A 115,343-nucleotide genomic window follows, 5' to 3' on the forward strand; every position below is an offset into this window, starting at 1 on the left:
TGGCGATGCCATTGCTGATGTTGCAAACAACCTATTAAGCGCACTTGATGAAACTGTCCCTTTATTGGGTAATCCAGATATGAAGTCCAGTGTGGTGAATAAACCCCATACCAAAATGCGCGATGCAATTTTGTGCCGAACCAATGCCCGTGCAATGGAACTCCTCCTTTCAGGTTTAGTACAAGGTGACAAAGTCAGTTTGCAAGCCGATCATGTCAAACTCAATCGCTTTGTCGATGCAGCCAGTTTGCTCAAACAAGGTAAGCGTGTGGTCGATGTTCCTGAACTGGCTTGGTTTAACTCTTGGCATGATGTGCATGAATATTGTGAAACCAATGATGGCAGTGATATCAAGCCTTTAGTGAAATTGGTCGATGATCATGGTACAGAACCTCTCAAAAAAGCACTTGCTAAAATCACCCCGATAGAGCAAGCTGATTATGTGATCTCTACTGCACATAAAGCCAAAGGCTTGGAGTGGAACCGTGTCCATATCGAAGATGATTACCAATTTAAAATAAATGGTTTAGAGCATAAAATCAGTGATGAAGAATTAAGATTATTATATGTGGCATGTACCCGTGCCAAAGTCAGCTTAAATATTCACCATATCTATGACCTCGTACAACAATTGAAAGTCAAAGCACCCTTAAAAAATAAAGCAACGGCATAAGCGTCGTTGTCATTCGATTTATAGGTATCCTATGAAATTAGAAGCAATTCAATTTCGGCACACATATCATTTTGCCGACTTAAAAATAAATTTTGATTATAAAAATAAGCCTATTACACTGATTGTGGGTGATCAAGCCAGTGGAAAAACAGCAATCATTAAAAATATGTACCAAGCGCTGACATGGTTCCCTGCACGCCTTAAGGATTTACGTACCCCAGGTGTCGTCATGTCCGACCAAGACATTATGGCGGATCGGGTACAATCCAAAATAGATGTTCAAATCAGCTTTCCGACTGAAATTGGGAAATTACCTGAAAGTGAAACAACTGCTGAAAAAGATCTCAATCGCTGTGATTGGCAACTCTATAAAACACTCAACAGTAGTGGAGTCGGTATCAGCAAAGTTGAATTACAACAATTAGAACAAGTGGTTGGGCTATATAACCAAGCAATTAAAAATGATCCTATTCAAGGCTTTCCACTGATTGCCTATTATCCTGCTGAACGCTTTGTCAATGAAATCAATGTACTCAGCAAAAACAACCCAGCTGTTCTATATCCGCACAATGCTTATGAACTTGTGCCAATTCCATATACGACTTTTGCTCGTTTTTTTGAATGGTTCAGAGAAATTTGTGATATTGAAAATGCACAAACAGCACAACTGTTTCAAAGTATCTTAGCGCAAAAACAAGAACCAACATCTGTAGAAAGCTTACAAAATATCTTGTTTCATGCACGTTCACAACTCCATGCACCTAGCTTACAAGCGCTCAAAAAAGCCTTGAATATTGTGATTCCAGAAGTAACTGATATTTTCCTAGAGTATCAGCCCAAATTACAATTGATGGTGACCTATAAAAATCAAAGCTTTTGCTATCAACAACTTTCCAACTCGGTAAAAAATTGGATCGGACTTGTTGGTGACCTAGTACGCCGTATGTGTCTGCTCAATCCTCTTAGCTTATTCCCATGTGAAGAAGGTGATGGAATTTTGTTAATTGATCAAATTGATGTGGATTTAGATCAGTTTGGTTTGCAGTTGATTTTAGAACGATTGAATCAAGCTTTTCCACGTTTACAAATTATTGCTACGGCGAGCCATGAAGAATTACTCGATCAAGCAGATGAATATCAATGCTTTAAACTGGAAAATAAACAACTCTACGAAGTCAAAGCCAATTCCACATGGTTAGAATATCAAGACATTTATGAAAATTTATTGAAACATAGCACTGAAACTTCGGAACAAGAACTACTTGAACCGAGTATGCAAATGGTCAATGTACAAAAACTATTTCAGCAATATCAGCATTTAAGTAAAGAGCAACAAAGTGAATTAAGACAGCTCATCCAATCAGGGGATGACACTTCTTCACAAGAATCTTTGTTATAAAAAATTCAGTTGATGTCGATGATTGATACAAAAAGTAGTGACGCAGGAATTTTCCTATGGATGACTTATCAAGCCATGCAACAGATGGGCTTAGATGCGGCTGCTATTTTCCAAAGCGTCCATTTACCTGATCAAGCGCCTGATAAAAACATTCGCCGTGCAAACTCGACCCAACAACGCTTTTGGCAAGCGGCTGAAAAAATTAGTGATGATCCCTATGTCGGTTTACACGTCGGTGTAAACATGCCTACTTTTCGTGGGCAAGTGATTGAATATTTATTTTTGAGTAGCTCAACCTTTGGTGAGGGACTTGAACGTACACTCAAATATCAAAAGGTGTTGAGTAGTGCATTTCATCTTGAATTACAAAAGAATAATGAACATGCTTTTCTGACAGGTTTTCAGCACCCTGTCCGACACTATCAAGATTGTGCAATTAGCATATTAGTGAATTTTTTTCGTTATATATCTGATGGAAAATTTCGAGTCGATCACATCCAGCTCCCCTATTCTAAAGACATTGATGCCAAAGAATACGAACATCAATGGCAATGTCCTGTTGAGTTTGGTCATATACAAGGGCGACTTTGCTTCGATTCAGACATTCTCAATCTGCCATCTCCAGCCGCAGAACCCGATTTATTAAAGATTCATGAGAATATTGCAGAACAACAATTAGAAATTTTAGAAAAACACCAGTTGATTGATGAGATAGAAAAAATACTGGCGAGTGGTGTACTCGAATCTGGGCAGTTTGATCAAGAATACATTGCAGAACTACTGCAAAAAAATCCAAGAACGTTGCGTGCGGATTTACAGTTAATTAACAGCAGCTATGAAAAAATTTTAGCCAATTATCGTGAAAAGTTGTCCCGTAAACTTTTAGCCTATACCCAAGAAAATATCGATCAAATCGTTTATCTCACAGGCTTTTCAGAACCTTCAGCATTTTCAAGAGCTTTCAAAAAATGGACAGGTGAAACGCCTACAGCCTATCGACAAAGGAAAATAAATAACAGTTGAATAAAGCACCTAAATAGAAGTCTTTAACCGCTGTATTTGACAAATTAGGCAGAAATTTTCATGTCATTTCAGTCAAAAAAATAAATAAATATTTGCTTAAACTTGATAAAAATTAAATATATGACAAGGTGCTATTATGCTAGGTTTTCCAATGGGTTTATTCGTTGCCAATGGCATGGAGTGGTATTTTCATAAAGTCTGGTTACATGAATTTCCAACAAAATATCGCAATAGCCCTTTTTTCACCCATATCGCACATCATAAACGTGCTCGTTTAAATGCTTTTCATGATAAAGGCTATGCTGAGTCGATGTTCAAAAATGCTGAAATTTATAATGAAAAAACAGCATTGATTGCGTTATCTGTTGCTGCTACACCATTATTGCCAATTGCACCCTTTTTCACTGCTGGTCTGTATTATGGCATTTGGAATTATTGGAAAGTTCATGCCAAGTCGCATCTAGACCCTGAATATGCAAAGAAAAGAATCCCATGGCATTATGATCATCACATGACCAGTAATCAAAATGCTAACTGGTGTGTGACCAAGCCGTGGTTTGATTACATCATGGGTACACGTGTCATGACGGATGCTTCAGTGACTGAAACCAATCCATTAGCGATTGCGATGCCGAACTGGTTAGAAAAACGTGTTAATAAAATTGCACGGCGTATTTTACCAAAAGCATTTGCCAAAATTGAGCAGAATACTCAATCTGATCTTCAAAATATGCGACAAGGAATCGAAGTGGCGCTTGCGAGTTAAATCAACTTAGTTAGCACAGCTCTCACAAATCTTTTCTCATATGGTGAAATCTCAACAACTGAGATTCCACCATTTATATTCCCCTCCTTTCATCCTAATCCTCACACCACCCCCTTCATGAATATTTTTCAAACAATATAACCGTGCGATAGCGCGTATAATTTACAATGTTTGCGTAAAAAAAGACAAAATAAATTGATGTTATTCTGTTCATGTAATAAGATGAAAATGTCGATTTTGATTCGATTTTATCAATCTAAATTGATTTTCTAATCGTTTTCTCAAGTTGCGCAACACAACTGTTTTTTACTTATTAATTTAATTCGGCTTTCAAGATTTAAGTTATTGGACTGTTCTTTGCACTCCTCAAATCCTTGAAAGATAAAATTCACATAGGTTTTACAACCTATTCAAGACAATGGATATCCGTGTGCTACCGATTATTATCCTACTTCCGTTAATACTTGGCACAACCCTTGTCCTCTGGCTAAAACAATTCTCTCGAGGAATTACAGCTTTAGGGGCAATTGGAGTCAGTTTAAGCAGTTTCATCCTGCTCCTGACTCAAGCCAAACCTGTATTGAATGGTCAATCCATCTTAGAGCACTGGCAATGGCTACCTCAAGTTGGAATTGATTTAAGCTTCCGCTTAGATGCATTGAGCTTAATCTTTTCGTTGCTGATCACAGGCATCGGTACGCTGATTTATATCTATGCCTATTACTATCTCAGTCCTAAAAACTCTCTCAGCAAACTCTATACTTTATTGATGTTATTCATGGCAGCCATGTTGGGTATTTCGCTGTCGAATAACTTAATTATTTTGTTGGTTTTTTGGGAACTCACCAGTATTTCTTCATTCCTTTTGGTCGGATATTGGAGCAATTACGATGCAGCCCAAAGAGGCTCACGTATGGCGCTCACCATTACAGGAATGGGTGGTTTAGCCATGCTCGGTGGCTTTATTCTATTGGGGCAAATTGCGGGAACGTATCAAATTGATCAACTCACAGGTATGGCGCAACACATTCAAAATAGTGCCTTATTTGTTCCTGCTTTATTACTGATTTTATTAGGTGCTTTTACCAAAAGTGCGCAATTCCCGTTCCATTTTTGGTTACCTAATGCAATGGCAGCACCAACGCCTGTTTCAGCATATTTGCACTCTGCAACGATGGTAAAAGCAGGGATTTTCCTTGTTGCCCGTTTGCTTCCTATTTTTGTCGGCTCTGCACTATTTCATAATCTTGTGACCACGATTGGTCTTTTCACATTATGTATGGCAGCTTTTTTTGCCATCTTTAAAGAAGATTTAAAAGGTCTATTGGCTTATTCAACGATCAGTCACTTAGGTCTGATCATGTGTTTACTTGGAATTGGTTCTCCGCTCGCTGTCGCTGCGGCAATTTTCCACATCATTAACCATGCCACGTTCAAAGCAGCATTGTTCATGATTGCGGGGATTATTGACCATGAATCTGGTACGCGTGATTTAAGAAAGCTTAGTGGTTTATGGCAACTTCTTCCATTCACAGCCACGCTGACGATGATCACTGCTGCAAGTATGGCAGGTGTTCCATTGACCAATGGTTTCTTATCCAAAGAAATGTTCTTTACTGAACTTTTGGCAAATTTATCGGGTGCTTATGTTGTTTTAGCAGCCATTGTTGCAACATTGGCGGGGTTATTTGCTGTTGCCTATTCTGTTCGCTTGGTTCACGGCGTATTCTTTGATGGTGATGTGGGTCGTGATGTTCCAAATAAAGATGCACATGAACCGCACATTGGTATGCGTGCGCCTGCAATATTATTGGCAATATTATGTATTTTAGTGGGGCTACTTCCTGCACTCTTGGTAGAAAATATTGTCAATGCAGGAACCAAAGCAACGACACAACTTCCGCAATTTGAAGGTGTTCATTTAGCCATTTGGCATGGGTTTAATCTGCCTCTATTGATGAGTGCGATTGCATTAGTCGGTGGTGTGATTTTCTACTTTGCCTTAGCCAAAGGTGGACGTATCCGTGAAATCGACCTAGACCCAAGTTTAGGGCGTTTGCAAGGTAAATTGCTATTTGAAGATTTCCTCAAAAATCTATTACTCATTTCGCGCAAAATTAAAAAGAAAACTGAAACAGGTTCTTTGCAGAACTATTTATTGTGGATTTTAGTATTTAGTGTTGTATTGGTTGCAACACCATTTATTGGTCAAAATATTACAACAGGTACGCGAGAACTAACACACGCGCCACTCGTTGCAATTGTCCTATGGTTACTCCTCTTCTCAGCATGTTGGATGATGTTGTGGTTTCATCATGAGCGTATCAAAGCCGTCTTAATCAGTGGTGCGGTAGGTTTAGTGGTCACTATGATTTTTGTGACCTTATCTGCACCTGATTTAGCTTTGACGCAAATCACAGTTGATGTGGTGACTACTGTTTTACTGCTCATGAGCTTGTCACTACTTCCGCAACTGACACCATATGAATCAAGTCGTACACGACGTTGGCGTGATGCTGTCATTGCCATTGGTGGTGGTTTAGGCATCAGCTGGATTGCATGGTTGATCATGACCCGCGACCACAATTCAATTTCGTGGTTCTTTGTACAGCAATCGCTTCCACTCGGCGGTGGTTCGAATATTGTCAATGTCATCCTAGTAGACTTCCGTGGCTTCGATACCTTTGGTGAGATCACCGTACTCGGTATCGCTGCAATTGGCGCACTGTGTTTAATGGATGGTATGCGTGCGCACGGTACAACCATGACCGAAGGTCTAAGTTACCGTTTTAACCCATCTCCATTGATGTTCCGTATGACTGCATCTTGGGTTTTGCCGATTGCACTCGTCGTGAGTTTATTCATTTTCCTACGTGGACATAATTATCCTGGCGGTGGTTTTATTGCAGGCTTAATCACCTCTATGGCATTGATCATTCAATATATTGCACTTGGACAAGATCAAGCCGAGCACATGCTCAGAGCCAAGTCTGGTCGCTTATATGAAGTTTGGATCGGTTTAGGATTAATCATTGCAGGCTTAACAGGTGTTGCTGCATGGCTTTGGGGTCGTCCATTCTTGACCAGTGCGCATGTTTATGTGGAATCGAGTCTGTTTGACACCTTCCACTTTGCATCAGCAGCTGCATTCGATTTAGGTGTATATGGCACAGTGGTTGGTGCAACCATGTTGCTCATTTCTGTTCTTGGCGACTCTCGACATTCAAGTATGTCGGGTCCTGTACCAAAGGAGTAATTCATGATCAGTTTAGAATTTTTAATTGCAACTGGGATTGGATTATTGGTTGCCACGGGTATTTATTTGATTCTACGTGCACGTACCTTCCCTGTAGTTTTAGGTTTGGCAATGATCGGCTATGCGGTGAATATCTTTCTTTTTGCAATGGGAAGACTACAAACCAATTCACCTGCGATACTCACCCAAGCACATAAAGTCACCGATCCCCTTCCACAGGCTTTGGTACTGACTGCAATTGTGATTGGTTTTGCCACCACAGCTTTTATTGTGCAATTGGCACTACGCAGTCGTTTTGAGTCGGGTACTGACCATGTCGATGCCAAAGAAGAACAGAGTAACTTTGACCCGCGTGAGGATGAGCCATAATGAGCAGTTTTTTAAATTTTTGGTCCGCTCATTCTCCAATTTTCAGTATATTAATTCCTGCATTCACAGGTTTTGTGCTGATTTTATTGGGTAATCCAGGTTCAGGTTCTTTAAAACAGGATTGGCGTCAGCCGTGGCGTAGAGGCATCAGCTTAATTTCCGTATTACTGGGATTAGCCACTGCGATCAGCTATTTGATTCAAGCCAATACTGGAAAAATCTTTGTTTACCAACTCAGTGAATGGACAGCGCCTTTTGGTATCGTAATGGTCTTAGACCGCCTTTCTGCGCTGATGCTTGTGCTAACTTATGCCCTTGCTGCACCGATTTTATGGTTTGCCAGTAAAGAATGGGATGAGCGTGGGCGATATTTCCATGCGATGTTCCATTTATTATTAATGGGACTATGTGGTGCGTTCCTCACAGGCGATTTATTTAACCTATTCGTTTTCTTTGAAATATTGTTAATGGCATCCTATGTGCTGTTATTGCATGCACAAGGTAAAGCTCGCTTTCAACTTGGTATTCATTACGTCACCATTAACCTATTGGCTTCTGCACTGTTCCTGATTGGGCTTGGCATGATCTATGGTAGTGTCGGTAGCTTAAATATGGCTGACGTTGCACGTATCTTACCAACACTGGAAAATGATCAACATCGTTTGGCAATTGCAGGTGGATTACTACTCTTCGTTGTATTTGGTATTAAAGCTGCGATGTTACCCGTCGGTTTTTGGCTTCCAAAAACCTATGCTGTGGCGACCACGCCTGTTGCAGCAATATTTACCATCATGACCAAAGTTGGGATTTATGCAATTTTACGTGTCAATGGTACGGTGTTTAATGATGCGCTTGGGCAATCACTGTTAAACACATGGTTACTCCCGATCGGCTTACTGACATCACTGTATGGCGCCATTGGAGCATTGGCTTCAGAGCGTTTAAGACGCTTTGTTGGATTCATGGTACTGTCTTCAATAGGCACTATCTTAGTAGCGATCTCACTATCAAATACGCAAGCTTGGGCAGCGGGCTTATATTACTTAGTCCACAGTACCATTATCGCAGCGTCATTCTATTTATTGTGTGGCTGGATCACCTCACAACGTGGGCCGTTTAAAGATCATTTAAAAGTTGCACCAAAAATGAAGCAAGAGAAAGCCATTTCTATTGCATTCTTTTTAATTGCACTAATGATGGCTGGTCTACCCCCATTTAGTGGGTTCTTAGGCAAAGTTCTACTTCTACAAGCAACTGCCAATCATGCTTTTCAGATCACGATTATTGTGATTATTCTCATTGTGAGTTTATTGAGTATCATTGCATTTACACGTGCTGGTTTTATCCTGTTTTGGAGAGCAACAACACCTGAAAGCAACCCAGAAGAAGAAACGTTTATTACCTATCAACAATTGCCGAATCAAGCCCCTGCTCGTAATGATAAAACCATTTATTTATTACTTGCTGGATTGATCGCCTATGTTGCCTATGCTGCACCTATTTTAAGCTATGTTGAAAAAACAGCTGCTCAAATCACAGATGCACCATTGTATCAACACAGTATTTTAAAAACAGATGAGCATGGTCAGGTCATTAGTGTTGAACCATTCGATCCAAACTATGTCCCTGAAACTAAATATAATGGTGAAATGGTAGATCCAAATGCACATTATATTCCGTATCTGATTAGCCCCGAGACTTTAAAGGGTGAGCATATTTCTGAATATAAAAAGCGTCAGATCCAAGGGCAAGAGCAACAACAGCAAGTTGAAAATGATCAACTCAAACCAATGGAGCAATAAATGCAAAAAAATTCTTTATTCGCTCGGATAGTACCACATCCATTTGTTTCGGTCATTGTGGCAATGAGTTGGTTAATGTTGAATCACAGCGCAGCGTTATTTGATGTTGTTGTTGCGATTGTTCTAGGCTTGATCATTCCCAAACTGATACAGCCGTTTATTGTAAATACGCCGAATATTCATTGGAATATTGCAATAAAACTATTCTTTGTGGTGCTGTGGGACATTATCATTTCAAATGTTAGAGTGGCAAAACAAGTACTCGGCTCAACCAAAAATCTTGAGCCGAAATGGTTTCGTGTGCCATTAGAAACTGACCATGAGCATGTCAATACTTTACTCGCGATGATCATCACCACAACTCCAGGAACCGTCAGTGCTGGGATTGACCAAGAACGTGGCGACATCCTTGTACATGCCTTAAGCTGTAGTGACCCAGATGCTGAAATTGAAGCGATTAAACAACGCTACGAAGTACCATTGATTGAAATTTTTGATGTTCAGCAAGGAGATAACACATGATCATTCTTCCTTATGTTTTAGGTCTTTGTTTACTTGCTGTCACCATCTCCATGCTATTGTGTTTAATTCGTCTTGTCATGGGACCCTCGATTGTTGATCGCTTGTTGGCACTCGATACTTTGTTTTTAAATGCCACCTGTTTAATCGTCATCCTTGCAATTTATTGGGCGAGTACCAATATGTTTGAAGGCGCTTTACTGGTTGCAATGCTTGGTTTCGTCTCTACCGCTGCACTTGCCCGTTATTTCACAACGGGTCATGTAATCGATTAAGGAGAACTATCATGGAGAATCAACATGGGAAATAATATGCAACTCCTCATGGAAATTTTGGTTTCTTTCTTTTTGATCGTCGGTGCATTTTTCACGTTGGTCGGTGGTATCGGCATGGTCAAACTACCCGATTTGTTTATGCGATTACATGCACCTACCAAGTCAAGTACTTTGGGTTTAGGAAGTTTTTTAATTGCAGGGATGATTTATGCAGCATTTAATCATCGACTTGGTTTTGCTGAGATTTTGATTACACTACTCGCATTTATCACGGCACCTGTATCTGCAAATTTGATTGCACAAGCTGCGATTCATTTGCGTTTACGTTCAACCTCGGGTGATGTACCTGAAGCGATTAATCGACCATTGCCATGGCAACGCCAAAAGGTCATCAAACAATTTAAAGATGAGATTTAAATTATACTGAGACTCTGTCTTTGCTTTTAAATCTCTACAATAAAAGTCGCTCCCCAAATAAAGAGTATCAATATGTACACAGGCATCGTTCAAGGCTTAGAAAAAGTTGTCAATATTCAACAAGGTGACAATTTCACGACCTTATACATCTCCAATGAAAATCATTTTTTTGATGATATTTTTATTGGTGCCAGTGTTGCCATTGATGGTACGTGTTTAACTGCGACAGGCTACGATCCTGTTTTAAATATGGTGTCTTTTGATGTGGGTGCTTTCACCACTTCATTAACAACTTTGGGTTTTTTAAACATTGGCGATGAAGTCAATATCGAGCGTTCCATCAAAGCGGGGATGGAAAATGGTGGACATAATCTGTTTGGTCATATCGAAGGCATGGCAAGCATTAAAGATGTGGTACATACGGGTGAAACTGTGCATATCGACCTTGTAATCCCTGACGACAATATCAAATACTTCTTTAAGAAAGGTTTTATTGGCTTACAAGGCTGTAGTTTGACCGTCAATCGAGTTGATCGTAAAACCAATGAAATCTCAGTGGATTTAATTCCAGAAACGCTTCGATTAACGACGTTTAAACATGTACAAATCGGTGGAAAATTAAATTACGAAATTGATCAAATGACCCGTACGATGGTGGATACACTCGAAAGTATCCATGAACGATTAAACAATAAAATGGAATAAAATCTATTTCCCAATAAAAAAGCCAATGATCAACATTGGCTTTCTTTTATTAAATCAATCAACTATAAAGTTGCGGGTGGACTTCCTCCTGGAAGCTTTCCATCCCATATTCATCTGCTAAACGCTCTTTCCAGTATGCCACGATTTTTGAATAATCAATTTCATCAGGATGAAAATCAGCTTTGTAATAAGACAGATATTCAGGAATCAGTGAAATCAACATTTTTGAAATCATATAAATACCAAAAATATTTTGTGGAATCTTCGGTAAGCTCTTTTTCCAGTCCTGCATGAACAGACGTGATGCAGAATAGAAGGTCAAACTTGCAAAACCAGTCGTCACATTACGCATGACTGTACGACGCGTACGATCATCTTTATACAACGCTTGATACACATCAAAAGCCACTGAACGATGCTCAATTTCTTCGATCGCATGCCAAACCCAGAGCTTAATCGCATCCTCATCTAAGGTCTGCAATACTTCTGGATTACGCAGAATATAACCACCAAGCAAAGCGGTAAAATGCTCAAAAGCAGCTGTTACTGCTAGTTGCAATTTCGGATGCACACTTTTAATAAATGCATCACGACGTCCCAACCATGCTTGGAAACTATCTAAATTATAATCATCACGACGCCAAGCATCATTAAACTCAGTATGAGCTTTGGAGTGCATCGCTTCTTGCCCAATAAAAGCGGCAATTTGAGCTTGCAATTTTTCATCGGTAATTTTATCACGTACATTTCTTACACTATGAATAAAGAACTGTTCGCCGATTGGAAATGTCGAGGACAGTGCTGTGAGTAAATGGGACATCACAGGTGAATTGGCAAAGAAATGTCTGCGAATTTTTTTAGGATTAAAGTCTGGTTTACGAACTTTAATGCCAATGGCTTTAGGACGGTTTAAATATGATTTTTTTTCTGCCGTCGCTTGAACTGTAGACATCGGTCTTATCCTACATTTGTCTGAAATCTATTCTATCTTGGCAGATTCAATTTTTTTGTATATTGCAGAATAAATCACAGAATGGCGAAAATGCTCACATTGTCAATTCAGCCACATCAATTATATCTCATTGTTGTCATTATTTTCATAATAACCATTATTTATTAATGCCTTAGCAACCCATCCAGACAAGTAAAATAATTCACATTTTGTCACTAAAACCTACAAACATCCGATAAAACAAAACCCGCATTGCTGCGGGTTTTGGAAATGGGTCTTTGGAATTTAAACGTTATCGTCCAATCAAACGTCAAGGTAATCCAAAATACCTTCTGCTGCTTCACGCCCTTCCCAGATTGCTGTAACAACCAAGTCAGAACCACGAACCATGTCACCGCCCGCAAAGATTTTTGGATTCGATGTTTGGAATTTATATTGTTGCTTTTCAGCAGCCAGTACGCGACCAGAACCATCAAGGTTAATGTTCGCATCTGCAAACCAATCTGCTGGTGATGTGCGGAAACCAAATGCAAGTAATACCGAATCAGCAGATAGAATTTCTTCAGAACCTGGAATTGGTTCAGGACTACGACGACCGCGGCTATCTGGCTCACTCAATTGAGTGGTTACAAATTTCACACCTGTAACTTTGCCGTTTTCACCCACGATTTCAATCGGTTGACGGTTGAATTGGAATTCAACGCCTTCTTCACGTGCATTTTTCACTTCACGACGTGAGCCTGGCATGTTTTCTTCATCACGACGATACGCACATGTTACAGACTCAGCGCCTTGACGAATCGAGGTACGGTTACAGTCCATTGCAGTATCACCACCACCTAACACGATGACTTTTTTACCTTCAACACTGATGTATTCTGATGGGTCTTTTTCCCATCCTTGAGTACGGTTGACATTGGCAATCAAGAAATCAAGTGCATCAACAACACCATCTAGATCTTCACCCGCAAAACCGCCTTTCATATAAGTGTATGTTCCCATACCCATGAACACAGCATCGTAGTCTGTAAGGAGTTGATCAATGGTGATATCTGTACCAATTTCAGTGTTTAAACGGAATTCAACGCCCATACCAGTGAAAATTTCACGGCGGCGTTTCATTACATCTTTTTCCATTTTAAATTCTGGAATACCGAATGTTAGAAGACCACCAATTTCAGGACGTTTATCAAATACAACGGGCTTCACACCATTACGCACAAGAATGTCTGCACAACCTAAGCCTGCAGGCCCTGCACCAATGATTGCAACTTTTTTATCTGTCCATTTGACATGTGACATGTCTGGACGCCAGCCCAAAGCAAAGGCTGTATCATTGATGTATTTTTCAGCATTACCAATAGTCACTGCACCAAAGCCATCATTTAAGGTACAAGCACCTTCACATAAACGATCTTGTGGGCATACGCGACCACAAACTTCAGGCAAAGTATTGGTTTGGTGACAAAGTTCAGCCGCTTGAAAAATACGACCTTCTGCAATCAGCTTTAACCAGTTTGGAATATAGTTATGTACAGGACATTTCCATTCACAATACGGGTTACCACAACCTAAACAACGGTGGGTCTGATTTGCTGCCACTTCCGCTGTAAAAGGTTTATAAATTTCCACAAACTCTGCTTTGCGGACATTAATATCTTTTTTCTCTGGATCTTGGCGTGCTACATCCAGAAATTGAAAGTCATTATTTAGGCGCTCTGCCATGTCTCTCTCCGTGGGTGAGCGTGGATAACTTTTCATACACTTCTGTTGTGTATATCTTCTAAGTTATCCACACCTACCTAAAATTTGAGTAGTGGAATTATTGTGGATCTGCTTTAGTTGTTTTCAAAAGCGTTTGCAAATTGGCTGCTTTTGGTTTCACTAGCCAGAATTTACGGCTATAGAAATCAAACTCATTGCGGATCTTATACGCCCAAGCACTACCTGTTTCAGCAATATGTTCATCTAAGATACGAAGTAGGAACTCTTTGTGTTCTTCCATCGCTTCTGTAGAAATACGGTTTAATTCAATCAATTCGTGGTTATAGTAATCGACAAAGTCATTATCTAAGTCAAGAACATAGGCAAAACCACCTGTCATCCCTGCACCAAAGTTATGACCCACTTTACCCAGTACAGTCACGATACCACCTGTCATGTATTCACAACAATGATCGCCTGCACCCTCGATTACAGCAAACGCACCTGAGTTACGCACTGCGAAACGTTCACCTGCCGTACCTGCCGCAAAGAGTTTACCACCAGTCGCACCATATAAACATGTGTTACCAATAATCGCTGTTTCTTGAGTTTGGAAAGGCGAACCTTTTGGAGGGAAGATCGATACGCGACCACCTGCCATACCTTTACCTACGTAATCGTTAGCATCACCTTCGAGTTTGATATGCAAACCACCCGCATTCCAAACACCCAAGGATTGACCAGCTGTACCCGTCAAGTTCACCACAACTGGATGTTCTTCCATGCTGAGGTTGCCATAACGTTTTGCAATTTCACCCGAAACACGTGCACCAATTGAACGGTCACAGTTGCCAATAGTGAAGTAGAATTCACCGCCCGTACTTGCTTCGATTGCAGGTAACATTTCCGCCACCATTTTCTCTGCAAGAATACCTTTATCGAATGGTTCATTACCTTGTACTTGGCAATATTGCGCCTTACCTTCCGCAGATGGATGCGACTGCAACAATGCACTTAAGTCTAAGTTTGCATGCTTATCTGTTTCACCAGGCAACATTTCAAGTAGATCAGTACGACCAATCAAGTCTTTTAATGATGACACACCCAATGCAGCTAACCATTCACGGGTTTCTTCCGCAATAAAATGGAAGAAGTTGATCAACATTTCAGGTTCACCAATATAGTGTTCCTGACGTAAATGATCTTGTTGCGTTGCAACACCTGTCGCACAGTTGTTTAAGTGGCAAATACGTAAATATTTACAACCTAAAGCAATCATTGGCGTAGAACCGAAACCAAAGCTTTCTGCACCCAGAATGGCTGCTTTAACAACGTCTAAGCCTGTTTTTAAACCACCATCGGTTTGTACACGAACTTTACCACGAAGATCATTGACACGAAGTGCTTGGTGCGCTTCTGAAAGACCTAATTCCCATGGAGAACCTGCATGGTGAATTGACGATAATGGCGAAGCCGCTGTACCACCGTCATAACCTGAAATGGTAATGAAGTCAGCATAAGCTTTGGCAACACCTGCAGCAATTGTTCCTACACCTGGCTCAGAAACCAGTTTCACAGAAACCATTGCTTGAGGATTGACTTGTTTCAAATCAAAAATCAATTGTGATAAATCTTCGATTGAATAAATATCATGGTGCGGCGGTGGAGAAATCAAAGTCACACCTGGTACAGAGTAACGTAAACGTGCAATTAAGCCATTCACTTTACCGCCTGGTAACTGACCACCCTCACCAGGTTTTGCACCTTGCGCCACTTTAATCTGCAACACTTCAGCAGAAGTTAAATACGCAGGCGTTACACCGAAACGACCTGATGCAATTTGTTTGATTTTAGAGTTACGGATTGTGCCATAACGTGCAGGATCTTCACCACCCTCACCAGAGTTTGAACGTCCGCCAATCGTGTTCATCGCAATCGCAATCGCTTCATGTGCTTCAGGTGATAATGCACCCAAAGACATACCCGCAGAGTCAAAACGCGGTAGAATTTCTTCAACTGATTCAACAGATTCTAATGGAATTGAGTTTTCAGTTTTCAATTTCAATAAATCACGGATCGTTGCAATCGGACGAGTATTTACAAGCTGCGCATATTCTTTAAAGTCAGCATAGTTACCTGAACGTACTGCTTTATGTAGAGCATTGATCACGTCTGGGTTAAATGCGTGGTATTCCTTATCAAATACAAATTTCAACAAACCGCCTTGTTCGATTGGCTTACGAGATTTCCACGCAAGTTCAGCTAATTTTTTCTGATCATTTTCAAGGTCAGCGAATGTTGCACCTTTAATACGACTTGGCACACCTGTAAAGCATTTAGCAACCACTTCATCAGACAAACCGACAGCTTCGAATAACTGACCGCCACGGTATGAAGCAACCGTAGAAATACCCATTTTCGAAAGAACTTTGAGTAAGCCTTTATCAATCCCTTTACGGAAATTGGCCTGTGCATGAATTGGGTCGCCCAACAGCTCACCTTTCGCAATCAAATCATTGATCACATCATAAGCAAGGTATGGATAAATTGCCGTTGCACCAAAACCTAAGATCACAGCAAATTGGTGTGGATCACGAGCAAGTGCCGTTTCGACAATGATGTTAGCATCTGTACGCAAGCCAGCATTGATCAAGTGATGGTGGATAGCGCCTGTCACCATAGCAGCATTAGCAGGTAAGAAGCCTTGGCGAATCTTACGATCAGAAATCACCAATAATGTTTTACCATCGCGCACCGCTTGCGCTGCTTCTTCACAAATACGTGCAATCGCAGCCTCAAGACCTTCCGCTTCAGGATAATTCAAATCAAGATCAGCAATTTCATACCCTTTACGACCACAGGTACGAATTTGATGCATTTTAGAGTTTGACAATACAGGGCTTGAAACAATCAAACGATCGGCATGTTCAGGCCCTTGTTCAAATACATTTTGTTCACGACCAAAACAAGTTTCCAATGACATCACAATCGATTCACGTAATGGATCAATTGGTGGATTGGTTACTTGCGCAAACTGTTGACGGAAATAATCTGTCACATGACGTACTTGACGCGACAATACCGCCATTGGCGTATCATCACCCATCGAACCTACCGCTTCTTGACCGCTTTCCGCGATTGGACGAAGCAATTGATCACGCTCTTCAAATGTCACCATAAACATTTTTTGTGCAGCTTTTAGGTCATCACCTTTTAGGCCTTGTTCACATAAATATTCTTCAAGTTCTGGGCTACCTTGAACACGTACTGAATTTTCACGTAACCATTCACGGTATGGACGCATTTTTTTCAGGTGATTACTCACATCTTTCGTGTCGAGCATTTTACCTGTGTGCGTATCAATCACGAGGATTTGCCCAGGTCCAACACGACCTTTAGAGACTACATCTTCTGGCTCATATCCCCATACACCAATTTCTGATGCAAGTGTGATGTAACCATTTTTAGTAATGACCCAACGTGCAGGACGTAAACCATTACGATCTAGCATACAGATTGCATGTCGACCATCTTGGATCACAAGACCCGCTGGGCCATCCCATGCTTCCATATGTTTCGAGTTAAACTCATAGAATGCACGTAAGTCCGCATCTAAAGTCTCAACGTTTTGCCAAGCAGGCGGCACGAGCATACGTAAGGCACGGAATAAATCCATACCACCACATGCTAAAAGTTCAAGCATATTATCCATACTTGATGAATCCGAACCTGTACGGTTCACAATCGGATTCAGCTCAGTAATACCTGGCAATAATGGGTTTTCGAATTTTGGAGTACGTGCGACAGCCCAGTTGCGGTTTGCAGTGATGGTGTTAATTTCACCATTGTGTGCCAAATAACGGAACGGTTGTGCTAATGGCCAACGTGGTAAAGTGTTGGTTGAGAAACGTTGATGGAACACCACAATATGTGAATCCAAACGTTCATCAGCAAGGTCTAAATAGAATTCTGCAATGTATGCAGGCATCATCAAACCTTTATAACTAATCACATTCGAAGACAATGTAGTGACATAGAAATACGGATCAGCTGTTAATTTTTCTTCTGCACGGCGACGCGCCATCAATAACTTACGGTTGAATTCAACCTCAGTCACGCCCATTGGACAGTTAACAAAAATTTGCTCAAATGCAGGCAAAGACTGCATTGCAATCGAACCCAACGCTCCATTATTGGTTGGGACAACACGCCAGCCAATCACACGACAACCTTCTTCTTCTATTTCTTTGGTCAACGTTTGTTTTGCGTGTGCAGCTAAAGCAGGATCTAAATTTAAAAATACAGTACCGACAGCAAAAATTTCACTCAGCGTAATGTCACTAATTTTTTTTGCTTCTTCACGAAAAAATGCTTTTGGCATAGCCAAGAGCAGACCACAACCATCCCCGGTTTTGCCATCTGCAGCAATACCACCACGGTGCGTCATACAACTTAAACTATGAATCGCGGTCTTGACTAAGTCATGACTTGCATCACCCTGCATATGGGCGATCAAGCCGAAACCACAGTTATCTTTAAACTCATCCGGTTGGTATAAACCTTGAGCGGGAGCTACAGTGTTAGGCGATGGCATGTGCATAGCGTACCCTTCTTTTACATAGGCCCATAAGGGCGAAAAACATTCAAACTCTCAATTACGATTTATCAGTATTTCTTAGACCAAGTAATACACTTAGTCAGCATCGTATACCAGTCTGTTTTTTACTTTAATTGCAAAATTGTTTTACCAGTTCCGCACTGAAATAAAGCATCTCAATAGACCAAAATCGCTCACTAACTAAATCAGTTTGCTCCAAAATAGGGACAATCAACTCAATTAGCGCAACAATAAAGCAAAAAATATGCCAACTTATATTTATTCTCACCAAATAACTAAAATATAGAGAATTCATGACATCAGTTTAAAATAGTGAAATTCTAACTCTTATAAAAAGCACTATTATTGTGCAATCTTATATTTATATAACTCATTTCGCTCCATTTTAGAACAAAGAACAACCCAAATCTGGACAAAATTAATTAAATGGATCACTGACCTCATGATCATTCGCTTTTTTCTCAGCAACTTTCTTATCTGATGAACTTTCTTTGGGCACATTTGGTGCTGTTGCCGTAGACTGAGAATTTTGTACATCCAAAACATTCCCAGAAGCATCACGTCGAGTAATCGTGGTTTTTGTCGTTGTCGTACCTGTCGTCGCTGAACCTGTTACAGCTGCCAATGCAGACTTCGCTTGCGCTAATAGTGTTTCATCCACTACAGGAAGTGGCGCAGATTTAAGTCTGACCTCATATAATTTATTCGCACTTGCCATTTCATCTGAACCCAAATCATTCACCAATGATAAATATTTTTCAAACTGTACAGGTTGCGGATGTATGGAAGCAGGTAAATTAAAACCTAACTGCTGTAATTGCGTTTTAGCTTGATCATTACCTTTAAACAAACCATAAGCCAAAACATATTGTTCTGTTTGGTGCTCACCACTTAAACGGAAATAAATAAAGTTTTTACGATCGATTTGTTTCTGTAAGAAACTACGAATAACATCTTCATCAGAAGTTTTAAAAAGTTCTACAGTCCAATTTTTCTTATTGTCTTGAAAAAACTTAGTACCTCGAAACTCAGGATCGTGACTGCCTGCTGCAACCATACGTGTAGTCATTTCAAGTGGACGGACTTCATCCATCAAAGCCCCTAAATGTGCAGTTGCAGCGACTTTTTCAGGTTGAATCTGTACCTGTGATTCTTCAATCGGATTGGCAACTGTGACCAATTCTTTGGTATCTGTGGCAATCCAAAAAACAAACGCAACAACAAGGCACAGCAATCCACCAATCAACCAAATATATTGTCGAATATTTTGCCAATTTGTACGAATTGCTGTCATGTGAAACTAACCTTTACTATATTTGATTCGCTAAAATCGCTTGTTTCATCAACTCCACATCAAAATCTTTAGTAATGATGGCTTGTCCGAGTTGCTTCAATAAGATTAAACGTAATTGACCATTTAATACTTTTTTATCATGCGACATATAAGCTAAAAATTCATCCAGTGGAATTTTAGGACATGCTACAGGTAATTGTGCACGTTGTATGATTTTTTTTGTACGTTCTAGATCATTTTGTGAAATCCATCCCATACGTTGAGACAGATCAGCTGCCATCACCATACCCGTTGCAACAGCCTCACCATGAAGCCATTCTCCGTAGCCTAAATAAGACTCAATAGCATGACCAAAAGTATGTCCGAGATTTAAAAGTGCACGTTCACCTTGCTCTTTTTCATCATTGGCGACGATTCGTGCTTTGTGCGCACACGAGCGATAAACTGCCTCTGCCAATAATTCAGGATCTTGAGCAATCAAACCATCCATATTCTGCTCAAGCCAAACGAGGAATTCCTCATCACCCAGCAAAGCATATTTAATGACTTCAGCTAAACCTGCCGATAATTCACGTGGAGGGAGTGTTTTGAGTTGCGCCATATCAGCTAAGACCACTTGAGGTTGCTGAAAAGCACCAATCATATTTTTACCTAAAGGATGATTAATCCCCGTTTTCCCTCCAACACTTGAATCGACTTGAGATAATAGTGTCGTAGGCACTTGGATAAAATAAACACCGCGTTGAAAACATGCTGAAGCAAACCCAGCCATATCGCCAATCACACCACCACCTAAAGCAAGAACAGTACAATCACGATTAAAGCCTGCCTCAAGGAGTGCATCAAAAATTAAATTGAGATGTTCAATATTTTTATATTTTTCACCATCTGACAACACACAAACTGATACTTGCTTACCCAGTTGTTCTATCGCTTCAACATAATGTGATAAATACAAAGGCTGCACTGTTGTATTGGTCACAATCATCACTTGTCGCCCATGAATATAGGGTTCTAGCAATTGTTGTGGATTTAAATGACTACCGATAAAAATTGGATAACGACGTTCACCCAGTTCAACATGTAAAGTTTGCATGATCCTGCCAAATTACGATTTAAGTTATTGATTAAGCAATTTCTTTCGAAACGATAAGTTGCAATATTTTATTTGCGAGATCTCTAGCCGCACCTTGGTTGGTTTCAATAATATAGTGCGCCACTTCTCGATAAAGCGGATCTCGAGCTTTAAGTAAGTCTCTTAACTTTTGCTCTGGATTTTCCACTTGCAATAGTGGACGATTTTTATCGCGATGCGTACGTAATAATTGAATTTCAACAGGGGTATATAAATAAATCACGATACCTCTATTTTTTAGATATTCTCGATTCATGATTTGCGTGACTGCACCACCACCAGTGGCAACCACTAGATTCTTTTGTGATGTTAAATCATCGATGACGATTGTTTCTCTTGTACGGAAACCTTGTTCGCCTTCTTTTTCAAAAATCCAAGGGATAGATGCACCTGTTTTACGTTCTATTTCATGATCACTATCTAAAAACTCACGCCCTAACAGTTCAGCCAAATGCCGACCAACTGTGGTTTTTCCTGCTCCCATGGGCCCCACCAAATAAATATTTGGCAGGGTTTCAAACTCTTTGCTTGGCAAGGAGTCACCTATCGAATTGCTTTCATTAAAACTATATTAATGATTTCTCGTACGACTGTCATTAACAATTCTAGGTGTAACAAAGATTAATAACTCTTGCTTGCTCTCTGTTTTCGCATCTCTACGGAATAAACGCCCTAGATAAGGAATATCACCTAAGAAAGGAACTTTAGTTTGTGTATTGGAAGTCGACTGTTCAAAAATTCCACCAAGCACCACTGTTTCACCATTATCAACAAGTACATTGGTATTAATTTCGTTTTTGTTCAGAATTACTTCACCATTCGGTGCTGTACCACCACGCGAATCACTGGTGATGTTTAACTGCATCTGCACCTTACCATCAGGCGTAATACTTGGTGTCACATCTAAACTCAACAGCGCTTCTTTAAAAGAGGTTGTTGCTGTCGCTGTTCCACCTGCAGTTGACGTAGTTTGATATGGAATTTCTTGACCCGAAGCTACTTTAGCTTTTTGCTTATCTGCTGTCAGTACTTTTGGCGTAGAAATCACTTCACCATAACCATCAGACTGTAATGCAGATAGTTCAAGATCTAACATAAAATCAGACATACTGATTAGACCGAAGGCAATTTTACTCGCACCTTCTGATGTAACGCCTAAATCCACATTCAAATTATCAGGACGAGAAATTGTATATTTACCATCGTCATCTGGCTCACGTAGATCCCACAACGTAGTATCACTACCGCCAACCAATAAGTCGTTATTACGAGTTACACCTTGAGATAAAATCCCCCACTTCACCCCCATTTCTTTGGTAAAGTCAGTTGTCGCACGAACAATACGCGCTTCAACCATCACTTGCTTGACGGATACATCCAATAGATCAATCATTTTACGAATCTGATCAATTTTTTGTGCTGTATCATTAATAATCAACATATTGGTACGTGGATCAGTGGAAATTGTTCCTCGCGGACTTAACAAAGAGCCGACACTATCACCTAAAGCATCTACACCAGAACCAGAACTTGAAGAAGATGTATTACTATTTTTCCCTTGGACAATCAGCTTTTCAATATCTGTTGCTTTCGCATAGTTCAGTTGCACATATTCAGTTTGTAATGGTGCAAGTTTGATACTTTGCGCATAAGCCTTAGCTTCGTCTTCTTCTGCTTTAATCAACTCAGTAACAGGTGCAATCCAAATCACACTACCATTACGACGCTTATCTAAATTCTTAGTTTTTAAAATAATATCAAGTGCTTGATCCCATGGCACATCTTTTAAACGAAGTGTAATATTACCTTGCACCGAATCCGCAGCCACCATATTGATGCCTGTAAAGTCAGCCAATAGCTGCAACACACGACGCACTTCAATATCTTGGAAATCTAAAGAGATTTTCTTACCTGTATATGACTGACTTGAACTTGGACGGTTAATCTTATTTTCTGCAGGGCGCTTCAAACTGACTGTTAATTTATTTTCAGCTTGATATGCCATATATTCATAGCTACCAGAAGTCTGAATCGTGATCACACCATTCGAACCATCATTGTAAGCATCAACCGTTGACGCTGGCGTTGCAAAATCATTGACATTTAAACGGCGAATCAAATGCGCTGGAAGCTTATTACCCAAAGTACGAATAACGACTTTGCTTCCTTGTTGCTGAACATCTACAGGTGTATTTGCTCCAGCAAGACTCACTACAACTTGACCTTCACCAGCATTACCACGCTGAAAACCAATATCAGAGATACCTTGGCTTTGTTTGGTCATATTCGATGAAGCATAATTTGGTAATGCTGTTGCTTGATTGGCATTGTTAATTTTTAAAATAAACGTATTGCCTTCAACACGGGTTGTAAAATCACCACCTTTATTTAAATTCACCGTTAAACGTGAACGTTGATCATCTGCTGTAACATCAACACTTGAAGCTTCATCACTGGCTACAGGAATCGATGATTGAGCGATGTTCTGTTTTGCATTATCAAAGTCCAAAATCAATCGTGACGGACTTTCTAACTGATAAGCTTGTGGCTGTGGAGGTAAGCCATTAAACATCACGCGAATTTCTGTACCTTGCCCAGGTATTTTCATTGGCACGACATTGGTCATGGTTGTTTGTGCCGTTGCAACCTGCATCACTGCAATTGAAACAGCTGCCATAGTAAATTGGCGAAGCTGACTATTCATAAACTGACCATCCCCACAAAAGATACGTTTCAAACCGTTTTTCATTTTTATTCCTTTATTCCGTGTTAATCCACTGGACCAATTAGAACTAAACTGCGTGGTCGCTCAATATATCCCTCTCGCCCATCTGGAACAATTTCCAATAAATCAATGCGAGTAGGGGTAATTTCTACAATACGACCCTGATTCATTCCCATATAATTGCCACGTTGTACACGCTCAATTTCCCCATCTGGAGTTTGAATCAAACCAACCGTTTGCCCTGCGCTTCCTTTCATACTTCCTTTCAATGATAACGACTCTAAAGGATAACTTTCGAGTGGTTGTTGTTGTCTAGAAAAATTAGGATATACACGTTTGCCTGACATAATTTTTAGCTCATTGGCCAATGAACTTGGTAAAAATGGGCTACGTAACTGTTGCGCTGAATAATTAAAGCTTGGCACTGGATTAAATGTAGGTGCTGGTTCAATCGGTATCGGTGGTTGATTACGAATATTTGCCATTTCTTGATTTACAGCATCTATACGAGAATCACATCCCGCCAATAACATCGCAAATGAAGCACCACAAATTAGTTTAATGTGCTTTTTCATTGTGGCGCCCCTCCTTGCGGTGGTGTCGCTGAGGCATTGGTATTACCTGCCCCTTGTCCATCAGCACCAACATAACGGTAAGTTTTTGCTTTAATTGTATAATCTATAACAGGCACATCTGATTTTTTATCTGGGCTTGGTACACCTGAAATTGTGAAATCATGTAAAGTTACAATACGTGGCAAAGCAGCAATACTACTTACAAAACTACCAAATGAATGATAATCACCAGTCGCATCTATCGAAATTGGCTGTTCAATGAAGAATTCTTGCTTAACTTCTTGTTCCAATCTGATATTTTTAAATTTCAAACCTGAACTCACACCAGTCACGTTAATATCTTCAACTAGACTTGGAATTTCTGTCTCTTTCGGCAATTGTTCTAATTGCTGATTAAAATTCGCTTCCATTTGTTGCAGTTGCATTTGATATTGTTGCAAATTGCGTAATTTAGAATCTTTTTCTTTAAATTCATTCAGTAAATTTTGCTCAACCGTACGTGCCTGATCAATCGCTTCAAGTTTCGGCTTAATCGCTAAAAAGTAACCAATTGCACAGACCACAAAAAATAAGAATAACCAGCAAGTAATCCTAACTGACAACGGCCAACTGCCGTAATTATTCATATCCAGCGTATTAAACTGTTGAAAAAATTTCTCAACGGTCATTTTATTTTTCTTTGGAGCATCAACAGATGAATCTAATTGCTCAAAATCTTCACGACTCATTTTGCACCCCCAGCAGCTTGTTCAGCTTTCGTTGCATCTCCATCTGTATTAGATGCGATTTCACCCAAATCAACAGTCACCACAAAAGATCCATATGATTCTTCTACTCGTGGAATCACAGAAGTTGGTGCCTTATTTTTATTTTCGTCAGCAGCCAAGAATGAATTCATAAATGCATTACGATACCATTCTGAAGCTTCTAATCCACGTAAAAACTCCGCTACCGTATTTGGACTTTCAGCTTTCCCTTCAATCGTGAACTTATCACCAGCACGACTAAATTTAGTGATATACATTTGTGCAGGGACAACACGTACTAATTCATCCACTAAACGAACAATGACTGGACGCTGACCTTGCAAACCTTGAATTAACTTCATGCGCTCAATAATCGCATTACGACGTTCTTGTAGGCCATCTAAGGTTTTTAATTGTGTATCCAAGTTTTGGTTGGTACTAGTAACCAATTGGTTGGCTTGTTCTTGATCTTCTAGTTTGTGATCAAAATAAAACCATGCCAACAACACTGAAACCAAAGCAACTAATGCAACCCCAACACAAACTGCGACAAATTGTTTCTTTTTCTGCTCTCTTAGCTCATCTCGCCAAGGGAGTAAGTTAATCTTTGCCATTAATCAAAACTCCTCAAAGCTAAGCCACACGCAACCATTAATGATGGCGCATCATTCTCAATTTTTTTCAAATCAATTTGTGGTGAGAATCCCATTTGCAAGAAAGGATTTGCAATCGTGACACGGTAGCCTAATTTTTGTTGTAATAATTTAGATAAACCTGGAATATTGGCATTCCCCCCTGCCAATAAAATATGATCAATTTCATTGAATTGAGAAGATGAGAAGAAGAACTGTAGTGAACGCGCTGCTTGTTGAACCACAGCTTCTAAAAATGGCATTAACACTTCAGTTTCAAAGTCATCTGGCAATGTACGATCTTTCTTCGCACGCCCAGCTTCTTCATACGACAAACCATAACGGTTTTGTACGTCCTGCGTCAGTTGCTTTCCACCAAATACTTGTTCACGGGTATAGATAATTTTGCCATTTTGCATCACTGATAACGTCGTCATGGTATGACCGATATCAAGGACACCCACAAGATTTGCACCGATTGGCAATGTATCTGAAAAAACAGCAAAAGCTCGTTCCATCGCATAACTTTCGACGTCTGCAATTTTGGGCGATAAACCTGCTATTTCTAAAACTTCAACGCGAGATTCAATATTCTCAGCGCGGGTTGCAACCAAGAGTACATTAACACGGTTTGGATTTGCCAATTTATCATTGAGAACTTCAAAATCTAGGCTAACTTCATCGAGTGGGAATGGAATGTACTGCTCAGCATCCATTCGGATCTGAACTTCCCGTTCTTCATCAGACATGTCTGCATCCATCTCGATGACTTTGTGAATCACCATAGACGTAGGTACAGCAACCGCTACATTTTGCGATTGCGGATTGGCAAGATTCACTGCTCGTTCCAATGCATCCGCAACTGCTTCAGGATTAAGAATATTTTTCTCGACCACACTTCCCTCAAGAAGCGGACTTAATCCGTAGCTTTCAACCCAGTAACGACCGTTTTTAACAGAGAGCTCTAAAATCTTTACAGTAGTAGAACTAATATCTACTCCTATTAACCCCTTATTTGGCTTACGATATAGTCTAAGCACGATACATTTCCTATTATTTTTTTATCCCCAATAAATAACACAAACCGACTGCATTTGGTCTTAATTTTTTACAGATACAATATCCCATCTAACAATCCGTCAAATGAAAAGTTATACTGACCATCAATTAGTTTGCCATTAGCTATTATTAAAACTTACTTGTTATGAAAAAGCTATCTTGTTCAGGTCATATTCATCCCTTTTTTTTGCTGATTATTATTATCTTAGTCGCAATTCCGATGGGCTTTTATGGAATGTACCTATATATCGCCCCATCGTTACCAGAAATGAGCTCTTTAAAAAAGGCGCCATTGCTTAAACCTTTGCAAGTTTATTCTGCAGATAATCAACTGATTGCTGAATATGGTGGCAAACTTTCTGTGCCCGTTGAGTACAATCAGATTCCACCACACTTCATCCATGCCTTTCTAGCGGCTGAAGACTCCTCCTTTTTTGAACACAGTGGGATTAGCTTTAAAGGATTAGGACGTGCAGTCAGTGAAACTGTGACAGGCTCAAATGTGCAAACAGGTGGTTCAACCATCACCATGCAAGTGGCAAAAAACTATTATTTATCTCCTGAACGCACTTTAAAACGAAAATTAACCGAAGTATTTTTGGCACGAAAAATAGAACAGAATCTATCAAAAGAAGATATTTTATCGTTATACGTCAATAAAATATTTTTAGGTAAAAATGCCTATGGTATTGCTGCTGCTGCAAAAATTTATTATGACAAAAACCTTGATCAACTCAGCGTTGCTCAAATGGCGATGATCGCGGGTCTACCTAAAGCGCCATCGAAATACAATCCAGTAGTCAATCCTGAACGTGCTTTAGAACGTCGTAATTGGATTCTGGGGCGTATGTTACAGCTCGGGTATTTAAAACAAGATGAATATCAAAAAGCAGTCGCTGAACCAATCAATCTCAGTATGCCTGACCGTGGACTCAGCAATAAATTTCCCTATGTAGGCGAAATGGTTCGTTCAGAGTTGGTTGAGAAATTTGGCGATCAAGCTGTTGATTCTGGTTATAAAGTTTATACTACAATCAATAGCCAACGTCAGCAATATGCAGAAGAATCTGTACAAAAAGGATTAGAGGATTATGACCGTCGTCATGGTTGGCGTGGTGCAGAAGCCCATGATAAACCTTTAAAAGAGTTTATGGCCTATGCTAATACTTTCCCTGCCGAAGTAATAAAAGTAAATAGCAACTCCTTTGAAGCAAAGATGCAAGATGGCTCAACAGTCACTGTGCCATGGTCTGGAATGTCATGGGCAAGAAAATATATTAATGCCAATGCTGTTGGTGGTTCACCAAGTCGTGCTTCTCAAATTGTCAGCACCAAAGATATTGTGCGCTTACGCCCAAATGAAAATAAAACAGCATGGTCATTGGTACAAGTTCCTAAAGCACAAGGTCAGCTCATTGCAATCAATCCAAATGATGGTTCGATTGTAGCTATCGTGGGTGGATATAACTTCTATCAATCGAAATTCAATCGTGCCTTACAAGGTTGGCGCCAACCAGGTTCGACCATCAAGCCCTTTATTTATGCACTTGCACTTGAGCGAGGTATGACACCTTATACGATGGTCAATGATAATCCGATCAGTATTGGCAGATGGTCACCTAAAAACTCGGATGGACGCTACTTAGGAATGATTCCCTTGCGTCGTGCATTATACCTCTCTCGTAATACCGTTTCTGTACGCTTATTACAAAGTGTTGGCGTGGAACGCGCTCGTCAATTATTGATGGATTTCGGCTTACAAGAAGACCAAATTCCACGCAACTTCACCATTGCACTCGGTACACCACAAGTACTTCCTGTGCAAATGGCAACAGGTTATGCCACCATTGCCAATGGTGGTTACCGTATTCAACCACACTTTATCAGTCGTATCGAAGATGCTTATGGTAAAGTCATTTACGAAGCAAATCCTGACTATGCCTGTATCCCATGTATCAATCAAAAAGAGCAAACTGTAAAAACAGAAGATGCAGAAGTCACTACTGACGATGAAGTGATTGCAGGTAATACCAATACGGATGATGTACAACCTATTTTAACAAAAGAAGAGCAAAGTAAATATCGCCAAGCTCAACGTATTTTAAAATCACAATCCGCTTTTGATATGGCGAATATCCTTCGTGACGTTATCGTACATGGTACTGGACGTGCCGCATTGAAAATTGGTCGTGATGATATTGGTGGTAAAACAGGAACAACCAATGATGCAAAAGATGCATGGTTTGCTGGTTTTAATGGAAAATTAGTGGCGATCGCATGGGTCGGTTTTGACCAACCTTCAACCTTAGGTCGTCGTGAATATGGTGGTATTGCCGCACTTCCAGTATGGACCAGCTTTATGGGTAAAGCGCTAAAAGGTACACCTTCGGCATGGGTTCATTTTGATAAAGATGCTAAGGCACCTCTGTCTCGTGAACAACGTAGCAACCAAACGCAAGTTGAAGGCGAAAACAATGAAGCAAGTAAAGAAAGTGGCTCAACTCCACCTTTAGCTCGTCCTATTTACAAACCTGCTCCTGTGACACCATCACGTAATGCTTCAAATGACTTTGATGACCTACCTGACGAGAATGGCGAACAAAAACTAAAACCAACCACTTCAACGCCTCCGACCATGAATCAAGATCATGCAAAACGTGAAAACGACTCTCTAGAGAACTTAATCAATGAAGTTCAATAGTTAAAACTTGAAAATAAAAAACGCCATTTTTGAATGGCGTTTTTTATGACCCAAACAATCCAAAACGATTATCTCTTTTGAAAAATATACATTTGGAATGCTGCTTTCAGTTCAGTTTTTTCTTGTTGTTCTAACTTTTTGCGTTTTTCAGGTTTGGCCTTATACGCGTATGGCGTCATTGCAATTAAGTTTTTCAATTGTTCTTGATTCAATTCAAAGACCGACTCAACAATCGGTTGCTCAATCAATTCAAAATGTGCTTTAAGCTGTTCTACGAACTTATGCGGTTCATGTGGCTTCACTTCATCAAATAAACCTTCACGCATGGTATAAAGATGCTCTGGTGCTGGTGTCACCACCATCAAATAGCCTTGAGGTTTCAAAACTCGTAAAATTTCTTCTTGTGGAATTGGACTAAACAAACTGGTGCATAAATCAATTGAATCATCAAGCACAGGCAAAGTTGCACCCGTCCCCACGACCCAAGTCACATTCTTATTCAATTTTGCCGCAACTTGGACTGCATTTTTAGCAATATCCACCCCCACGCATTGCATCACTTCGCTTTGCATCGCATTGGTGTAATAGCCCTCACCACATCCAATATCGAGTAAATTTTCAATGCGTAGTTCACGGATTTTTTCAACTACTGCCTGTTGCAAAGGCGCATAAAAACCAGCACTTAGAAATGCGCGACGCGCTTGTACTGATTCAGGCGTATCACCTGGATTTTTACTATGTTTATGTTGTACTACATGTAAATTCACATAACCTTGTTTTGCCACATCATAGCTATGCTGATTGACACAGCGCCAAGTTTTATCCGATAAGCTCAACGCCTCACGACATACTGGGCACATTAACAAATTCATAGCATTCTCCACAGATCTTGCACAATAAAAAAGTCGGCTGAGATGCCGACTTTCTTGTTTCAATTTGGCTTAACGTAATTTTAATGTCATTAGACCTAAAACTACCAGCATAATTGTGATAATCCAGAAACGAATCACCACTTGGGTTTCACGCCAACCTTTTTTCTCATAATGGTGGTGTAATGGTGCCATGAGGAACACACGTTTATTACGCATGCGCAATGAACCAATTTGTAAGAACACAGAAATTGCTTCAACTACAAATACTCCACCCATAATCGCAAAGACGATTTCTTGACGTACCATCACTGCGATTGTACCGAGCATTGCACCTAAAGATAATGCACCTACATCACCCATGAAGACTTGCGCAGGATGTGCGTTATACCAAAGGAATGCCAAGCCTGCACCAATCATTGCGGCACAGATAATCACCAACTCAGACGTATATTTCACATAAGGAATATGCAGATAAGTGGCAAAACGAATATCACCCGCCAAGTAAGCAAATACACCTAAACCTGCTGCAACCAATACGATTGGCATGATTGCTAAACCATCCAAACCATCAGTCAAGTTCACTGCATTTGAACCACCATTTATCACCAAATAAGTGAAAATAATGAAGCCGATACCAAGTGGAATTGCTGACAATGGGATGCTGAGATTTTTAAAGAATGGAATCAACAAATCCAGCATATTGGCAGTATGTACAGGATTTTCCTGTTGTGTTGCAATGATATATAACGCAATACCTGCACCGAGTGAACCTACAGACGTCCAAAAGAATTTCTTCTTAGCAGGTAAACCCGCATTGTCTTTATAACGAACTTTAATCCAGTCATCCGCCCAACCGACCGCACCAAAGATCACCATCACAGCGAGTACGATCCACACATAAGGATTGGATAAATCTGCCCAAAGTAAGGTACTGATCCCAATTGAGAGGAGGATCAGAATTCCGCCCATCGTCGGTGTACCCATTTTTTTGGCATGATTTTCAGGAGCAAATGAACTGACTGCTTGACCATATTTTAAGGCTTGTAATTTGCGAATCATTACAGGACCGAGCGCCCAACCAATTGCAAGTGCTGTTAAAACACTCAGCAAAGCACGTAATGATAAGTAGCGCACCACTTGGAACGCATTTTCATAGCCTGCTAGGTGTTGAAATAACCAAAACAGCATTAAACTTTCTCCATCAAATCAGCCATCAACGTTTCCATATGGGTATAACGAGAACCTTTGAACAGGAAACTCATGGACTGCGGTTGATGCGTTTCAATTAAACTTAATAACAATGGTAAAGCTTGTTCTTGGTTTAGAAAAGCTTGTAATTTTTTACCGTACTGTGTGCTTCTTGCACCCTCTTGAGTTGCAGGTGCAAATTCACCCACAGCAACCACAAAGTTAATTCCCTTCACCGAAACAAGGTCACGACCTAGTAAATAGTGTTGTTGTGCAGCGGTATCACCCAACTCACCAATATCACCAATCACCATCACTTTGATGCCATCTTGCTGTGCAAGCACTTCACCAGCAGCTCGCATTGAGGTTGGATTGGCATTATAAGTATCATCAATAAATAAATGATTGGCTTTTTGGATAAAGTTTAACCGACCTTTAGCACCTTGTGCCGACTCTAGACCAATCACAATATCATCTAAAGCAATACCAATTGCTAAAGCAAAAGCAGTTGCCGCTTCGGCATTATGCACATTGTGCTCACCTGCGAATGGTAAATTCACAAGTTTTGAACCATTTGGAGTATTGAGGGTAAATGTTGCAGATTGCGCCTGAAGCTGAATATCCGTTGCAAAAACGTCACCACCTTGACCAAAACTCAATACATGCTCAGTTCTAACTGCTTGTCGAATCGTATCCGTGAAATCATCATGCGCAGTAACAATCGACGTTCCAGCTTGGTCAATGTGACTGTAAATTTCAGACTTGGCACGACAAATGCCATCACGCCCACCAAATTCACCCAAATGTGCTGTGCCGATATTGAGAATCCCAGCCACATGCGGTTGAACCAAATTTGAGGTGTAATCAATTTCACCTTGATGACTTGCACCCAACTCCATCACCGCATATTGATGCTCAGCACGAAGTTCTAACAACATCATCGGTACACCGAGGTCATTATTCAAATTACCACGTGTGATCAAAGCTGGTGCTAAACGTGACAAGATACTACCAAGCATCTCTTTAGTGGTCGTTTTACCACTACTGCCGGTCAATGCAATCACTTTAAGTTGCGAGTTTTGCGCACGACGATAAGCACCTAAATGACCCAATGCTAAACGAGTATCTGCAACAACAAGCTGACAAATATCAACATCTACAGGATGACTCACGATGGCAATTTGACAACCATTTTCAGCCACTTGTGCAATAAAATCATGTGCATCAAAGCGTTCGCCTTTGAGTGCTAAAAATGCATCACCCAATTCAGCATGACGTGAATCAGTCAAAATACGCTTAATTTCACCTTGTGGTGCTTTGTCTAAATACCATGAACCTTGAGTCGCTTCAGCAAGTTGTGCTGCTGACCATGGCTCTAAAGGCACAGTACTGGTGGTCGAGGTGTGCATCTCTATTCCTACTGAGCTGGAGAATTTGTTTTACGGGATAACATATTGACTGCGGATTGCACTTCGACCACATCATCAAACCAATGGCGTACACCATCAATTTCTTGATAATCTTCGTGCCCTTTACCTGCAATCACCACAATATCACCTGATTGTGCATGCTTAACTGCATATTTAATCGCTTCACGGCGGTCATGTATTTCATGCACATCGTGTTGACTAAAATCAATATCACGCTTCATATCAGCAAAAATCTGCTCAGGATTCTCTGTACGTGGATTATCCGAGGTGATGATAATTGGATTGGCTTGTTCCAATGCTGCTTTGGTCATTAATGGACGTTTACCGCGATCACGGTCTCCACCACAGCCAAATACTGCCCAAAGTTGATTTTCAACATGACGTTTAAGTGTTTTTAAGACTTGAGTGAGTGCATCGGGCGTATGTGCATAATCCACCACGAATAGACGATCTGCATCACGAATCACTTGCATACGACCAGGTGCACCTTTTAATTTAGGTACATTGGCGATCAATTGTTTTAAATCAAAGCCCGCTTGCTCAGCAACGATCAAACTCGCCACAAGATTTTCAATATTAAAATGTCCAAGTAATGGGCTTTGAACTGTAAATTCGCCTTGTTCCGTTTTTAAATGGAAAGTCGCGCCATTCAGACTATATTGAATACCAAACACCTGATAATCAGCTGCTTTGGATGTGGAGTAGGTCAATACTTTCGGATGTGATTGATTGCTACTGGCTGCATCCAACATGATATTGGCATGCGCATCATCGACATTAATCACAGCCACTTTTAAAGAGGAAAATTTAAATAAACGAGATTTGGCTTCTGCATAAGCCTCTAACGTCCCATGATAATCCAAATGATCACGACTTAAATTACTATAAGCTGCGATTTCAATATCGCAACCATTTAAACGCCCTTGCTCTAAACCATGAGAACTGGCTTCAATCGAAGCAAACTCAGCACCTTGCTTGGCAAAAGCATGTAATAAATTTTGTAAATGCAAAGCATCCAAAGTGGTATGCGATGACGATGCAAGGTTCGGTAAAATACCGTTCCCTGTGGTGCCCATCACCGCACACTTTTTGCCTTGTAACATCACCAATTCAGCAACTAAGCGAGAAATTGTGGTTTTCCCATTGGTACCTGTAACTGCAAGAATTCGTGCTGCTTTAACTGGATCAGTCGCTTGTAAATATTGCTTTTGCCATTGCCCCATCAAATGACGAACATCTGGACAAACCAAAACAGAATCTAAGCCTAATTCTGTTTCACTAATCACCGCCAATGCACCTTTTTCCAATGCGGCTTGTGCAAATTGTACGGTTTTTTCAGGCTGTGAATAACTGGTCAGCGCAATAAAAATCTGACCCGTTTCAATACGGCGACTATCTAAATTAAATCCTTGAAAAGGTTCAGACATCCAAGCCTGTATATTTTCAACTGGATAAATATCCTGAAAACAAATTGTCATATTCTACCTATTTGGATGCTTTCGCTGTTTCAAGCGGTTTGTCTAAAGGTACGTTCATTAAACGTAAAGATTCTTGCATAATTTTTGCGAAGACTGGTGCGGCAACCAAGCCTCCATAGTATTGACCACGCGGGTTTTCCACGACAACAATAATCGCTAAGCGTGGATCACTGATTGGCGCGACACCTGCAAACAAAGCACGGTATTCAGTACTCGAATAGCCTTTGTGGTCAGGGCGAAGTTTATGTGCTGTCCCTGTTTTACCACCTACGCGATAGCCTGGGATATTGGCTTGTTTTGCTGTACCGCCTGGCATGGTGACTTGCTCTAACATCAACAAGACATCATCTGCAATTTTAGGTGCCAATACCTGCTTGCCTTTCGGTTGATCATTCAACTTATAAAGGCTTAGAGGATATTCAACACCATGATTCGCCAACATGGCATAACCTTGAGCCAACTGTAAAATGGTTGCGTTCAAACCATAACCATAAGCCATGGTTCCAATTTGAGAAGGATTCAGTTTTTCAGGTGAAACTACCAAACCACCACTTTCACCAGGGAATTTCACAGCAGACCGTTGACCAAAACCAACTCGTCTAAAGAAAGTAGGTAATGTTTCTTTTGGCAATGACAATGCGATTTTCGCTGAGCCAATGTTCGAAGACTTAATAATCACACCTGTGACTGTCAATGCACCATAATTATGGGTATCGCGAATAGTATGCGAACCTAAACGCATTGTCCCTGGTGCGGTACTAATGATCGAATTTGGTGTGTATTTTCCACTTTCTAAACCCGCAGCAATTGTAAATGGCTTCATGGTTGAACCTGGTTCAAACATATCAATTGCCCCACGGTTACGCATGGCATCCTTATTGCTCAAACCGTTCTTATCATTTGGGTTATAAGATGGCCAACTCGCCATTGCCAGAATCTCACCCGTTTTCACATCAACAGCAATTGAAGATGCTGAACGCGCACTATTCGCCACACCAACAGCGGTTAATTCACGATACATAATATATTGCAGACGAGAATCGATACTTAAAGTAATGTTCTCCCCCGCTTTCACTTCTTTTACCACTTCAGGCGTGTTAATACGGTTGCCGTGCTTATCTCGCGAAATCTTTTGCTCACCGTCTTCACCTGCGAGACGCGTGTTCAACTGCATTTCTAAACCTTCAATCCCAGTGCCTTCACTATTGGTCAAGCCAATAATCTGCGCATTGGGTTGAGGTTGTGGATAATAACGTTTATAGGTCTTTTCCGCATAAACCCCTGCAAACTTATGTTCTGTTAAAAAATCAGCTTGCGGTGGTGGTACTTCTTTTTTCAAGACTAAATAACGTGAACGCGGACGCTCATACAAACGCTTTTTCAAATCTGCACGATCAATACCAACGACATCAGCCAATTCATCTAAATTTAAATTTTCATCTGGCAACTGTCGTTTAAGTTTACGACTGTTTGGCGTTTTCTTTAATTCTTCAGTAATTTTTTCAAATTGCGCTTTGGTCTCAAAGTATTCACGCGGATCGATCACCACTTTCATAATCGGAGAACTAATCGCCAAAGGCACACCGTGACGATCACTAATCACGCCACGCATCGCTTTTAATTTTTCAGAACGTAAAATATTGGCATTGGCTTTATTTTGTAAAAAGTCTTTATTAATCACTTGCACATAAAATGCACGACCGATCAGCCCTACAAAGCATAGCAATACTACGCCCCACATCAAATAAAAACGCCACATATCTAAAGATATTGGATTTTTCCCTGAGATAGACGGCTGTTTTTTACGTGATTGCCGAGTCTGTTTAGTTTGTTTATCTACCATACAGATGCCTTACTTGTTCTGCGCTGATTCAGTTGGTAATGAAATGACAACTGTTTGCGCAGCTGGCGGTGAATACATTCTAAGTTGAGTAACAGCACGTGTACCAATTTGAGCTGTGGCACCAAATGTTTGCTGTTCAATCAACAAACGCCCCCATTCCGCATTGATACTTTCACGTTCACGCATATAACTATTCAAGTCACGAAAGTCATGACGATAGGTAAAAACTTGCAAAACCACCATAAATGCACTGATCAACACTGCACTGATCAAAATGCCATAAACAACCACTTTTTTGATTGCCAGTTTATGCTTTGATTCTTCTACAATCTCTTCTTTCATTCTGCGCCTTTTTGTTCTAAGCGTTCTGCTACTCTCAGCCACGCACTTCGTGAACGAGGATTGGCTTTTACTTCTTCCTCACTGGCACGAATTCGTTCTACTTTTTTCAGTCTACGATGATCAATAACCTTTTGTGGTAAACCCCATCCATTATCTTCTGGCAATGTTGATTCTTTTTGAATAAATTGCTTAATGATACGATCTTCTAAAGAATGAAAGCTAATCACTGCTAAACGTGCATTTGATTTTAGCAAATCTACAGCCTGCGGTAAAAAAACATGTACATCATCCAATTCTTTATTGATTTCAATACGAATAGCTTGGAATGTACGTGTTGCCGCATGCTTATTTTTTTCCCACTTCGGATGAGCAACTTTCACAATTTCAGCCAATTCACCCGTGGTTTTGATATAACCCGCTTGCTTAATAGCTTTGGCAATGCGACGACTATAACGCTCTTCCCCATATTGGAAAATAACATTGGCTAAATGTTCCTCATCTACATCAACCAACCACTCCGCAGCAGTTTGACCTTGGGAATTATCCATACGCATATCAAGTGGTCCATCTTTCATAAAACTAAAACCACGGTCTGCTTGATCAAGTTGTGGCGATGACACCCCCAAATCTGCCATGATTCCATCCACTTGATAAATATCTAATTGATTTAATTCTTGTTGTAAATCTGCAAAGCTGGCATGAATAATCTTAAAACGCGGATCTTCTTTTTCTAACTGATACGCAACTTCTAAAGCTTGAGGATCTTTATCAAAGGCATACACTTTTGAATTTTCATCCAATTTTGACAACAACAAGCGTGTATGACCACCACGCCCAAAAGTCCCATCTACATAAATTCCTGTATTGCGGTCAGCAAGTAAAGCATCGACTGTTTCGTGTAGTAATACAGAAATATGAGACATAAGTATGGTTTCAGTTCAAGCAAAAAAGTAACTGCACATTATTACCTTGTTTTGTCAAAGCTCCAAACGACTTTTTGTAGGAAAATATTACTTTTTATAGAGAAATCCGTTTTAAAAGACAATCCTTTACTATTTTCAGAAATTAAACCACTTTTATTCTGTTTCAAGCGCATGAGTAGATGGACGTCTTTTCAGCATTTTCACATCACCATCCATTAAATGCTCTTGAATATGCCAACCTTGACGAGAGTAGAACGCACAAGCTCGACTACGACCATCTGTCTCTAAGCAAATTTCTGAAAAATGTTGGAATAAAATGTGCTCAACTCTCTCAAGCAATGCTTTCCCAATCCCCTTACCCTCTGCATCAGGATAAACGAACATGGCAAAGACACTTCCCTCTTCTTGATCTGCAATCGCAAACCCACAAACCGATTGCTCAAACTCTGCGACCCAAACGGAAGACTTTTGTTCGATCAAAGCTAAAATCGCCAAATCGGTTATCCCTAATTCAGTTAACTGTTCTTTGGATAAATGATTTTCTTTCACAGCTGTACGAATATCAAAAATTAGCTCAATATCATTTGGTGTGGCTGCTCTGATTTGAATACTCATATTGATCCTATGTATTTAAAAACACACTTAATTTACATAAAAAAGCCTCCTAAATATAGGAGGCTTTCTCTTTGCTAATAAAATTTAGCATTTTGAATTTTAACGTTTTGAATTATAAATCTGGTCAAACACACCACCATTGGCGAAGTGAGTTTGTTGTGCTTTTGCCCAACCACCAAACACTTCATCAATGGTAAATGTTTTCAATGCAGGGAATTGTTTTGAATATTTCGCCAAAACTTTTGCATTACGAGGACGATAGTAATGACGTGCCGCCATGTCCTGACCGATTGGAGAATATAAATAGTTGATATAGCCTGTTGCTAACCATTTATTACCATTTTTGTTCACTGTTTTATCCACGATTGCAACCGAAGGCTCAGTCAAAATCGACATTGAAGGATAAACAATGTCAAATTTACCACCTGATGCTTTTTTGCTGACCATAGCTTCATTTTCCCATGTCAACAACACATCACCCATACCGCGTTCAGCAAATGTCGTCATTGAAGCGCGAGCAGCTGGATCCATTACTTTCACGTTATGGTACATTTTAGACACAAACTCACGTGCTTTAGCATCATTCCCGCCTGGTTGTTTTAATGCATAACCCCATGCAGATAAATAAATCCAACGTGGTAATCCACCTGTTTTAGGGTTAGGGGTAATAATTTGAACGCCTGGTTTGGTTAAATCAGTCCAATCCTTCAAGCCTTTGGGATTACCTTTACGCACCAAGAACACGACTGTTGATGTATATGGCGCAGAATTGTGTGGAAATTCTTTTTCCCAACCTGCATCAATTTGTCCAGATTTAACGATTTCATTAATATCATTTGCCAAAGCCAAAGTGACCACATCACCTTTTAAACCATCAACCACTGAACGTGCTTGCTTACCTGAACCACCATGAGATTGTTTGAAATCAACAGTGATTCCAGTACGTGCTTTCCAATACGCACCAAATGATTTATTAAATTCATCATAGAATTCACGTGTTGCATCATAAGATACATTCAAAAATTCACGATCTGCAGCATAAGTCGTTGTCGTTGCAAGGTTTAATCCAGTTGCAACTAGTGCAGCGCTCAATAAGGCTTTAAACTTAGTTTTCATAATCAAAAATTTAAATCATCTAAAATTATGCTAAATATATGAAATAAGCTGATAAACATCAATTCAAGAAAAAGCTTTGTTTTAACCATCACATTGGATTATTACGATTAATTAATTGTTTTAATTTACAAAAGCATCCAACACCTGATGTTTTTATATTTTATATGTTTTTATTCTTTCTATATGAAAAAATGAAATAAGAAAATTAGAAATCCAAGACTTCTTTAATAAAGAAACCTTGGGATATTCAAAATGAGTAGAATAATAGAAAGTAAAGTTTTCTAAAAGAACTCAACCTTACTTCTCAGCTGTAAATTGATCATAAACCCCACCATTAGCAAAATGTGTTTTTTGCGCTTTCGCCCAACCGCCAAACACTTGATCAATGGTAAATAGCTTAATTTTAGGGAATTTAGCACCATATTTAGCCGCAGCTTTAGCATCACGAGGGCGGAAATTATATTTAGCTGCAAGATCTTGCCCGACAGGTGAATATAGGTAATTTAAATAGCCTTTTGCTAAATTACGATTTCCATCTTTATCTACTACTTTATCTACGATTGCCACGGATGGCTCTGCCAAAATTGAAATAGAGGGATAAATGATTTGATATTTATCTTTATCTGCACCAGAAGTTGCAAGGATCGCTTCATTCTCCCAAGACAGCAATACATCACCGATGCCACGATCCGCGAAGGTCGTTAAAGAACCTCGTGCTCCAGAATCTAATACTTTTACATTTTTATAGATCTGTTTTACCAGTTCTCTCGCTTTTGCATCATTCCCACCTGGTTGTTTCAGTGCATAACCCCATGCCGACAAATAAATCCAACGTGGTGCACCACCTGTTTTCGGATTCGGCGTAATGATTTCCACCCCTGGTTTGACTAAATCATTCCAATCTTTAATCCCTTTCGGATTACCTTTACGTACTAGAAATACAACAGTAGACGTATATGGCGCAGAATTATTTGGAAATTCCTTTTGCCAACCCTTTTCAATCAGACCGGCATTGACAATTTCATCAATATCGTTAGCAAGTGCTAAAGTCACTACATCTGCTTGTAAACCATCTACAACAGACCGTGCTTGCTTACCAGAACCGCCATGTGACTGTTTAAATTCAATGTCTTGCCCCGTTTTAGATTTCCAAAATTGACCAAAGCTTTTGTTATACTCTTGATAAAACTCACGCGTAGGATCATAAGACACATTTAAAAATTCTTTCGCTGCGTAAGCATTCCCAACAGCAATTAAACTGATTGCTGATAAAAGTAATAATTTTTTCATTTGTTTCTCTTTTTAAGTCATTTCAAAACACTATATTTTTATTATTTCAATTTAACAATCATACATTTATAATTATATTTTCTATATTATTCATAAATTTACATATCTTTTAAAACGCATTAAATATGTTAAAAAAAGATATTTTTTATACATGATTTAACTTAAAATCAATTTCTTCACGATTCATACATATTTATATGCTATCAATATAAAGTATTACATTTCGTTTCAATGATTGTTTTTTAAACATTTTTTGTGTACTATTATTAAAAAATGTGACGTAGTTATGCTTTTTGTTAAAAAATTTTGCTACAATCCGCATGTTAAAGAACAAAAATGTCACCATCTAAGGGGAGTTGATGGAATGAACAAACAGTTTCTACACATCTTGGGTCTAAGTTTAGGTCTAGCTGTCATGACGCAAACAGGTCATACAGCAGTTATTAAAGATACCAACAAACCAGTACAATCAACGATTGTAGATGATAAACTTTCGCCAATCGAAAAAGCATTAACGCAACAAAAGCGTGGTGAAAATAAATTAATCTCTGACAAAGATCAGATTAAAGTATTGGCTTCAATTAAAAGTACTGCGTCACAAAACTTTTTAGCAGAACAACATCAAAAGTTTTCACGTTTTGTACAAGCTTTGTTCCAACCGCATAACTCTTAATTAACTTATATCATCAATTAAGCATTAATTAATTGATTTAAAAAACTAAATTCTTTACTCCCCAAAAGAATTTCTTAGCCCATTGCTTTATTGGTGAATTAACCCTTAAGCAAATGGGCTTTTTCGTTATAATAGTTTCAATTTACATTCTGAATAATATTTGTTTATGAACGTTCGTACTCGTATTGCACCTTCTCCAACAGGTTTTCCTCATGTAGGAACTGCTTATATCGCCTTGTTTAACTTATGTTTTGCCAAGCAACATGGCGGTGAGTTTATTCTTCGTATTGAAGATACAGATCAACTTCGTTCGACTCCTGAATCTGAGAAAATGATTTTGGATTCACTACGTTGGTTAGGACTCAATTGGTCAGAAGGTCCAGACGTCGGTGGTCCACATGCACCCTACCGCCAATCTGAGCGTATGGGCATCTATAAACAATATGCTTTAGAGTTGGTTGAAAAAGGACATGCTTTCTACTGTTTCGCAACCACAGAAGAGCTTGATCAAATGCGTGCTGAACAACAAGCACGTGGTGAATCACCAAAATACGATGGTCGCGGTTTAAAACTTTCTCAAGAAGAAGTTCAACGCCGTTTGGCTGCTGGCGAAGCGCATGTGATCCGTATGAAAGTACCTGAGGAAGGTATTTGTAAATTTAATGATTTGCTTCGTGGGGAAGTTGAGATTCCTTGGGCGCAAGTCGATATGCAAATTTTGCTAAAAACTGATGGTTTACCGACTTATCACCTCGCGAATGTGGTGGATGACCATTTAATGGAAATTACCCATGTCATCCGTGGTGAAGAATGGATTCCATCTGCACCTAAACATCAGTTGTTATATCAATATTTTGGTTGGGACATGCCAACATTGTGTCACATGCCATTGTTGCGTAACCCAGATAAATCAAAATTATCCAAACGTAAAAACCCAACTTCAATCAACTACTACAAAGACATCGGTGTTTTACCAGAAGCATTATTGAACTACTTAGGGCGTATGGGTTGGTCAATGCCTGATGAAAGTGAAAAATTCACTTTGGCTGAAATGATTGAAAACTTTGACATCAAACGTGTATCACTCGGTGGTCCAATCTTTGATGTTGAAAAATTGAATTGGCTCAATGGTCAATGGATTAAAGCCCTCTCTCCTGCTGAGTTATTAAATACTCTATTGGCTTGGAAATCTGACCGTAATACATTGGAAGAGATTGCTGCTGCGATTCAACCTCGTATTAACTTATTGTCAGAAGCGGTAAATTGGGCAGGTTTCTATTTCAACCAGTTCCCAACACTCAGCAAAGAAAAGTTTGAAAGTAAGAAATTGTCTGAAGAACAAGTTCGTCAAAGCTTACAATTTGCAATTTGGCGTTTAGAAAGTTTATTCACTTGGAATAATGACACGGTTAGTCAAACCTTGATGGATTTGGCGAATCAAATGGAAATTAAACTGCGTGACTTTATGCCAACTTTCTTTATTGCGATTGCAGGTTCAACTTCTTCAACGCCTGTGATGCAATCTATGGTCACCATTGGTCCTGACTTAACCTTTGCTCGTTTACGTCATGCGCTTGAAATTGTCGGTGGCCCGAGTAAAAAAGAAGCAAAAGTTTGGGAAAAGCTCAATGAAAGCATTAAATTGCCGAAAAATGATGCAGTTGATGAAGCTTAACTGATTTTTTAGTTGACGAGTGCGAGCGTTATCCATAATATAGCGCTCACACAGACTGGGGTCATAGCTCAGTTGGTAGAGCGCTACAATGGCATTGTAGAGGTCAGGAGTTCGATCCTCCTTGACTCCACCATTTAGTTTTACTTGTGTTGCCTCACTTGTCCCTATCGTCTAGAGGCCTAGGACATCGCCCTTTCACGGCGGTAACCGGGGTTCGAATCCCCGTAGGGACGCCATATTCAAGGTGTCAGTACATCTTAATAAAAAACCCAAGCATAGAGACTTGGGTTTTTTATTGCCTGCTTAAAAATAATAGATGCATTCTATTTTCAATATGAAGTGCGTCTTTTTGCATTCTGAAGCAGAACGTTTAGAATAATAGCCAGATTATAAATGTGGAATGACCATGCAATACCAATGTCCAAAATGCCAAAGCCGAAAAATTCTTCCTGTTGCCAGTGCCAATGAACCCGCAGTGCGTCCCGTTGTCCCTAAAAGCTTGGTATTTTTGATTCCGTTAATTTTCATCTTATTGTTATTGGTCGTAATCAGCATTTTTATGTGGATTTTTGGCAATGGTGCAGGTCAAACTTTGCAAATCGCAACAGTGGTCATCTTCCTAGCAACAGCAATCGCAGGTGTATTGTTTTGGCGTGATCTACCTGATTTTAAAATTTCTATGCAGTCATTCATGCAAGCCAATAAAACATGGAAATGTCGTGACTGTAGCCATGAATGGCATGTCTAATCTCAATCAATAATTTAATCCATAAAAAACCATTCACACTAATGCGAATGGTTTTTTTCATTATGCGTATGTGAATCGTGATGATCATGTTCATCAGCAGCATGCCCTGTCGTACTGTGCGCATGTGCCATACATTCATCATCTTCGATCTGCAAGGTCATCTCAGTAATGCCATGTTTGTGACTGAGCATTTCCATTGCATCCTGATAAAGTGCATTACGGTCTGCATGTGGTGCAAATAAATGTACCGTTAAGTGAACATTCTTTGACGTGATTGCCCAGACTTTCAATTGGTGAATACTCTCCACACCTTTCAGCGCAAGTAAATCATTACGCAGTTTTTCAATATCAATCTCGTCAGGCACACCCTCAAGCAGAATATTGATACTTTGTTTCAGCAAGATCCATGTTCTAGGCAAAACCCAAAAACCAATTAATACCGCAATGACCGTATCGACCCACATCCAGCCCGTGAAGTAGATGACCGCACCACCAATAATGACCCCGATTGAACCGACAGCATCGCTTAAAACTTCTAAATAAGCGCCTTTGATATTCAGACTTTCCTGCGAGCTTGAAAATAAAATTTTCATGGAAATCAGGTTAATGATCAATCCAATAATAGCAACGATCATCATCCCTATACTTTGAATTTCAGGTGGATGACTGAAACGCTGATAGGCTTCATACAGGATATACATGGCAACCACAAACAGCATGGATGCATTGAACAGTGCTGCCAGAATTTCAAAACGCTGATAGCCAAAGGTTCGTTTATCATCAGCAGGTAACTTGCCGATTTTAATTGCCACCAGTGCAATCGCGAGTGCCGCAGCATCGGTAAACATGTGTGCTGCATCTGAAAGCAATGCCAGACTTTGCGTGATAAAACCCGCAATCACTTCAACGATTAAGAATGTAGTCGTCAATGCCAAAGCAAAAGTCAGCTTTTTGGCATTGCCCTCTGTCACCACTGCATGGCTATGGTCATGTCCGTGCTCACTCATTTTTTACCTCATTATTTTATATCTTATGATTGATTTCAAATTAATAATGATAACCATTATCAAATAATAAAATTCTCATATATACTCCCTCACCAGAAAGCACTTTAGCTCAAACTTTATGCGAGAAGTTACTCCACATGAATAAATATATATTTTCAGTCTTATTACTCAGTTCATTTAGCACGCTAAATTATGCCCATGAACCTTATGTTGCTCCTCTTAGCTATATCACATCAAACACTCAAACTCCTGTGATCAGTGCTTATGCAGAACAAGCGCTCCAACCAGAATATGCATTAAAGCAACCCGTTTTTAATATTATTCAGCCTGATCAAAGTAAGATCAGCATTGCTTCTGAGAGCACATTAAAGTCTGCCAACCTGATTGATTTACCCCTCCCTCAAAAAGGGACATATCTCATTTCAAGTCAAGTTTCTTTTCCTTTAAAATACGCACTACATAACAAAGAGTGGAAAAGCTTCTTTGACATGCCGGCTGATAAAGCAAAACCGATTAAAGAACGTGACTACGTTATTCCATCTGATTTTAAAAAAGCACCTACACCTATAGAAATCTCACGTGAATGGTCAATCCAAAGCTATATTTCCAAAGAAGAAACATCGCCCATCAAAAGCGTAATTGATTCGCCTATCCAGGTTGAATTCAAAACCCATCCCAACAACATCACAGCGCAACAGCCGATCCAAATCAAAATTACAAAATATGGGCAAAGCTTAAAAGCACCTGAACTTATTCTTCGTGCTCAAGGGCAAGAAGAAGATGAAGCAACCCATCTCACTGTTGATACAAGCGGCTTCGCAACTTTAAACTTCCCACATGCAGGTCAATACCTTGTTGAAGTCAGTGAGAAATCAGATAAAACTGCTAAACCAACCAATCAGTACTACACCATTATTAGCTTAGGTGTATTACCCGCTATCAAATAAAGCAAATCATTTCACTCAGACCTTTCTCATTTTCAGGAAAAGAGAAAGGTCTTTGATTTTAAAGTATTACTTCATTGGTTTTTCTCACTCATCCAGCGGTAAATTACCGGCAGAACCACCAATGTCAACAAAGTAGATGACACAATCCCGCCAATGACTACAGTCGCCAATGGTCGCTGTACTTCCGCACCTGTACCTGTTGCCAACGCCATTGGGATAAAGCCGAGTGATGCCACACAAGCGGTCATCAATACAGGTCTAAGACGTAAAATCGCACCTTGCCACGTTGCATGGTAGACATCCATTTGCTGACGTAGCTCTTTAATAAAGGTCAGCATCACCAACCCATTCAGCACGGCTACACCTGAGAGTGCAATAAAGCCTACACCCGCAGACATCGACAGTGGAATATCTCTTAACCACAATGCCACCAAGCCACCGCACAGCGCAAATGGCACACCTGTAAAAACCAGTAAACTTTCTTTAACGTTATGGAACACTGCCATCAACAGAATAAAGATGGTGATCAGTGCCAGTGGTACAACCAGTTGCATGCGGGCTTTGGCAGACATCAGATTTTCAAACTGACCGCCATAATCTAGCCAGTAACCCGATGGCATTGGCTGTTTGGCTAAAGTGCTTTGCAACTCTTTGACAAATGAACCCAGATCACGCCCTTCGACATTGGCAGTTACTACCACACGACGCTTACCATTTTCACGGCTGACCTGATTGATCCCCTCAATGTTGTCGACTTTGGCGACATCACGTAACTGAATCAAACCACCATTCGGAATCTGAATCGGCAAACTTGCCAGATGCTCAGGAGTACGCTGTGCATCATCCAGACGAATCACAAAATCAAAACGACGGTCACCCTGTAAAATCTGTCCGACATTCTGACCACCGACACTTGTTGCCACCAAATCCTGAATAGCTTTTACCGACAAACCATACTGCGCAGCCGCAGCATGATTCACTTCGACATTGAGTAAAGGTAAACCTGAAGTCTGCTCAACATTGACCGCTGTTGCACCTGAAATGGTTTTGATTTTCTGCGCAATAAGATTGGCTTGTTGATTCAGTACCTCCATATCATCACCGAAAATTTTCACCCCCACATCACTGCGTACACCTGAAATCAGTTCATTAAAACGCAGTTCAATCGGCTGTGAAAATTCACTGTTATTACCTGGCAAAGTATCCAGAAATGCGATCATGCGCTGACGTAATTCATCAATACTTTCTTTTGGATTTTTCCACTGATCCTTTGGTTTTAACAGCAATACCGCATCGGAAATATTCGGTGGCATCACGTCGGTTGCCACTTCCGCAGTTCCTGTACGGGCAAAGATCGCTTTAATTTCAGGAAATTCTTTCAATAATAACTTTTCGGTATTTTCCTGCATCCGTAAGGACTGTTCCAAGCCTGTACTCGGTGAACGCATCTGCTGAACGGCAAAATCACCTTCACTGAGCTGCGGTGAAAATTCACTGCCAATCTGTGTTGCCAAAACACCTGTTAAAAACAGCATACAGATCGCGATGGTGACCACAAACACTTTAAAATCATAAGCTAAATTTAACAGTGCTTCGTATTTCTGCTTTAACCACAGCATCCAGCGACTTTCGGTTTCTTTGACTTCACCATTTACAAACAATGCTACCGCAGCAGGAACAAAAGTCACCGACAGAATAATTGCACCCACCAAAGCCAGAACCACAGTCATTGCCATTGGATGGAACAGTTTGGCTTCCACACCTGACAGCGCAAAGATTGGCAGATAAACCACCAGAATAATCAATTGCCCGAAAATCAGCGGACGACGCGCCTGTTTTGCCGCAAGGAAGACTTCTTTAAAACGCTCGGCACGGCTCAGTAAACGCCCTTTGGTATGCTGTGCTTCAGCCAGTCGACGGATACAGTTTTCCACAATCACCACCGCACCATCGACAATAATACCGAAATCGAGCGCACCCAGACTCATCAGATTGGCACTGATTTTCTGTTCCGCCATACCTGCTAAAGTAAATAGCATTGACAATGGAATCACACATGCCGTAATTAAGGCAGCACGGAAATTTCCAAGGAATAAAAACAGAATGATAATGACCAGAATCGCCCCTTCCACAAGGTTCTTCTGTACCGTTTTAATCGCGCGTTCCACCAGATCAGTACGATCATAAACAGTTTCTATCACCACACCTTTTGGTAAAGACTGCTGAACTTCCTTCACTTTGGCATCGACTGCCTTCGCGACTGTTCGGCTGTTTTCGCCCATCATCATCATGGCAATACCGAGTACCGCTTCCTCACCATTGTAGGTTGCGCCACCAGTACGCAGATCATGTCCTATCGACACCGTTGCCACATCTGCAACACGGATCGGGTAGCCATTTTTATTGCTCAGTGTGACATTCTGAATGTCTTCAATACTGTTCAGCGTACCAGGCACACGCACTGTAAGTTGCTGACCATTAGTCTCAATAAAGCCTGCACCACGGTTTTCATTATTTTCCGTCAGTGCAGTCTGCAAATCCGTCAATGGAATCTGTAACTGTTGGAGACGGCTTAAATCAGGTATCACCACATAAGTTTTGTTGAATCCACCAATCGAGTTGACCTCAGCCACCCCTGCCACACGCTGCAATTGCGGACGTACAATCCAGTCCTGAATTTCACGTAAATCCATTGCTGTATAAGGCGTACCATCGGACTTTTTCGCATTCGGCTCAGACTTGATCACCCATTGATAAATCTCTCCAAGCCCCGTGGAAACAGGTGACATGGTCGGCACAATACTGTCAGGCAATTCAGCCTGCGCTTCCTGTAAGCGCTGATTGATCTGCTGACGTGCCCAATAAATATCCGTTCCATCTTTGAAAATAATGGTGACTTGCGACAATCCATAACGGGAAATCGAACGGGTCATTTCCAGTTTTGGCAGACCAGCCATCGCATTTTCAATCGGATAGGTAATCCGCTGTTCCACCTCAAGCGAAGTAAAACCTGTCGCCTGTGTGTTGATCTGCACCTGCGTATTGGTAATGTCAGGCACGGCGTCAATTGGCAGTTTCTGATAACTGTAAATTCCGACGCCAATCCATGCAATGATAAACAGCATCACCCAGATGGCATTTTTAATCGCAAACTGAATCAGCCGATCAAACAGACCTTCGGGTTTGGGAAGTGCCGATTCTGTATTTGAATCTTCAGTTTTAGAATCAGGAGAATCATTAATGCTCATGGCTCGCTTCTCCTTTTTCCAGTTCAGACTTCAACAGGAAACTGCCTTGGGCTGCATACTGCTGTCCTTGCGTCAGACCTGACTGAACTTCAATCCACTGACCATCACCTGAAATCTGCCCTAAAATCACAGGCTGTGGGCTGAATTCAATTTTCTTATCATGTTCATGCGCCACAAAAACCGCATCTTTACCTTCAATTTTCTGTACAGCACTTTTCAGTACACGAATCGCTTGAGTCGAACCTGCCTGTTGCAGTTGTACATTGACCATTAAGTTTGGACGCAGTTCCGTTGCATTGGACAGGACTTTGGCACGAACCTGCAAACGACCTGTCTGTGCATCGGCTTCACTGTTCAGGGTTTGAATCCGCGCTTTAAATGCATTGCCTGTTTGCAAGGATTTAAATTCAATCTGCTGATTCGGTGCCAGAGTGGCAAATTCAGCACTTGGTGCAATAAATTCAAGCCACAACTGATCCAGCTGATCAATAATGAAAAGCTGATCCGCCAACTGTACATTTTCACCAATCACCAAGTCTTTCTTACTGATCACACCTGAAATCGGGGCAGTCAGTACATAACGACCATTTGAACCTGATGATGCACCAAAGGCAGACAAACGCGCTTTGGTCGCCTGTACCTGAATCTGCGCCTGCTGATAAGCGTTATAAGCACGCTGATAATCCTGCTTGGCAGAAATACCCTGTGACCACAACTGACGTTCACGCTCATAATCCTGTTTTGCCAGTTGCAGATTGGACTGTGCAATCTGTAAATTGGACTGCTGATCAACCAGATCAGGCACCAGTAAAGTTGCCAGAGCCTGTCCTTTTTTCACATGTTGACCTAGTTCAACACTGACCGACTGCACATGACCACTGAATGCAGGTGAAACGTGCGCCTGACGGTCTGTATTCACGGTTAATCTGGCAGGATAAGACGCTGATTTACTCACAGCACCGACTTCGACTTTGGCAAGCTGTACCCCCTGTTCCGCCATTTGCTGTGCGCTTAGACTGATGGCTTCGGCATGATCGTCCTCACCATCAGCACCCTCTTCATGCGCATGATCACCACCTTCTTCATGGGCATGTTCTGCTTCTTTGCCATGTCCGTCTTCGGCATGCGCTTCTGATTCACCATGACCATGCGCATCCGTTTTAGCAGGTTTATTTTTACCTGAAATAAACAGCCCCAATGCAACCAAAGCAGTGATCACTAAAGCAATAACAATCAGCACTGACTGAGAGATTTTTCCATGTTGATTTTTCAAATTGTGTTTTAGATTTAACATTTTAATTTCCCTCACTCATTCCACCCACCACAGGCAATGCCTGCGTGTCCTGCCATAACGTCTGATTGATCTGTGCAATCGCATCTTTTGCCATGATCTGATCTGGTGCTAAACCTAAACTCAGACTTTCTGCTTCAATCGCCCGTTGCCAGCCATCTTTCAGCAACTGTACCTTACGCAGGCGAACCTCCTGTAACTGCAAAGTCGCCTGTTGCACATCGGTCACAGCAAATTTACCTGCACTGAACCCCAGCAGGGTTTTACGCTGAACCTGTGTGGCGAGTGGAATCTGAGACTGATCAACCTCTTTAAACTGCACTTCCAGGCCCTGTAGCTCGGTCAATAGGGTTCCGATCTGCAAAGCATTCTGTTTCAGATAAAATTCCTGTTGCTTAGCCAGTAAATCCTGCTTTGCCTGTGCAATCTCGACACCATACTGCTGACGATTGAAAATATTTAAAGGAATAGAAACACCCACCACCAAAGCATTTTCACTTGAAGTTTCAGCTGATCTGGTTCGATTCATACCTAAATTGACTGTTGGATTCGGACGTGCCGATGCCTTGAGCTGATCAACTGTGGCTTTGGCTTGCAGTACCTGTAACTGACGTGATTTCTCCATCAGATTATCCGCAAGATAAGCCTGCACCTGTTGTGGAGTGGAACTTGGCCACAGTGACTGTGGGCTTAAACCGATACGGATGGATTTATCTGCATCGCCCCAGACATTGGATAACTGCTGTGTTGCCACCTGTAACTGTAAATCTGCCTGACGGTATAAACGGACATTTTCCGCATGACTGAGCTTGGCACGATCCACATCGACCTGCGCCACACTACCCGCCTGATAACGTTTCTGAATCGCATTCAGATTTTCTTCACTGACATTGAGCTGTTCACGAACAACATTACGTTCCAGTTCAAAAACCGCCAGTTGTGACCACAGATATTTCACGGCCAGCTCAAGCTGTGCCTGATAAATGCGTTGATTCAGCACAGTCTGATCTTTGGCAAGTCGCGCCAGCTGCTGTGCAGACTTGCGTTCTCCAAACAGATCAAGCCGCTGAGAAAGTCCAATCGAAAGCTCTTTTTCTTCATCCGAACCAAAGCCCGTCTGCGCTATGGACAACTCAGGATTTATCCACAGCTTTGATTGTTTTATATTCGCATCGTTAATTTTTTGCTGAGTTTGCCACACGCTTTGCGACTGCTGATACTGCGCAGTTTTTTCAATTGCCTGTTGCAAACTCAGCTTTTGAACAGATGAATCTGCCCATGTAACTGATGACATTAAACTCACAATAACAGTGCTGAGAATAGAATTCCGTATTTTAAATACAGCCTTTGATCCTGTTTCAGACACAGGAATCGCTTTTTTTATAGACACACTTTTAGACATGATGATGCCCCACTAAAATGAATATTCAGTGGTGGGTCAATATTTTCGGCTACCCCACCTTATAGCGGGGCGGATGCGGGCGGTGGATTGGGCAGGAATAAATCAGGCGACTGGTACAGATTTTTCCAGTCGATAAAGGCAGATTCAGGATAGGCAACAAATTTAGGCTGATCAGCCTGTTGAGACACATCTGCCACGATAAAATGTGCAAATGAAGGTAAATGATCGCTGTGATCATCTTCAAGATGATTCAGAAAATCATGTGCTTTGGCATCATTGAGATGATCATGAATGATTGATTTTGATAATTCATCATTGAAAATAGAGGATATCGAATGCTGTTGCTGATCTTGAGTGCAATTCGGGGCAACATGATGTCCAAAATGCGAGGGTATGAGTTTCGCTGTTGTTGATACGGTACTTTCATGGTCGCAAAAAGCTGCTGCCACATTCCACAAACTTTGGAACATGAACAAACTCAATAAGACTGTAATAAAAATACCTGAGCGTTTCACAGGTGCTGCCTGATTCAAATATTTTGTGAATATAACAAACTTCATTGATGTAATAAAATTACATGACTATATTCTAAGATTTTCACAAATAAATTGTTAAAAAATATGTTTATTCATCAATACGTAAAAAATGCAATTGACAAATTACATTATATTATTTGCAAAGTTTAAAAAATAAGCTAAATTAATTATATCTAATCAATTTTTTCTGATTAGCAATCTCTTTTTACTTTGTTAATGGATTAGCAAGGAGGTTTTATATGTTGGTACATATTTTTAACCGTTTTTTAGGAGATTCAACATCTCGCCAAGCATTTGAACAAAATGCTTCCGAAGCTGCACTCGAAAAAGCCCAAGCCCATCATTTTGAAGATCAAAATCTAAGTTTGGATGAAATCACCAATCGTAATGCGATGTGGTGTTATCTTCGAGCTGCATTACGTGGAGATCAAGAAGCTCAATATAAAATGGGTCTCAGTTATTTAAATGGTCAACTTGGTTTAGATCGTAGTTATAGTCATGCTGAAAAATGGCTTGAACAAGCGGCACATCAAGGTCATATCTCAGCACAAGAACAACTTAGAAAAGTTTATGACGAACTCGCCTTTTCATAAATCCTAATGATAAATTCTAATTTTTCGACAAACAGAGTTCATTAGAGCTCTGTTTTTTTGTTTCTCTGTTCTTTTTATATCCACATAAATTTAACTGTCTATTTTCCGTCCAGAACTTCTATTATTTAACTTTAAACTGGCTCAGTTATATGATAAAAATCACTGAATTAGTTAAAAATAAATAGAGTATTTACTCTAAAAATATTTTGTAAATTCAGATACTTAACACTAGTATTTTTAATTTTTTTGTATATTATTGCGCCCAACAAATATGATCATATTTTATACAATGCATGGTCAGCTTGAAACAACAAATACAGCACATATTCATTTCAGTTAATCAGGGAAACAGCTATGAATCAAAAATTAGAGCAACTTTTTCAGCAAAAGGTTCAAGGTAAAGTCGCACTTATCACAGGTGCTTCTAGTGGTATTGGTTTAACCGTTGCAAAAAAACTAGCGGCAGCTGGCGCACACGTTCTTTTAGTATCTCGTACTGAAGAAACACTCAAAGAAGTACAAGCTGAGATCCAAGCTGAAGGCGGTCAAGCGGATATTTTCCCGTGTGATTTGAATGATATGAATGCAATTGATGAAGTCTCTAAGCAAATCATTGCATCTGTCGATCATATTGATATTTTAATTAATAATGCGGGGCGTTCAATCCGTCGTGCTGTACATGAATCTGTTGATCGTTTCCATGATTTTGAGCGTACCATGCAATTGAACTATTTCGGTGCTGTACGTTTGGTATTGAATATTTTACCGCAAATGATGGGGCGTAAAGATGGTCATATCATCAACATCAGTTCAATTGGTGTTTTGGCAAATGCAACCCGTTTCTCTGCTTATGTAGCTTCAAAAGCTGCTTTAGATGCGTTTAGCCGTTGTTTATCTGCGGAAGTTCATTCTCACAAGATTGCGATCACTTCTGTATATATGCCTTTGGTTCGTACACCAATGATTGCACCAACCAAAATTTATAAATATGTACCAACGCTTTCCCCTGAACAAGCGGCTGATTTGGTTGCGTATGCTATCGTAAAACGTCCGAAGAAAGTTGCGACGAATTTAGGTCGTTTGGCTTCGATTACTTATTCAATCGCACCTGGTATTAACAATAAACTGATGTCGATTGGTTTTAACTTATTCCCAAGCTCAACTGCATCTGTCGGCGAACAACAAAAGTTGAATTTAGTACAACGTGCTTATGCACGCTTGTTCCCAGGTGAGCATTGGTAAGATTACTGCTGCAATAAAAAAACCGCCTTCCGGCGGTTTTTTTATTTTAAATCAAAGATTACTTCGAACCTTTAATCCCTGCTTGTAGCAATAATGCACCTAAACCACCGATTTTATTTTCTTGAGGTTTAGCAGACTGTGGCTTCTTGTCATGACGAGGTGCTTTGTCCTTATTGTCATGGCGATTATGCTGTGGATGATCACCTTGAGGACGTTTGCCTTGAGGCTTACGTTCACCACGTTGTTCATTGTTATTGAACTCACGCTTTTGACGTGGTGCTTTTGCAGGCGCTTCAGAACCTTCTGGACGCATCGACAAATTCACACGATTACGTTCAGCATCAACAGTTAACACGCGCACTTGAACAATTTGACCAGGTTTCACCACTTTATGTGGATCAGATACAAACTCGTTCGCAAGTTCAGAAATATGGATTAATCCGTCTTGATGTACACCCACATCGACGAATGCACCAAAGTTAGTCACATTGGTAATCACACCTTCAAGTTGCAAACCTTCAGTAAGCTGCCCGACTTCTGTGATGTCTTCACGGAACTTCGCAGTACGGAACTCAGGACGTGGATCACGACCTGGTTTTTCAAGTTCGCTCAATACGTCTTGAACAGTCGGAAGACCAAATTGATCATTCACAAACTCTTCCGCTTTGACTTGGCGAATAATTTCAGTATTACCAATGATGTCTTTTACTGTCGTTGCTTTTGCAGCAACAATGCTATTCACTAAACCATAAGATTCAGGATGTACAGAAGACGCATCTAAAGGCTCTGAACCATCTTGAATACGTAAGAAACCTGCCGCTTGTTCGAATGTACGCTCACCTAAACGAGGCACATTTTTCAAAGCTTGACGATTATCAAAACGACCATTTTCTTTACGGTAATCAACTATTTGTTGTGCGATTGATTTATTCAAACCCGCGATATAACCCAAGATTGCAGGAGATGCCGTATTCACATCAACACCCACCGCGTTCACACAGTCTTCAACCACTGCATCAAGCGTTTTCGCCAAATTGGTTTGGTTTACATCGTGTTGATATTGACCTACACCAATTGATTTAGGATCAATTTTCACAAGCTCCGCTAATGGATCTTGTAAACGACGTGCAATCGAAACCGCACCACGAATCGCAACATCTAACTCAGGCAGTTCAGCAGAAGCCAATTCTGATGCAGAATAAACAGATGCACCTGCTTCAGATACAGAAACACGTGTTAATGTAAGATCAGCATTGGCTGCCATCATTTCAGCGATAACTGCTTCAGTTTCACGGCTTGCAGTACCATTACCAATGGCAATTAAATCCACATTGAATTCACGACAAAGACGTGCAAGTTCAGCAATTGAACCTTCTTTGTCTTCTTTCGGTGCAAATGGATAAATCGTGCTATGCGCGAGCACATCACCTGAATTTGACACTACAGCCAATTTCACACCTGTACGGATACCAGGATCCACACCGAGCGTGGTACGTGAACCCGCTGGTGCTGAAAGTAACAAATGACGTAAGTTTTCAGCAAAAACATCCATTGCTTCTGATTCAGCTGTAAGACGCTTTTCTGTCAATAAAGAATGTTCAATCGTTGGACGAACTTTACCGAGCCAGAATAATTTTGCAGTTTGTTTTAAGAAATCACGACGTGCTTGTGGTTCAACTGTTTCAAGATCATATTCAGTTTCAATGCGAATCAATGGTGCTTCATCTTCACCATCCACTTTTAAACCCAATACATTTTCTTGGCGACCACGTAACATCGCCAATAAACGATGTGATGGAACTTTATTGAGGTTTTCAGAGAAATCGAAGTAGTCACGGAATTTCTTACCGACTTCTTTTTTCTCATCTGAAGCCACTAAGCTTTTTAACACCGCTGTTTTGGCAAATGTTGCTTTTAAATCTGTGGTCAACGGAATATTTTGCGCCCAATCATCAATAATGATGTGTTGAATCGCATCCAACTGGCTTTCAACATCGGCGTAATCTTCATGACTAAAACCAGCCAATGCTTCAGTTGGATCAACTTGTTCAGCAATGATTTTTTCTGCAATCGGCCCTAAGCCCGCTTCTTTGGCTTTAAACGACTTACTGGTACGTTTTGGGCGATACGGCGCGTAAAGTTCTTCTAATGCATTTTTTGTTTCAGCGCCATTGACACGAGCCAGTAAGTCATCAGAGAGCTTATTTTGTTCTTTTAATGATTCGATTACTTTTTCACGGCGTTCAAATAAATCACGTAAATAAACTAAGCGTGTATCAAGTTGGCGTAATTGGATGTCGTCTAAGCCTTGCGTTACTTCTTTACGGTAACGTGCAATAAATGGAACACTAGAGCCTTCATCTATCAGTTTAATGGCAGCTTCTACTTGGTTTGGACGTACGGCAAGCTCACTTGCCAACTGCTGAACTAAGTCAGTCATCGTGTTTAATTCCACAAGGATATAAGGACTAAAAGTTAGTGATTATAAAGACCAAGACCATAAAATCCACAATTGTTTTGCAAATTAGCAATGAAAAAAGTGATTAAAGTTCATTTTTATTGGTTTTTAATCACACAAACCCCGATTTCGCACTCATCAGTACCATTCAAACAGCTTTGTAAAATAGTTTTTCTAAGATCAGTTTTTGCACTTTTATATGTGCTGTAGCCAAATATTTTTCAATATTGTCAATTTTAAATTGGAAAATAGATTTTTGATTTCTCCATATACATACGCTTGAATAAACATAAAAGTACCTCCATATTGATTACTACGAGCAGATTTTGACCTTTGCTTTTGTAGCAACAGAAATACCTCCAGTTGGCTGTGAACCCCACAATCCATTGTTCAAATATTTCTGATAACAGCAATGACGAATATATCTACCTAAACAAAAACTTATTGTCTAAATACATCAAAGTTTCATTTGCAAATGGTATAGTTTTTTATTTATAACCATAGAATTGTCTCAAATTTTTATCATTTCTTTGTAGATGTTGTTTTTTGGTTTCAAAACCGCATGAAAATTGTATTTTTGAGCAATTTGATACATAGTCTTAACAAGAGCTTAGGCAGTATACTGAGATTAACGAATATTTATAATTTACAACATTAAGGGAGTGCATCATGAGTTTAGTTGTACCTGCTGAAAATACAGATGTCGTACAAAACGAAACTGACCGTGTCGAACGCATTTTAGTCGTCGATGATGATGTGCGTTTACGTACCCTTTTGCAGCGCTTCTTGGAAGACAAAGGTTTTGTGGTCAAAACAGCCCATGATGCCACTCAAATGGATCGTCTATTACAACGTGAACTATTTTCACTGATCGTTTTAGACTTCATGTTGCCCGTAGAAGACGGTTTAAGCATTTGCCGACGTTTACGTTCATCGAATATTGATACACCTGTGATCATGCTCACCGCTCGTGGTAGCGACTCTGATCGTATTGCAGGGCTAGAAGCCGGTGCGGATGATTATTTACCAAAACCGTTCAATCCTAATGAGTTATTGGCACGTATCCGCGCAGTACTGCGTCGTCAAGTTCGTGAAGTGCCTGGCGCACCAAGCCAAAACGTGGAAGTGGTGTCATTTGGCCCTTGGTCTTTAGATCTCTCAACACGTACCTTGACCCGTGAAGGTCAAGTGGTGACGTTGACCACAGGTGAATTTGCGGTTCTAAAAGCATTGGTACAACACCCGCGTGAACCATTGACTCGCGACAAACTTATGAATCTTGCACGTGGTCGTGAATGGGGTGCGATGGAGCGCTCAATTGACGTTCAAGTCTCTCGTTTACGTCGTTTGATCGAAGAAAATCCTGCGCGTGCACGCTACATCCAAACTGTTTGGGGTGTAGGTTATGTATTCGTTCCAGATGGTGCTGAATAAGCATTGGCATGATTCTATAAAATGAATCTGTTTTAAAAATACTGGCATATTCTGACTGGAGTATGGCCAGTATTTTTTAACGTGAAATATTCAAAGGAATATTTGAAAATAAGCATAACAACAAAACAATGTAGATCAATATTTTGATATTGCTATATCCCGATCATCCATTAAACTAAAAAACATCCAATCACACGATATACCAAATATTAGGATTCATCTGTGAAATTAGAACCCATTGACCCGCAAGCATTTACAGACTTTGAAGCATATCAGGAAAGAAAACGTACCCCTTGGGAACGCTTTCTTGACAAAATCAAACCTCGTTCTGCAGCCATGCGTACCACAGTATTGGTTTTATTTGTGGTGTTCTTCAGCTTATTTATGTCATTGTGGTTTTTTTGGAAAACACTCTATTTACCAGAAATTCAACAACATGCACGCTTTCTAGCGGTTGAGTTGGAAATGATCAACAACCCACGTTTGCAAATTTATCATGATGAAAAACAATTAGATATTGATGAATGGCTGAGACAACGCGTTGGGGTTGAGTATGTTACCGATCCCAAAGATTATCCCAATGTTAAAGAGAAAATCATTGCAGACTTTTTCACCCGTCGCATTGAAAAACAATTGACCAAAGAACTTGATATCAAAAATGTCACCGTCTACTTCCAGTTTAAACCGAGCCCGCGCATTTGGGTGCAAACCCCTGAAATGAATGGTAATTGGGTACGTGAACCACTGAAAACCTATGCAGACTATAGCCCTGAATTGATTTTAGCGTGGTTATTGGGTGTTCCCTTCATCTCAGCAGCCATCATTCTGACGCTTGTACGCCAACTCAATCGCCCTTTACTCCGCCTGCAAAATGCAGCCAATAGTTATAGTAAAACAGGTAAAGCTCCCTACCTCGAAACCAATCATGGACCTCAGGAAATTCGTGAAGTAAACCAAGCATTTAACCACATGGTTTATACACTTGAACAAACTGAACGTGATCGCCAAATTATGCTCGCAGGGATTTCACATGACTTGCGTACACCACTCACTCGGATCCGTTTAAGTGCTGAAATGATGGCGGATGATGACTTCCTCAAAGAAGGCATGATTTATGATGTCGATGATATGGACGCGATTCTCAGCCAGTTTATTTCCTATATGCGTGATGGTTCAGATGAAGAGGTACAGGACACCAATATCAATGTATTGTTACAAGAGCTCATAATCCAATTTAAGCCTTTGGATATTCGTTTCACTCCACAAGAACTCCCGACTATTACTGCTCGCTCACTTTCTTTAAAGCGTTTGATTGGTAATTTAATTAACAATTCTAAACGATATGGTTCAGAACCGATTGAATTGAGTGCTTTTGTTGAAGATGAGCACATTAAAATCTGTGTAGCTGACCATGGTGAAGGTATTCCCGAAGATCAAATCGAAGATTTAATGCAGCCCTTTGTACGCGGAAATGCAGCACGAACTGTACAAGGCAGTGGTTTAGGTTTAGCGATTGTGAAGCGAATTGTCGATATTCACCAAGGTGAATTGTCAATTTCTAACCGCCCAGAAGGTGGACTACAAGCTGTTATTTCTCTTCCACTTCATATAAAAATTGAGGAAGAATCAACACCTACAAATCCGATCCAAAAAATCAAACAAACTTTGAGTGATCATTTCTAATGATCGCTCAATAAAGCAACATTTAAATTTGTTTATTTATCAAACAGCCACTATTATTTTGTTAATAAATAATAGCTTAAAAACCATCACAAAATTTTATACCCACATTTACTGAAAAAATTAGACCTTAGCATTAGAGGCATGCACAATTTACATTTAGGGCGGTACAATCCGTCTAGTTTTGAACAAGAATTGAGCGTAAACCATGTCTTTAGATCGTATTCGTTTAGCATCACTCCACAACAAAGTGATGAGCGCAGAACAAGCTGCTACCTTTATCCAAGATGGCATGACTGTTGGGATGAGTGGTTTTACCCGTGCAGGTGAAGCGAAAGCTGTACCTTTGGCATTGGTAGCACAAGCGGAAAAAAATCCGTTAAAAATCACATTAATCACAGGTGCAAGTCTAGGTAATGATCTTGACAAAAAATTGACTGAAGCGGGTGTACTTGCTCGTCGCTTACCTTTCCAAGTGGACAACACTTTACGTAAAGCCATCAACAAAGGCGAAGTGATGTTCATTGACCAACATTTGTCTGAAACTGTTGAACAAATGCGTAACCTTCAGTTGAAAAAACCTGATGTAGCTGTGATTGAAGCTGTTGCGATCACTGAAGATGGTGGCATCATTCCAACAACTTCAGTCGGTAACTCTGCCAGCTTTGCAATTTTTGCTGAAAAAGTGATTGTAGAAATCAACACTAACTTAAGCCCTGCTTTCGAAGGCTTACACGATATTTATATCCCTACTTACCGTCCAACACGTCAACCAATTCCATTGACTAAAGTGGATGAGCGTATTGGTACACCTGCAATCAATATCGATCCTGCTAAAATTGTCGGTATCGTAATCAACAGCGAATTGCATGACTCTCCATCTACCGTTGCTGATGCGGATGATGAAACTCAAGGTATTGCAAACCACTTAATCGCGTTCTTTGAAAAAGAAGTTGCAGAAGGTCGTTTACCAAAAGACTTAGGTCCTTTACAAGCAGGTATTGGTTCGATTGCAAATGCAGTACTCACAGGTCTTAAAGAATCTAACTTTGAAGACTTAGTCATGTATTCAGAAGTACTTCAAGACTGTACATTCGAATTGATCGATGCGGGTAAAATGAAGTTTGCTTCAGGTTCTTCAATTACACTTTCTGCTAAATATGGCGAAAAAGTATTTAACAACCTTGAACAATACAAAGACAAACTTGTATTACGTCCACAAGAAATTTCAAACCATCCTGAATTGGTTCGTCGTTTAGGCATCATCGGCATCAACACTGCACTTGAGTTCGATATTTACGGCAACGTAAACTCTACTCACGTATGTGGTACAAAAATGATGAATGGTATCGGTGGTTCAGGTGACTTCGCACGTAATGCGCACCTTGCAATCTTCGTAACGAAATCAATCGCGAAAGGCGGCGACATTTCTTCTGTTGTTCCATTTGCTTCTCACGTTGACCATGCTGAACACGATGTTGACATCCTTGTAACTGAACAAGGTCTTGCTGACTTACGTGGTCTTGCACCGCGTGAACGTGCTCGTGCAATCATCGACAACTGTGCACACCCAATGTACCGTGATGCATTGAACGATTACTTTGATCGTGCATGTGAGAAAGGCGGTCAAACACCTCATATTCTTCGTGAAGCGCTTTCTTGGCACTCTAACTTTGAAGAAACTGGTCACATGTTGACTGCACAAGCTCAAGAGAAGAAATCTGCATAAGATTTTAAATCTGTTGTAAAAATAAGAAACGCCCGTAAGGGCGTTTTTTTATATCTGAGAATATTGATTAACTGATGTTACGCAGTAACATCAAAATCGTGAATTGCACTTAGATAAACAGTGGATACGCGATAACGTCATCCGCAACGTGTTTGAGGCAGGACTACATCTATAAGCTAATGTTTCTGCGATATATCAATCAAAAGATGGTAGCTGACGAGTTTTGCGGTGAGGAGCAACGCTCCGCAAGTTGGTTTTCTTGCGAAGCTTCGCTTCTCATTTTGCCGAAACAAAAGTGCGGTCGAGCCGAAGGCTAATCCCTAAATCAAAACTTTTGATGTACGACTCCGCCGAATCGTGCTCTAAAACAGTTTAAAAGGTGCATTGTTTTTAAAGTGAGTAACATCAGTGATTAAAATGATTTTGAATTAATAGTAATTCACATTGGAATTTCCTTCTCTTGCACCATATATGGCTCAGGAATGAGAAGTAAAACCTCACAAGAGGATGAGGGCGAAATTTAAAATCCCCTCTCTCTAACTCTCTCCCAAAGGGAGAGAGAACTTCAATACTTATTGATTAAGAATGATTTTGAATTGATATTAATTCACACTGAAAGTCCCTTCTCCCTGAGCGAAACAAAGCATTGCTTTGTTGAAGTGCAAGACGTAGTGGAAGAAGGTTAGGATGAGGGGAGAATGTCCAATACTGATTGATTAATAAGTGATTTTTTAAACTAAGCAACACCCTCTTTCTCTTTCTTCTCAATAAACGCTACACTCGCCTGATCCTCACGAATCATATCAACTGCCTTTTCAGCAATCATGATTGCAGGCGCATTGGTATTCCCATTGACTACTTTTGGCATAATCGACGCATCCACGACACGTAGATTTTTAATCCCATAGACACATAAACGCGGATCAACCACAGCCATATCATCTACACCCATCTTACAACTGCCAACAGGGTGATAAACTGTATCTGAACGATCTCGTAATATTTGGCGAATCTCTTCGTCCGTTTGAATATTAGATGTAAATAAATCTTCTTTAATCATGCTTTTAAAAGCATTCGATTCCATTAACTTTTGGGTCAGTTTAAACCCTTTAACCATTTCCTCAAGATCAGATTCATCACCATAAAAATCAGGATCTATCAGCAATGGATCATCAATACTTGGTCCACTGATTTTAATGGTGCCACGACTTTTCGGATTGAGCAGACAAACATGACATGAAATACCATGTCCCGTATGCATTGTACGTGCATGGTTATCGACTAATGCCACTACAAAATGCAATTGTAGGTTTGGTACGGTTTGCTCATCAGAGCTTTTAATAAAGCCACCACATTCTGCAAAATTGGTGGTGATTAAACCACGGCGCTCCTTACGATAGCGCCCAATCTGCTTGAATAAATCAATTGAGCCCGCAATAGATAAACCAAATGTGCCCTGAATTTCACTGACCTTATAAGCAAAAATAAAATCTGGATGATCATGAAAATTCTTACCCACACCAGGCAGATGCTTCTTCACTTCGATGCCATGTTGCATCAACTCTTGCTGATCACCCACACCTGATAGCATTAAGATTTGCGGTGACTGCATTGCGCCTGCACTTAATAAAACCTCACGGCGCGCACGGATCTGTTTGAGTTGCCCATTCTGTTTGTACTCCACACCGACAGCCACGCCATTTTCAATCAAAATACGATGGGTTTGCGCATGGGTTTCTATCGTTAGGTTTTTACGTTCACGATGTGGAAATAAATAAGCACGCGCTGAACTACAACGCTCACCATTGATATGTGTAACTTGGTAAACGCCTAAACCTTCTTGTTCAGCACCATTAAAATCATCAAGAATTTTATAGCCTTGCTCTTTTGCCGCAGCGATGTATTTTTCTTGGAGTGGATTATCACTATGTAGATCAATCACGGAGAGTGGCCCATCATTGCCATGATATTGATCTTTTATTCTTTCGTTTTTTTCTGATTTGATAAAATAAGGTAGTACCCCATCATAAGACCAACCTTCATTGCCCAGTGCAGCCCAATCATCATAGTCTTGACGATGTCCTCGGATATAGACCATGGCATTGATTGCAGATGAACCACCTAAGCATTTACCACGCGGTTGATAGCCTTTACGACCATTTAAACCACGTTGTGGAACAGTTTCAAATGCCCAGTTATTGATTTTAGTGGGAATGCTAATCACCGCTGCACAAGGCACTTCGACTTTCCAACCATCTCCTGCGCCACCCGCTTCAAGCAAACACACAGATACAGATGGATTTTCTGAGAGTCGCCCTGCCAATACACAGCCTGAGCTACCACCACCAATAATAATGTAATCAAATTCCTGTTGATTCACGTAAAAATCCTTTTCTTGTTTTAAATTATCTTTCACCATTATGCATATTTTTATTGAATAAAAAATCACTATTCAAAAATTGTTCAACTTTTAAAATACATTCCACAGCATAAATTTGACCCGAGCCAATATTTAAAATCTGGCTAAAAAATAAACTTATCATGACTGCATTTTTATATTAATCTGTTGTAAACATTCTTTTAAAACAAGAGATAAAAAGCGATGTTTATCATTAAACAATTTCAAGAAACAGACATAGATGATGTCATTGCACTCTGGGAAATTTGTGATCTAACCCGCCCTTGGAATAACCCTGAAATTGATATTTTTAGAAAAGTTGCGCAAAAAGATGGCTTATTTTTACTGGCAGTCAAAGATGATCAATTGATTGCTTCCGTCATGGGTGGCTATGATGGGCATCGTGGTTGGGTCAATTATCTTGCTGTACATCCGCATGCACAGCGCAATGGTGTGGCGACTGCACTGATACAGCAACTGGAGAAGCGCTTAATCGCACTTGGCTGTCCAAAGCTACAACTTCTCATCCGTAAGGATAATATCGACGTACAGAGCTTCTACGAGCAATTGGGCTATGAAGAAATAGAAGTTGTCTGCCTAGGCAAACGATTGATTCAGGATTAAAAAGGTCAGTGAACACTGACCTTTCTGTGAAGTCGTTAAAATAGAACAGCGCTAAATTTTAGAATTTATACCCATAAGATACACCGAGAATGTCCTGACTCATTTTCAACTTAGATTCGCCACCACCAAAGGCAGGGGAAATCCGACCTGTGACCTCATCCTCTAATGCATGAGTATAAGCCACACTGAGTTCTTGATGCAGATCAATATGATAAGTTGCCCCGACACTCAGATGATCTTGAATCACACCTGGTGCAAGAATATTTAAGAATGCTTCACTAGATGGGATCGGCTGATCATTGTGACTATAACCTGCCCTTAAGGTCAGTTTCGGATGTGCTTGATAGCTCACACCCAATTTATAAACATTGATATCTTCCCAACCAAAACCTGGACCTTGATCTGCACCAAAAGCATGCCCTTGTTTTAACTGAGCGACGTCAAATCTATTCCCCACCGCATTTACATCCGAATAATTGATGCGTTGCACATCTGCAGCAAGGGTTAATTTAGGCGTTACTTTAACAGCCGCACCAATGCCATAACTTTCAGGTACATCAAAGTCACCCTGCTCTGCAAATAAACCTTGATACTTTTCAAAGCGATCGGCATTAATTTTTGAAGAATAATTCACACCTAAGGTCAAACGATCATCAAAAAAGTTGCCCGCCCAGCCAATGCGTGCGCCAATTCCAGTGGCAGAGTCTTTGCCACGATTACTAAGATTTGAACCATCTGCCGAATAACCAGAAAATCCTGAAATTCCTCGTGCCTCAAAACGTTGATAAAGAATATTGGTGGCGATACCAACTGATTGATTCTCTACATATTTCCAAGACACTGCAGGAGAAATAAAGACTTGTGTTAAATCTACACCGGCAGTACCTGAATTACCAAATGCTGCAAAGGGGTTATTCTTATAGCCCGTATTCATCCCACCATTGCCATAAATAGCCAAACCTAAAGCAACCTGATCATTGATTTGATGATTCAAAGCCACTTCAGGCAAAACAAAGTATTTACGTCCATTGCCATCATATGAGCCATTGGTATTGGGATAGCCTTGTGGCATTTGATTGCCACTGATTTGTGCTGAACGATCTGGTGAAAACACAGTTGCCCCAACATCAACACGACTACCGATCCAACTCAAACCAGCAGGGTTGTTGGCAATGGTCAAAGCATCCTGGAATTGTGCGATTGAGGTTCCTGCATTGCCTTGTGCTTTGACACCATAGCCATGCATAAAATAACCTGTCGTTGCAAATGAAGTCGTACTTAATAAGGAGATCAATAAAGTCAGAGGTAATTTTTTATGTGAGGCGTTCATAATTTACTTTACTTAAAAATAATATATAAGTAAGTATATTGTTAATCATATATCTTGTAATCCAAGATAAAATTCGATACTTATTCTATTTTTTCATAAAGCGTCTTTTCTTCACTTGCTTCAGTTTTCCTACTCTGAGGAAAACCGGAAATTCTAAAATCAAATCCTCATGCGCTTCTGTCAACACTTCAGCCAATGCCACCAAAGGATGATCCAGACTTGGATTTTTCTCACAATAATGTTTCACCGCTGACCATGTCGATAAATATTTCAATAATTGTGCTGCTGTCCATTGATACTGCATTTTAAATGCAGGGATCTGTATTTCTTCAAATGGGAAGGGAATGGTCTGATATTCTTCATCGATAAAGCGACGTTCAGCATCCCAATAACCATTAAGTTGCTCACAATATAACCTTTGAACCAAAGCATTGACTGCTTGATTTTCAACTTGAATCAAACCATAGCCGATGACCGCTAAAACACCATCGGGTTTTAAAGTACGGCAGACTTCACGATAAAATGCATCAAAATCAAACCAATGAATCGCTTGCGCAACCGTAATCAAGTCAAATCCTAGTGCAGGAAATGTGGTTTTTTCCGAAGCTTGAACTTGATAGCTGACATTGTCAAAATATGGTGCATGTTGTAATTGTTGCGCACTAATATCTGTTGCAACAATATGATCAAAATAAGGGGCTAAAAGCTGAGTGAATTGTCCAGAGCCCGCACCACAATCCCACGCAAAACCACGTGCAGGAACATGATTTAAAATTTCCTGAATAACTTCTGGCGGATAACTGGGTCGAGCTTGCTGATAAAGCTGACTACCCGATGAAAATAAATCTTTCATTGTTTTTATAGCTATCTATTGTTCTGAATAAGATTATATTTTACGACATTCACAAAGTTCAATAACCTATTTTGTAAGACAATCCATTTACCTCATCAAAGCTTATTCGCTGATCCACGGCTTTATCTGATCTTAAAAAACAGGCAATAAAAAACCCCAAACAATGTTTGAGGTTTTTTGAATATGGTGGCGAGACCCAGGATCGAACTGGGGACACACGGATTTTCAATCCGTTGCTCTACCTACTGAGCTATCACGCCGATGCGGTGTATTAAGCCGTATCTCAGTGCAATAGTCAATATAAATCATGACTTTTTTACGCAACTTGATTCGAGTGGGTGTTTTTTACCCAAAAAAAAATCCCTGATGGGATCAGGGATTGAAATCTTGAAAATTTTTTAAATATGGTGGCGAGACCCAGGATCGAACTGGGGACACACGGATTTTCAATCCGTTGCTCTACCTACTGAGCTATCACGCCGATGGGGCGTATTAAACAATTTAATGCTTTTGTCGTCAAGCATAGAACTCCTTTAAAATGATCAATAGTTTATTTTTAAAGCAAAAGTAGCGAATTTATTTTAAATACAACGATTTTCTGTGTTTATTTTCAACAATCCTGTTATCCAATGATAAAAAAAGCAGCCTATTTAGACTGCTTAAAAACATCAGTTTGAGTAAATCAATTAAATTTTACCCAAATGTGCCAAACAACGGTGGATTGCTCCACAGCCAGGCTCAAATGTTTTCACACCTTTCTCTTCTTCAATTCGACAAACTTCTTCTACTAAGCGTTCAGCAACACCACGTCCACGGTTTGCAGGATGAACCACAATGTTTTCTAAAACTTTGCTTTCTCCCTGTCCCGTACACCATAATGCACCTATTACTTTGGTATTAAATTCTGCGACATAAAGTAGGGTATAATGTGTTAAGTTTTGCTCAAGTTGTTCTATGGCATCTTTACCATCCCCAAATTCGGGACTGGTGTCATATAATCGCTCAAGCTGCTCGCGAACTTCTTGATTCTCTATTGAAGTTTTAGCATGTACGGTAATAGGCATTGATTAACCCTCCTGAGCAATCTAATATGCAGTGACTTTCGTCAAAGCGAAACATCTTTACATCAAACTTTTAATTTTTGACGTTTTTTGAGGAACGTGTCTATGGCGCAACGTATCAGTGAAGTAGTAAGAAACACCAACGAAACTAAAATACGTGTTCGTGTGAATCTTGACGGTACTGGTCAAGGCACGCTGAACACCGGTGTTCCATTTTTAGACCATATGATTGATCAAATCAAGCGTCATGGACTGTTTGATATTGATATTCACTGCGATGGTGACCTGGAAATCGATGATCACCACACGGTTGAGGACTGCGGTATCACTTTAGGACAGGCTTTCGCTCAGGCTTTAGGCGATAAAAAAGGTCTGCGCCGTTATGGTCATTTCTATGCACCGCTTGATGAATCTTTAAGCCGCGTGGTAGTGGATCTGTCTGGTCGTCCTGGTCTGTTCATGGATATTCCGTTTACCCGTGCCATGATCGGTCGTTTTGATGTGGATTTATTCTCAGAATTCTTCCAAGGCTTTGTCAATCATGCACTCATGACTTTACACATCGACAATTTAAAAGGTAAAAATAGCCACCACCAAATTGAAAGTGTGTTTAAAGCATTTGCACGTGCGCTTCGTATGGCATGCGAAATCGACCCTCGTGCTGAGAATACTGTTGCATCTACCAAAGGAACATTGTAATGACCCGTATTGCCCTTCTTGACTATGGCATGGGAAATCTTCACTCAGCAGCCAAAGCACTAGAACATGTCGGTGCAACGGTTGATGTGACCAATGATCCAAAGCTGATTGCTCAAGCAGATAAAATCGTATTTCCGGGCGTAGGTGCTATGCGTGACTGTATCCAAGGGATGCGTGAAGCAGGCATTGATGAAGTCATTCGCAATGCAGCATTCAACAAGCCTGTACTTGCGATCTGTGTCGGCATGCAAGCTTTGCTTCAAACATCTGAAGAAAATGGTGGTACTGAAGCACTGGGGATTTTTGAAGGCTCAGTAAAACATTTTCCTGAAATCGAAAATTTAAAAGTACCGCACATGGGCTGGAATCAAGTGCATCAAGCTGATCCAAGCCATCCAATGTGGAAAGACATTGAGCAAGATGCGCGTTTCTACTTCGTACATAGTTATTATGTAGAACCGAAAGATACAAACTTAGTGGCAGCGACTTGTGATTATGGCTTAGAGTTTTGTACAGCAATTCATAAAGAAAACCTGTTTGCGACGCAATTCCACCCTGAGAAAAGTCATACAGCAGGTTTACAGTTGCTAAAAAACTTTGTGGAATGGGATATTTAATCCACTTATAAAATTTAAAACTGCATAAAAACCAAGTTCTTCAAGGGCTTGGTTTTTTATTATTTACGCTTTAAATCCATTTTTCGTAGATTCATTGATCATTTTTCATTAAAATTGGCACAATTCAAACTTGCTTTGAACCTTCATTCAAAATCTTAAATTAAAAATACAAGCACTAAAAACAATTTTAGGAATCAATAAAAATAATGTTCTCGCTCAAAACAACTTTAAGCAAATTCAGCACGCCTTTGTCGAATAACAGTCATCAACCTTTTAACTTTTCAGGTCGTTTCGGACGTCTATCCTATATTGCTTGGACAATGCTTCTCAGTATTTCCACCATCATCTTGGATATCTATCTAAGCTTCAAACTCTTTAATATTCAGATCGGTGAAAATGAAACACCCACACATCCCAGTTTATTAGAAGCATTTTTGATATTTGTGCTGTTTATTTTCACCCTATATACGTTTTTTATTTTTACCATCCGAAGACTTCATGATTTAAATCGTTCAGGTTGGTTCAGTATTTTACTCCTCGTTCCTGTGATACAAATATTCTTATTCTGCTATCTACTTTTATTTAATGGATCTCGTCAATCCAATAGCTATGGTGAACCAAGAACAACACCGACTTGGGAAAAAGTGATTGCTCTGCTCTCAATCATTTGTATTCCATTACTCGTCATATTCTGTGTTTATATTTTGCATATATCACCTCCAAATCAGCCAATCATTGAATTTGAAGGCTCTCAGAGTGTTGTCTCACAGCATCGCTAGTCTTTAAGCGACAATACACCTTCCAAAGCTCTACTTCGTGCATCGTTATTATGTAAAACCGAAAGATACAAACTTAGTGGCAGCAACCTGTGATTATTGCTTAGAGTTTTGTACAGCGATTCATAAAGAAAACCTATTTTCCATCCTAAGAAAAGTCATACAGCAGGTTTACAGTTGCTAAAAAACTTTGTGGAATGGGATATTTAAAGTTAAAAGTGATTCTGATTTAATATAATCAGAATCATTAAATTATTTCAGACCTTTAACAAAGTTATAAGATAATGTTTTTTCAACATATAAAGTTGCATATGCAATAATCGTATAAACTACCAACATCAAAATTAAGAAAACATCAACTGCTAAGACATTAATTTCAGTAAATAATTTAATATATCCAAATCCTAACATCAGAATAGCGTTAATTAATAAAATTAAAGAACTAGCTCCCGAAGCAATTGAACTAAAAGCCATTATTATAAAAGTTCTATAGCTATATCTTTGTAATCCTTTTTTCTCTGCAATACTCACAAGTATCATAAATATTAAAAAAGCGATCCCCATGAAAACTATTATCCATCCATTACTCGGAATATAAGCATTGATAAAGTTTAATATAGAATTAGCTTTTTCTAAGTTTAGATCACTATTTTCTATTTGTTGCATAAGTATTTCATTATCTGTTTTACTAAGCACATCACTTTTTTTATTTAAAAATCCATCAATTAATCCCCCCAATTTCGAAGAAATAAAAATTAGAAAGAATAGGGTGTATAAAAGATATGTAAACATATAACATAAAAATTCTTTTACTCTCATTAATACAGGCATTTAACTTTATCCACTTTTATTATTTTCATCATTACTCTGTCTGTACAAAACCACCTTCCAATGGCTCAACCGTAATTTTAATATCTGCTTTTAAATTTAAAGCGGCATAACGATCTTTAATTTCTCCCATCAACTGCTCCATCGTCGCTTGGCTTAAATCCACCTCAGATGCCACATAAGCTTTATTGACCAAATCCGCTTGGTCTTGTTGTGTTTGTTGTTTTGATTCACTATTCCAACGCTCGGTCATACCCACCAAACGGGCTAATTCAATTAAGCTTTGTGCACTCGATGGCGTTGAATTTTGCAACCACTTGGTCATTGTGCCTTTCGACGTTTCTAGAATATTGACGACATCACTGGCTTTAATATTTTTATCCTGAATCAGTTGTTTTAAGCGTTTTGCACCCTCAATCAAAAGATCATCATCTTTATCAGCCATTACAACTATTCCTTTATTTTCATCCCACAAAATTACCATCTTTTCACCAAAGTTTGTTATAACAATATGGTTAAATTTTTCTGTGCTTTTATATGAGCTTTTATCTCAATTCAAACACAGTATTTAGATTGTAGATATGAGATCTGCATGAAAGTTTAGGGAAAAATTTGTGAACGACCAAGCTCAACATCTGCCAAGTAAAGAACAAATTCTGACTTTCCCACGCTTTCAAAATTTAGCTTTAGACAAAATCATAGTGATTAACCAATTAAAACAATGCCAAACCATCGAGACTGAGCTAAAAACAGCTGCACTACTCGGTTTTGATACGGAATCCAAACCAACATTTAACAAAGGTGAAGTTCAAACTGGCCCACACTTAATCCAATTGGCAACGGCTGAAAAAGCATACCTCTTTCAGGTTTCACCTGATATTTTAGATTTTTTAAAACCCATTTTCGAAAATCCCGATCAAATCAAAGTTGGATTCGGTTTAAAAAATGATGCACATTTATTTCGTAAAAAAGGCATTGAACTGAACAGTGTAATTGAACTTTCAAAATGCTTTGGCAGTTTTGGACTCAATAATCCTGTAGGGATTAAAAATGCCATCGCGCTGTTATTTCAAATGAATTTTCCTAAAAGTAAATCGGTAAGTACCTCAAATTGGGCACGTAAAAGCTTGACCATTCCACAAATCGAATATGCGGCTGCCGATGCTTATGCACCTGTACTGATTTTTGAAGAATTACTCCGTTTAGGGCTAATTCCACACGATATTCCCAATACATCGCTTAAATTAAGAATTCGTCCCAATAAAAGCTAAAACTATCACTTAGAAATTGATCAATATTTTGCTAAGATTGCACCCAATAAATTTTGATGAGATTAGGCAAGGAGCGAAAGCATGCTGATCATCCCTGCAATTGACCTGAAAGATGGCAAATGTGTCCGTTTAAAACAAGGTCGTATGGAAGACGATACCGTATTTTCTGATGATCCTGTGGCAACTGCACAGCATTGGGTAAATGAAGGCGCTCGTCGTTTGCATTTGGTTGATTTAAATGGTGCTTTCGCAGGTACGCCAATCCATAAGCCTGTGGTTGAAGCGATTGCCAAAGCACAACCAGATCTACCAATTCAAATCGGTGGTGGTATTCGTTCACTTGAAACAATTGAACATTACTTAGATGCTGGTGTGTCTTTTGTCATTATTGGCACAAAAGCGGTTAAAGAACCTGAATTTGTTGAAGAAGCGTGTAAGAAATTTGCAGGTCATATCATTGTTGGCATCGATGCGATCAATGGCATGGTAGCAACCGATGGTTGGGCAAATGTGACTGACGTTAAAGCAACTGATTTAGCTAAACGCTTTGCTGATGCAGGTGTTTCAAGCATCGTTTATACCGACATCGCGCGTGATGGCATGATGCAAGGTGTGAATATTGAGCAAACTGTGCATCTTGCTGAATACTCAGGTCTTCCAGTGATTGCTTCAGGTGGTGTAACCAATTTAGATGATGTGCGTAACTTAAAAGGCAAACATGGCATTTTAGGTGCAATCACAGGTCGTGCAATTTATGAAGGCACATTAAATCTTCGTGAAGCGCAATTATTATTGGATGAGCAAGGTCTTTAAGACTTGTAAATCTAAAAGTTAAAATAGAAAGAGAACTTGATGTTCTCTTTTTTATTATCCGAAAATAAATAATGTGAGTTTAAAGCTAGATTCTTCCTAAAATTTGATACGCGAAGAAGTCCTTCGCAATTGTTTGAGGCAGGACTCAACTTAAAAGTTAATGTTTTTGCGATTATTTTTATATTATTCGGTATTTGACGAGTTCTGCGAAGGACAATGGTTTTGGTTACTTTTGCCAAAACAAAAGTAACTCGAACCTGAACAAGTTAAAAGCACTGCTTTAACGAAGCGCAAGACGCAGTGGTTAATCCTAATATACGAACAAGACCGATAAGACTCCGTCACAATGAAGCTTTCAACCAACCTTACCCTATTGAAATTATTAAAATAGCTCACAGAACTCTGGTTAATTAAACCGTGATTTCTAAACCAATGTATTTTCAAAATGTTGCATGCTAATTCTTTCTGCTAAAAATGGTTTCATGGCTAAAAACCAATGTTTAAATTCTTCAGTTTTCATAAATACATCGGTATGTGCTTCAAGACTGGTCCAATAAATTTGTAAAATATACTGTTGTTTATTTTCAATACCACGAATCAATTTGAATTTTTCACACGCATCTGCATGACGAAAAATATCAGACAATTCATAAAATTTCTTTTCAAAAGCACTTTCTTGCCCTTCGACAATATGAAATACAGCTTGCTCGATCACCATCGCTTATTTTCCTTCTCTCTGTATCCAATACAATTATAGCGGTAATGCTGTGACATTTTAATGATGTTGTTCTTGCACAAATTCAACATAAATATTCTGCTTGGCGTAAAATGCCCTCGCCTTTCATCGTTATATATTTATGTCACCAGTTTCTCAATCTATTTTAAGTGCAAAAGCACCTCAAATTGCGCTCATCCTGATTACCATCATTTGGGGTGGCAGTTTTCTAACCGTGCAATATGGTCTGAATTTTAGTAGCCCGATCATGTTTGTCGCTTTTCGATTTATGGCAGCGGCAATTGCTGTGAGCTTGATCTCTTGGAAATACTTAAAAGACTTTAATCACCAAGAATTTATCGCAGGTGCTTTAATTGGCTTGGTGATTGCGATTGGCTATGGTACACAAACAGTTGGACTACAAACGATTAGCAGTAGTGAATCTGCTTTTTTAACCGCTTTATATGTACCCTTAGTGCCTATTTTATTGTGGGGCATATTTCGACAAAAGCCTTCTATCATGACATGGCTCGGGGTTGTACTTGCCTTTATTGGGCTGGTGTTTTTAACAGGCAATGGTTTCAGCCAAATTCATTTAAATTATGGTCAAATCCTGACTTTATTGGGTTCAATTGCGATTGCACTGGAAATTATTTTGATTAGTTATTTTGCAGGTAAGGTCAACGTTCGACGTGTCACTGTTATTCAATTGGCTTTTGCCTCGCTATTCTGTTTTATCCTCACACCGTTTTTAGGTGAAACTCAATTACCCAATTTTCAATGGCAACTCATCGCGGTACTATGTGGCTTAGGCATTGCCAGTGCATGTATTCAGTTAGTGATGAACTGGGCACAACAATCCGTGGATTCGGCTCAAGCTGCAATTATCTACGCAGGTGAACCTGTATGGGCAGCACTATTTGGTAGAATTGCAGGAGAACGCTTGCCAATCATTGCGCTATTTGGAGGTTTACTGGTGGTTTTAGGTGTGATTGTCAGTGAATGGAAGCCAAAGTTTTTAAAGAAACCTAAGCGTCTAAATAATCAATCTACATAGCACATCTCTAAATCTTATTTCTTCAATGTTATACATGATTGATAATATTCAACTGTTGGCATTGGGTCATAAAATGGATGAAGTAATGCTTTCCATTGCTGATATTCCGCTGACTTACGAAAACCTTCTGTATGATCTTCAAGCGCGTTCCACACCACCATTAAAATATAGCGGTGCTCATCCTGAATATTCTTTAGCAATTGAACTTCATTAAAACCATTCGAAACACTGATAAATGCTGTCGCCTTTTGAAAAGCTTGCTCAAATGCCTGACTTTGCTCGGGCTTGATCTTTAAATGAACATGTTCAATGATCATAACAATGACTCTAGGATTTAAATAGGCAAAGCTTGATCATCATTCAAAGCAATAATGCCTCGAATCGCACGATACACAATCCATATCCACGAAATAAATAAAACAGCAACACAAAATATTGTTGCAGCAAATGCAACACCTGCAAAGGCATTGGGATTATCTAGAGTAAAAAATAAAAAGAGATAAGGTACAAATGCCAAAACAGTCCAAATGAGATACCACCAAAAGGTACGAATTTGCCATTTAAAATGACTTTCAAAAATCGTACCACGTACAGAATCCAACTTCACGTAGTTGATGATCAACGCAATCACAGCAAGAATTCCCGCTGAAAAAATTGCCACGATGTACAAGATATATAAAATCAAGGTCAGTGATTTACTATTATTGGAATTGCTATAATTGTTCATGCTCACTCCCGATTTGTTGCATGCTTTTCCACTTTAAATTTTAAATACATTTAAAGGCGAAATAAGCCATAAAATCAATAAAATATTAAAAAATATAGTACAGAAATAAATCTTTCTAAAAGGTTGTTTTTGTGTTTTATGTCGTAAACGTTGTTGCGCCAACCATGCAGCGGGCCACCCCCCTAAGAATGATAAAACATGTAGAGTATTTTCAGGGACACGTCTTTGCCCATTTTGAGCAGACTCTTTATCTTGCGCATAGAACCAATAAGTCATCACATTGATAATACTTACAAAAAGTAAAACCATACCATTTAAAAAACCACTTACCGATAGGATTGCCAAAGCCACAATGTATACAACACACAGGATCTGCATCGGTTGTAACTTACTTGTCGATTGTGCATTTGATTTTTTAGCAGGTCGCGTTGATTTGGATACAGTCTGACTGGCTTTTAAATAGGTGACTTGCTTGGCTTTGTATCGTCCCTGCCCATCAAGTTGCACTACATATTCCAATGCACAGCCCACGATTGGACGTGGACCTTTTTGCGCAAAGTCTTTGATATGCAGGAACACGCGACCTTTGGATTCATCATTGGGCTGAATAAAGCCATAACCTTTATCATCCAACCATTCCACTAAACGACCTTGATCACGCATGTTCTACCCTACACATTGATATTATTTAAGCAACTACAAATTAAGCAGTTACAAATTTAAGTCTTTCAACCAGCATATTACGCATTTCTAAAGGATTTTTCTGCAAAATATCATCACCAGTGCGTCCTTCAGCAGCATTCATCTGTGCCACTTGCAAACGCATCATCCAGAAACGTCCCGCTGCCATTGCCAAATACAATTCCAAGCACGCTTTTTCATCTGCGGTTAATGGGCGAATCGAAGTATACGCATTTAAAAAAGCCATCGCTTTTTCTTCATTCAAAGTCACTTCCGGATATTCAGTACAGAAGTCATTTAAGGTAATCGCAATATCAAACAATAACTCATCACGATTCAACTCATAAAAATCTAAGATCCCTTTGAGCTGATTCCCCTCAAACAAAGTATTGTCACGGAATAAATCTGAATGAATAAAACCCTTTGGACGATCTGGATACATCATGGTTAAAGCTTCATAGAGTCCCAACAAATTGTTTAATAATGCAGTATCCGCAACATCTAAAGTCGGTTTAATTTGTCGAGCAACGTTATACCAATAGGCATGATCACGTGCAGATTTTCGTTGTAGTGGAAAGTCTTGTAAAGCAATGTGCATTTTGGCTTGGGCAATGGCGATCTGCTCTACTTGCTCAACGGTCGATGGCATCGGGTGTTTACCTGACATGCGTGGGGCAATTTGAGCAGGCTTGTCTTTTAAAATTTGAATATATTGACCATCACATTTGAGTGGAACAGGAACTGGTAAACCTTGCTCACCTAGACGTTCCAATACAGGAATAATTTCTCCTGCACCTTGCGCATCCATATTTTCAAACAGTGTCAAAACAAACTGTGTCCCATCCGCACAGACCAAAAAATAGTTGGTATTTTGAATACCGCCTTGAATCGGATTCAGCTCAATCACCTCCAATCCATAAGGTGCTGCGAAAGCTTGAACTTCCTGTAAACTCAAAGTGGTATAAACCGACATACAAAACCTGCGAAAAAACTTACATAAGTTTGATAGAATACCCTCTCTCAGGTTTTAGGTGTAGCACCTAGATCGCTCAGATTGATAATCGGCTGTTATTTTTGGAAAAAATTATGCTTGCTAAACGTATTATTCCTTGCCTAGACGTTGATAATGGTCGTGTGGTGAAAGGTGTTCAATTCCTTGATATTCGTGATGCAGGCGATCCTGTTGAAGTTGCACGTCGCTACAATGAGCAAGGTGCTGACGAAATTACCTTTTTAGACATTACTGCGACATCAAATGGTCGTGATACCACCTATCGCACAGTTGAGCGCATGGCAGAAAGCGTATTTGTTCCATTAACTGTCGGTGGCGGTGTACGTAAAGTTGAAGATATTCGCATGTTGCTTAATGCAGGCGCAGATAAAGTCAGCATCAACTCAGCAGCCGTATTTAATCCTGAATTTGTGCAAGAAGCTTCACAACGCTTTGGCGCACAATGTATTGTGGTTGCAATTGATGCGAAAAAAACAGGCGAGAATAAGTGGGAAATTTTCACCCACGGCGGTCGTAAACCAACAGGCATTGATGCGATTGAATGGGCTGTGAAAATGGCTGACTTCGGTGCTGGTGAGTTACTTGTCACGTCAATGGATGCTGATGGAACTAAAGCAGGCTATGACATTGGTTTAATGCGTCAAATCAATGATCGTGTGACCATCCCAACGATTGCATCAGGTGGTGTCGGCAATTTACAACATTTAGCAGATGGTATTTTACAAGGTGGGGCAGATGCAGTATTGGCTGCTTCTATTTTCCACTTTGGTCAATATACCATTCCTGAAGCGAAAAAATATTTAGCAGAACAAGGCATTGAAATGCGCTTATAAGTTGTTCTCGATCAAAATAGATACTAAAGAGTGTTTTATGACACTCTTTTTTATTGGATAAGTTAAATACAGTTTCTATTGAATAACGCTTTCAACTAAATATCTCAAAAACATCATTGAAGTTATTTTCAAATAACTTCTTACAATTAAATTCAAAGGAAAATTTATATTAAAAACATAAAAATAGTGACAAATATCACAACAATAAAACATAAAACCAAATAGATAGCATAATTTCCTTAAAAAATACTCACAGAAAAAGTGTTTCTACTTTTTTAATTGATCATCATCAAAAATCACTATTATCAGGTATTTTAAATTTCATTTAATTAAATTAGTCTTCAATAAATGCTTTATGGTCAATAGAGTAAAAACAAATGGATTTAATAAAAATAATACGGAGGCTTAGAAGCTCAGTGATAGAACATTTCCATCGCCCAGAGCGAGCTCATGTCTTCAATCTATCTGAATCCATGCATATTTACCATCGTGCTACAGGCTATGAGCATTTAGCACTCAACCGACTTTATGAAATTAATTTTGATTCAAAATTTAATGATCAGATCCATAAATGTCAACGTAATGCCATTTGGTATTTTTTACATGCTGCCTTAAAAGGCTATAGCACTGCACAATATAAACTCGGCATGCTTTATTTACAGGGACAGCTCGGTTTAGATGCAAATAAAGCCACTGCACAAAAATGGTTATTATTGGCAGCCAATCAAGGGCACGTAGATGCTCAAAACCAACTAGAACGTCTTTATCAGCAATAAAAAAAACCAGCTCGTAAGCTGGTTTTTATTTAGATGTAATTAAACACCAATTTTGCGGTATTTTTGACGCTTCGTAACAAGGTCATCACCATCACGTTTTTGACGGTATGCTTCAAATTCAGCATAGTTACCCGTAAAGAATTCTGGTGTTTCACCTTCAAATGACAAGATGTGCGTTGCAATACGGTCAAGGAACCAACGGTCATGCGAGATCACCATCACAGTACCTGGGAATACAAGAATTGCATCCTCAAGTGCACGTAAAGTTTCGATATCCAAGTCGTTCGATGGCTCATCCAGTAAGATCACGTTCGCGCCCATTTGCAGGATTTTCGCAAGTTGTAAACGGTTACGCTCACCACCAGACAATTGACCTACACGCTTTTGTTGATCTTGACCTTTAAAGTTAAAGCGACCGATATAGGCACGTGATGCAATTTCGTATTCGCCAATCTTTAAGATATCTAAACCGCCAGAAACTTCTTCCCAAACTGTTTTGTTGTTATCCAAAGTGTCACGGATCTGACCGACATAAGCGACTTTAACCGACTCACCAAGCACTACAGTACCTGTATCTGGTTGTTGTTCGCCCGTCATCATACGGAATAGTGTCGTTTTACCTGCACCGTTCTCACCGACAATACCGACAATCGCAGCAGGTGGTACAACAAATGATAAATCTTTATAAAGCGTACGATCACCAAACGATTTGCTGATGCCTTCAACTTCTACAACCTTGTTCCCTAGACGTGGACCAGGTGGAATGTAGATTTCAGACGTTTCATTACGCTGTTGGAATTCACGTGAGTTAAGCTCTTCAAAACGCTCCATACGCGCTTTGTTTTTCTTTTGCTGACCTTTCGCATTTGAACGAACCCATTCAAGTTCTTTTTTCAATGCTTTAGCAAAAGATTCTTCTTGCTTATTCTCTTGTTCTAAACGAGCATTTTTCTGCTCTAACCAAGAAGAATAGTTACCTTGATATGGAATACCCATACCACGGTCAAGCTCAAGAATCCATTCCGCCACGTTATCCAAGAAATAACGGTCATGCGTAATCGCAACGATTGTACCTGGGAAGTCTTTCAAGAAGCGCTCTAACCAAGATACAGATGATGCATCTAAATGGTTCGTTGGTTCGTCAAGAAGCAACATGTCTGGTTTAGACAATAATAAACGGCACAGTGCTACACGACGACGCTCACCACCAGATAGCTTAGAAACATCAGCATCCCAAGCAGGTAAATTCAACGCAGCAGCAGCTTGATCCATTTGGTTGACAATATTATGTGCATCCCAAGCATGGATAATTGCTTCTAACTTCTCTTGTTCTTTTGCAAGCGCGTCAAAGTCAGCATCTTCTGCTGCATATTCAGCAAATACTTCGTCAAGGCGTGCCAAAGCATCCAATGGTTCACGTAAACCATCTTCAACGTTACCACGAACGTCTTTTGTTTCATCTAGAGGAGGTTCTTGCTCTAGATAACCGATTTTAATACCGGGTTGCGCACGCGCTTCACCAGAGAAATCTTTATCTACGCCAGCCATAATACGGAGTAAGGTCGATTTACCTGCACCGTTTAAACCAAGCACACCAATTTTCGCACCTGGAAAGAATGATAAAGAGATGTCTTTTAAGATTTCGCGCTTCGGCGGAACCATTTTCGACACACGGTTCATCGTGTAAATATATTGGGCCACGTAGGACTCCTCTATAAAGAATAAAAGTCCGCAAAATGCGAACAACAAATAAATAGCTAAATGGTACTAATTATACGCTGAAATGAGATACATTTGTTTAGAATCATCCAATTTGTATGAGTTATTTTTACGCGTCTTTATTAAACACAGGTTAATTGGATTTTTTGATCATCGCACATTCATTATTTCGTTATTTAAACTGTTTTTTGCATATCTTACAGCACTTTAATCTATTCAAATTGATTCCATCACATAAAATCACAATAACAACTGTTGTTATTCTCAGACACATTTAACCTGTAAACACTGATAAATAAACGCTTTTCACTATTCAGTGAATTAAAACCATCTATATGAAATTTTTAGATAAATATTAATTATTTTTGCGCTTTATTTCATATTCATAAATGCTAAACTGATTTTAAATTTAACTCACGAAGATGACGTAACTATGACGTATAAGGATGAAACGCTCGCCATTCATGCAGGTTATTCGCCTGAAGCCACCACCAAAGCTGTGGCTGTGCCGATTTACCAAACCACCTCTTATGCTTTTGATGATACCCAACATGGTGCAGACCTGTTTGACCTCAAAGTTCAGGGCAATATCTATACCCGTATCATGAACCCAACAACTGCTGTATTAGAACAGCGTTTAGCAGCGCTTGAGGGTGGCATTGGTGCATTGGCTTTAGCATCAGGCATGTCAGCAATCACCTATTCGATTCAAACCATTGCTGAAGCGGGTGACAATATCGTTTCTGTTTCTACTCTGTATGGTGGCACATATAACTTATTTGCCCACACTTTACCGAAGCAAGGTATTGAAGTGCGTTTCTTTGATTATCAGCAACCTGAAAGCTTACGTGATCTGATTGATGATAAAACCAAATTGGTCTTTGTTGAGTCTATCGGTAATCCACTCGGTAATATCATTGATCTTGAAGCGATTTCAAAAATTGCTCATGAATATGGCGTACCTGTGATCGTAGACAATACCGTTGCAACCCCTGCTCTGCTTAAACCTTTCGAGCATGGTGCAGACATCGTGGTGCACTCATTGACCAAATATATTGGCGGTCATGGTAATTCGATTGGCGGTGCAATCGTGGATAGCGGTAAATTCCCTTGGGGGAAATATCCTGAACGGTTTAAAGTATTGAATACTCCTGATCCGAGCTATCACGGTGTGAATTATGTGGAAGCTTTGGGTGAAGCTGCCTATATCGCACGTGCACGCGTCGTGCCTTTGCGTAATACAGGTGCTGCGATCAGCCCACTTAGCGTGTTCTTGATTTTGCAAGGTTTAGAGACTTTGAATTTGCGTATGGAACGTCACACTGAAAATGCGCAAAAAGTGGCGGAATATTTAAAAGCCCATCCAAAAGTAAAATGGGTGAATTACGCAGGCTTAAAAGATCATCCACAACATGCTTTGGCACAAAAATATGTCAAAGGCAAACCATCAGGAATCTTATCTTTTGGCGTACAAGATGGTCGTGAAGGCGGTACACGCTTTATTGATGCCTTACAACTTTTCACTCGTCTAGTGAATATTGGTGATGCAAAAAGTTTGGCATGTCATCCTGCAACAACTACACATCGTCAGCTCAATGAAGAAGAGCTGAAATCAGCAGGTGTCAGCATTGATATGGTGCGTTTATCTGTCGGCATCGAACACATTGATGATTTGATTGCAGATTTGGAACAAGCTTTGGCTCAAGTTTAAGCAACTGATTTAAAAATGTATTTATAAATTAAAAGCCAGTTATTCTGGCTTTTAATTTTTCTAAAGATCAGCCTAAATTTCTTCTTCAAACCAATGTATCGTTGCGGTTTGCTCAACAGAAAGATCACCAAAATAAGGCGCTATACAAATTTGAAAATGAATCGCATCTTCATCAAATTCCTCTACCGAGTCTGCATCATCTTTTTCAAATAGATTACTCACTGTGACCTGATACAAACCATTGGCGAGTTCAACAAATAACTGTTGATTATCCTTACTCGGAATGCGTTCATCCACAAATTGAGCAGCCATGGTTAAGTCTGTGTAATTACTGAGATATAATTTTTGATTGCTAACTTGAATCAACTGTTTGAATTGATGCTGACCTTCTAACAGGTTTACATCCTGAATCACTTCAATATTCCAAACACCACCGCCCCATTCATTGGTTTGCCATAGGATTAAGTGCTGTTGTTGAATTTGTTTTTTGAAATGCTCAATCAATTGCTCAAATTGCCAATCCTCATCTACAAAAGTTTGGTATCGCTCATTATTTACAATAGCAAAAAAGCCATCTTCATCTGAAATCGTCAATTTCATAAAATAAAACACCCTATATATTTTGTTATTGCTTATTGATTCATATCAATTTTATGTATTATTTTTATCATAATCATAGCGATGTGGTCGCATTTTCTACAGACTTATTATAGAAACGCTACACAATACTTAAAGTTTATTACTTACTGTAAAATTTAAATCAATCATAAAAAAAGACCTAAATTTAGGTCTTTTTCAATATTCTATATGCTGCTAGATTCAATATGCTGAAAACTTATTTACTTTGAACTTTTTGTTCAATTTCTTCAACACTGGTATGACGTACATCAAAACCTTTCGCCATATAAATCACTTGTTCAGAAATATTACGTGCATGATCGCCAATACGCTCTAAAGAACGTAATACCCACATCACATTGATGACACGGCTAATATGGCGAGGATCTTCGATCATATAAGTCATCAAAGTACGTGTTGCCGACTGATACTCACGATCAATATCCGCATCGGCTAAAAGTACTTTCAGCGCTTGTTCCGCATCTACACGTGCAAACGCATCCAAAGCATCATGAATCATCACACGCACTTGGTTACCGATATGACGTGTTTCCATATAGCCACGTGGTGACTCACCTTCTTCACATAAGGTTTGCGCGATACGGGCAATTTTCGCAGCCTCATCACCAATACGCTCTAAATCGGTATTGGCTTTACTCATGGCAATCACCATACGTAAATCAATTGCGGCAGGATGACGACGTGCAAGAATCAGCGTTAAAGCTTCGTCAATTTCACGTTCATAGCGATTGACTGTATTGTCTTGAAATTGTACATCAATCGCTAAGTTCGCATTGGTATCTAATAAAGCATGTACAGCATTTGCCACTTGTTGCTCGACCAAGCCACCCATGGTCATAAATTTGGTATTCACATCCTGCAAATCTTCATTGAATTGAGAAGAAATGTGATGATTTAATACAGGATTACTTGGGCTCAAAGCAGATACTCCACAGACTACAACGCATTTTTTATTAGGCTTACTATTAAACCATATCAATTATGAATCTTTTATGACAATGGGTTTTCTTTTAGATGAATTTTAAATTCACTTTAGATAAAACCAAATCAATCCAGTCGTTCCAAAACAGTGTTGATTTTAGTTTTAAGCATTCTTCCATCTCAAAGTGCTTAGTTAAAATCTGTTGTTATACACTTTGTTCTGGAAATCTGTATTGAACCAATATATTGATCAAATTTCTTTAAAAAAATACGACTTTTCGCTAAAACCGTAACGATTCATTATCAGAAAACTACAAAACATTTCATTCATTTAGAATCTTTTCAGCGACAATACTCTCGTTCTCCACTCGGTTTTTGTTAATGCCTGATAGATGAAATTTCCACGCGATATTACCCGTTTTTTGCTCTGTAGCTTACTCATTGTATTGAGTGGGATTGTAGTTGTCGCGTGTCAAAAACCTGCTGCGGATATTGTACATGAATCCAAAAAACCTCAAGCTGAAACAAAGCCTATTCCCGATTTAACCCAAATTTGCCAAAACTTAAAAAAGGAAATGCTTGCGATTAATGCACAAAGAACAACTTTGGCGATTGAGCAAGTCAATCAAGATATACGTATGTGCTTACCGCTCATGAAGCCTACTGAGCAAAAGGAGTTAATGGCTTTATCAAAAAAAATGTATCAACAATTTTTGCACATTGAGCGCAGTTCCGAACAACAGCAAGCATTTGAAAATTATGTTTTAGATCAAACGACCTATCCAACCATTCAACAAAGTCAATTTGAGCAACTGCATGTTCGAGATCAATATTTATTACGTCATAAAGGTCAGGCATATATTGAATTGATTGAGCAAGCAGATAATAAAATTGTCTATCGTCGTAGCCCTCAATATTTGGCAAAAGTTTTTGCGCCCTATTTGTCTAGTTCAGATAAACTTTTTATTGAAAGTCTAGCGGATCAAAACACCCAACCATTGTTTAAAAATAATAAATTAAATATTGATGCGATCGAAATTGCCAAACGTGCTCAATTTTGGCAGAACTATGTACAAAACTCCCCAGACAGCACTTACATAAGAGATGCTGTATTTTTAAGAAATACCTATAGTAGTCTATTATTTTTAGGTTCAGAAGCATCTCCGATTGCCATTAATTTTGAATCACCTGCAGATATTGATGTGGCAAATTGGTCTGTGATTGAACAGCTTGCTAAAAATGAAGATGGAGAACTTTCTAAACAAGCTAAAAAATTTGTTCAATTCGTCAATATGAGTGCTGAACAGAGGCTAGAAAAAATTCAACTGAGTACAAAAGAACAAAATAAACTTGCTGACCATCCTCAAGGTTTAGCTTTATCTCAAATCAATCAGTATTTAAATTTAACGCCGATCAATCTAAAACAAACCAAGAAAGATTGTTTTAGTGACGCTGTTTGTACTTAGGCTTGTTTTGACGTTTTATTTTTATTAGGCTTAACGCCAAATTAAACTGATAACAAAAGCAATTTTATGAATCTATTTCAAAACACACTGGCGGTGACGGCTATTTTCAGTTGTCTGACTTTGAGTGCTTGTCATCAAAAAAACAACTCCACAGAACAACAATCTAAATCACAAGAAAAAACTCAGCCCACACCGACCAAAGCACTGAATTGTTTTTCCGATACCAAAGATATTTTATCCAAAATTGACCAAAAAAGCTCGATTCAACAACTGACTGCTGCCAATACTGCCCTCAAAAAATGTGTCCCTGAATTGAATCATGCACAAATTTATCAGTTAATTGATCATTCTCATTTGATGTATCAACGCTTTTTAACCACCACTTCAGGTGATGAGGCAATGCAGGGCTTAAACGCCTATGGTTATGCAAAAGATTATCCTAAAAATGCGCAAGATTTAGGGCAAGGCGATGCTGCAACCATCAAAAAAACTTTGCCACAACGCGATCAATATTTAATGGACCAAGTCGGAAAACAATACATCCAATTTTTAGATATTGGTGAGGGCTATTTTGAGCTGAAACAGCATCCGCAATATGCAGTAGATATGTTCACAGCGTATTTACCTAAAGATGAAGCTGTGTTTATACAACGCATGGCAAAAGACAATGCAAATATTTTATATTCAGATTCAGCGATTGCGATTTCAGGTCAAGCGCTTGCTGAACGTGCATTATTTTGGGAAAACTATATTAAGCAGTATCCAAAGAGTAAGTACCGTAAAGATGCAGAATTATTATTCAATGAATACAAATATCTCATCTTTATCGGTTCGGAAAATTCACCAGCATTTAGCTTCTACAACCATCGCTTTACCATTCAACCAGACACCCAACAAGCACTGGATTGGCTCGAGACACAACCTGATACACAACTTGTTCTCAGTGCACAATTTTATCGTGAAGCATTAGCAGAACCTGCACCAAAGTTAAATGATGAACAAGACTCCTTTAATTTTATCAAACAATACATGAGCTTAGAATCTCGCAATGATCAACGTGATTGTCATCATCACGTTTTATGTGAAGACATCTCTTACTAATCCATTTACTACCCCATTGAATAGAGATGTTTTTATCGACATCTCATGATAGTATCGTGACATCGCTTGACGGAGCGCGAGTATTTCCTCGCTGAGATCATCTAATGAAGATGAGTACCGTTGAACCTGATCAGGTTAAAACCTGCGTAGGAATCAAGCCAGTCTAAAAACAGAACGCTCCATATTTAGCTATTTTTGTAGAAATACCTTTTATTCACTCCATAAAACTGTGAATAAATGCCAGATAATAGACTAAATCGCCATCGTTTTTGGTCGTGCTTGATTCGTTGATGTCATTCATAAGGATCATTGCAATGAACCAATTAACGAATCTATCCCCTGTTGATCAACTCGCTCAACACGAACAAGAAGCTAAAGATCTCACTCGAATTTTACCCGCATCTAAAAAAGTCTATATCCAAGGTTCACGCCCAGATATTCAAGTGCCGATGCGTGAAATTGAACTCACAGACACCCCGACAGGCTTAGGCGGTGAAAAAAATCCACCAATCATGGTCTATGATACTTCTGGCGTGTATACCGATCCGAATGTAGAAATTGATCTGAATAAAGGTTTACCGAATGTCCGTGAGACATGGATTGCGGAACGTGAAGATACTGAACGCTTAGACACACTCACTTCTGCTTTTGGTCAAGAACGTTTAAAAGATATTCGTACTGCTGAAATTCGTTTCGCCCACATTCAAAAACCACGTCGTGCCAAAACAGGCAAAAACGTCTCGCAAATGCATTATGCCAAACAAGGCATCATTACCCCTGAAATGGAATACATCGCGATTCGTGAAAACCAACGCCAGCGTGAAGGCGTCGATATGCGTCAACATGCAGGACAGAATTTTGGCGCACGCAATCTAATGGAAATCACGCCTGAATTTGTCCGTAAAGAAGTGGCTGAAGGTCGTGCCATTATCCCTGCCAACATTAACCATCCTGAATGCGAACCGATGATTATTGGGCGTAACTTCCTAGTAAAAATCAATGCCAATATCGGCAACTCTGCACTCGGCTCTTCGATTGATGAAGAAGTATCGAAAATGACGTGGGCAACCCGTTGGGGCGCAGATACGATCATGGATTTGTCGACAGGTAAAAATATCCATGAAACCCGTGAATGGATTATCCGTAACTCACCAGTGCCAATTGGTACTGTTCCGATTTACCAAGCTTTAGAAAAAGTCGATGGTGTCGCAGAAGATTTAACATGGGAAATTTTCAAAGACACGTTGATCGAACAAGCTGAACAAGGCGTGGATTATTTTACCATTCATGCAGGCGTGTTATTGCGTTATGTGCCGATGACCGCCAACCGTTTAACAGGGATTGTGTCGCGTGGCGGTTCAATCATGGCGCAGTGGTGTTTAGCTCATCACGAAGAAAACTTCCTGTATACCCATTTCGATGAAATCTGTGAAATCATGAAAGCCTATGATGTGTCTTTCAGTCTGGGGGATGGTTTACGTCCAGGCTGTATCCAGGATGCCAATGATGAAGCTCAGTTCTCTGAACTGCGTACTTTAGGTGAATTAACCCATCGTGCGTGGGAACATGATGTACAGGTGATGATCGAAGGACCGGGACATGTGCCAATGCACATGGTCAAAGAAAATATGGACCTGCAACTGGAAGTCTGTCAGGAAGCACCATTCTACACACTTGGCCCTCTCACCACAGATATTGCACCAGGTTATGACCATATTACCTCTGCAATTGGTGCAGCGATGATCGGTTGGTACGGTACAGCCATGCTTTGCTATGTCACACCAAAAGAGCATCTGGGCTTACCGAATAAAAAAGACGTGAAAGACGGCATTATCACCTATAAAATTGCAGCACATGCGGCAGATCTTGCTAAAGGTCATCCAGGTGCGCAAGTGCGTGATAATGCCCTGTCCAAAGCACGTTTTGAGTTCCGTTGGGAAGATCAATTCAATCTGAGTTTAGATCCAGACACTGCACGCTCAATGCATGATGAAACCATGCCCAAAGAAGCGCACAAGTCAGCGCACTTCTGTTCAATGTGTGGTCCTAAGTTCTGTTCTATGAAAATCACTCAGAATGTGCGAGATTATGCACAAAATCAACAGAATGCAGGACATTCTATAAATGCTGAATCCGTTATAGAAGATGGTCTCAAAACCATGAAAACCGTTTATCAGGAACATGGGCAAAAGTTGTACCATAAAGTGTAAAGACTAAAAAAACTATTGCCTTTCAATATTTCTCAGTTAGGATGAAATGAATATGTTTCATCTTAACTACTTCATATGAGCATTATTCAGCAAGCAACCTACACCCATCACGATGTAGACATTCAATCCCGAGAACATGTTTTTAAAGGCTTTGTTCAGGTTGAAAAAGTGAGCTTGCGACATCGACTATTTAATCAAACAGAATATACACCTGTCATCCATCGTGAGTTGATTCGTCGCAAAGAAGCTGCTGGCGTGTTAATTTACAATGATCAACAACAAAAGTTTGCATTGATTGAACAATTCCGTGTCGGTGCAATGAACGACTCTATTTCACCTTGGCAACTTGAAATTATTGCAGGTGTTTTAGATGGGGATGAATCGCCAGAGACCTGTATTCGTCGAGAAAGCCTCGAGGAATCAGGATGTGAATTAGATCATGTTGAACTGTTATTTAGCTTTTATCCATCTGCAGGAGCATGTGATGAAATTTTCCATCTTTATGTCGCTCAAGCAGAACTGCCAGAAGAAGGTGGAATCTTTGGCATGCCAGATGAAGGTGAAAACATCAAACTACATATTATTCACTATATTGATTTAAATTTATTATTACAAAGTGACCGTTTACGAAATGCACCTGTGATCATGGCTTTACAATGGTTAAAGCAACATTTGCATACTGTAGAGAATGTCTAGGGGAAAGACATGAACGCAGAGAAATTACAACTGACCGAATTTCATAAAGATAGAGTGATTATCCAAATTACGGATACACACCTCATGGATCGACCTGAAGCTGAATTTGTCGGGATTAATCCTGAGGAAAACTTTCATGCTGTTATGGACGATATCAAACAACAATATCCTCATATTGATGCGATTGTACATACAGGCGATCTTGCGCAGGCAGCTTTTCCTGAAACCTATGACCGTTACATCAATTATATGAAAGCATTTGGTGTCGATTTTTATCATATTCCGGGCAATCACGATAACTTGCGTTTTTTCCCTTTTCATACACCAGAACCTAGCCCTGCCGTAGTCAGTATTGGACAATGGCGCATCATTTTACTCAATAGTGCGGTGAGTGGGCAGACGGATGGCCGTATTCAAAATGAGCAATTGCTTGAATTGAAAAAAATCTTAGCACAATTACAAGATTGTTTTGTCATCATCGCTTGCCATCACAATCCTTTTGAAATGAGGTCAAAATGGTTAGATCAGCATAAATTAAAAAATGCCGATGAACTCAAAGCCGTGCTTGAACCATTTCAAAATATCAAGGCATTGATTCATGGTCATGTCCATCAAGAATCCTTCAATGAGTGGAATGGGATTCCCTTTATTTCAACACCTGCAACATGTGTGCAATTTAAGCCTTTGAGCCAAGAATTTGCATTTGACCAAATTGCTCCTGGTTACCGTTGCTTACATTTAAAAGCTTCTGGTGAATTTGAGACAGTTGTGCACCGTTTAAAAAATTTTAAAGTTACAATTAATGAAGAAATTTCAGGTTACTAGCTTTTCATTTTGTTTTTTTTCCATTAAGTTATTCGTCCGATAAGATATGCAGAAAGTCGAATTAGGGGCTAGGTGACTTTCATCTTTGTAAAAAAATCTATATGATGACGCCCCCAATAGATCCGTTCTATTGGTAGTGATAAAAAAACTTGCATATCACCATATTTTTTGCGTATAGATAGTACGTATATGATGAGGAATGCCCTTTATGGCGAATGACAACCAAAATCAAGTATTGGACGAACAAGTTGATCTTGTAGATGACAAGTCTGCAAAACGTACGCGTAAAACCAAGCCAAAGACAACTGAAGGTGGATCTACAGCAAGTCTATTTGGCATCGAGCCTTATCAGCCTAAGAAAAATGAAGAATACATGTCTGAGGGGCAACTCGAGCATTTCCGCAAAATCTTATTGGCGTGGAAAGCAGAATTGATGTCTGAAGTAGACCGTACTCTAAACACCATGCAAGACGAATCTTCATCTTTGCCTGATGTAAATGACCGCGCGACACAAGAAGAAGAATTTGCAATCGAACTGCGCACCCGTGACCGTGAACGTAAACTCATTCGTAAAATTGAGCAATCAATTGAAACGATTAAAAATGATGATTACGGTTTCTGTGAAACGTGTGGTATCGAAATCGGTTTACGCCGCTTAGAAGCGCGTCCAACTGCAACTTTATGTATCGACTGTAAAACACTTGCAGAGATCAAAGAGAAGCAAAATAACGGTTAATTGTGACTGTTAATGATATCTCAGCCAAGCACAGCTTGGCTCTTGCGCAGCGGCAAAGCGATGCTTTGCTTAATCGCTGCTCATATAAGGGACGGTTCGCTCCATCGCCAACCGGCCCTTTGCATTTTGGATCACTAATCACTGCGGTTGCTAGCTATTGCGATGCCAAAGCACACAACGGTCAATGGATCGTTCGTATCGAAGACACCGATATTCCTCGAATCTATCCCAATAGTGAACAACACATTCTGCAATGCTTAGAAGCATTTGAATTTGAATCTGATGTTGAAATCATTTATCAACGTCAACGCTTAGACATCTACGAATCGGTTATTGAACAACTCCAACACAAAAATTTAGTCTATGCATGTGAATGCACCCGAAAAATGCTCGGTTCAAATCATATTTATGCAGGGACTTGTCGAGAGAAACATTTAGATTTTCAAGACCAAGCTATTCGTGTCAAAGTCGATGATCAATTGATTTGTTTTGAAGATCGCTTACAAGGTCAACATTGTTCTAATCTTCAACATGACTTAGGTGATTTCGTTTTAAAACGACGTGATGGCATTATCAACTATCAACTGGCTGTAGTTGTCGATGATTACCTGCAAGGCATGACCCATGTAGTACGTGGTGCAGACTTACTGGATAATACTGAACGACAAATATGGCTTGGACAATGTCTGAGCTATCCTCCACTGGAATATATGCATTTACCACTCGCCATGAATGACCAAGGGCAAAAACTATCAAAACAGAACCTTGCTCAAGCCATTGATCCTCAACATGCCCCAGAATTGCTTTTACAAGCGATCACAGCGCTTGGGCAAGCACCTGTTGATCTTGATCAACCAAATCAAATGCTTGCTCAAGCAAGCGCACAATGGGATATTTCACGTATTCCAAAAGGGACTGAGATTCCTGCAATTTATAAATAAATTTTCCCATTAAAAAAAGCCATTTGCGAACAAATGGCTTTTACATTTTCTACGTCTAATCACTAAAAATTAGAAACTAGACTCTTCTCGTGATGGATTGGCAACTTTGGTCGATGCATCAATTTTTAAGATTAAACTAATCATCACCGCACACATAATCAAAGATGAACCGCCATAACTAATAAATGGTAAAGTCAAACCTTTGGTTGGGAGCATCCCCATATTCATTCCTGCATTCACCAAAATTTGTAGCAAGAAAATGATACTGATGCCATAAGCCAAATAGCCTGCACGTAAATATTGATGATTCAACGCACGCTGACCAATTTTAATACAGCTAATCACCATCGCAAAAGACAAAACTAAAACGGTGCTAATCCCGAAAAAGCCAAACTCCTCACCAAGAATTGCCAACATGAAGTCGGTATGCGCCTCTGGAAGATAAGACATTTTCTGAATACTATGCCCGAGTCCAACTCCAAACCATTCACCACGCCCAAATGCCATCAATGCATTGGACAACTGATAGCCTGACCCTAGAGGATCTGCCCATGGGTTTGAGAATGACATCAAACGCTCATAGCGATAAGGTTCAAATACAATTAAAAAAACAAATGCAATCAGAATCGCCCCAAAAGCAAAACCGAATTGAATCATCGGTGCGCCAGCCAAGAAGAATACACCCAGCATGGAAACTGCAATCACCACAGTAGCCCCTAAATCAGGTTCGGCAATAATTAGCCCCACCGTCAATAGCATCACCACACCCAGTCGAATCAAACCTTTAACATTATTTCGAACTTCTTCAGCACGGCGTACAACATAATCCGCAGTAAAAATCGTCATCATCACTTTGGCGACTTCGGTTGCCTGTAATGTAAAACCACCGACCCGTATCCAACGGGTAGAACCATTAACTTCGGTTCCCACCAGCAACACTGCAAGCAATAATCCTATCGTGATTAACCACAAAGGGAATGTATTATTAAACCAAATATTTAAAGATACCCGATAAGTAATCACTGCTGCGACCAGTGCAACGACGATTGAAATTGCATGACGAATCACGTAATGGAATTCATTTTCATGCATTCTTTCTGCATAAGGCATAGAGGCCGAAGCCACCATCACCGTACCAATACATAACAGCGAAATCACACAGAAAATAAGTACATTCCGTGGGGTAATTTCCGCTGGCACTTTAGGCAGCCAGCGGTCATAAACTTGATTAATTTTACTTATAGTCGTCTGAGCTAACCCAGCCATACTTACATTCCTTATGATTCTTTTTGCTCTAAAGCATTTACATATTCAACAAAGCGATGACCACGCTGAGGATAACCTGTAAACATATCAAAACTTGCACATGCGGGTGATAATAACACTACATCTTGTGCATGCGTATTTTGTTGACAAAGTTCAACTGCTTCTTGCAATGATTCTGCATGAATCAATGTCGTTGTTCCTTCAATTGCCTTTTCAATAATAGGACGATCTTCACCAATTAAAACCGCAACTTTGGCATATTTTTGTAGTGAATCACGCAAAGCCGTAAAATCTTGCCCTTTACCTTGACCACCGAGAATAATAGCAACTCTGCCACCTTGTACTTCGATCGCAGCACCAAGACCATCAATCGCAGCTAAAGTTGCCCCAATATTCGTCCCTTTGGAATCGTTATAATAACGTACACCATCAACTTCTTTGACAAACTCACAACGGTGCTCTAAACCTTTAAAAGTTTTTAAGGTTTCAAGCATTTTATCTAAAGATAAACCAATCGCCTCACCCAATGCTAAACACGCTAAGGCATTGGCAACATTATGTGTGCCTTGAATATACATCTCTGAGCTTTTCAGTAAGCGCTCACGACCACGCGCTAACCAAATCGTACCATCATCATCTTTTAAAACCCCAAATTGATTGAGATCAGGTGCATTTAAGCCAAAGCTTTGCATCGGTGTAACATCAGGTACAAGTGGACGTGTCAGTGAATCATCACGGTTAAACACCACTTTTTTTACACCTTGGAAAATACGGTGTTTGGCAGTGTGATAACCAAACATATCACCATGGCGGTCTAAATGGTCTTCACTCATATTTAAAACCACAGCCACTTCTGCATTGAGATTCGATGTGGTTTCAAGTTGGAAGCTTGAAAGTTCTAAAATATAAACATCAGGATGATCATGAGTTAAATCTAAAGCAGGACGACCTAAATTCCCACCGACAGCAACATTCACACCTGCTTCTTGTGCCATTAGACCGATTAAGGTCGTCACAGTACTTTTCGCATTTGAGCCTGTAATTGCCACAATCGGTTTATCTGTTGCACGGCGTAAAACCTGAATTTCACTAATAACAGGAATGCCTTTGGCAATCGCAGCTTGAATTTCAGGAAGTTTTGGATCTAGCCCAGGGCTGATGATAATTTCTTCAGCTTGTAATAATAATTCTTGGTCAAAATGTCCGAAACTGGTTTGCACATCAGCAGGGATTTTGTCGTGCCCTGGCGGAACTTCACGAGAGTCAGTGACTGCAACACGGTAGCCTTTTTCATGTAGAAAATTTACAGCTGAAACACCCGAAATTCCAAGTCCAGCCACAACTTTTAAACCACCACGTTGTATTAACATTTTTGCCCACCAGCATTCAGATTTTAAAACTTGCAAAATGTTAGCACTTTGGCGATTTGAAAGCTTTTTCTGTTTTCACTTTCTGGCTATTTTTTTGTGTCAGTGCGTAAAAAAACTGTCATAAAAATATGATGTCGCTCAAACGAGCTTTCAAAGACTTAAATCGAATTGAGAAAGAGTGAAAATAAATTCCCTGCACCAAAACCGACACCAAGTAATAAGGCGATCCAAATCCAACCACCCAAGACGTTATACAGCATAAATACTGGCATTTTCATATGCCCTGCACCTGCCGCAAAAGGTGCAAAAGAACGAACAAAGGGAACAAAACGTGCAACTAGAATGGTTTTACCACCATGCTTTTTAAAATAATGATTGGTCTTTTGAATATATTCAGGCTTAAACCAACGTGAATGTGCATGGAAAAATTTAAAACCTAAAACACGACCCGTATAATAATTCACCATATAGCCAAGAATGGAAGCAATGATCAGTAACACGCCCATATAATGCAAATGCACATCATCAGCAGTTGAGCACAATGCACCGATGGCGATCAGCAAACTATCCCCAGGTAGAAAAAACATAAATACGGAGCCTGTTTCTGCAAAAATAATCAGAAACAAAATGGCATAAATCCACAGCCCATAATTTTCTAAAATCGAAGGAAGTAATTGTTCTAAGTGAAGTAGAAAATCAATCAAACCCAATGCTCATTGTGAATATCGAGCCTATATTAGCTTAAAATTCGCCAATAAATATTAAAAAAGCCTAAATAAATTAGGCTTTTTCTACACGGAATACTCAGAATGAAATGAATTTATTATTTTAAAAAGCCATGCTCAGCCAAAAATTCCATGCTTAATTTTGACTCTGCTTTGGGTTCAGCTGCCTTATCACCTAGCAATAAACGCTCAATATAGCGGGCTAATACATCAACTTCTAAGTTCACCTTCGTACCAACTTTCCATGTGCCGATATTGGTACGTTCAGCGGTATGTGGAATTAAATTTAAGCTCAATACATTACCATTTAAATGGTTAATGGTCAGGCTAATCCCATCTACAGTAATTGAGCCTTTTTCCGCTAAGTATTTGGCAATCTCAGTTGGTGCGGTGACTTCAAAATAAAGCGAACGTGCATCTGAGCGAACCACAGTAATTTCACCCACTACATCGACATGACCACTGACAATATGTCCACCAAAACGCGTGGTCGGCAACATGGCTTTTTCAACATTGACAGGCTGACCCACTTTCCAACTCGCTAAAGTTGAGCGATTTAAGCTTTCACGCGATACATCAGCCGCATACCAGTTTTCACCCCAGTCGATCACGGTCAAGCAAATTCCGTTGGTTGCAATCGAATCACCCAAATGCACATCAGACATATCAAGATCAGTTTGAATACGTAGACGAACATCACCGCCTACACTTTGCAAGCTTTCAACTTTACCTAAACTTTCAACAATGCCCGTGAACATAATTTTATCCTGCCCTCAATCATTGAGGAGTTTTAGCCAATGTTTCTATTTTACTGTGTCTGATGAATCTGCCTAATTAGACAGAAGAAATATTACCACAATGCCAACTGCGTACTCACACCCGAAGTATCCACACCACCCAATTCAGCAAAATGATAAAGCTGACCAAGTAACTGTCGCAATGGCGGTCCAGACTTAGCATGAGTATCCGTAATCACAATAAACTCAAGTACACGTGCGCGTTCAGATTGACGCTGTTTGCTCACTCGATAACGTGGCACATCTTGAGTCAATAAAGTCACCTTGCCACGTTTTAAATTGGCCGCCAATAAATCTTTGGCTTCAATATTTCCATCAGTTGAATAACTAGTGAGAATATAACGTGCATTGATGGTTTCTAACAAACTCTCATAAGCCTCTTGCGCATGCTTAGAGGAGTTATATGGACTTGGGCGCTCTTTACGCCATGCACGGTCAATTCCACTCTTAAAGCCTTTGGTATCAGGTGTTGGTAAATCGACTTGATCCCATAAAGTTAAAGAATTGAGCACATGATAATTACTGCTGTACGCATGTTGATTATATGGTGGATCGAGATATGCAACATCGACTTCAAAACCACTCATTTGATTCGCCAAATGCTGTGCATCTACACACCACATTTCCGCCATCGGTGTTTTTTGTTTGGTATCACCGACTTCGCTAAAACGACTTGGGGTTAACCACAACAAAGATTCAATCCGTTCTAAAGCAGTTTGGGTCTTGCCACCCCAGCCATGATGGAAACTTTTAAATACACCGCTGGTATTACTGACAAAACTGGCTGAATAGAGCAATGGCGCAAGTAAAGCACTCATTTCTACATCATCAATTGCGCCTTGAGCTTGCCATGTTGCAATCTGTTGGCGAATCGCATCAATCCGCATGCCATTACGACGTTTAAAGAATAAACGGTCACGTGCAGGATCGTAGATTTCATCATTACGTGGGCAAAGATTATGCGTCACCCAACCTTTAACTTCGGGTAAGCGGTTTAAATAATCAATCGCTTTTTGATAACCGCCTAACTCTTTAAATGCAGGTGCATCAGTACATGCAAGAATGGCATGATTCAATGCATGGCTATAGGGTTCCCAGTCATTGGCAATTACACGATAACCATTTTGACGCGCTAGACGTGATACCACGCCACTGCCTGCAAAAAAGTCAGCGAAAATTGGCGCACGCTTCCCTTTCGGATTCAACGTCCCCGTAATTTCCAATGCTTCCAGAATCAGATGCAACAAACGGCGCTTATTTCCCAAATAAGGAACAAGCTGATGAAAAAGGTATTCATCTGTCGTACGCGCAGCATGACGACGTTTGTGATAAACCGATGTAGGTGACTCTGAATTCATACTGACTCTTGTGACGGGATAAGTCTTAAGCGAATGTCATCACCAAACTGATGTACATCTGCAAGCTTAAAACGTAATTGTTGTGCCATGCTTTCAAATTGCGCATTGAACATAGCACGTGCCGATTGACCCAATAGGGTAGGTGCAACATAACTGATCAATTCATCGACCAGTTTTTCCTGCAAAAATGCAGTAGATAATGTTGCACCTGCTTCAACCAACACATCATAAATTTGAAAATCTTTTAAAGTTCGAAGCAAATCATGTAACGACTGGACTTCTAATTGTACCACGCCTAATTCAGCCAGTTCCTGACGAAATGGTCCCATGACCATCACTGTATCAGGTTGCTTGAGAATTTGCGCTGTTAAAGGCAAACGTCCTTGACGATCTAAAATCACCCTTTTCGGCTGAACAATAGTTTCAAGATCAATCGCTTTTCCATCAACATCAAACAATGAACGGACATTGAGTAATGGATCATCTACAAGAATAGTTTCAATTCCTGTAATGACTGCCCCTGAAATTGCACGCCAATGTTGCACATCTTGACGAGATTCAGCACCTGTAATCCATTTAGATTCACCAGAAGCCATTGCAGTACGACCATCTAAACTTGATGCAACTTTTAAGCGCACATAAGGCATATTACATGCCATCGCTTTTAAAAAGCCTTTATTTTGCACTTCTGCTTCGACAGTACACACATCTGTAATAACGTGAATCCCTGCTTGGCGCAAAATTTCGATGCCTTTTCCTGCAACAAGCGGATTTGGATCTGCACATGCCACCACAACTTTAGCCAAACCTGCTTCAACCAGACCTTTGGTACATGGCGGCGTACGACCATAATGCGCACATGGCTCTAAAGTCACATAGGCGGTTGCACCACGAGCTTGTTCACCTGCTTCACGCATCGCAAACACTTCTGCATGTGAGCCACCGACAGGGGCTGTTGCACCACGTCCAACAATCACACCATCTTTAACAATGACACAACCGACAGCAGGATTAGGGCGAGTTCGATAAATTGCCTTTTCAGCCTCAGCAATGGCTTGACGCATCCAAACCTGATCCTCACTTAAGGCATCATTGTGTTTAGAATCTAGCGCATACTCAGACATATAATTCCTAATGAATATTGATCAACAATCGTAAAGGGCAATATTAACAATAATTTTTACATCAATGATCTTTACCATGATCTTGCATTTGCTCGATCTGATCACGGAACGCATTGATATCTTGGAAATCTTGATACACCGAAGCAAAACGCACATAAGCCACATGATCCAATGCAAACAATGATTTCATGACAATCTCACCAATGGTACGTGAGCGAACATCACGCTCCCCTAAACGGCGAATTTGTAATTGAATATCATTAATCACTGTTTCAATCTGCTCTTGCGTAACCGGTCTTTTCTGCAAAGCATGCATCAATGAACGACGTAATTTGGCTTCATCAAACGGTTCATTTTTACCATCAGACTTGGTCACACGAGGCATCACCACCTCATAACTTTCAAATGTGGTAAAACGCTCACCACAACTAATACATTCACGACGTCGACGAATCTGACTCCCTTCGGCAGCCAAACGCGAATCAATCACTTTACTATCTGCGGCGTTGCAAAATGGACAATGCATAGTGGTTTAATTGAGCAAAATTGATGAATTTACCTAGTGTAGCAAAAAAACTAGATTTTGTTGAGCATTTCGCAAGATATGGAAAAAAAACAGCCCTTATGGGCTGTTTCATACTATATATAGTTATTATCCTGATTTTAAATTTTCATATCCATTTGATTATTCGATGCGTTCGCCATGTTGACTCAAATCTAGCCCCATACGTTCATCATCTGATTCCACGCGGATGCCGATTACTACATCGATGATTTTAAGTAGGATGAAGGTCACTACAGCTGAGTAAGCAATCGTTGCCAATACACCTTCTACTTGTACCCATAATTGGTGGGTCATGCTTGCAGGCGCTTTGTCTCCCATGATGAATGAGCTTGCAAATACCGCTGTTAAGATTGCACCGACGATACCACCTACACCATGTAAGCCGAAAGCATCTAAAGAATCATCTGCTTTAAGGATACGTTTAAGACCTGAGATTCCCCAGAAACATACCACACCACCAATTAAGCCCATGATGAGTGCGCCACCGACAGTCACAAAACCTGCTGCTGGTGTGATCACCACTAAGCCTGCTACAGCACCTGATGCAGCACCGAGGACTGAACCTTTACCACGAACAATCTTTTCAACCACGAGCCATGCGATCGCTGCCGCTGCTGCTGCCACTTGTGTAGTCACCAATGCATAGGCTGCTGAACCATTTGCACCTAAAGCAGAACCACCATTGAAACCAAACCAACCAACCCACACAAGGCTTGCACCCAATACAGTTAAAGTTAAGTTGTGTGGCGCCATAGATTCTTTGCCTAGCCCCATACGCTTACCCAGTAAGTATGCAGCGACAAGACCTGCTACACCTGAGTTAATATGAACCACTGTACCACCTGCAAAATCAAGCGCACCATCATTCATGAGCCAACCACCACCCCATACCCAGTGCGCGATTGGTGCATACACCACAACCACCCAAATGGTAATAAAGGCAATCCAAGCGCTAAATTTCATACGATCAGCCACAGAGCCACTGATGATGGCAACGGTAATAATCGCAAAAGTCATTTGGAAAATAACAAAGAGAATTTCAGGAATCGTGCCACTGAGTGCATCTGTGGTAATCCCTGAGAGCATGATTTTATCTAAACCACCGATAAAAGCATTACCAGAGCCAAATGCAAGTGAATAACCAATCACGACCCAAACAAGACTCACAATCGCCGCAGCTGTAAAACTGTGTGCCATTGTGGAAAGAACGTTTTTCTTACGTACCATACCACCGTAGAACAAAGCCAAACCTGGAATGGTCATCAATAAAACCAGTGCTGTAGACACTAAAACCCAAGCCGTATCACCTGTATCAGCCTTAGCCTCTTCGGCAGGCGCAGATGCAGCCGCTTCTACAGGAGCCACTGTTGCAGTTGGTTCAGTCGTAACAGCTGTAGCTTCGTGTGCTGTTGCTACAACTGAAGAAGCAGGTTCAGCTACGTTTTCTTCTGCCCACGCAACTGATCCGCCAAGAAGTGCGCCAGACAGGCTGAGCGCTAATAGCATTTTTTTCATTCGTATCCCCCAACCAAATTTTTGAGTTATGTATCGATATACATAACTAGCAACCTTCGTGCCAAGTTAAACAGCGTCTGGGCCTGTTTCACCTGTACGAATACGAATCACTTGTTCTAAATTCGTTACGAAAATTTTGCCATCACCGATTTTGCCAGTACTCGCAACACGAGTAATCGACTCAATCACTGAATCCACCATGTCATCACTGATTGCGATTTCAATTTTTACTTTAGGTAAAAAATCAACCACATACTCAGCACCACGATACAGTTCAGTGTGCCCTTTTTGACGACCAAAACCTTTCACTTCGGTTACGGTAATCCCTTGAACGCCTATATCAGAAAGTGCTTCACGCACGTCATCCAATTTAAACGGTTTTACAATTGCAGTTACGAGCTTCATATTGTTTTCCTTCGGCTTATTTCACCAGTAAGGTTTTATGTTCAATTTTCATGCCAATTTCATTAACGGTTGGGGTTGTTAAATCAATTCGCATGTAATGCCTTTATAACCTATTGTATATACTCAGGTGAAGTTGCCAGCTAAAAAAACTCACAATAATCATCAATTTTTAACTTTAATTGTTTATTTCTATCGGTATCCTTTGCCGATGATCAGCTAAATTAACTTGAGTAAAAATAAAGACAGGATGTTACACTAGCCCAAGCAACTAAACCCTTTGGATTCCTCATGATTGAAACACTACTACAAGCAATTTTGGAACAAATCGACCAACCTAAGAAAGACATTGAACACAACTTACGTGCTTTATTAAATGAAGCCGTCGCAAAAATGGATATTGTGTCCAAAGATGAAATTGAGCGTCAAAAAACTGCACTAAATAATGCCAATCTTCGACTCACTGAACTTCAACAACAGGTTCAAGCTTTAGAAGAATTGATTAAGAATAAAAAATAATTCAAATTTGCACATTTTTAGTGCAAAAATCACAAATAATGATTAAAAATAAAGCAAAATGGAACAATAAGAATGTCTTTAGCCAAAATTTATACCCGAGGGCTACTCGGGTTGCATGCGCCACTCATTGAAGTTGAAGTCCATGTTAGTGCTGGTCTTCCCTCATTAACCATTGTTGGGCTTGCGGAAGCTGCTGTTCGAGAAAGTAAGGATCGTGTTCGATCTGCCATCATCAATAGCGGTTATCAATTTCCAACCAAACGCCTGACGATCAACCTTGCACCCGCAGATCTGCCTAAAGATGGTTCACGCTTAGATCTACCTATTGCACTAGGAATATTGATTGCCACAGGTCAACTGCCTGAAGGGGTGACTGATGATTTTGAATTCATTGGTGAATTGGCACTCGATGGTCATTTAAGACCTGTCACAGGAACACTCACCATTGCCATGGCATGTCAAATGGCAAAGCATCAACTGATGTTACCCAAAGAAAATGCAGATGAAGCTGCACAACTTCCTGAGTTTCAAGTGTTTGCAGCCACACATTTAAAACAAGTCTGTGATCACTTTCTCACCAATCAGAAAATTGATGCGTCGGTTTCGACAAAGAGCGCTTTCGACAATCAATATAAATTTGACTTGGCTGATGTGAAAGGTCAATTACGCCCTCGACGTGCTTTAGAAATTGCTGCGGCAGGTGGACATTCTATTTTATTTAAAGGCCCGCCTGGTACAGGAAGACCCTACTCGCCTCTCGTCTTCCAAGTATTTTACCTGCACTCAATGCACAAGAAAATTTAGAAGTTGCCAGCATTTATTCGATTGCCAATTCGCAACACCAATTTGGACAACGCCCATTTAGAGCACCTCATCACACTGCATCCGCAATCGCACTGGTCGGTGGTGGCTGTCACTTACAAAAATAAAAGCTAGTTTACAAAAATAGAAGCTAGTCAAATATATAAAAATAGACTATTAATAACTCATAATTTCTTTTTTATAATAACCTTTATTAGAGTATATTCTGATATGACCTCTATTGACTCATTTCCTGATGATGAAATCGAACGAGTTGTCTACCTATATAGTTGTTTAAAGTTAAATTCGAGTTCTGAATCTGACAATATATTAATTGAAGTTCTACTTGTTGAGCTTGATGCGGCAAACCCTAATCGTTTAAATGTATCTGAAAATTCTTACAACAAATATGATGTCACTTTTCGAGATTTGGATACAGTACAAATTGGCACAATATGGAAAGGCCAAACACGAATAGAGGGAAGAAAATTCTCTTTTAATAACTGTCTGAGAACAGTTAATTTTGAGTTTGATTTTTCCATTAACGAACCAAAGATCATTAGATTTGATGCTAAGATTCCTGATTCAGACGAATACTACTTATATAATGAAAAAATATTCATTCCTAAAAATGAATACAGTGCAAATGTGCCTTTTAGATATTACCCATTTTTAATGAGTAAATATTGTATTTTAAAATCAAATGATAATATCGAAGTACTTACAAGTTGTATTCATTCACTCCATGCTTTTTATATCCCTGCAAGAAAGGACATTAGAGGCCATATCATCAATGAAAATTACAGTATTTCACATATAGTTGATTTATTTTTAGAAAAATATGAAATTCAAAATGTTGAAAATGTTGAAAAAATATCTGTTGTACTGAAAAAAAATATGGTTAAAACCATAGGAAAAGAAGCGATCACATTTTTGGCAAATCTAGCACTAAACAAAAACACCCAAGAAAAAGTGCTAAATATACGAAATTCGTTAAATGACATAAAACTCGATAAAACTGGAAAGCCATATCCATCTAGATTTCCTAGTGTAATTCCTCCGCATTCAACAACAATGAGCTTAACTGCCGAAGGTATTTGGCTTGAAAATGGAAAACGATTTTTAATTACACACGTATCTAAAGTTTCTCCTATTGCTGATTTTCCTATAGTAGCTTATGCACCTGTAACAGAATCAGAGGAACAGATAGAAACCATTGATAAAGATAAAGTTCATAGACAAGGTCGAAACAAAAAAAAACGCAATAACACTCGTATCAACACCCAAGAAGACCCATCTCACAACAGAGGTGAAAATAAAAAACAGACTGATATTTCAGTAGATTTTACTGATTTCGATATTGAGATTATTGAAGAAGTAATTGAAACTGAATCAAATATACAATATATTGAAAGTAAAGAAAAAAATGAAAATAAAGATGAAGAATCATCAGGCAACCGTTATGGCAATAGAAAGAATAAACCTACAAAATCTGAAAATTCAGAAAAAAAACCGAATAAACTAGATGTAGATGATCTTGCTCTTATATTTAGTAGTTTAAAAAACATTGAAGCTAAAAAAGATTCTACTAAATTAACTAAAGTATCTTGCATTGATCAAAGTGGAAATCTTTCAGACACCTTTTCACTTTTACAGATAAAGCCCATCGTTAAATTCCCTATTCATAATACTTGGATTAACGATGACGTTGGAAGATTACTTTTGTTTTTAAAGTTAGAGTTAGCCGAATTTCATGATCATCTTTACCTTATTGATATTAAGAAAAATAACAAAAATAATGAAGCATTTTGTTTTTTTCTATTTATTACCAAAGAGATGCTTAATGAAAAAAATATAACCATGATTTGTGAAGCAATTGAGGGGAAAAAAGGAACAAAAAAATGGTTCGATATTTGCAAGACTAACTTCAATCAAAAAAGAGCCATGAAGCACATGCATACTGACCAAGCTGATTGGGTTGCAAGTTTTAATAAAATTTTCAAAATATTAATAAAAAAGAAAAAATTATAAATAGAGAATTAAATTTACTAAAATATGCTTCGTATTTATTGAAGAATTACGAAGCAGCTTGTTTTAAAACTTCTACTTCAAAATGATCCATTAGCTTCTTTATTACTTCTTTTTAAATAGATAACTCATATAAAGAATAGTATGAAATATATCTAAAACTTCCAACAGGTTTCTCAATCAACCAATATTAATAAAGTTATTATAAAACAATAATTTAGCTTAACAAAATCAAGTGTTTATTATTAATAATAGTTTCAGCCAAATTAAAATTACTTCCCATTTAACAGTTTTCTCCACACAATCTCCACATAACATTAGCAATTCATAAACACTGCTATTTCAAAATAGTAGCATCTAAAACTCTCTCTGAAAAACATGCAAACATGTCATCATTTAATAAGTTCAATACTTATTACAACTGTACTTTTGATCGGCTGTACACAATCCAAAGATGCTGAACAGTCCGCAGCAGAAATGCCGCCGGTGGTGGTCAGTACCATCACTGTATTACCGCAATCTATGAATGTAATTGAAAATCTTCCCGGCCGTGTTACAGCTTACCGGATTGCTGAAATTCGTCCGCAAGTAGGTGGAATTGTTGATAAAGTGCTTTTTAAACAAGGCTCTTATGTGCAAGCAGGTCAACCACTTTTTAAATTAAATTCTGAAATCTTTCAGGCAGATGTAAAAAGCAATCAAGCTACTTTAAACCGTGCACAAGCTGAGGTGACACGTTTGCAGGTGCTGTTAAAACGCTACACTGAATTGGTAAAAGTAAATGCGGTTAGTCAGCAGGAATACAACAATACGGAAGCAGATTATAAAAAAGCAAAAGCCGATGTGGCGCAAATGCAAGCTATGTTAAGTAGACAGCAGCTCAATCTTAAATATGCCACTGTCACAGCACCCATCTCAGGAACGATTGGTGAAATCTTAGTGACTGAAGGTGCATTGGTTGGTCAAGGCGATAGCAATGCGATGGCCGTAATACAACAGATTAATAAAGTCTACGTCGATGTAAAGCAATCAATTAGTGATTATGAAAAGCTACAGGAAGCTTTGCAGCAAGGTGACGTGTCAAACATCAAACATACGGTTGAAATCCTGAATAGTCAGGGTAAACCTTATAATGTCACAGGTGAAATCCTATTTTCAGATACTAAAGTTGATCCTGACACGGGTGATGTCACGATTCGTATTCTAGTCAATAATCAAAATCAAAAACTTTTGCCAGGCATGTATGTTCGAGTCAATATGAGCCGAGCTCAAGTTGAAAATGCGCTGTTAGTACCTGAACAAGCGATTCAACATGATATTAATGGTAAAGCCAATGTTACGATTGTTAATCAAAAAGGTTTAGCGCAAAGCAAGCCTATTCAGCTTGGTCAACGTTATCAAAATAGCTATGTAGTAACACAAGGATTACAAGCAGGCGAAAAAGTTATTGTTGAAGGCGCTGATCGTATACAGCCTGAGCAAAAACTAAAAATTAAGCAGTGGCAACCTACAAATACTCAGGAAAGTGGAGGCAAGAAATAATGTCTCAATTTTTCATTAAGCGTCCTGTTTTTGCATGGGTGATCGCTTTATTTATTATTTTGTTAGGTGTACTCAGTATTCCCAAGTTACCTATTGCAAGATTTCCGAGTGTTGCGCCACCACAGATCAGTATTACTGCAATCTATCCAGGTGCTACCCCAAAGACACTGAATGATAGTGTTGTGACATTGATTGAGCGGGAAATGTCAGGTGTCAAGAACTTACTGTATTACAGTTCAAGTTCGGATAGTTCTGGAACAGCAACAATCACCGCAACCTTTAAACCAGGCACAGATGTAGAACTGGCACAAGTTGATGTACAAAACAAAATTAAAGCCATTGAGTCGCGCCTACCCCAAACAGTTCGACAACAGGGGCTGATGGTTGATGCTGCATCATCTGGTTTTTTAATGATGGTGGGGTTGAGTTCACCAAATGGCAAATATAGTGAAATTGATGTCAGTGACTATATGACTCGCTATGTAATTGAAGAATTAAAACGGGTCGAAGGTGTTGGTAAAGTCCAAAACTTTGGTGCTGAGAAAGCCATGCGAATTTGGGTCGATCCAGACCGCTTGGTCTCTTATGGATTGAGTATTCAAGATGTGAATACAGCCATCCAAAACCAAAACTTGCCGATATCACCGGGTCGTATTGGTGATGTTCCTGCGTTGAAGGGGCAACAAATCACCATTCCTTTGACTGCTCAAGGTCAATTAGAAACTGTAGAGCAATTCAAGAACATTAGTTTACGTGCTCAACAAAATGGTGCCATTGTTCGATTATCGGATGTTGCTCGTGTCGAAATTGGTGCGCAAATGTATAACTTTGCGATTTTAGAAAATGGTAAAGCCTCTACAGCTGTGGCGATACAAATGAGTCCTGGTGCCAATGCTGTTAAGACTGCAGAGGGTGTAAAAGCAAAAATTGAACAATTAAGTCTAGCATTGCCTGATGGTATGAAATTCTCTATACCTTACGACACTGCACCTTTTGTAAAAGTTTCGATTGAAAAAGTAATCATGACATTGCTTGAAGCTATGGCTTTAGTTTTTATTGTCATGTTTATTTTCTTACATAATGTTCGATACACCTTAATTCCAGCGATCGTTGCACCGATTGCATTGCTTGGCACATTTTCAGTCATGCTACTTGCAGGTTTTTCGATTAATGTGCTGACCATGTTCGGCATGGTGCTTGCGATTGGGATTATTGTCGATGATGCGATTGTGGTCATTGAGAATGTTGAACGAATTATGGCGACAGAAAGTTTATCTCCAGTTGAAGCCACATCTAAAGCCATGAAGGAAATTACCAATCCGATTATTGGTATTACCTTAGTGTTAGCCGCTGTATTCTTGCCGATGGCATTGGCGTCAGGCTCGGTGGGGATTATCTATCGCCAATTCACCATTACCATGTCAGTTTCCATTTTATTCTCAGCTTTCCTTGCATTGACATTAACCCCTGCGTTATGTGCAACAATGTTAAAACCGATTGATCAAGACCATCAGAAAAAAGGTGTTTTTGCATGGTTTGATCGCAGTTTTGAGAAGCTGAACAATCGCTACGAACGTAGTTTATTTAAAGTAATTAAACATAAAACCCTCGCAATGTTATGTTTCTTAGGCATTGTCATTGTGCTGATTTTTAGTTTTAAACACGTTCCGACTGCGTTTATGCCAGAAGAAGATCAGGGGTGGTTTATGACTTCAATTCAGCTTCCTGCGGATGCAACTCAAGAACGTACCCGTAAAGTCGTTGCTGAGTTTCAAAATCATTTAGACCAAGAAACGGGTATTAAAGACAATATGGCAGTCTTAGGTTTTGGTTTTAGTGGTTCTGGTCAGAATACAGCGATGTATTTTACTAATCTATTGCCATTCGAAGAGCGTACTATTACGGCACAAGAAGTTGTGAATAATGCCAATATGGCGATGGCTGAAAGTTCAGAAGGCCAGACCATGTCTGTGTTACCACCAGCCATTGATGAACTGGGGAATTCATCTGGTTTTTCATTGCGATTATTAGATCATGGCAACATTGGTATGCCTGCTTTAAGAGAGGCGCAAGATCAGCTTTTAGCATTAGCATCACAAAGTAAAATCGTGGCGGAGGTCTATCCTGAAGGTTTGCCTGACGGCAGTTCTGTAGAGCTTAAAATTGATCGCGATAAATTGCAGGCTTTGGGTGTTAATTTCAGTGATGTGACCGATATTATTTCGACCTCGATGGGTTCGATGTATGTCAATGATTTCCCAAATCAAGATCGTATGCAACAAGTCATTGTGCAACTTGATGCCAAATCACGCATGAGTATTGAAGATATTCTTCAGATTAAAGTGAACAGTCAAAGCGGTAAATTGGTTTCAATGTCTGAAATAATTACACCCATTTGGCAACATTCACCACAACAATACAATCGTTACAACGGTCGTCCATCATTGAGTATTTCTGGCAGTCCAGCAGCAGGTGTATCTTCAGGACAAGCCATGACTGAGATGGAAAATTTGATTAAACAGCTTCCGAAAGGTGTGGGTTATGAGTGGACTGGGATTTCTCTAGAAGAAAAACAGTCGGAATCACAAACCTTGTTTTTATTACTGTTGTCGATGTTAGTCGTTTTCCTTGTCTTGGCAGCACTTTATGAAAGCTGGTCAATTCCATTCTCTGTGATGCTAGTTGTCCCTCTAGGGTTGATTGGCGCCTTTTTAGCAGTAATGTTACGTGGTATGCCAAATGATATTTTCTTTAAGGTCGGCATGATCACGATTATTGGTCTATCTGCAAAGAATGCCATTTTGATTGTTGAGTTTGCAAAAGCATTAAGAGAAGAAGGAATGGGTTTAGTGGAGGCAACCGTTGCAGCCGCTAAATTGCGCTTACGTCCAATCCTAATGACATCTTTGGCATTTACCTGTGGCGTTATTCCTTTAGTCATTGCCAGTGGCGCTAGTTCTGAAACTCAAAAAGCGATTGGTACAGGCGTCTTTGGCGGCATGATCAGCGCAACAATTCTAGCTGTTATTTTTGTACCGATTTTCTTTATTGTCGTCATGAGCATGGTTGAGAAATTCTCGAAACGTAAAGCGGCACATTAAGCATCAAAACTGAGAATAAAAGCTAAATATAAAAGCTGTGGGTTAACGAGTTTAGCCCACAACAAATCTTTCATTTACATCTTTATTTCAGAATTGATTTAATAAACCATCAATATAGGTTTGATCATTAAAGCTACGAATCTTGATCCGAAACGCTGGTGGATATTGCTCGCTGTCGTGCTTGCATTTCTGCCGATTGTGATTGATATGACTGTACTGCATGTTGCGGTTCCATCATTAACCCAATCATTGAGTGCCTCAAGCAACCAAGTCTTATGGATTATTGATATTTATCCATTACTTATGGCTGGACTTTTAGTTCCGATGGGAACTTTGGCTGATCGTGTCGGCAATCGTAAGATTCTGCTGATTGGCTTGGTTATATTTGGAATTGCCTCAGTCCTTGCGGCATTTTCCCAAACGGCTTCTATGCTGATTGCCGCACGTGCTTTATTAGCATTAGGCGGTGCCATGATTATGCCCTGTGTATTGGGTATTATTCGCAGAACCTTCGAAGACAGTCGCGAACGTGCCATTGCGCTGGGTATTTGGGGCACAATCGGATCAGCCGGTGCCGCCATTGGACCGCTCATTGGTGGTGGATTGTTAGAATATTTCTGGTGGGGTTCAGTTTTCCTCATTAATGTCCCAATCATGTTAGTTGTCGCCCCAATGTGCTATTTCTTATTATCCAAAAATGAAGCTGTAACCTCTGGACATTGGGCATTTGGTCAGGCGCTATTGCTAATTTTCGGTTTGGTTTCATTTGTATATGCGCTCAAAGCAGGCTTAGGCGGTAAACAGTCGTTGTTAATTGTCCTTCCTTTAGTCATTTTTTCTATTGGATTATTAACCATATTTGTACGCAAACAGCTGAATTCTCCTCAACCGATGCTAGATCTTTCACTATTTTCACGCCCTGCTATTTTAGCAGGCATTATTATGGCAATGGTTGCTGCAGGCGCTTTGGCAGGTGTGGAATTAACCTTAGCGATGGAGCTGCAATATGTCATTCGTTTAACACCACTACAAGCTGGTCTTTTTATGGTTCCGATTATGGTTGCTGCTGCTATTGGTGGGCCTATTGCTGGATTTTTATCTAATAAATTCGGACTGCGTCTAGTTGCAACATTTTCATTAATATTGGCAGCAATTGCGTTGATCAGTTTGAGTTATTCAGATTTTCATCATCCGGGAATTATTGTTCCCTTTATTTTAGCTTCAATTGGACTCACTCTAAGTATCGGTTTAACAGCTTCATCCATTGCGATCATGGGCTCAGTACCTGCAGAAAAGGGCGGTGCGGCAGGTTCACTTGAAAGTACAGGTTATGAACTGGGTACAGGACTAGGTATTACTTTATTTGGTGTTTTCATGGCCTATATATTTGGCAGTCATCTTCAAGTGCCGTCAGATTTAACTGCTGTTTTAGCAGAAAAAGCCAGACTATCGATTGGTGATACCTATTTAGTGGCGAGCCAGTTACCCGTTGAACAAGGTACAGCATTGATTAACGCAGGTAAAATTGCCTTCAGTTCAGCTCATGTTAATTTATTATTAACAGCAGGGATTATCATCGGCATACTCTCCATTGTGGTATTTTTTATGCTAGCGAAATATCGAGATGAGAATTCATTGTAATGAAATTTATTTGAGGATCATCAAACAGAATGGTTAAGTTCAGACATCAATTTATCTTAAATTTATGGTTTAAATGAAGCCGTATTGATCTGAACTTAACACATTATAAATGAGTTGATGTCTTACGATTTATACGATTTAGTTGAATAGTAAAACAGCTGCCACCTAAGTTTTTGGATTTAGAATAATAAATATGACCTTGGTGTGCTTCAATAATTGCATCAATCACTGCCAAGCCTAATCCAGTACCGCCATCTAGACGTGATCTAGAGTCTTCCAGACGATAGAATGGCTTGAACAGATGTGCAAGATGCGATTCATCAATACCAGGACCTTCATCTTCAAACATTAATAGCCAATGTTCTGCTGTGGCCATCGTTGTAATATTGATTTGTCCAGCATTCGAATATCTTAGAAAATTAGAAAATAATGCAATAAAGACTTGTTCCATCCTTCTTATATCAACGCAAACCAATTTATCCGTCAAATTTAAAATAATAGTTAAACCTTTAACCTGAAACCGTTCATTAAACATCTGCAGACATTTTTCAATACTATCTTTTAAATTGGTCTTTTCTAGTTCTAAACGTAATTGTTTATTTTCAATAAGTGTCAGTGTCCGTAAATCTTCCACAAGGTAAGATAAGCCTTCGACTTGGTTCAATAAGCTTAGGTGTAAAGCTTGATCGGCAATAAATATACCATCGACAATACCTTGCAAGCGACCTTGTAATATTGTCACAGGTGTTCGTAATTCATGTGCAATTGCAGCATTCCAAACAGTTGAATTCTTAACTGATACTTCAAGTTGGTTTGCCATTTCATTGAAGTTCTCAATAAGGGACTTGATTTCATGTGGAATATCATGATGTGGCTGTTTAATTCTGAGTGCTAAATTACCTTGTTGAATTTGTTGAATAACATCTGCTAAATCACTAATTGGCTGTGTATAGCGTTTTCCATATTTAAAGGCGAGGATAGTAGAAAGAAAAAAGCCTGTTAATAGCACTAAAAACAGCCAGATAAAGTCAACATAGGTAACTGAAAATTCATTTGAATTAATAACTTGCGTATTTAGAAAACCTATTTTTATCGCCCAGCTATAAACAAAATAGCCAATCATGAAAGATAACAGCGTAATGCCTAAATTGAGTAGGCTCATCATGATAATAAACTGGAAGTTAATTCCAACTGAATTTTTAAAAAAGTTAAATTTCATGATTTTGATCTAAGCGATACCCCACGCCACGGACATTGATTAATAAACCATTTACATAATTTTCTTCAAGTTTTTTGCGTAATTTGCTGATATGGCTATCTACAGTGCGATCTAAAGCATCACTTTCAGGCATACAGTTTTGGATCAATTCATTGCGTGTAAAGACTTTATTTGGTGTTTTTGCCATCAAAACCAGTATCTTATACTCAGTTAACGTAAGGTTGAGCAGCTGATTTCTTTGACCATTTGAAATGTAAACTTGATGATGATCTGGATTAATTTCAATATTTTTATAACGAATAATATTAGTTATTTCCGTATTTTGGCTTGTACTTCGTCTAAGTACGGCTTGTATTCGCGCAATCACTTCATTTGGGTTAAATGGTTTAATAATAAAATCATCAGCACCCATTTTTAGCCCCATGATCTTATTCACTTGATCATCTAAGGCAGTCAGCATAATGACAGGTAAATGACTTGTTTGACGGATGATTTGTAGAATTTCCCAGCCATTTAGTTTGGGTAATTTAATATCAAGGAGAATCAGGTCTATAGAGTTGGCTTTTAAGCACTCTAAAGCTTGTTGTCCATCCAATGCACGGATGACCTTCATGTTTTCATTTTTTATGTATTTTTCAAGAATGTCACCAATATCATAATCATCTTCTACAACGAGAATTACGCTATTTTCAAAGCTATGTTGTAAGTTCTGATACATACAAGTTATTCGGATAAAATCTTGGTAAGTAAATAGTTTAACAGTTTGAATTGTAAATTTCAGAATAACTGAATTCTACTTCTGCTTACCCAATACATTGAGAAAAATGTACCTGAGCTTCAATTACTCACTAGGTTTCTCATCTTTTTTCTTCTGAATCAAATCCCATATAGAGAAATCAGGCTTAGCTTTATCAGAATGTTCCGCAGGGTTAACTTTAAATGCTTCAAGATTGATTTCTAAAAGTTTTAATTTAAGCTCCTCTGAACCAGTAACTCCTAACTTTTCAAGCTCTTGAATTTCTGTTTTGTACCGTTCATAAGATTTAGCCAATGCTTCTTTATGAGAATATTCTTGCTCTAATTTAGAAAAACGATTTAAATTTATATTCGCAATTGTTGCAATCCAAATCAAAGGTGCGTTGATCAATAATTTGAATAAGAATGTATCCCACTTCATATTCAAAAAATCTGATTTATCAAACAAATAAAAATTAAATCCAAAAATTGCTAATACAACTAATACAAATACAATAATACTGATGAATTGTCCTTTTTTGGCTTCTTGTCCTTTTACAACAAAACCACCTGCAAGCCCTGCTTCACTTGATAATCCAATAACTGATTTTGCTCGCTCCTCAACATTTTTTAAATTTTCTAACCTTTTATCCAAATCTTCACTTAATGCAGTAATGTTTTTTTCTTCATTACCATAAATTTTGTCATAAAAATTTTGGACTCTCGATAACTGAAAATTTATCTGCTCATTTTTACTTTTATTATCAGGATCATCAGAAATAAATAAATCGTCATAGTATGCAACTAACTCATTAATTTTTCTTTCGTATTCTTTAACTTTCGTTTCACCATTATCATTTAGTTCATCAAACAATTTGTCATATTGATCTAAAATTTTATCAATTACATAATTTACTCGATCAACTTTAGAAGTATCCTCACCATTTCGATCAAATAATTGACTATAAGCTGTGTGAATTTTTTCGGACTCAACTTCCAAAATATCTAGATTATCTTCATTGGTTACTTCTAATATACGAGAATAAATAGAACTACCATTTTCATCATTAGCTAAAACAGATTGAATTTTTTCAATAGCAATTAGAGACTCATCTAATTTGGCTTTTAGTTGAGATAACTCATTCGTTTTATTAATTAAACTTTGTTGGTGAGCTTTAATCTTATCTAATTCACCTTGTAAAAGTGAACTAACAGTATGCCGATTATCTGTTAAATCTCTTAAGTCAGACCTCAAAGAATACATGGATGATAAATGATCATTTAAAGCCCTAAGTTGTGCTAATCCTTCACGTAGTTTTTTTTCATCACTTTCTTTCAGACCAAGCAAATCCTTTAAGCCCATTTTTTTCTCTTAATTAATGAATTATCAAAATATTAAACTAAATTATATATCGAAGTATTGAAACTTTAGACTTACTTTTTAAAAGATGGATCAATGTTCTTAGGCAACCAATAATTTTGGTTATTGTACAAAACATTATAGCCATCTTTTATTTCAACGATCATTTCCAACTTGATCTTCAATGAATCCTGATAACTCATCTCATGGAATAGTTGTAAGCCATTTTTCACCCATACCATGACATTGAAATCAGTATTTGGGCTGAGCATCGAGATCAATTCTTTTTCCAATTTCCGCTTACTTGCTTCTTTTATGAAGTTAGAATGCTTTAAGGAAATATAATCAATATCCGTATCATATTGATCGTTTAAGAAATTAATAAACCCTGTTAATGCAGCAGCCTGACCTGAATACTCATTTAAATAAGCTTTTACTTTTGCCAAATCTGGCAGTAATTGCTTATCCTGAATAGATAACATCAATGCAACAGCAGGCTTCATTGCAAGCCTTACAGATCGAGCAGATGTTTTTCCTTGATGCATTTTTTCATCGAGCTTTTGCTTATAAGCAAATACAACATCAAAAGCCAATGAGGGCTGCGGTAACTGATCAATCAACTTATTGGCTTGATCTATCTCAGAACATTCATTTTTATTTATAGTTGAGATTTTTACCCCATGCATTTGATCGAGCCACTGTGTTACTAATTCAAACTTTCTAAGTCCACTCGTCCGTAAAGTCAACAATAATTGGTCTGCATCAGGAATATTACTCTCCCATAACATTTCTGTTTTAATAAAAAAATGAGTATGTTTATTCAAATACAAAGCTGCTTGATGTGCTCCAACTAAATCGACCAACCAAAGCACGTAGTTTTCATATTGTTTTTTTAAAAAAGATGACTCGAACAAATAAATATTTTGATGGAACTTTGACCATAGATTTTTAATCCAGTAGCAATCATCACATAGATCACCGCATCCTGCTGAGATCATCGTTTTACATTCAATACAAGGTTTATTCGGTTGAGTTATACATTTTTTACAAACTTTATTTCCTTTTTCATCTAACTCTAACAAGCGATATTTATGACATGAAGGACATGTTTCATAATCCCTTGTTGAACATTTCGGACAAACTCTGAGGTCATCATTAAAGCGTGATATTTTCGTTAATTTTTGCGATTGAACATTGCATCGCTCACATCGTTCAACCTCTCTAAAATAAACAGAACAACTATTACAAACGACCCCATACTCTGTAAGCGTTCCTATCGGTCTGTTAACTTGATTGCATCTTATACAAGGTTGTTTTTTAATACATTCATTACAGATCGCTTGATCATCATTTTTAGGTAATCGAGCAGATAACCCACATTTTGGGCAAAGACATTTTTTAAAAATTCGAGCATAACAAGTTGAGCAATATTTTTTCCCTTTATATCTTTTTTTTAGTTGGGTAACTGATTTTTCACACCCATTACATAACTGCTCAATATTAATCTCCGCCAAGCTTATGACTCCGTTTCTTTCTTGATTTTCTTAACAAATTAAGCCACTTACGTTGCACGGTTTTTTTTGCTTTTGGTTTTCCATTATGAGAACTCACACGTTGTAAAGCATATACTCTTATAGGCTTGATCATTGCTGATTTCATTTGTTGAAGTTGAATCGGTAGTTTTTTACGCTTATCCCAAAAATTTGCACTACTAATCCCGTACTCATAAGAGCGGTCAATAATCAACTCACATGGGATTTTCATAATTTCATTCAAGATGGAAAGCAAAATTATACGTTCGTTTGTATTTAAATATTCGAAAGCAATTGGTGTGAAAGGAGTTATGGTATTTAAATTTATACCAAAGCTCTTAAACATTTCAATAAGTTGAATATTATCTGTATCTACAAGTAATCTGATTTCACTTATCCATGCACGAGCAATCGCAAACCATTCGGTAGCTGAAATATTTTGATTATTATATAAACCTGAGCCTTGTTTTAAAACGTTATCTGCATTTTTTTGAAAATCTAAAATTTGAATATTGCTAGGTTGTGGCTGATATAAAGTCAAATTAAAATGGCATGAGAAACATACTGCTAATGATCCATGCTCTAAATCTATTTTAAATGGC

98 protein-coding genes, 4 tRNA genes, 2 pseudogenes and 1 riboswitch (2 of these 105 running past the window's edge) are annotated in these 115,343 nt (G+C 39.3%); of the genes and pseudogenes, 47 read left to right on the forward strand and 57 right to left on the reverse strand.

Translation table 11 applies throughout. The features are described 5' to 3' along the window. From EXE09_RS00850 to EXE09_RS00900, 11 genes are all read left to right on the forward strand, one after another. Positions 1-673 carry the final stretch of a UvrD-helicase domain-containing protein gene (locus EXE09_RS00850; protein WP_130112098.1) on the forward strand. Its footprint begins 821 nt before the window's first position, so 673 of the gene's 1,494 nt are visible here — the last part of the coding sequence; the start codon falls outside the window, past its left edge; its stop codon occupies positions 671-673. 31 nt (positions 674-704) lie between these two features. After that, positions 705-2,072: an ATP-binding protein gene (locus EXE09_RS00855; RefSeq protein WP_130116030.1), complete on the forward strand. Its 1,368-nt coding sequence runs from the start codon at positions 705-707 to the stop codon at positions 2,070-2,072. A gap of 18 nt (positions 2,073-2,090) precedes the next feature. Further along, a complete protein-coding gene (locus EXE09_RS00860; protein ID WP_130116031.1) occupies positions 2,091-3,095 on the forward strand; it encodes an AraC family transcriptional regulator in 1,005 nt (334 codons plus the stop codon). Between the two features lie 136 nt (positions 3,096-3,231). Further along, complete coding sequence (locus EXE09_RS00865; RefSeq protein WP_130116032.1) at positions 3,232-3,861, forward strand: sterol desaturase family protein; 630 nt, start codon at positions 3,232-3,234, stop codon at positions 3,859-3,861. A gap of 418 nt (positions 3,862-4,279) precedes the next feature. Then, positions 4,280-7,117, forward strand: coding sequence for a monovalent cation/H+ antiporter subunit A (locus EXE09_RS00870; protein WP_130116033.1), 2,838 nt, complete (start codon positions 4,280-4,282; stop codon positions 7,115-7,117). A 3-nt stretch (positions 7,118-7,120) separates the two neighbouring features. Next, positions 7,121-7,486: a Na+/H+ antiporter subunit C gene (locus tag EXE09_RS00875; RefSeq protein ID WP_068975072.1), complete on the forward strand. Its 366-nt coding sequence runs from the start codon at positions 7,121-7,123 to the stop codon at positions 7,484-7,486. Further along, positions 7,486-9,288, forward strand: a complete 1,803-nt coding sequence (locus EXE09_RS00880) for a monovalent cation/H+ antiporter subunit D (protein WP_130116034.1) — start codon at positions 7,486-7,488, stop codon at positions 9,286-9,288. The genes EXE09_RS00875 and EXE09_RS00880 overlap by 1 nt, the downstream gene beginning before the upstream one ends. Then, positions 9,289-9,810, forward strand: coding sequence for a Na+/H+ antiporter subunit E (locus EXE09_RS00885; protein WP_130116035.1), 522 nt, complete (start codon positions 9,289-9,291; stop codon positions 9,808-9,810). Next, positions 9,807-10,082, forward strand: coding sequence for a monovalent cation/H+ antiporter subunit F (locus EXE09_RS00890; protein WP_068975069.1), 276 nt, complete (start codon positions 9,807-9,809; stop codon positions 10,080-10,082). The genes EXE09_RS00885 and EXE09_RS00890 overlap by 4 nt, the downstream gene beginning before the upstream one ends. A gap of 36 nt (positions 10,083-10,118) precedes the next feature. After that, a complete protein-coding gene (locus EXE09_RS00895; RefSeq protein ID WP_068975123.1) occupies positions 10,119-10,499 on the forward strand; it encodes a Na+/H+ antiporter subunit G in 381 nt (126 codons plus the stop codon). Positions 10,500-10,571: 72 nt separating this feature from the next. Then, on the forward strand, positions 10,572-11,204 hold the full coding sequence (locus EXE09_RS00900) for a riboflavin synthase subunit alpha (RefSeq protein WP_087552985.1): 633 nt from the start codon (positions 10,572-10,574) through the stop codon (positions 11,202-11,204). 58 nt (positions 11,205-11,262) lie between these two features. Here EXE09_RS00900 and EXE09_RS00905 read toward each other — a convergent pair whose 3' ends face one another. The 11 genes from EXE09_RS00905 to EXE09_RS00955 form a co-directional block, all read right to left on the reverse strand. After that, entirely contained in the window at positions 11,263-12,156 is an 894-nt protein-coding gene (locus EXE09_RS00905) for a metal-dependent hydrolase (RefSeq protein WP_130116036.1), read from the reverse strand. A gap of 303 nt (positions 12,157-12,459) precedes the next feature. Then, on the reverse strand, positions 12,460-13,881 hold the full coding sequence (locus tag EXE09_RS00910; protein ID WP_130116037.1) for an FAD-dependent oxidoreductase: 1,422 nt from the start codon (positions 13,879-13,881) through the stop codon (positions 12,460-12,462). 97 nt (positions 13,882-13,978) lie between these two features. Then, a complete protein-coding gene (gene gltB / locus EXE09_RS00915) occupies positions 13,979-18,454 on the reverse strand; it encodes a glutamate synthase large subunit (RefSeq protein ID WP_171405002.1) in 4,476 nt (1,491 codons plus the stop codon). A gap of 442 nt (positions 18,455-18,896) precedes the next feature. Then, positions 18,897-19,772 (reverse strand): hypothetical protein, encoded by an 876-nt coding sequence (locus tag EXE09_RS00920; RefSeq protein WP_130116038.1) that lies wholly within the window; start codon positions 19,770-19,772, stop codon positions 18,897-18,899. Positions 19,773-19,788: 16 nt separating this feature from the next. After that, positions 19,789-20,868, reverse strand: a complete 1,080-nt coding sequence (gene aroB, locus EXE09_RS00925; protein WP_130116039.1) for a 3-dehydroquinate synthase — start codon at positions 20,866-20,868, stop codon at positions 19,789-19,791. A gap of 31 nt (positions 20,869-20,899) precedes the next feature. Then, positions 20,900-21,442 carry a shikimate kinase AroK gene (aroK, locus tag EXE09_RS00930; RefSeq protein WP_068975062.1) on the reverse strand — a complete coding sequence of 181 codons (543 nt, stop codon included), beginning with the start codon at positions 21,440-21,442 and terminating at the stop codon, positions 20,900-20,902. 36 nt (positions 21,443-21,478) lie between these two features. Beyond that, positions 21,479-23,611: a type IV pilus secretin PilQ gene (pilQ, locus tag EXE09_RS00935; protein ID WP_165382024.1), complete on the reverse strand. Its 2,133-nt coding sequence runs from the start codon at positions 23,609-23,611 to the stop codon at positions 21,479-21,481. 65 nt (positions 23,612-23,676) lie between these two features. After that, positions 23,677-24,207, reverse strand: a complete 531-nt coding sequence (locus EXE09_RS00940; RefSeq protein ID WP_130116041.1) for a pilus assembly protein PilP — start codon at positions 24,205-24,207, stop codon at positions 23,677-23,679. Then, the gene (locus EXE09_RS00945) at positions 24,204-24,935 is read right to left on the reverse strand and encodes a type 4a pilus biogenesis protein PilO (protein ID WP_130116042.1); all 732 of its coding nucleotides are present in this window, start codon (positions 24,933-24,935) and stop codon (positions 24,204-24,206) included. Before EXE09_RS00945 ends, EXE09_RS00940 begins: the two co-directional genes overlap by 4 nt. Continuing rightward, complete coding sequence (locus EXE09_RS00950; protein WP_130116043.1) at positions 24,932-25,567, reverse strand: PilN domain-containing protein; 636 nt, start codon at positions 25,565-25,567, stop codon at positions 24,932-24,934. Before EXE09_RS00950 ends, EXE09_RS00945 begins: the two co-directional genes overlap by 4 nt. Beyond that, positions 25,567-26,625, reverse strand: a complete 1,059-nt coding sequence (locus tag EXE09_RS00955) for a pilus assembly protein PilM (RefSeq protein WP_087552975.1) — start codon at positions 26,623-26,625, stop codon at positions 25,567-25,569. The genes EXE09_RS00950 and EXE09_RS00955 overlap by 1 nt, the downstream gene beginning before the upstream one ends. Before the next feature lie 164 nt (positions 26,626-26,789). On the opposite strand from EXE09_RS00955, the gene ponA reads away from it, so the two are divergent. Further along, entirely contained in the window at positions 26,790-29,345 is a 2,556-nt protein-coding gene (gene ponA / locus EXE09_RS00960; RefSeq protein WP_130116044.1) for a penicillin-binding protein PBP1a, read from the forward strand. A gap of 68 nt (positions 29,346-29,413) precedes the next feature. Here the strand turns inward: ponA and EXE09_RS00965 are convergent, their stop codons facing one another. From EXE09_RS00965 to EXE09_RS01010, 10 genes are all read right to left on the reverse strand, one after another. Then, positions 29,414-30,217 carry a putative RNA methyltransferase gene (locus EXE09_RS00965; RefSeq protein WP_130116045.1) on the reverse strand — a complete coding sequence of 268 codons (804 nt, stop codon included), beginning with the start codon at positions 30,215-30,217 and terminating at the stop codon, positions 29,414-29,416. Positions 30,218-30,286: 69 nt separating this feature from the next. Then, a complete protein-coding gene (gene mraY / locus EXE09_RS00970) occupies positions 30,287-31,405 on the reverse strand; it encodes a phospho-N-acetylmuramoyl-pentapeptide-transferase (RefSeq protein ID WP_130112081.1) in 1,119 nt (372 codons plus the stop codon). Continuing rightward, on the reverse strand, positions 31,405-32,814 hold the full coding sequence (locus EXE09_RS00975; RefSeq protein ID WP_130116046.1) for a UDP-N-acetylmuramoyl-tripeptide--D-alanyl-D-alanine ligase: 1,410 nt from the start codon (positions 32,812-32,814) through the stop codon (positions 31,405-31,407). Before EXE09_RS00975 ends, mraY begins: the two co-directional genes overlap by 1 nt. An 8-nt stretch (positions 32,815-32,822) precedes the next feature. Further along, positions 32,823-34,313: a UDP-N-acetylmuramoyl-L-alanyl-D-glutamate--2,6-diaminopimelate ligase gene (locus EXE09_RS00980; RefSeq protein WP_130116047.1), complete on the reverse strand. Its 1,491-nt coding sequence runs from the start codon at positions 34,311-34,313 to the stop codon at positions 32,823-32,825. Between the two features lie 7 nt (positions 34,314-34,320). Beyond that, a complete protein-coding gene (gene ftsI, locus EXE09_RS00985) occupies positions 34,321-36,156 on the reverse strand; it encodes a penicillin-binding protein PBP3 (protein WP_068975051.1) in 1,836 nt (611 codons plus the stop codon). A gap of 9 nt (positions 36,157-36,165) precedes the next feature. Then, on the reverse strand, positions 36,166-36,498 hold the full coding sequence (locus EXE09_RS00990) for a cell division protein FtsL (protein WP_068975050.1): 333 nt from the start codon (positions 36,496-36,498) through the stop codon (positions 36,166-36,168). Further along, complete coding sequence (gene rsmH, locus EXE09_RS00995; protein WP_087552970.1) at positions 36,495-37,421, reverse strand: 16S rRNA (cytosine(1402)-N(4))-methyltransferase RsmH; 927 nt, start codon at positions 37,419-37,421, stop codon at positions 36,495-36,497. The genes EXE09_RS00990 and rsmH overlap by 4 nt, the downstream gene beginning before the upstream one ends. A gap of 153 nt (positions 37,422-37,574) precedes the next feature. Then, positions 37,575-38,036 (reverse strand): GNAT family N-acetyltransferase, encoded by a 462-nt coding sequence (locus tag EXE09_RS01000; protein WP_068975048.1) that lies wholly within the window; start codon positions 38,034-38,036, stop codon positions 37,575-37,577. Positions 38,037-38,135: 99 nt separating this feature from the next. Continuing rightward, complete coding sequence (locus EXE09_RS01005; protein WP_068975047.1) at positions 38,136-39,152, reverse strand: sulfate ABC transporter substrate-binding protein; 1,017 nt, start codon at positions 39,150-39,152, stop codon at positions 38,136-38,138. Between the two features lie 297 nt (positions 39,153-39,449). Then, positions 39,450-40,442 carry a sulfate ABC transporter substrate-binding protein gene (locus EXE09_RS01010; protein WP_130116048.1) on the reverse strand — a complete coding sequence of 331 codons (993 nt, stop codon included), beginning with the start codon at positions 40,440-40,442 and terminating at the stop codon, positions 39,450-39,452. Positions 40,443-40,806: 364 nt separating this feature from the next. Here EXE09_RS01010 and EXE09_RS01015 point away from each other — a divergent pair, with 364 nt between their 5' ends. The 5 genes from EXE09_RS01015 to EXE09_RS01035 all read left to right on the forward strand — a co-directional run bounded on the left by EXE09_RS01015 (position 40,807) and on the right by EXE09_RS01035 (position 43,538). Then, positions 40,807-41,115 (forward strand): hypothetical protein, encoded by a 309-nt coding sequence (locus EXE09_RS01015; RefSeq protein WP_087552784.1) that lies wholly within the window; start codon positions 40,807-40,809, stop codon positions 41,113-41,115. A 166-nt stretch (positions 41,116-41,281) separates the two neighbouring features. Then, positions 41,282-42,790 carry a glutamate--tRNA ligase gene (gene gltX / locus EXE09_RS01020; protein ID WP_130116049.1) on the forward strand — a complete coding sequence of 503 codons (1,509 nt, stop codon included), beginning with the start codon at positions 41,282-41,284 and terminating at the stop codon, positions 42,788-42,790. Between the two features lie 57 nt (positions 42,791-42,847). Then, positions 42,848-42,923 (forward strand) — tRNA-Ala (locus EXE09_RS01025). A gap of 27 nt (positions 42,924-42,950) precedes the next feature. Next, positions 42,951-43,026, forward strand: a tRNA-Glu gene (locus EXE09_RS01030). A 170-nt stretch (positions 43,027-43,196) separates the two neighbouring features. Then, the gene (locus EXE09_RS01035; protein ID WP_068975043.1) at positions 43,197-43,538 is read left to right on the forward strand and encodes a hypothetical protein; all 342 of its coding nucleotides are present in this window, start codon (positions 43,197-43,199) and stop codon (positions 43,536-43,538) included. 38 nt (positions 43,539-43,576) lie between these two features. Here the strand turns inward: EXE09_RS01035 and EXE09_RS01040 are convergent, their stop codons facing one another. Then, entirely contained in the window at positions 43,577-44,545 is a 969-nt protein-coding gene (locus EXE09_RS01040) for a cation diffusion facilitator family transporter (protein ID WP_130116050.1), read from the reverse strand. 137 nt (positions 44,546-44,682) lie between these two features. Between EXE09_RS01040 and EXE09_RS01045 the strand changes: the two genes are divergently transcribed. Then, a complete protein-coding gene (locus EXE09_RS01045; protein WP_130116051.1) occupies positions 44,683-45,492 on the forward strand; it encodes a DUF4198 domain-containing protein in 810 nt (269 codons plus the stop codon). A 71-nt stretch (positions 45,493-45,563) separates the two neighbouring features. On the opposite strand, the gene EXE09_RS01050 is transcribed toward EXE09_RS01045, so the two are convergent. The 4 genes from EXE09_RS01050 to EXE09_RS01065 are packed head-to-tail and all read right to left on the reverse strand — an operon-like array spanning position 45,564 to position 51,948. Further along, positions 45,564-48,740 carry an efflux RND transporter permease subunit gene (locus EXE09_RS01050; RefSeq protein WP_165382023.1) on the reverse strand — a complete coding sequence of 1,059 codons (3,177 nt, stop codon included), beginning with the start codon at positions 48,738-48,740 and terminating at the stop codon, positions 45,564-45,566. Continuing rightward, positions 48,730-50,034 (reverse strand): efflux RND transporter periplasmic adaptor subunit, encoded by a 1,305-nt coding sequence (locus EXE09_RS01055; protein ID WP_130116052.1) that lies wholly within the window; start codon positions 50,032-50,034, stop codon positions 48,730-48,732. The genes EXE09_RS01050 and EXE09_RS01055 overlap by 11 nt, the downstream gene beginning before the upstream one ends. 1 nt (position 50,035) lies before the next feature. Further along, positions 50,036-51,433, reverse strand: a complete 1,398-nt coding sequence (locus EXE09_RS01060) for a TolC family protein (protein ID WP_130116053.1) — start codon at positions 51,431-51,433, stop codon at positions 50,036-50,038. 59 nt (positions 51,434-51,492) lie between these two features. After that, positions 51,493-51,948 carry a cation efflux protein, CzcI-like gene (locus EXE09_RS01065; RefSeq protein WP_130116108.1) on the reverse strand — a complete coding sequence of 152 codons (456 nt, stop codon included), beginning with the start codon at positions 51,946-51,948 and terminating at the stop codon, positions 51,493-51,495. 260 nt (positions 51,949-52,208) lie between these two features. Here EXE09_RS01065 and EXE09_RS01070 point away from each other — a divergent pair, with 260 nt between their 5' ends. Further along, the gene (locus tag EXE09_RS01070) at positions 52,209-52,562 is read left to right on the forward strand and encodes an SEL1-like repeat protein (protein WP_068975037.1); all 354 of its coding nucleotides are present in this window, start codon (positions 52,209-52,211) and stop codon (positions 52,560-52,562) included. A gap of 354 nt (positions 52,563-52,916) precedes the next feature. Then, the gene (locus EXE09_RS01075; RefSeq protein WP_068975036.1) at positions 52,917-53,804 is read left to right on the forward strand and encodes an SDR family NAD(P)-dependent oxidoreductase; all 888 of its coding nucleotides are present in this window, start codon (positions 52,917-52,919) and stop codon (positions 53,802-53,804) included. A 58-nt stretch (positions 53,805-53,862) separates the two neighbouring features. Here EXE09_RS01075 and EXE09_RS01080 read toward each other — a convergent pair whose 3' ends face one another. Further along, positions 53,863-56,244 (reverse strand): Tex family protein, encoded by a 2,382-nt coding sequence (locus tag EXE09_RS01080; protein WP_130116054.1) that lies wholly within the window; start codon positions 56,242-56,244, stop codon positions 53,863-53,865. 687 nt (positions 56,245-56,931) lie between these two features. On the opposite strand from EXE09_RS01080, the gene ompR reads away from it, so the two are divergent. The 3 genes from ompR to EXE09_RS01095 all read left to right on the forward strand — a co-directional run bounded on the left by ompR (position 56,932) and on the right by EXE09_RS01095 (position 61,105). Further along, a complete protein-coding gene (gene ompR / locus EXE09_RS01085) occupies positions 56,932-57,696 on the forward strand; it encodes a two-component system response regulator OmpR (protein WP_068975034.1) in 765 nt (254 codons plus the stop codon). Between the two features lie 222 nt (positions 57,697-57,918). After that, entirely contained in the window at positions 57,919-59,379 is a 1,461-nt protein-coding gene (locus tag EXE09_RS01090) for an ATP-binding protein (RefSeq protein ID WP_068975033.1), read from the forward strand. Positions 59,380-59,584: 205 nt separating this feature from the next. Next, a complete protein-coding gene (locus EXE09_RS01095) occupies positions 59,585-61,105 on the forward strand; it encodes an acetyl-CoA hydrolase/transferase family protein (RefSeq protein WP_068975032.1) in 1,521 nt (506 codons plus the stop codon). A gap of 736 nt (positions 61,106-61,841) precedes the next feature. Here the strand turns inward: EXE09_RS01095 and EXE09_RS01100 are convergent. After that, positions 61,842-63,485: a GMC family oxidoreductase gene (locus tag EXE09_RS01100; protein WP_130116055.1), complete on the reverse strand. Its 1,644-nt coding sequence runs from the start codon at positions 63,483-63,485 to the stop codon at positions 61,842-61,844. Between the two features lie 222 nt (positions 63,486-63,707). Between EXE09_RS01100 and EXE09_RS01105 the strand changes: the two genes are divergently transcribed. After that, positions 63,708-64,127 carry a GNAT family acetyltransferase gene (locus EXE09_RS01105; RefSeq protein ID WP_087552795.1) on the forward strand — a complete coding sequence of 140 codons (420 nt, stop codon included), beginning with the start codon at positions 63,708-63,710 and terminating at the stop codon, positions 64,125-64,127. 58 nt (positions 64,128-64,185) lie between these two features. Here the strand turns inward: EXE09_RS01105 and EXE09_RS01110 are convergent, their stop codons facing one another. The 5 genes from EXE09_RS01110 to EXE09_RS01130 form a co-directional block, all read right to left on the reverse strand. Next, positions 64,186-65,457 (reverse strand): OmpP1/FadL family transporter, encoded by a 1,272-nt coding sequence (locus tag EXE09_RS01110; RefSeq protein WP_130116056.1) that lies wholly within the window; start codon positions 65,455-65,457, stop codon positions 64,186-64,188. Between the two features lie 85 nt (positions 65,458-65,542). After that, positions 65,543-66,310: a class I SAM-dependent methyltransferase gene (locus EXE09_RS01115; RefSeq protein ID WP_130116057.1), complete on the reverse strand. Its 768-nt coding sequence runs from the start codon at positions 66,308-66,310 to the stop codon at positions 65,543-65,545. A 184-nt stretch (positions 66,311-66,494) separates the two neighbouring features. Further along, positions 66,495-66,570: transfer RNA gene (locus EXE09_RS01120), tRNA-Phe, on the reverse strand. Between the two features lie 145 nt (positions 66,571-66,715). Further along, positions 66,716-66,791: transfer RNA gene (locus EXE09_RS01125), tRNA-Phe, on the reverse strand. A gap of 205 nt (positions 66,792-66,996) precedes the next feature. Next, the gene (locus EXE09_RS01130; RefSeq protein ID WP_068975027.1) at positions 66,997-67,374 is read right to left on the reverse strand and encodes a GNAT family N-acetyltransferase; all 378 of its coding nucleotides are present in this window, start codon (positions 67,372-67,374) and stop codon (positions 66,997-66,999) included. A 102-nt stretch (positions 67,375-67,476) separates the two neighbouring features. On the opposite strand from EXE09_RS01130, the gene hisB reads away from it, so the two are divergent. The 4 genes and pseudogenes from hisB to EXE09_RS01150 form a co-directional block, all read left to right on the forward strand. Next, positions 67,477-68,070: an imidazoleglycerol-phosphate dehydratase HisB gene (hisB, locus tag EXE09_RS01135; RefSeq protein WP_068975026.1), complete on the forward strand. Its 594-nt coding sequence runs from the start codon at positions 67,477-67,479 to the stop codon at positions 68,068-68,070. Continuing rightward, positions 68,070-68,687 (forward strand): imidazole glycerol phosphate synthase subunit HisH, encoded by a 618-nt coding sequence (gene hisH / locus EXE09_RS01140; protein ID WP_130116058.1) that lies wholly within the window; start codon positions 68,070-68,072, stop codon positions 68,685-68,687. The genes hisB and hisH overlap by 1 nt, the downstream gene beginning before the upstream one ends. Before the next feature lie 206 nt (positions 68,688-68,893). Beyond that, entirely contained in the window at positions 68,894-69,466 is a 573-nt protein-coding gene (locus tag EXE09_RS01145) for a DUF805 domain-containing protein (protein ID WP_068975024.1), read from the forward strand. Positions 69,467-69,491: 25 nt separating this feature from the next. Beyond that, positions 69,492-69,673, forward strand: a pseudogene (locus EXE09_RS01150) (imidazole glycerol phosphate synthase subunit HisH); the annotation flags it as partial. 42 nt (positions 69,674-69,715) lie between these two features. On the opposite strand, the gene EXE09_RS01155 reads toward EXE09_RS01150, so the two are convergent. Then, positions 69,716-70,294 (reverse strand): hypothetical protein, encoded by a 579-nt coding sequence (locus EXE09_RS01155; RefSeq protein WP_068975023.1) that lies wholly within the window; start codon positions 70,292-70,294, stop codon positions 69,716-69,718. Positions 70,295-70,325: 31 nt separating this feature from the next. Then, positions 70,326-70,736 carry a helix-turn-helix transcriptional regulator gene (locus EXE09_RS01160; protein WP_068975121.1) on the reverse strand — a complete coding sequence of 137 codons (411 nt, stop codon included), beginning with the start codon at positions 70,734-70,736 and terminating at the stop codon, positions 70,326-70,328. 169 nt (positions 70,737-70,905) lie between these two features. Here EXE09_RS01160 and EXE09_RS01165 point away from each other — a divergent pair, with 169 nt between their 5' ends. Both EXE09_RS01165 and hisA read left to right on the forward strand, forming a co-directional pair. After that, positions 70,906-71,562, forward strand: a complete 657-nt coding sequence (locus tag EXE09_RS01165) for a 3'-5' exonuclease (protein ID WP_130116059.1) — start codon at positions 70,906-70,908, stop codon at positions 71,560-71,562. An 81-nt stretch (positions 71,563-71,643) separates the two neighbouring features. Continuing rightward, positions 71,644-72,375 (forward strand): 1-(5-phosphoribosyl)-5-[(5-phosphoribosylamino)methylideneamino]imidazole-4-carboxamide isomerase, encoded by a 732-nt coding sequence (gene hisA, locus EXE09_RS01170; protein ID WP_068975021.1) that lies wholly within the window; start codon positions 71,644-71,646, stop codon positions 72,373-72,375. 424 nt (positions 72,376-72,799) lie between these two features. Here the strand turns inward: hisA and EXE09_RS01175 are convergent, their stop codons facing one another. Next, complete coding sequence (locus tag EXE09_RS01175; RefSeq protein ID WP_130116060.1) at positions 72,800-73,093, reverse strand: antibiotic biosynthesis monooxygenase family protein; 294 nt, start codon at positions 73,091-73,093, stop codon at positions 72,800-72,802. Positions 73,094-73,232: 139 nt separating this feature from the next. Here EXE09_RS01175 and EXE09_RS01180 point away from each other — a divergent pair, with 139 nt between their 5' ends. After that, the gene (locus tag EXE09_RS01180; protein WP_130116061.1) at positions 73,233-74,147 is read left to right on the forward strand and encodes a DMT family transporter; all 915 of its coding nucleotides are present in this window, start codon (positions 73,233-73,235) and stop codon (positions 74,145-74,147) included. A gap of 14 nt (positions 74,148-74,161) precedes the next feature. Here the strand turns inward: EXE09_RS01180 and EXE09_RS01185 are convergent, their stop codons facing one another. From EXE09_RS01185 to EXE09_RS01200, 4 genes are read right to left on the reverse strand one after another with little or no spacing between them, the layout of a single operon-like run. Beyond that, positions 74,162-74,464: an antibiotic biosynthesis monooxygenase family protein gene (locus EXE09_RS01185; RefSeq protein WP_130116062.1), complete on the reverse strand. Its 303-nt coding sequence runs from the start codon at positions 74,462-74,464 to the stop codon at positions 74,162-74,164. Positions 74,465-74,481: 17 nt separating this feature from the next. Beyond that, positions 74,482-74,874: a DUF4870 family protein gene (locus tag EXE09_RS01190; protein WP_068975017.1), complete on the reverse strand. Its 393-nt coding sequence runs from the start codon at positions 74,872-74,874 to the stop codon at positions 74,482-74,484. A 33-nt stretch (positions 74,875-74,907) separates the two neighbouring features. Next, on the reverse strand, positions 74,908-75,537 hold the full coding sequence (locus tag EXE09_RS01195; RefSeq protein WP_087552804.1) for a DUF1294 domain-containing protein: 630 nt from the start codon (positions 75,535-75,537) through the stop codon (positions 74,908-74,910). A gap of 40 nt (positions 75,538-75,577) precedes the next feature. Then, on the reverse strand, positions 75,578-76,528 hold the full coding sequence (locus tag EXE09_RS01200; protein WP_130116063.1) for a homoserine kinase: 951 nt from the start codon (positions 76,526-76,528) through the stop codon (positions 75,578-75,580). Positions 76,529-76,638: 110 nt separating this feature from the next. Here EXE09_RS01200 and hisF point away from each other — a divergent pair, with 110 nt between their 5' ends. Further along, a complete protein-coding gene (hisF, locus tag EXE09_RS01205) occupies positions 76,639-77,400 on the forward strand; it encodes an imidazole glycerol phosphate synthase subunit HisF (protein ID WP_213071525.1) in 762 nt (253 codons plus the stop codon). Positions 77,401-77,816: 416 nt separating this feature from the next. After that, positions 77,817-78,176 (forward strand): tetratricopeptide repeat protein, encoded by a 360-nt coding sequence (locus EXE09_RS01210; RefSeq protein ID WP_228257128.1) that lies wholly within the window; start codon positions 77,817-77,819, stop codon positions 78,174-78,176. A 39-nt stretch (positions 78,177-78,215) separates the two neighbouring features. On the opposite strand, the gene ettA is transcribed toward EXE09_RS01210, so the two are convergent. Further along, entirely contained in the window at positions 78,216-79,877 is a 1,662-nt protein-coding gene (gene ettA / locus EXE09_RS01215; RefSeq protein ID WP_068975012.1) for an energy-dependent translational throttle protein EttA, read from the reverse strand. 451 nt (positions 79,878-80,328) lie between these two features. Here ettA and EXE09_RS01220 point away from each other — a divergent pair, with 451 nt between their 5' ends. After that, entirely contained in the window at positions 80,329-81,606 is a 1,278-nt protein-coding gene (locus EXE09_RS01220) for an O-acetylhomoserine aminocarboxypropyltransferase/cysteine synthase family protein (protein ID WP_130116065.1), read from the forward strand. Between the two features lie 72 nt (positions 81,607-81,678). Here the strand turns inward: EXE09_RS01220 and EXE09_RS01225 are convergent, their stop codons facing one another. Together EXE09_RS01225 and phoU are read right to left on the reverse strand one after the other, a co-directional pair. Then, positions 81,679-82,206, reverse strand: a complete 528-nt coding sequence (locus tag EXE09_RS01225) for a hypothetical protein (RefSeq protein ID WP_130116066.1) — start codon at positions 82,204-82,206, stop codon at positions 81,679-81,681. A gap of 235 nt (positions 82,207-82,441) precedes the next feature. Next, positions 82,442-83,164, reverse strand: coding sequence for a phosphate signaling complex protein PhoU (gene phoU / locus EXE09_RS01230; RefSeq protein WP_068975009.1), 723 nt, complete (start codon positions 83,162-83,164; stop codon positions 82,442-82,444). 394 nt (positions 83,165-83,558) lie between these two features. Here phoU and EXE09_RS01235 point away from each other — a divergent pair, with 394 nt between their 5' ends. From EXE09_RS01235 to gluQRS, 7 genes are all read left to right on the forward strand, one after another. Beyond that, complete coding sequence (locus EXE09_RS01235; RefSeq protein WP_130116067.1) at positions 83,559-84,632, forward strand: hypothetical protein; 1,074 nt, start codon at positions 83,559-83,561, stop codon at positions 84,630-84,632. A 66-nt stretch (positions 84,633-84,698) separates the two neighbouring features. Next, complete coding sequence (locus EXE09_RS01240) at positions 84,699-85,733, forward strand: hypothetical protein (RefSeq protein ID WP_130116068.1); 1,035 nt, start codon at positions 84,699-84,701, stop codon at positions 85,731-85,733. 60 nt (positions 85,734-85,793) lie between these two features. Further along, a riboswitch (TPP riboswitch) is annotated at positions 85,794-85,903 on the forward strand. A 144-nt stretch (positions 85,904-86,047) separates the two neighbouring features. Then, positions 86,048-87,943 (forward strand): phosphomethylpyrimidine synthase ThiC, encoded by a 1,896-nt coding sequence (gene thiC, locus EXE09_RS01245; protein WP_130116069.1) that lies wholly within the window; start codon positions 86,048-86,050, stop codon positions 87,941-87,943. Between the two features lie 75 nt (positions 87,944-88,018). Beyond that, on the forward strand, positions 88,019-88,639 hold the full coding sequence (locus tag EXE09_RS01250) for an NUDIX domain-containing protein (RefSeq protein WP_130112051.1): 621 nt from the start codon (positions 88,019-88,021) through the stop codon (positions 88,637-88,639). 9 nt (positions 88,640-88,648) lie between these two features. After that, positions 88,649-89,464 carry a 3',5'-cyclic-AMP phosphodiesterase gene (cpdA, locus tag EXE09_RS01255; protein WP_130116070.1) on the forward strand — a complete coding sequence of 272 codons (816 nt, stop codon included), beginning with the start codon at positions 88,649-88,651 and terminating at the stop codon, positions 89,462-89,464. A gap of 208 nt (positions 89,465-89,672) precedes the next feature. Beyond that, on the forward strand, positions 89,673-90,200 hold the full coding sequence (gene dksA / locus EXE09_RS01260) for an RNA polymerase-binding protein DksA (RefSeq protein WP_068975004.1): 528 nt from the start codon (positions 89,673-89,675) through the stop codon (positions 90,198-90,200). A gap of 2 nt (positions 90,201-90,202) precedes the next feature. After that, the gene (gene gluQRS / locus EXE09_RS01265; RefSeq protein ID WP_130116071.1) at positions 90,203-91,141 is read left to right on the forward strand and encodes a tRNA glutamyl-Q(34) synthetase GluQRS; all 939 of its coding nucleotides are present in this window, start codon (positions 90,203-90,205) and stop codon (positions 91,139-91,141) included. Between the two features lie 69 nt (positions 91,142-91,210). Here the strand turns inward: gluQRS and ftsW are convergent, their stop codons facing one another. From ftsW to glnK, 9 genes are all read right to left on the reverse strand, one after another. Then, entirely contained in the window at positions 91,211-92,407 is a 1,197-nt protein-coding gene (ftsW, locus tag EXE09_RS01270) for a putative lipid II flippase FtsW (protein WP_068975003.1), read from the reverse strand. An 11-nt stretch (positions 92,408-92,418) separates the two neighbouring features. Next, the gene (gene murD / locus EXE09_RS01275) at positions 92,419-93,777 is read right to left on the reverse strand and encodes a UDP-N-acetylmuramoyl-L-alanine--D-glutamate ligase (RefSeq protein ID WP_130116072.1); all 1,359 of its coding nucleotides are present in this window, start codon (positions 93,775-93,777) and stop codon (positions 92,419-92,421) included. A gap of 158 nt (positions 93,778-93,935) precedes the next feature. Next, positions 93,936-94,481 (reverse strand): VTT domain-containing protein, encoded by a 546-nt coding sequence (locus EXE09_RS01280; protein ID WP_068975118.1) that lies wholly within the window; start codon positions 94,479-94,481, stop codon positions 93,936-93,938. A gap of 119 nt (positions 94,482-94,600) precedes the next feature. Further along, positions 94,601-95,260: a riboflavin synthase gene (locus EXE09_RS01285; protein ID WP_130116073.1), complete on the reverse strand. Its 660-nt coding sequence runs from the start codon at positions 95,258-95,260 to the stop codon at positions 94,601-94,603. 92 nt (positions 95,261-95,352) lie between these two features. Then, positions 95,353-96,657 carry a DNA adenine methylase gene (locus EXE09_RS01290; RefSeq protein ID WP_068975000.1) on the reverse strand — a complete coding sequence of 435 codons (1,305 nt, stop codon included), beginning with the start codon at positions 96,655-96,657 and terminating at the stop codon, positions 95,353-95,355. Beyond that, a complete protein-coding gene (ribD, locus tag EXE09_RS01295) occupies positions 96,654-97,781 on the reverse strand; it encodes a bifunctional diaminohydroxyphosphoribosylaminopyrimidine deaminase/5-amino-6-(5-phosphoribosylamino)uracil reductase RibD (RefSeq protein ID WP_130116074.1) in 1,128 nt (375 codons plus the stop codon). Before ribD ends, EXE09_RS01290 begins: the two co-directional genes overlap by 4 nt. Before the next feature lie 61 nt (positions 97,782-97,842). Further along, positions 97,843-98,307, reverse strand: a complete 465-nt coding sequence (nrdR, locus tag EXE09_RS01300) for a transcriptional regulator NrdR (protein WP_068974998.1) — start codon at positions 98,305-98,307, stop codon at positions 97,843-97,845. A 159-nt stretch (positions 98,308-98,466) separates the two neighbouring features. Beyond that, a complete protein-coding gene (locus EXE09_RS01305; RefSeq protein ID WP_130116075.1) occupies positions 98,467-99,861 on the reverse strand; it encodes an ammonium transporter in 1,395 nt (464 codons plus the stop codon). A 66-nt stretch (positions 99,862-99,927) separates the two neighbouring features. Further along, positions 99,928-100,266: a P-II family nitrogen regulator gene (gene glnK, locus EXE09_RS01310; RefSeq protein WP_004725283.1), complete on the reverse strand. Its 339-nt coding sequence runs from the start codon at positions 100,264-100,266 to the stop codon at positions 99,928-99,930. A 288-nt stretch (positions 100,267-100,554) separates the two neighbouring features. Here glnK and EXE09_RS01315 point away from each other — a divergent pair, with 288 nt between their 5' ends. From EXE09_RS01315 to EXE09_RS01340, 6 genes and pseudogenes are all read left to right on the forward strand, one after another. Next, positions 100,555-100,782 (forward strand): accessory factor UbiK family protein, encoded by a 228-nt coding sequence (locus EXE09_RS01315; RefSeq protein WP_068974996.1) that lies wholly within the window; start codon positions 100,555-100,557, stop codon positions 100,780-100,782. A gap of 72 nt (positions 100,783-100,854) precedes the next feature. Continuing rightward, a pseudogene (locus EXE09_RS01320) lies at positions 100,855-101,699 on the forward strand (YifB family Mg chelatase-like AAA ATPase); the annotation flags it as partial. A 115-nt stretch (positions 101,700-101,814) separates the two neighbouring features. After that, the gene (locus tag EXE09_RS01325; protein ID WP_020752729.1) at positions 101,815-103,614 is read left to right on the forward strand and encodes a hypothetical protein; all 1,800 of its coding nucleotides are present in this window, start codon (positions 101,815-101,817) and stop codon (positions 103,612-103,614) included. A 375-nt stretch (positions 103,615-103,989) separates the two neighbouring features. Further along, positions 103,990-105,153, forward strand: coding sequence for an efflux RND transporter periplasmic adaptor subunit (locus tag EXE09_RS01330; RefSeq protein WP_077109212.1), 1,164 nt, complete (start codon positions 103,990-103,992; stop codon positions 105,151-105,153). Then, positions 105,150-108,254, forward strand: a complete 3,105-nt coding sequence (locus tag EXE09_RS01335) for a multidrug efflux RND transporter permease subunit (RefSeq protein ID WP_323052668.1) — start codon at positions 105,150-105,152, stop codon at positions 108,252-108,254. The genes EXE09_RS01330 and EXE09_RS01335 overlap by 4 nt, the downstream gene beginning before the upstream one ends. Positions 108,255-108,374: 120 nt before the next feature. Continuing rightward, entirely contained in the window at positions 108,375-109,895 is a 1,521-nt protein-coding gene (locus EXE09_RS01340) for an MFS transporter (RefSeq protein ID WP_228257129.1), read from the forward strand. A 103-nt stretch (positions 109,896-109,998) separates the two neighbouring features. Here EXE09_RS01340 and adeS read toward each other — a convergent pair whose 3' ends face one another. The 5 genes from adeS to EXE09_RS01365 form a co-directional block, all read right to left on the reverse strand. Further along, complete coding sequence (adeS, locus tag EXE09_RS01345; RefSeq protein ID WP_107008550.1) at positions 109,999-111,114, reverse strand: two-component sensor histidine kinase AdeS; 1,116 nt, start codon at positions 111,112-111,114, stop codon at positions 109,999-110,001. After that, positions 111,104-111,832, reverse strand: coding sequence for an efflux system response regulator transcription factor AdeR (gene adeR / locus EXE09_RS01350; protein ID WP_020752724.1), 729 nt, complete (start codon positions 111,830-111,832; stop codon positions 111,104-111,106). Before adeR ends, adeS begins: the two co-directional genes overlap by 11 nt. 123 nt (positions 111,833-111,955) lie before the next feature. Then, the gene (locus EXE09_RS01355; protein WP_020752723.1) at positions 111,956-113,212 is read right to left on the reverse strand and encodes a hypothetical protein; all 1,257 of its coding nucleotides are present in this window, start codon (positions 113,210-113,212) and stop codon (positions 111,956-111,958) included. Positions 113,213-113,283: 71 nt separating this feature from the next. After that, entirely contained in the window at positions 113,284-114,723 is a 1,440-nt protein-coding gene (locus EXE09_RS01360) for a hypothetical protein (protein ID WP_020752722.1), read from the reverse strand. Next, on the reverse strand, positions 114,710-115,343 hold the 3' portion of the coding sequence (locus tag EXE09_RS01365; protein ID WP_020752721.1) for a TniQ family protein. It continues 473 nt past the right edge of the window; only the last 634 of its 1,107 coding nucleotides appear in the window; its start codon lies off the right edge, out of view; it ends in the stop codon at positions 114,710-114,712. Before EXE09_RS01365 ends, EXE09_RS01360 begins: the two co-directional genes overlap by 14 nt.

Origin of the sequence: Acinetobacter sp. WCHAc060025 (assembly GCF_004209355.1) — a bacterium.
GTDB lineage: Bacteria > Pseudomonadota > Gammaproteobacteria > Pseudomonadales > Moraxellaceae > Acinetobacter > Acinetobacter wuhouensis.

Coding starts and splice junctions, on each gene's coding strand:
- EXE09_RS00855 (WP_130116030.1), top strand. CDS start 705: ATGAAATTAGAAGCAATTCAATTTCGGCACACATATCATTTTGCCGAC.
- EXE09_RS00860 (WP_130116031.1), top strand. CDS start 2,091: ATGATTGATACAAAAAGTAGTGACGCAGGAATTTTCCTATGGATGACT.
- EXE09_RS00865 (WP_130116032.1), top strand. CDS start 3,232: ATGCTAGGTTTTCCAATGGGTTTATTCGTTGCCAATGGCATGGAGTGG.
- EXE09_RS00870 (WP_130116033.1), top strand. CDS start 4,280: ATGGATATCCGTGTGCTACCGATTATTATCCTACTTCCGTTAATACTT.
- EXE09_RS00875 (WP_068975072.1), top strand. CDS start 7,121: ATGATCAGTTTAGAATTTTTAATTGCAACTGGGATTGGATTATTGGTT.
- EXE09_RS00880 (WP_130116034.1), top strand. CDS start 7,486: ATGAGCAGTTTTTTAAATTTTTGGTCCGCTCATTCTCCAATTTTCAGT.
- EXE09_RS00885 (WP_130116035.1), top strand. CDS start 9,289: ATGCAAAAAAATTCTTTATTCGCTCGGATAGTACCACATCCATTTGTT.
- EXE09_RS00890 (WP_068975069.1), top strand. CDS start 9,807: ATGATCATTCTTCCTTATGTTTTAGGTCTTTGTTTACTTGCTGTCACC.
- EXE09_RS00895 (WP_068975123.1), top strand. CDS start 10,119: ATGCAACTCCTCATGGAAATTTTGGTTTCTTTCTTTTTGATCGTCGGT.
- EXE09_RS00900 (WP_087552985.1), top strand. CDS start 10,572: ATGTACACAGGCATCGTTCAAGGCTTAGAAAAAGTTGTCAATATTCAA.
- EXE09_RS00905 (WP_130116036.1), bottom strand. CDS start 12,156: ATGTCTACAGTTCAAGCGACGGCAGAAAAAAAATCATATTTAAACCGT.
- EXE09_RS00910 (WP_130116037.1), bottom strand. CDS start 13,881: ATGGCAGAGCGCCTAAATAATGACTTTCAATTTCTGGATGTAGCACGC.
- gltB (WP_171405002.1), bottom strand. CDS start 18,454: ATGCCATCGCCTAACACTGTAGCTCCCGCTCAAGGTTTATACCAACCG.
- EXE09_RS00920 (WP_130116038.1), bottom strand. CDS start 19,772: ATGACAGCAATTCGTACAAATTGGCAAAATATTCGACAATATATTTGG.
- aroB (WP_130116039.1), bottom strand. CDS start 20,868: ATGCAAACTTTACATGTTGAACTGGGTGAACGTCGTTATCCAATTTTT.
- pilQ (WP_165382024.1), bottom strand. CDS start 23,611: ATGAATAGTCAGCTTCGCCAATTTACTATGGCAGCTGTTTCAATTGCA.
- EXE09_RS00940 (WP_130116041.1), bottom strand. CDS start 24,207: ATGAAAAAGCACATTAAACTAATTTGTGGTGCTTCATTTGCGATGTTA.
- EXE09_RS00945 (WP_130116042.1), bottom strand. CDS start 24,935: ATGAGTCGTGAAGATTTTGAGCAATTAGATTCATCTGTTGATGCTCCA.
- EXE09_RS00950 (WP_130116043.1), bottom strand. CDS start 25,567: ATGGCAAAGATTAACTTACTCCCTTGGCGAGATGAGCTAAGAGAGCAG.
- ponA (WP_130116044.1), top strand. CDS start 26,790: ATGAAAAAGCTATCTTGTTCAGGTCATATTCATCCCTTTTTTTTGCTG.
- EXE09_RS00965 (WP_130116045.1), bottom strand. CDS start 30,217: ATGAATTTGTTAATGTGCCCAGTATGTCGTGAGGCGTTGAGCTTATCG.
- mraY (WP_130112081.1), bottom strand. CDS start 31,405: ATGCTGTTTTGGTTATTTCAACACCTAGCAGGCTATGAAAATGCGTTC.
- EXE09_RS00975 (WP_130116046.1), bottom strand. CDS start 32,814: ATGCACACCTCGACCACCAGTACTGTGCCTTTAGAGCCATGGTCAGCA.
- EXE09_RS00980 (WP_130116047.1), bottom strand. CDS start 34,313: ATGACAATTTGTTTTCAGGATATTTATCCAGTTGAAAATATACAGGCT.
- ftsI (WP_068975051.1), bottom strand. CDS start 36,156: ATGGTAGATAAACAAACTAAACAGACTCGGCAATCACGTAAAAAACAG.
- EXE09_RS00990 (WP_068975050.1), bottom strand. CDS start 36,498: ATGAAAGAAGAGATTGTAGAAGAATCAAAGCATAAACTGGCAATCAAA.
- rsmH (WP_087552970.1), bottom strand. CDS start 37,421: ATGTCTCATATTTCTGTATTACTACACGAAACAGTCGATGCTTTACTT.
- EXE09_RS01000 (WP_068975048.1), bottom strand. CDS start 38,036: ATGAGTATTCAAATCAGAGCAGCCACACCAAATGATATTGAGCTAATT.
- EXE09_RS01005 (WP_068975047.1), bottom strand. CDS start 39,152: ATGAAAACTAAGTTTAAAGCCTTATTGAGCGCTGCACTAGTTGCAACT.
- EXE09_RS01010 (WP_130116048.1), bottom strand. CDS start 40,442: ATGAAAAAATTATTACTTTTATCAGCAATCAGTTTAATTGCTGTTGGG.
- EXE09_RS01015 (WP_087552784.1), top strand. CDS start 40,807: ATGAACAAACAGTTTCTACACATCTTGGGTCTAAGTTTAGGTCTAGCT.
- gltX (WP_130116049.1), top strand. CDS start 41,282: ATGAACGTTCGTACTCGTATTGCACCTTCTCCAACAGGTTTTCCTCAT.
- EXE09_RS01035 (WP_068975043.1), top strand. CDS start 43,197: ATGCAATACCAATGTCCAAAATGCCAAAGCCGAAAAATTCTTCCTGTT.
- EXE09_RS01040 (WP_130116050.1), bottom strand. CDS start 44,545: ATGAGTGAGCACGGACATGACCATAGCCATGCAGTGGTGACAGAGGGC.
- EXE09_RS01045 (WP_130116051.1), top strand. CDS start 44,683: ATGAATAAATATATATTTTCAGTCTTATTACTCAGTTCATTTAGCACG.
- EXE09_RS01050 (WP_165382023.1), bottom strand. CDS start 48,740: ATGAGCATTAATGATTCTCCTGATTCTAAAACTGAAGATTCAAATACA.
- EXE09_RS01055 (WP_130116052.1), bottom strand. CDS start 50,034: ATGTTAAATCTAAAACACAATTTGAAAAATCAACATGGAAAAATCTCT.
- EXE09_RS01060 (WP_130116053.1), bottom strand. CDS start 51,433: ATGTCTAAAAGTGTGTCTATAAAAAAAGCGATTCCTGTGTCTGAAACA.
- EXE09_RS01070 (WP_068975037.1), top strand. CDS start 52,209: ATGTTGGTACATATTTTTAACCGTTTTTTAGGAGATTCAACATCTCGC.
- EXE09_RS01075 (WP_068975036.1), top strand. CDS start 52,917: ATGAATCAAAAATTAGAGCAACTTTTTCAGCAAAAGGTTCAAGGTAAA.
- EXE09_RS01080 (WP_130116054.1), bottom strand. CDS start 56,244: ATGACTGACTTAGTTCAGCAGTTGGCAAGTGAGCTTGCCGTACGTCCA.
- ompR (WP_068975034.1), top strand. CDS start 56,932: ATGAGTTTAGTTGTACCTGCTGAAAATACAGATGTCGTACAAAACGAA.
- EXE09_RS01095 (WP_068975032.1), top strand. CDS start 59,585: ATGTCTTTAGATCGTATTCGTTTAGCATCACTCCACAACAAAGTGATG.
- EXE09_RS01105 (WP_087552795.1), top strand. CDS start 63,708: ATGTTTATCATTAAACAATTTCAAGAAACAGACATAGATGATGTCATT.
- EXE09_RS01110 (WP_130116056.1), bottom strand. CDS start 65,457: ATGAACGCCTCACATAAAAAATTACCTCTGACTTTATTGATCTCCTTA.
- EXE09_RS01115 (WP_130116057.1), bottom strand. CDS start 66,310: ATGAAAGATTTATTTTCATCGGGTAGTCAGCTTTATCAGCAAGCTCGA.
- EXE09_RS01130 (WP_068975027.1), bottom strand. CDS start 67,374: ATGCCTATTACCGTACATGCTAAAACTTCAATAGAGAATCAAGAAGTT.
- hisB (WP_068975026.1), top strand. CDS start 67,477: ATGGCGCAACGTATCAGTGAAGTAGTAAGAAACACCAACGAAACTAAA.
- hisH (WP_130116058.1), top strand. CDS start 68,070: ATGACCCGTATTGCCCTTCTTGACTATGGCATGGGAAATCTTCACTCA.
- EXE09_RS01145 (WP_068975024.1), top strand. CDS start 68,894: ATGTTCTCGCTCAAAACAACTTTAAGCAAATTCAGCACGCCTTTGTCG.
- EXE09_RS01155 (WP_068975023.1), bottom strand. CDS start 70,294: ATGCCTGTATTAATGAGAGTAAAAGAATTTTTATGTTATATGTTTACA.
- EXE09_RS01160 (WP_068975121.1), bottom strand. CDS start 70,736: ATGGCTGATAAAGATGATGATCTTTTGATTGAGGGTGCAAAACGCTTA.
- hisA (WP_068975021.1), top strand. CDS start 71,644: ATGCTGATCATCCCTGCAATTGACCTGAAAGATGGCAAATGTGTCCGT.
- EXE09_RS01175 (WP_130116060.1), bottom strand. CDS start 73,093: ATGGTGATCGAGCAAGCTGTATTTCATATTGTCGAAGGGCAAGAAAGT.
- EXE09_RS01180 (WP_130116061.1), top strand. CDS start 73,233: ATGTCACCAGTTTCTCAATCTATTTTAAGTGCAAAAGCACCTCAAATT.
- EXE09_RS01185 (WP_130116062.1), bottom strand. CDS start 74,464: ATGATCATTGAACATGTTCATTTAAAGATCAAGCCCGAGCAAAGTCAG.
- EXE09_RS01190 (WP_068975017.1), bottom strand. CDS start 74,874: ATGAACAATTATAGCAATTCCAATAATAGTAAATCACTGACCTTGATT.
- EXE09_RS01195 (WP_087552804.1), bottom strand. CDS start 75,537: ATGCGTGATCAAGGTCGTTTAGTGGAATGGTTGGATGATAAAGGTTAT.
- EXE09_RS01200 (WP_130116063.1), bottom strand. CDS start 76,528: ATGTCGGTTTATACCACTTTGAGTTTACAGGAAGTTCAAGCTTTCGCA.
- EXE09_RS01220 (WP_130116065.1), top strand. CDS start 80,329: ATGACGTATAAGGATGAAACGCTCGCCATTCATGCAGGTTATTCGCCT.
- EXE09_RS01225 (WP_130116066.1), bottom strand. CDS start 82,206: ATGAAATTGACGATTTCAGATGAAGATGGCTTTTTTGCTATTGTAAAT.
- EXE09_RS01235 (WP_130116067.1), top strand. CDS start 83,559: ATGAAATTTCCACGCGATATTACCCGTTTTTTGCTCTGTAGCTTACTC.
- EXE09_RS01240 (WP_130116068.1), top strand. CDS start 84,699: ATGAATCTATTTCAAAACACACTGGCGGTGACGGCTATTTTCAGTTGT.
- thiC (WP_130116069.1), top strand. CDS start 86,048: ATGAACCAATTAACGAATCTATCCCCTGTTGATCAACTCGCTCAACAC.
- EXE09_RS01250 (WP_130112051.1), top strand. CDS start 88,019: ATGAGCATTATTCAGCAAGCAACCTACACCCATCACGATGTAGACATT.
- cpdA (WP_130116070.1), top strand. CDS start 88,649: ATGAACGCAGAGAAATTACAACTGACCGAATTTCATAAAGATAGAGTG.
- dksA (WP_068975004.1), top strand. CDS start 89,673: ATGGCGAATGACAACCAAAATCAAGTATTGGACGAACAAGTTGATCTT.
- ftsW (WP_068975003.1), bottom strand. CDS start 92,407: ATGGCTGGGTTAGCTCAGACGACTATAAGTAAAATTAATCAAGTTTAT.
- murD (WP_130116072.1), bottom strand. CDS start 93,777: ATGTTAATACAACGTGGTGGTTTAAAAGTTGTGGCTGGACTTGGAATT.
- EXE09_RS01285 (WP_130116073.1), bottom strand. CDS start 95,260: ATGTTCACGGGCATTGTTGAAAGTTTAGGTAAAGTTGAAAGCTTGCAA.
- EXE09_RS01290 (WP_068975000.1), bottom strand. CDS start 96,657: ATGAATTCAGAGTCACCTACATCGGTTTATCACAAACGTCGTCATGCT.
- ribD (WP_130116074.1), bottom strand. CDS start 97,781: ATGTCTGAGTATGCGCTAGATTCTAAACACAATGATGCCTTAAGTGAG.
- nrdR (WP_068974998.1), bottom strand. CDS start 98,307: ATGCATTGTCCATTTTGCAACGCCGCAGATAGTAAAGTGATTGATTCG.
- EXE09_RS01305 (WP_130116075.1), bottom strand. CDS start 99,861: ATGAAAAAAATGCTATTAGCGCTCAGCCTGTCTGGCGCACTTCTTGGC.
- glnK (WP_004725283.1), bottom strand. CDS start 100,266: ATGAAGCTCGTAACTGCAATTGTAAAACCGTTTAAATTGGATGACGTG.
- EXE09_RS01315 (WP_068974996.1), top strand. CDS start 100,555: ATGATTGAAACACTACTACAAGCAATTTTGGAACAAATCGACCAACCT.
- EXE09_RS01325 (WP_020752729.1), top strand. CDS start 101,815: ATGACCTCTATTGACTCATTTCCTGATGATGAAATCGAACGAGTTGTC.
- EXE09_RS01330 (WP_077109212.1), top strand. CDS start 103,990: ATGCAAACATGTCATCATTTAATAAGTTCAATACTTATTACAACTGTA.
- adeS (WP_107008550.1), bottom strand. CDS start 111,114: ATGAAATTTAACTTTTTTAAAAATTCAGTTGGAATTAACTTCCAGTTT.
- adeR (WP_020752724.1), bottom strand. CDS start 111,832: ATGTATCAGAACTTACAACATAGCTTTGAAAATAGCGTAATTCTCGTT.
- EXE09_RS01355 (WP_020752723.1), bottom strand. CDS start 113,212: ATGGGCTTAAAGGATTTGCTTGGTCTGAAAGAAAGTGATGAAAAAAAA.